Annotated in this window: 99 protein-coding genes, 1 tRNA gene and 2 riboswitches (2 of these 102 running past the window's edge); of the genes, 60 read left to right on the top strand and 40 right to left on the bottom strand. The window is 62.1% G+C overall.

The window, feature by feature from the left end; genetic code table 11:
- Positions 1–272, top strand: partial view of an efflux transporter outer membrane subunit gene (locus tag NCR40_RS13580; protein WP_250509692.1) — the 3' portion only. It extends 1,327 nt beyond the left edge of the window; the window shows 272 of its 1,599 coding nt (coding positions 1,328–1,599); the start codon falls outside the window, past its left edge; its stop codon occupies positions 270–272.
- Positions 273–494: 222 nt separating this feature from the next.
- Here the strand turns inward: NCR40_RS13580 and NCR40_RS13575 are convergent, their stop codons facing one another.
- The 12 genes from NCR40_RS13575 to gspD all read right to left on the bottom strand — a co-directional run bounded on the left by NCR40_RS13575 (position 495) and on the right by gspD (position 11,890).
- Positions 495–1,274 (bottom strand): type II secretion system protein N, encoded by a 780-nt coding sequence (locus NCR40_RS13575; RefSeq protein ID WP_250492855.1) that lies wholly within the window; start codon positions 1,272–1,274, stop codon positions 495–497.
- Between the two features lies 1 nt (position 1,275).
- A complete protein-coding gene (locus NCR40_RS13570) occupies positions 1,276–1,779 on the bottom strand; it encodes a type II secretion system protein M (protein WP_244826648.1) in 504 nt (167 codons plus the stop codon).
- Positions 1,776–3,089 carry a type II secretion system protein GspL gene (gspL, locus tag NCR40_RS13565; RefSeq protein WP_250509691.1) on the bottom strand — a complete coding sequence of 438 codons (1,314 nt, stop codon included), beginning with the start codon at positions 3,087–3,089 and terminating at the stop codon, positions 1,776–1,778. The genes NCR40_RS13570 and gspL overlap by 4 nt, the downstream gene beginning before the upstream one ends.
- Before the next feature lie 17 nt (positions 3,090–3,106).
- Positions 3,107–4,219, bottom strand: coding sequence for a type II secretion system minor pseudopilin GspK (gene gspK / locus NCR40_RS13560; RefSeq protein ID WP_244826646.1), 1,113 nt, complete (start codon positions 4,217–4,219; stop codon positions 3,107–3,109).
- A complete protein-coding gene (locus tag NCR40_RS13555; RefSeq protein ID WP_250509690.1) occupies positions 4,216–4,887 on the bottom strand; it encodes a PulJ/GspJ family protein in 672 nt (223 codons plus the stop codon). Before NCR40_RS13555 ends, gspK begins: the two co-directional genes overlap by 4 nt.
- Positions 4,865–5,251: a type II secretion system minor pseudopilin GspI gene (gene gspI, locus NCR40_RS13550; RefSeq protein ID WP_244826644.1), complete on the bottom strand. Its 387-nt coding sequence runs from the start codon at positions 5,249–5,251 to the stop codon at positions 4,865–4,867. The genes NCR40_RS13555 and gspI overlap by 23 nt, the downstream gene beginning before the upstream one ends.
- Entirely contained in the window at positions 5,251–5,733 is a 483-nt protein-coding gene (locus NCR40_RS13545) for a GspH/FimT family pseudopilin (protein ID WP_244826643.1), read from the bottom strand. Before NCR40_RS13545 ends, gspI begins: the two co-directional genes overlap by 1 nt.
- A 13-nt stretch (positions 5,734–5,746) precedes the next feature.
- Positions 5,747–6,205, bottom strand: coding sequence for a type II secretion system major pseudopilin GspG (gene gspG, locus NCR40_RS13540; protein ID WP_244826642.1), 459 nt, complete (start codon positions 6,203–6,205; stop codon positions 5,747–5,749).
- A gap of 117 nt (positions 6,206–6,322) precedes the next feature.
- On the bottom strand, positions 6,323–6,736 hold the full coding sequence (locus NCR40_RS13535) for a type II secretion system protein N (RefSeq protein ID WP_244826641.1): 414 nt from the start codon (positions 6,734–6,736) through the stop codon (positions 6,323–6,325).
- Entirely contained in the window at positions 6,736–7,953 is a 1,218-nt protein-coding gene (gene gspF, locus NCR40_RS13530) for a type II secretion system inner membrane protein GspF (RefSeq protein WP_250492852.1), read from the bottom strand. Before gspF ends, NCR40_RS13535 begins: the two co-directional genes overlap by 1 nt.
- Positions 7,954–7,958: 5 nt before the next feature.
- On the bottom strand, positions 7,959–9,470 hold the full coding sequence (gspE, locus tag NCR40_RS13525) for a type II secretion system ATPase GspE (RefSeq protein WP_370652050.1): 1,512 nt from the start codon (positions 9,468–9,470) through the stop codon (positions 7,959–7,961).
- Positions 9,467–11,890 carry a type II secretion system secretin GspD gene (gene gspD, locus NCR40_RS13520; RefSeq protein WP_244828143.1) on the bottom strand — a complete coding sequence of 808 codons (2,424 nt, stop codon included), beginning with the start codon at positions 11,888–11,890 and terminating at the stop codon, positions 9,467–9,469. Before gspD ends, gspE begins: the two co-directional genes overlap by 4 nt.
- A gap of 624 nt (positions 11,891–12,514) precedes the next feature.
- Here gspD and NCR40_RS13515 point away from each other — a divergent pair.
- A complete protein-coding gene (locus NCR40_RS13515; protein WP_250492851.1) occupies positions 12,515–12,961 on the top strand; it encodes a lytic transglycosylase domain-containing protein in 447 nt (148 codons plus the stop codon).
- A gap of 183 nt (positions 12,962–13,144) precedes the next feature.
- Positions 13,145–14,353, top strand: a complete 1,209-nt coding sequence (locus tag NCR40_RS13510; RefSeq protein ID WP_250466220.1) for a GTP-binding protein — start codon at positions 13,145–13,147, stop codon at positions 14,351–14,353.
- A 144-nt stretch (positions 14,354–14,497) separates the two neighbouring features.
- Here the strand turns inward: NCR40_RS13510 and NCR40_RS13505 are convergent, their stop codons facing one another.
- Positions 14,498–14,776, bottom strand: coding sequence for an HU family DNA-binding protein (locus NCR40_RS13505; RefSeq protein WP_008352404.1), 279 nt, complete (start codon positions 14,774–14,776; stop codon positions 14,498–14,500).
- A gap of 299 nt (positions 14,777–15,075) precedes the next feature.
- Here NCR40_RS13505 and NCR40_RS13500 point away from each other — a divergent pair, with 299 nt between their 5' ends.
- From NCR40_RS13500 to NCR40_RS13465, 8 genes are all read left to right on the top strand, one after another.
- Positions 15,076–16,101 carry a DedA family protein/thiosulfate sulfurtransferase GlpE gene (locus NCR40_RS13500; protein ID WP_250466218.1) on the top strand — a complete coding sequence of 342 codons (1,026 nt, stop codon included), beginning with the start codon at positions 15,076–15,078 and terminating at the stop codon, positions 16,099–16,101.
- Positions 16,102–16,168: 67 nt separating this feature from the next.
- Positions 16,169–17,974, top strand: a complete 1,806-nt coding sequence (mnmC, locus tag NCR40_RS13495; RefSeq protein ID WP_250509689.1) for a bifunctional tRNA (5-methylaminomethyl-2-thiouridine)(34)-methyltransferase MnmC2/FAD-dependent 5-carboxymethylaminomethyl-2-thiouridine(34) oxidoreductase MnmC1 — start codon at positions 16,169–16,171, stop codon at positions 17,972–17,974.
- A 781-nt stretch (positions 17,975–18,755) separates the two neighbouring features.
- Positions 18,756–19,958, top strand: coding sequence for a cation:proton antiporter (locus NCR40_RS13490; RefSeq protein ID WP_250466215.1), 1,203 nt, complete (start codon positions 18,756–18,758; stop codon positions 19,956–19,958).
- A gap of 44 nt (positions 19,959–20,002) precedes the next feature.
- A complete protein-coding gene (locus NCR40_RS13485) occupies positions 20,003–21,118 on the top strand; it encodes a YbdK family carboxylate-amine ligase (RefSeq protein ID WP_244826634.1) in 1,116 nt (371 codons plus the stop codon).
- A gap of 803 nt (positions 21,119–21,921) precedes the next feature.
- Positions 21,922–22,566, top strand: coding sequence for a MarR family winged helix-turn-helix transcriptional regulator (locus NCR40_RS13480; RefSeq protein WP_244826633.1), 645 nt, complete (start codon positions 21,922–21,924; stop codon positions 22,564–22,566).
- A gap of 145 nt (positions 22,567–22,711) precedes the next feature.
- On the top strand, positions 22,712–23,440 hold the full coding sequence (locus NCR40_RS13475; RefSeq protein WP_250509688.1) for a glutamine amidotransferase: 729 nt from the start codon (positions 22,712–22,714) through the stop codon (positions 23,438–23,440).
- A 101-nt stretch (positions 23,441–23,541) separates the two neighbouring features.
- A complete protein-coding gene (locus tag NCR40_RS13470) occupies positions 23,542–24,654 on the top strand; it encodes an NADH:flavin oxidoreductase/NADH oxidase (protein ID WP_244826631.1) in 1,113 nt (370 codons plus the stop codon).
- Between the two features lie 217 nt (positions 24,655–24,871).
- A complete protein-coding gene (locus tag NCR40_RS13465) occupies positions 24,872–25,321 on the top strand; it encodes an SET domain-containing protein (RefSeq protein ID WP_250509687.1) in 450 nt (149 codons plus the stop codon).
- Between the two features lie 54 nt (positions 25,322–25,375).
- Here NCR40_RS13465 and NCR40_RS13460 read toward each other — a convergent pair whose 3' ends face one another.
- Both NCR40_RS13460 and NCR40_RS13455 read right to left on the bottom strand, forming a co-directional pair.
- Complete coding sequence (locus NCR40_RS13460) at positions 25,376–26,896, bottom strand: sensor histidine kinase (protein WP_502800982.1); 1,521 nt, start codon at positions 26,894–26,896, stop codon at positions 25,376–25,378.
- Positions 26,897–26,916: 20 nt separating this feature from the next.
- On the bottom strand, positions 26,917–27,603 hold the full coding sequence (locus NCR40_RS13455; RefSeq protein ID WP_244826629.1) for a response regulator transcription factor: 687 nt from the start codon (positions 27,601–27,603) through the stop codon (positions 26,917–26,919).
- 548 nt (positions 27,604–28,151) lie between these two features.
- Here NCR40_RS13455 and NCR40_RS13450 point away from each other — a divergent pair.
- On the top strand, positions 28,152–28,637 hold the full coding sequence (locus NCR40_RS13450) for an Lrp/AsnC family transcriptional regulator (RefSeq protein ID WP_244826627.1): 486 nt from the start codon (positions 28,152–28,154) through the stop codon (positions 28,635–28,637).
- Here NCR40_RS13450 and NCR40_RS13445 read toward each other — a convergent pair.
- Entirely contained in the window at positions 28,613–29,152 is a 540-nt protein-coding gene (locus NCR40_RS13445; RefSeq protein ID WP_244826626.1) for a class IV adenylate cyclase, read from the bottom strand. The two genes, NCR40_RS13450 and NCR40_RS13445, sit on opposite strands and share 25 nt — an antisense overlap.
- Positions 29,153–29,240: 88 nt before the next feature.
- A complete protein-coding gene (locus NCR40_RS13440) occupies positions 29,241–30,143 on the bottom strand; it encodes a LysR family transcriptional regulator (RefSeq protein WP_250509686.1) in 903 nt (300 codons plus the stop codon).
- 125 nt (positions 30,144–30,268) lie between these two features.
- Between NCR40_RS13440 and NCR40_RS13435 the strand changes: the two genes are divergently transcribed.
- The 27 genes from NCR40_RS13435 (at position 30,269) to NCR40_RS13305 (ending at position 60,928) form a co-directional block, all read left to right on the top strand.
- Complete coding sequence (locus NCR40_RS13435; RefSeq protein WP_250509685.1) at positions 30,269–31,945, top strand: GMC family oxidoreductase; 1,677 nt, start codon at positions 30,269–30,271, stop codon at positions 31,943–31,945.
- 312 nt (positions 31,946–32,257) lie between these two features.
- On the top strand, positions 32,258–33,037 hold the full coding sequence (locus tag NCR40_RS13430; protein ID WP_244826623.1) for an ABC transporter ATP-binding protein: 780 nt from the start codon (positions 32,258–32,260) through the stop codon (positions 33,035–33,037).
- Positions 33,034–33,795 carry an ABC transporter ATP-binding protein gene (locus NCR40_RS13425; RefSeq protein WP_250509684.1) on the top strand — a complete coding sequence of 254 codons (762 nt, stop codon included), beginning with the start codon at positions 33,034–33,036 and terminating at the stop codon, positions 33,793–33,795. The genes NCR40_RS13430 and NCR40_RS13425 overlap by 4 nt, the downstream gene beginning before the upstream one ends.
- A gap of 107 nt (positions 33,796–33,902) precedes the next feature.
- Positions 33,903–35,120, top strand: a complete 1,218-nt coding sequence (locus tag NCR40_RS13420; RefSeq protein ID WP_250509683.1) for an ABC transporter substrate-binding protein — start codon at positions 33,903–33,905, stop codon at positions 35,118–35,120.
- Between the two features lie 83 nt (positions 35,121–35,203).
- On the top strand, positions 35,204–36,088 hold the full coding sequence (locus NCR40_RS13415) for a branched-chain amino acid ABC transporter permease (protein ID WP_244826620.1): 885 nt from the start codon (positions 35,204–35,206) through the stop codon (positions 36,086–36,088).
- On the top strand, positions 36,088–37,059 hold the full coding sequence (locus NCR40_RS13410; protein WP_250509724.1) for a branched-chain amino acid ABC transporter permease: 972 nt from the start codon (positions 36,088–36,090) through the stop codon (positions 37,057–37,059). Before NCR40_RS13415 ends, NCR40_RS13410 begins: the two co-directional genes overlap by 1 nt.
- Before the next feature lie 504 nt (positions 37,060–37,563).
- The gene (locus NCR40_RS13405) at positions 37,564–38,730 is read left to right on the top strand and encodes an ABC transporter substrate-binding protein (RefSeq protein ID WP_250509682.1); all 1,167 of its coding nucleotides are present in this window, start codon (positions 37,564–37,566) and stop codon (positions 38,728–38,730) included.
- Positions 38,731–38,977: 247 nt separating this feature from the next.
- Positions 38,978–40,150 carry an ABC transporter substrate-binding protein gene (locus NCR40_RS13400; RefSeq protein WP_250466197.1) on the top strand — a complete coding sequence of 391 codons (1,173 nt, stop codon included), beginning with the start codon at positions 38,978–38,980 and terminating at the stop codon, positions 40,148–40,150.
- A gap of 156 nt (positions 40,151–40,306) precedes the next feature.
- Positions 40,307–41,362, top strand: coding sequence for a branched-chain amino acid ABC transporter permease (locus tag NCR40_RS13395; protein WP_250509681.1), 1,056 nt, complete (start codon positions 40,307–40,309; stop codon positions 41,360–41,362).
- A 4-nt stretch (positions 41,363–41,366) separates the two neighbouring features.
- Positions 41,367–43,151: a branched-chain amino acid ABC transporter ATP-binding protein/permease gene (locus tag NCR40_RS13390; RefSeq protein ID WP_250509680.1), complete on the top strand. Its 1,785-nt coding sequence runs from the start codon at positions 41,367–41,369 to the stop codon at positions 43,149–43,151.
- Positions 43,151–43,903, top strand: coding sequence for an ABC transporter ATP-binding protein (locus NCR40_RS13385; protein WP_250509679.1), 753 nt, complete (start codon positions 43,151–43,153; stop codon positions 43,901–43,903). Before NCR40_RS13390 ends, NCR40_RS13385 begins: the two co-directional genes overlap by 1 nt.
- A gap of 149 nt (positions 43,904–44,052) precedes the next feature.
- Positions 44,053–46,017 carry a tRNA uridine-5-carboxymethylaminomethyl(34) synthesis enzyme MnmG gene (gene mnmG, locus NCR40_RS13380; RefSeq protein ID WP_250509678.1) on the top strand — a complete coding sequence of 655 codons (1,965 nt, stop codon included), beginning with the start codon at positions 44,053–44,055 and terminating at the stop codon, positions 46,015–46,017.
- The gene (gene rsmG / locus NCR40_RS13375) at positions 46,014–46,679 is read left to right on the top strand and encodes a 16S rRNA (guanine(527)-N(7))-methyltransferase RsmG (RefSeq protein WP_250509677.1); all 666 of its coding nucleotides are present in this window, start codon (positions 46,014–46,016) and stop codon (positions 46,677–46,679) included. The genes mnmG and rsmG overlap by 4 nt, the downstream gene beginning before the upstream one ends.
- A gap of 76 nt (positions 46,680–46,755) precedes the next feature.
- Positions 46,756–47,526, top strand: coding sequence for a ParA family protein (locus tag NCR40_RS13370; protein ID WP_250492835.1), 771 nt, complete (start codon positions 46,756–46,758; stop codon positions 47,524–47,526).
- A gap of 46 nt (positions 47,527–47,572) precedes the next feature.
- Entirely contained in the window at positions 47,573–48,475 is a 903-nt protein-coding gene (locus NCR40_RS13365; protein WP_250509676.1) for a ParB/RepB/Spo0J family partition protein, read from the top strand.
- Between the two features lie 3 nt (positions 48,476–48,478).
- The gene (locus NCR40_RS13360; protein ID WP_502800981.1) at positions 48,479–49,615 is read left to right on the top strand and encodes an SLC13 family permease; all 1,137 of its coding nucleotides are present in this window, start codon (positions 48,479–48,481) and stop codon (positions 49,613–49,615) included.
- 303 nt (positions 49,616–49,918) lie between these two features.
- Entirely contained in the window at positions 49,919–50,398 is a 480-nt protein-coding gene (locus NCR40_RS13355) for an ATP synthase subunit I (protein ID WP_250509722.1), read from the top strand.
- A gap of 167 nt (positions 50,399–50,565) precedes the next feature.
- On the top strand, positions 50,566–51,417 hold the full coding sequence (gene atpB / locus NCR40_RS13350; protein WP_244826610.1) for a F0F1 ATP synthase subunit A: 852 nt from the start codon (positions 50,566–50,568) through the stop codon (positions 51,415–51,417).
- A gap of 90 nt (positions 51,418–51,507) precedes the next feature.
- A complete protein-coding gene (gene atpE, locus NCR40_RS13345; RefSeq protein ID WP_244826609.1) occupies positions 51,508–51,777 on the top strand; it encodes a F0F1 ATP synthase subunit C in 270 nt (89 codons plus the stop codon).
- A gap of 136 nt (positions 51,778–51,913) precedes the next feature.
- The gene (locus NCR40_RS13340; protein WP_244826608.1) at positions 51,914–52,384 is read left to right on the top strand and encodes a F0F1 ATP synthase subunit B; all 471 of its coding nucleotides are present in this window, start codon (positions 51,914–51,916) and stop codon (positions 52,382–52,384) included.
- 2 nt (positions 52,385–52,386) lie between these two features.
- Positions 52,387–52,929, top strand: a complete 543-nt coding sequence (locus NCR40_RS13335; protein WP_250466184.1) for a F0F1 ATP synthase subunit delta — start codon at positions 52,387–52,389, stop codon at positions 52,927–52,929.
- 57 nt (positions 52,930–52,986) lie between these two features.
- Positions 52,987–54,528 carry a F0F1 ATP synthase subunit alpha gene (gene atpA / locus NCR40_RS13330; protein ID WP_244826606.1) on the top strand — a complete coding sequence of 514 codons (1,542 nt, stop codon included), beginning with the start codon at positions 52,987–52,989 and terminating at the stop codon, positions 54,526–54,528.
- Between the two features lie 70 nt (positions 54,529–54,598).
- Positions 54,599–55,495: a F0F1 ATP synthase subunit gamma gene (gene atpG, locus NCR40_RS13325; RefSeq protein WP_244826605.1), complete on the top strand. Its 897-nt coding sequence runs from the start codon at positions 54,599–54,601 to the stop codon at positions 55,493–55,495.
- A 44-nt stretch (positions 55,496–55,539) separates the two neighbouring features.
- Entirely contained in the window at positions 55,540–56,934 is a 1,395-nt protein-coding gene (atpD, locus tag NCR40_RS13320) for a F0F1 ATP synthase subunit beta (protein WP_244826604.1), read from the top strand.
- A gap of 70 nt (positions 56,935–57,004) precedes the next feature.
- Positions 57,005–57,430 carry a F0F1 ATP synthase subunit epsilon gene (locus NCR40_RS13315; RefSeq protein WP_244826603.1) on the top strand — a complete coding sequence of 142 codons (426 nt, stop codon included), beginning with the start codon at positions 57,005–57,007 and terminating at the stop codon, positions 57,428–57,430.
- Positions 57,431–57,648: 218 nt separating this feature from the next.
- Positions 57,649–59,379, top strand: a complete 1,731-nt coding sequence (locus NCR40_RS13310) for an AMP-binding protein (protein WP_250509675.1) — start codon at positions 57,649–57,651, stop codon at positions 59,377–59,379.
- A 601-nt stretch (positions 59,380–59,980) separates the two neighbouring features.
- Complete coding sequence (locus NCR40_RS13305; RefSeq protein ID WP_250509674.1) at positions 59,981–60,928, top strand: alpha/beta hydrolase; 948 nt, start codon at positions 59,981–59,983, stop codon at positions 60,926–60,928.
- Positions 60,929–60,932: 4 nt separating this feature from the next.
- On the opposite strand, the gene NCR40_RS13300 is transcribed toward NCR40_RS13305, so the two are convergent.
- Positions 60,933–61,772 (bottom strand): transporter substrate-binding domain-containing protein, encoded by an 840-nt coding sequence (locus NCR40_RS13300; RefSeq protein ID WP_250509673.1) that lies wholly within the window; start codon positions 61,770–61,772, stop codon positions 60,933–60,935.
- Between the two features lie 141 nt (positions 61,773–61,913).
- Here NCR40_RS13300 and hemE point away from each other — a divergent pair, with 141 nt between their 5' ends.
- The 4 genes from hemE to NCR40_RS13280 all read left to right on the top strand — a co-directional run bounded on the left by hemE (position 61,914) and on the right by NCR40_RS13280 (position 71,333).
- Complete coding sequence (hemE, locus tag NCR40_RS13295; protein ID WP_250509672.1) at positions 61,914–63,011, top strand: uroporphyrinogen decarboxylase; 1,098 nt, start codon at positions 61,914–61,916, stop codon at positions 63,009–63,011.
- A 448-nt stretch (positions 63,012–63,459) separates the two neighbouring features.
- A complete protein-coding gene (locus tag NCR40_RS13290) occupies positions 63,460–65,697 on the top strand; it encodes a primosomal protein N' (protein WP_250509671.1) in 2,238 nt (745 codons plus the stop codon).
- A 465-nt stretch (positions 65,698–66,162) separates the two neighbouring features.
- A complete protein-coding gene (gene putA / locus NCR40_RS13285) occupies positions 66,163–70,092 on the top strand; it encodes a trifunctional transcriptional regulator/proline dehydrogenase/L-glutamate gamma-semialdehyde dehydrogenase (protein WP_250466173.1) in 3,930 nt (1,309 codons plus the stop codon).
- Between the two features lie 92 nt (positions 70,093–70,184).
- A complete protein-coding gene (locus NCR40_RS13280; RefSeq protein WP_244826596.1) occupies positions 70,185–71,333 on the top strand; it encodes a branched-chain amino acid ABC transporter substrate-binding protein in 1,149 nt (382 codons plus the stop codon).
- Between the two features lie 83 nt (positions 71,334–71,416).
- On the opposite strand, the gene NCR40_RS13275 is transcribed toward NCR40_RS13280, so the two are convergent.
- Positions 71,417–73,099, bottom strand: a complete 1,683-nt coding sequence (locus tag NCR40_RS13275) for a thiamine pyrophosphate-binding protein (protein ID WP_250509670.1) — start codon at positions 73,097–73,099, stop codon at positions 71,417–71,419.
- A 404-nt stretch (positions 73,100–73,503) separates the two neighbouring features.
- Here NCR40_RS13275 and flhF point away from each other — a divergent pair, with 404 nt between their 5' ends.
- Genes flhF through NCR40_RS13260 form a run of 3 tightly spaced genes read left to right on the top strand, consistent with a single transcriptional unit; the run spans position 73,504 to position 76,951 of the window.
- Entirely contained in the window at positions 73,504–75,288 is a 1,785-nt protein-coding gene (gene flhF, locus NCR40_RS13270) for a flagellar biosynthesis GTPase FlhF (protein WP_244826591.1), read from the top strand.
- Positions 75,281–76,201, top strand: coding sequence for a MinD/ParA family ATP-binding protein (locus NCR40_RS13265; RefSeq protein WP_244828138.1), 921 nt, complete (start codon positions 75,281–75,283; stop codon positions 76,199–76,201). Before flhF ends, NCR40_RS13265 begins: the two co-directional genes overlap by 8 nt.
- Positions 76,202–76,219: 18 nt before the next feature.
- Positions 76,220–76,951 (top strand): RNA polymerase sigma factor FliA, encoded by a 732-nt coding sequence (locus tag NCR40_RS13260; protein WP_244826590.1) that lies wholly within the window; start codon positions 76,220–76,222, stop codon positions 76,949–76,951.
- A 94-nt stretch (positions 76,952–77,045) separates the two neighbouring features.
- On the opposite strand, the gene NCR40_RS13255 is transcribed toward NCR40_RS13260, so the two are convergent.
- Positions 77,046–78,140: a GGDEF domain-containing protein gene (locus tag NCR40_RS13255; RefSeq protein WP_244826589.1), complete on the bottom strand. Its 1,095-nt coding sequence runs from the start codon at positions 78,138–78,140 to the stop codon at positions 77,046–77,048.
- A gap of 203 nt (positions 78,141–78,343) precedes the next feature.
- On the opposite strand from NCR40_RS13255, the gene NCR40_RS13250 reads away from it, so the two are divergent.
- Positions 78,344–79,369, top strand: coding sequence for a Rieske 2Fe-2S domain-containing protein (locus NCR40_RS13250; RefSeq protein ID WP_250509669.1), 1,026 nt, complete (start codon positions 78,344–78,346; stop codon positions 79,367–79,369).
- A 3-nt stretch (positions 79,370–79,372) separates the two neighbouring features.
- On the opposite strand, the gene NCR40_RS13245 is transcribed toward NCR40_RS13250, so the two are convergent.
- On the bottom strand, positions 79,373–81,619 hold the full coding sequence (locus tag NCR40_RS13245) for a glycosyltransferase (protein ID WP_250509668.1): 2,247 nt from the start codon (positions 81,617–81,619) through the stop codon (positions 79,373–79,375).
- A 293-nt stretch (positions 81,620–81,912) separates the two neighbouring features.
- On the opposite strand from NCR40_RS13245, the gene NCR40_RS13240 reads away from it, so the two are divergent.
- Positions 81,913–83,067 (top strand): DegT/DnrJ/EryC1/StrS family aminotransferase, encoded by a 1,155-nt coding sequence (locus NCR40_RS13240; RefSeq protein ID WP_250509667.1) that lies wholly within the window; start codon positions 81,913–81,915, stop codon positions 83,065–83,067.
- Between the two features lie 150 nt (positions 83,068–83,217).
- Here NCR40_RS13240 and NCR40_RS13235 read toward each other — a convergent pair whose 3' ends face one another.
- From NCR40_RS13235 to NCR40_RS13180, 12 genes are all read right to left on the bottom strand, one after another.
- Positions 83,218–84,198 carry a transketolase family protein gene (locus NCR40_RS13235; RefSeq protein WP_250509666.1) on the bottom strand — a complete coding sequence of 327 codons (981 nt, stop codon included), beginning with the start codon at positions 84,196–84,198 and terminating at the stop codon, positions 83,218–83,220.
- A gap of 9 nt (positions 84,199–84,207) precedes the next feature.
- Complete coding sequence (locus NCR40_RS13230; RefSeq protein WP_250509665.1) at positions 84,208–85,077, bottom strand: transketolase; 870 nt, start codon at positions 85,075–85,077, stop codon at positions 84,208–84,210.
- A 12-nt stretch (positions 85,078–85,089) separates the two neighbouring features.
- Positions 85,090–85,836 carry an SDR family NAD(P)-dependent oxidoreductase gene (locus NCR40_RS13225; protein ID WP_250509664.1) on the bottom strand — a complete coding sequence of 249 codons (747 nt, stop codon included), beginning with the start codon at positions 85,834–85,836 and terminating at the stop codon, positions 85,090–85,092.
- Between the two features lie 25 nt (positions 85,837–85,861).
- Positions 85,862–86,275, bottom strand: coding sequence for a hypothetical protein (locus tag NCR40_RS13220; RefSeq protein WP_250509663.1), 414 nt, complete (start codon positions 86,273–86,275; stop codon positions 85,862–85,864).
- On the bottom strand, positions 86,272–87,942 hold the full coding sequence (locus tag NCR40_RS13215; protein ID WP_250509662.1) for a GMC family oxidoreductase: 1,671 nt from the start codon (positions 87,940–87,942) through the stop codon (positions 86,272–86,274). The genes NCR40_RS13220 and NCR40_RS13215 overlap by 4 nt, the downstream gene beginning before the upstream one ends.
- A gap of 2 nt (positions 87,943–87,944) precedes the next feature.
- Positions 87,945–88,436, bottom strand: coding sequence for a 3-hydroxyacyl-ACP dehydratase FabZ (fabZ, locus tag NCR40_RS13210; protein WP_250509661.1), 492 nt, complete (start codon positions 88,434–88,436; stop codon positions 87,945–87,947).
- Between the two features lie 25 nt (positions 88,437–88,461).
- A complete protein-coding gene (locus NCR40_RS13205) occupies positions 88,462–89,592 on the bottom strand; it encodes an acyl-CoA reductase (protein ID WP_250509660.1) in 1,131 nt (376 codons plus the stop codon).
- Positions 89,593–89,674: 82 nt separating this feature from the next.
- Positions 89,675–90,775: a LuxE/PaaK family acyltransferase gene (locus NCR40_RS13200; protein ID WP_250509659.1), complete on the bottom strand. Its 1,101-nt coding sequence runs from the start codon at positions 90,773–90,775 to the stop codon at positions 89,675–89,677.
- On the bottom strand, positions 90,754–92,208 hold the full coding sequence (locus NCR40_RS13195; RefSeq protein ID WP_250509658.1) for an AMP-binding protein: 1,455 nt from the start codon (positions 92,206–92,208) through the stop codon (positions 90,754–90,756). The genes NCR40_RS13200 and NCR40_RS13195 overlap by 22 nt, the downstream gene beginning before the upstream one ends.
- Complete coding sequence (locus NCR40_RS13190; protein WP_250509657.1) at positions 92,205–92,444, bottom strand: acyl carrier protein; 240 nt, start codon at positions 92,442–92,444, stop codon at positions 92,205–92,207. The genes NCR40_RS13195 and NCR40_RS13190 overlap by 4 nt, the downstream gene beginning before the upstream one ends.
- Positions 92,445–92,458: 14 nt before the next feature.
- Positions 92,459–93,121 carry an acetyltransferase gene (locus NCR40_RS13185; RefSeq protein ID WP_250509656.1) on the bottom strand — a complete coding sequence of 221 codons (663 nt, stop codon included), beginning with the start codon at positions 93,119–93,121 and terminating at the stop codon, positions 92,459–92,461.
- Between the two features lie 216 nt (positions 93,122–93,337).
- Positions 93,338–93,413: transfer RNA gene (locus tag NCR40_RS13180), tRNA-Arg, on the bottom strand.
- Between the two features lie 304 nt (positions 93,414–93,717).
- Here NCR40_RS13180 and NCR40_RS13175 point away from each other — a divergent pair.
- The gene (locus tag NCR40_RS13175; protein WP_250509655.1) at positions 93,718–94,617 is read left to right on the top strand and encodes a c-type cytochrome; all 900 of its coding nucleotides are present in this window, start codon (positions 93,718–93,720) and stop codon (positions 94,615–94,617) included.
- A 193-nt stretch (positions 94,618–94,810) separates the two neighbouring features.
- Here the strand turns inward: NCR40_RS13175 and NCR40_RS13170 are convergent, their stop codons facing one another.
- The gene (locus tag NCR40_RS13170; RefSeq protein ID WP_250509654.1) at positions 94,811–96,901 is read right to left on the bottom strand and encodes a UvrD-helicase domain-containing protein; all 2,091 of its coding nucleotides are present in this window, start codon (positions 96,899–96,901) and stop codon (positions 94,811–94,813) included.
- Between the two features lie 311 nt (positions 96,902–97,212).
- Between NCR40_RS13170 and NCR40_RS13165 the strand changes: the two genes are divergently transcribed.
- The 10 genes from NCR40_RS13165 (at position 97,213) to NCR40_RS13120 (ending at position 107,940) form a co-directional block, all read left to right on the top strand.
- Entirely contained in the window at positions 97,213–98,256 is a 1,044-nt protein-coding gene (locus tag NCR40_RS13165) for an oxidoreductase (protein ID WP_250509653.1), read from the top strand.
- 154 nt (positions 98,257–98,410) lie between these two features.
- A complete protein-coding gene (locus NCR40_RS13160; RefSeq protein ID WP_250509652.1) occupies positions 98,411–99,211 on the top strand; it encodes a hypothetical protein in 801 nt (266 codons plus the stop codon).
- Positions 99,208–99,387, top strand: a complete 180-nt coding sequence (locus NCR40_RS13155; RefSeq protein WP_250509651.1) for a hypothetical protein — start codon at positions 99,208–99,210, stop codon at positions 99,385–99,387. The genes NCR40_RS13160 and NCR40_RS13155 overlap by 4 nt, the downstream gene beginning before the upstream one ends.
- An 11-nt stretch (positions 99,388–99,398) precedes the next feature.
- Positions 99,399–99,599: a hypothetical protein gene (locus NCR40_RS13150; protein ID WP_250509650.1), complete on the top strand. Its 201-nt coding sequence runs from the start codon at positions 99,399–99,401 to the stop codon at positions 99,597–99,599.
- Positions 99,600–99,704: 105 nt separating this feature from the next.
- A riboswitch (glycine riboswitch) is annotated at positions 99,705–99,818 on the top strand.
- A gap of 22 nt (positions 99,819–99,840) precedes the next feature.
- A riboswitch (glycine riboswitch) is annotated at positions 99,841–99,959 on the top strand.
- 124 nt (positions 99,960–100,083) lie between these two features.
- Positions 100,084–101,205, top strand: coding sequence for a glycine cleavage system aminomethyltransferase GcvT (gcvT, locus tag NCR40_RS13145; RefSeq protein ID WP_250509649.1), 1,122 nt, complete (start codon positions 100,084–100,086; stop codon positions 101,203–101,205).
- Between the two features lie 75 nt (positions 101,206–101,280).
- A complete protein-coding gene (gcvH, locus tag NCR40_RS13140) occupies positions 101,281–101,661 on the top strand; it encodes a glycine cleavage system protein GcvH (protein WP_250466057.1) in 381 nt (126 codons plus the stop codon).
- Positions 101,662–101,718: 57 nt separating this feature from the next.
- Positions 101,719–104,649 carry an aminomethyl-transferring glycine dehydrogenase gene (gene gcvP, locus NCR40_RS13135; protein WP_250509648.1) on the top strand — a complete coding sequence of 977 codons (2,931 nt, stop codon included), beginning with the start codon at positions 101,719–101,721 and terminating at the stop codon, positions 104,647–104,649.
- Between the two features lie 172 nt (positions 104,650–104,821).
- On the top strand, positions 104,822–105,868 hold the full coding sequence (locus NCR40_RS13130; protein WP_250509721.1) for an alginate lyase family protein: 1,047 nt from the start codon (positions 104,822–104,824) through the stop codon (positions 105,866–105,868).
- Between the two features lie 33 nt (positions 105,869–105,901).
- Positions 105,902–107,290, top strand: a complete 1,389-nt coding sequence (locus tag NCR40_RS13125) for an L-serine ammonia-lyase (RefSeq protein WP_250509647.1) — start codon at positions 105,902–105,904, stop codon at positions 107,288–107,290.
- Between the two features lie 152 nt (positions 107,291–107,442).
- A complete protein-coding gene (locus NCR40_RS13120; RefSeq protein ID WP_244826568.1) occupies positions 107,443–107,940 on the top strand; it encodes a hypothetical protein in 498 nt (165 codons plus the stop codon).
- Between the two features lie 29 nt (positions 107,941–107,969).
- Here NCR40_RS13120 and NCR40_RS13115 read toward each other — a convergent pair whose 3' ends face one another.
- Entirely contained in the window at positions 107,970–108,395 is a 426-nt protein-coding gene (locus tag NCR40_RS13115) for a hypothetical protein (RefSeq protein ID WP_250509646.1), read from the bottom strand.
- Between the two features lie 15 nt (positions 108,396–108,410).
- Here NCR40_RS13115 and NCR40_RS13110 point away from each other — a divergent pair, with 15 nt between their 5' ends.
- A complete protein-coding gene (locus NCR40_RS13110; RefSeq protein WP_250509645.1) occupies positions 108,411–108,686 on the top strand; it encodes a hypothetical protein in 276 nt (91 codons plus the stop codon).
- A 22-nt stretch (positions 108,687–108,708) separates the two neighbouring features.
- On the opposite strand, the gene flhA is transcribed toward NCR40_RS13110, so the two are convergent.
- From flhA to flgA, 5 genes are all read right to left on the bottom strand, one after another.
- Positions 108,709–110,805 carry a flagellar biosynthesis protein FlhA gene (gene flhA / locus NCR40_RS13105; RefSeq protein ID WP_244826565.1) on the bottom strand — a complete coding sequence of 699 codons (2,097 nt, stop codon included), beginning with the start codon at positions 110,803–110,805 and terminating at the stop codon, positions 108,709–108,711.
- Positions 110,802–112,010 carry a flagellar biosynthesis protein FlhB gene (gene flhB / locus NCR40_RS13100; RefSeq protein ID WP_244826564.1) on the bottom strand — a complete coding sequence of 403 codons (1,209 nt, stop codon included), beginning with the start codon at positions 112,008–112,010 and terminating at the stop codon, positions 110,802–110,804. Before flhB ends, flhA begins: the two co-directional genes overlap by 4 nt.
- A 679-nt stretch (positions 112,011–112,689) precedes the next feature.
- The gene (locus NCR40_RS13095; protein ID WP_244826563.1) at positions 112,690–113,124 is read right to left on the bottom strand and encodes a flagella synthesis protein FlgN; all 435 of its coding nucleotides are present in this window, start codon (positions 113,122–113,124) and stop codon (positions 112,690–112,692) included.
- A gap of 109 nt (positions 113,125–113,233) precedes the next feature.
- Positions 113,234–113,557, bottom strand: coding sequence for a flagellar biosynthesis anti-sigma factor FlgM (flgM, locus tag NCR40_RS13090; protein WP_244826562.1), 324 nt, complete (start codon positions 113,555–113,557; stop codon positions 113,234–113,236).
- 304 nt (positions 113,558–113,861) lie between these two features.
- Positions 113,862–115,343 carry the 3' portion of a flagellar basal body P-ring formation chaperone FlgA gene (gene flgA, locus NCR40_RS13085; protein ID WP_250509644.1) on the bottom strand. It continues 6 nt past the right edge of the window, so 1,482 of the gene's 1,488 nt are visible here — the last part of the coding sequence; its start codon lies off the right edge, out of view — the gene reads right to left on this strand; it ends in the stop codon at positions 113,862–113,864.

The raw sequence follows: 115,343 nt of genomic DNA, 5'->3' as shown, positions 1-115,343 counted from the left end.
TCATCAACGTGCTGACCGCGCAAACCACGGCGTTCACGGCGCAGCAGAAGCTGGCGAATATCGCGGGACAGCGGATGGTCTCGTCGGTGGGATTGGTGAAGGCGCTAGGCGGCGGGTGGGATGTCGCGCAGATGGATCAGGAAACGGGGGCGGCGCAGGCGCCAGCTTCGGCTTCGGCTTCGGCTTCGGCTTCGGCTTCGGCTTCGGCTTCGGCTTCCGATATCGTCAGTCAGACGCTATCGGCTAGCGACAAGCGCGCGTCAGCCGACTAAAACGCCCGTGCAAGCTCGAACGCATGCGGGTTGCCTGGTGCGCCGCGTTGCGGGCACGCAAGCACAAGCCAGCTGAGTAAAAATCTCGCGAGCGCAAGCGGTGCGCTCAGTGCGCCTTCGTTGTTCAACGTGCGCGCACCAACCGCTCAATCCGAAGCGCCGTTGGAAAGACAACTTGCACAACCGCACCGGCACTAAAGACATCGGAAAGCCAGCACCGCCTCACCGCACCAAGGTCAGCGCCACCGTATCCTGATCCGTATGCCGGCCTAGCAGATTCAACAGTCCCGCCAGATTCTCGCGCTGCTCGGGCGCCGCCGTCGCGGTGCCGTTGAACGCCGTCGATCCCTGCGACACCGTGCCGTTTCCCTTCAGCAGGAGCGGGCCACGCGTAGTCGTGAGATCGATTTCCGCCGATTCACCCTGCGCCTGCAACGCCACCCGATACGACCCGAGCGGCTTCACCCGCGATACTCTCGACGACATGTCGTCAAGCGTGACGACCACCTGACCATACGCATTCCTGCCGAGCACGCGGAACTCGGTCCATGTGAGCCGCACCGAACCATCGAAGTTCAGCGTGTTGAACGGCGCGCCGAGCCCGGAAAGCAACGTAGCCGGCACGGCGATCCCGCCAGCCGAAAGAAACGCGCCGCGCGGCGTGGCATCGACGATCACGGCGTCGGGCATCGCTTCGCTCTGGCGCATGCTCATGTGAACGCGGCCCGTGAAAAGCGGCCAAAACGCCGTCGTCCACTCGATACGCCCCGGCAGCAGCGTCGCGCCGGAAACGTCGCCACCCGTCGCGAGCATGAGCGTGGCTGAACCGCGCCAGAGCGAACCCGCCGGATCGACGAGATTCACGCGGCCGCCCGTTACGCGCGCGAATTGCGGCGTGATCCAGGCGGCGGGCAGCATTACGAGCAGCGTGCCGGCGACCGACAAGATCATCACAAAAAAAGCCGGCAGCGCGTACCGGATTCGGCGAGTCCAATAGCTCATGTCACTTCACGCTCGCCGGTTGCAGCGATGCCGTCAGATCCACCTGGCCATCCGGCTGAAGCGCCGTGACATGCGCCTCCGACACTTGCACCTTGAACTGCTTGCGGGCGTCGTCGAGCCACAGCGTCCAGTTCGGAAACGACGTGTTCTTCAACTGAATCTGCACCGCCGCGCCGATCACCTGCACCTGCGTCGCCTGCATGCCGCTGTCCGCCAGCGACTTGGTGAGCGCATCGCGCAAGGCGCCGCCCGTCGGCGTTACGCTATCCGAATTGCCCGCGAGCGAGCGCGCCTCGTTGGCTTGCGCGGTCATCGTCGCGAGCTGGCGTTGCATGGCGGGCAGCGTGTCGCGCAAGCGGCCGCGTCCTTCGAAGGCAGGCGCCCACAGCACCAGATACACGAGCGCGAGTCCGAGAACCAGTCCGCCCCAGAACAGCAGCGCCTTTTCGCGTGCCGTGCGCGCCTCCCAAAACTCTCCGAGCGAACGTCCGAGTTCCGCCTTCATTGACCGCTCCTGATCGTCCACTTACCCGTGTTGCTGTCGATTGCACCGTTCAGCCCGTTCGCCGAGAGACGCCGGGAAAGATCGCCGTCGACCTTCGTCTCCGGTTTGAACGTCACTTCGAGATGCCGATCGCGATAATCCAGCCCCGCGATGCCGTTCACCGGCACCGGCCCGAGCGAACGCGCGAGGCCATCGGCGAGTGTCAGAAAATCCGATGGCGACAGCTCGCCCGACGCCACGCGCAGACGATCGAGATTGCGCGTCATCTGATCGGGCGCGTCGAGCACGACGGTGGTTTTCGGAAAGGCGTTGAGCAGCAGCTCCGTCATCTGCGCGCTGATCGCGTCGCGCTGACGCGCAAGCTGAATCCACTGCACGTTGATCCCGATGATCGACACGACGATCGACGCCACCACGAGCGCGATCGGCACGCGCAGACGGCGCATCGTCGTGCGGTCAAGCCGCCACGGCTGCGCGGCGAACTCGAACTGGCACAGATCGAAGCGGCTCGCGAGCGCATTGCGTGCGAGCGACTCGAACGCGAGCGGCTCTGCGCCGACGATGCTCGCCGCCGCCCGCGACGATGCGAGACGCGGCTCGTCGCCCGGAAGATCGAGAAGCGAATACACGGTGACCGGCTGATCGCCCGCGAGAGCGTCGAGCGTCGCGGCGATGGAATCGGACGGCAACGCGAGTCCCTCGCCGAGCGCCGCGTGCTCGCCGCGCGCAATCGCCACTTCCATGCGCGGCGTGACAAGCGCGGCCGGCGCGGCCACTTCGCCGATGAGCGCGGGCGCGGTCGAAACCACATGCCCGAGCAGTCCGGCGACGAACGGCGGCGCGGCAAGCGCTTCATCGGCTTCGCGGGACGGAATCGGCAGGCAACGCATGGCGGGCACCGCCTTCACATTGCGATGCCCCGCGCCAGAGAATGCCTCGCGCACGAAGCGGAACCAGCCGCGATCGATGACCGCGAGCACGCGCCGGCCATCGGCGAGCGCGACGGGATCGACGGCGATATGGCAAGTCTGCGCGTCCTGGATCACCTGATCCTCGATCACGTTCGGCAGCGCCTGACGCAAGCGCGGCCCCTTCAGCGGCGGCACTTGCGCGGCGAGCAGCAGCGTGTCGCGCGCGGCGACGATCAGCACGGTCGCGTTCGCACGCGGCAGCAAGCCGAGCGATGCGCGGCCAGCGCGCTGAGTTTCGCCGCGCTTGTCGAGCAGCACGAACGGCAGGTCGGGCAGATGCCACTCTTGCGAGCGCACCGCCGGATCGCGCGGCGGTAGTAAAACGATCAGTGTGCTCAAAGGCCACTTCCTCTCATTTAAAGCGCGTCGCGCGTATAGACGATGCGCGTCGTGTGCGTGGTCGGATCGCGGTACACGAGCGTCGAGCGCTCCAACTGCGCGCGCTCATGTTCGACGCGCCCACGGATCACGAAATAGCGTGTGGTGACATCGAGCTCGCTGGGATCGATCGATGTCGCGGTCTTTACGCCCGCGCCGGTGAGCGCGAGCTGCACGTTGCCGGTATCGTGAAAGAACACCGTCTCGCGGCGCGCGACGAACGCCTGCGCCTGCGAGAGATTCATTCCCGGCACCACGGCCGCGACCACTTCGGCGGGCGCGGTGTTCATGTTCACGGCGGTCGTCGTCGGCAGAACGGTGACGAACGGCCTGAGCTTCGCGACGGCTTCCGGCGAGAAACCCTGCACGTCGAGCAGCGAGTCGACGCTGATCATCTGCAAGGGCGCGACGGGCGCGTCGGTATCCGCGTCCTTCAGGCCGGGATCGTCGGTGAAATTGCCGCCGCCCGTGCCGCCGCCCTGCGCAATCGCCGCGATGGTCGCTTCCGGCGTGGTCGTGCTCGTCGTGGTGCTGTTGCCCGTTTGCGTCTGAAAACGCGTCGCGGACCGCGCGAGACCCGCGCGTATCTGCAGCGCCACCGTTTTCGCGAGCGACCCGTTGATGCCGAGAAGCGTAAGCAGCCGCTGGAACGCCTGAATCTGTTCGACGTTGATGGTCAGTACGCCCGGCGTTGGCGTCGACACGAGGTTGCGCAGATTGAACTTCGCCTGCGCGTCTTCAATCGATCCGGACAGAAACGTCTGCGCGCCTTCCTGCGAACGCACTTCACCGATCTGCCCGAGAAAGTCCGACAGCTTCGTCTTCGCGATGGGCACACCCCACACGCCGCCGAGATACGTGACGGTCGGCGAGGTATCGGCTTCCGAGCGCAATATGAGGCGCGTCCAGTCGAGCGCGCTACGCGAAATCCACTGCGCCTGCGCGAGCAGCCGCTGATTTTCGATACGCCGCACCTGCACCTGCTGACGCCACAACATGCCCGACACCAGAATGGCCGACAGCGCGACCACCAGCAACGCGCTGATGATCGCGACTCCGCGTTCTTTCCGGCTTCTGGCGCGCATCGTCATTCTCCGACCATGAATACACGCGTGATCGGCACGGCGAGATTGCGCGCGCCGACCGCCACCTGAATTCCCGAAACCGCGCGCGGCAGCGGCGCGTTGCCGAGCTGCGGCACCTTCAGGTTGTTGTCGTTCTCGTCGATCTGCGAGAACACGTCGTTCATCCTCGTGGTCCAGCCTTTCTGCGGAATATAGACGCGCGAGGCGAGCGAAGCCACGCCGCCCATCAACTGCACCGCGTTCCAGCCGTCCGCCGTATCGCTCGATGACAACGCGCGCCGCACTTCGCCCACATTCGCGAGCGGCGGCGACGCGAAGCGCACGATGCGTCCGTCCGACAAACGGTAACGCACCACCTGCAAGCGTGGCGGCGCACCGACCGCGAACATGCCGCGCACGATCTGCAGCGAGCCGTTGTCGATCGACACCGCGGGCTGACCCGCTTCGTCGTCGGTGGCGGCCTGACGCGCGTCGATACGCATCTGGTCGAACAACTGCGCGACCACGCGCTCGTCTTCCATCGAATTGGTGATGGTCGCACGGGCGCGGATGATGGAGTCAAGCCCGCGCCACGACAGCACCGCGATCACCGCCAGAATGGCGATGGCGATCAGCATTTCCAGCAGCGTAAAGCCGCGCTGCCTCGCGGCGTCAGAGGGAGCGGTTCGTTTCATTCGCCACCACCGTGACCATTTGCGCGAGATAGCCCGAACGGCCCGGCGTCGTGACGAACATCTCGACGCGCCGGAAAATCGGGTTGGGCGTCGCGGTGACGCGCTGCGTGCAGACCAGCTTCAGGTTGCCCTGCGAACATTCGAAGGTGCGCGAGCCGATCTCCGGGAACGTGTGCGCCAGCCGAATCTGCGCGAGCTCGTTGTCCGCGCTCCAGCCGGCAAGCAGACGCCGATGCAAATCCGCCTCGCCGTTGGCAATCGCGCCGACCGCCCTCAGCGACGCGGCAAGCGCCACCGCGATGATCGCCAGCGCAACCAGCACTTCGATCATCGTGAAGCCGCGTTCCTTCCGCCGGGTGCACATCACCGCACCTGAAAGCGGCCATTGCCGCTGCCGACGATGGTCGCGCGCCCTGCCGGCGAAACGAGCGTGACTTCCATGGGCGTGTCGATGGCTTCGGTGCCGAAGACGAGGCGGCTCGCCGACTTGTCGGAATCGAGAAACTGGATCGTCGCGCTCGTCACGCCGCCTTCCCACGGACGCGGCCGCAGCAGATCGTCGCGCAGCGGACGCCAGCCGTCCTCGGTGCGGATATCGAAGCGAAAACCGCCGTCGTAAGGCTGCCACGCGATGGGCCGCGCGCGCACTTGCGCTTCGTCGCCCGCGGATTCGAACAGGAGCGCGAGACGCTGCGCTTCCTCGTTGAGGTCGGTGCGCGGATTGCGCGTGAGCTGCAACGAAGCCAGCGACACGAGCAGACCCGCGATCACCAGCACGACGAGCATTTCCAGCAGCGTGAAGCCTGCTTCACGGCCTCTATGCATATCGCGCCTGCCCACGATCATTCCTTCGATGAGATTACTGCCACGAACCGACGTCGGCGTCGTTGCCGTCGCCGCCCGCCTTGTTGTCCGCGCCGTAGCTGAACACGTCGATTTCGCCGTGCACGCCCGGATTCAGATATTGATACTGCGCGCCCCACGGGTCGGCCGGCAGACGTTCCAGATAGCCGCCGTCCTTCCAGTTGTTCGGCGCCGGTTCCGTGGTCGGCTTCTCGATCAGCGCGCGCAAACCCTGCTCTTGCGTCGGATAACGGCCGTTGTCCAGGCGATACAGCTTCATCGCCTGCATGATGGTGCCGATGTCCTGTTTCGCGGCGACGCGGCGCGCCTCGTCCGGACGACTCATGATCTTCGGCACGATAAGCGCGGCGAGGATGCCGAGAATGGCGATCACCACCATGATTTCGATCAGCGTGAAGCCGCCCTGACGGCGCGCCTTTGCAACGTTCATGCGGCGTTGTGTCCACAATTGCATGACTACTACCTCTTGATATGAATCCGGGGCTTGCGCCCGCTGTTATTGAAAATTCCCGCCGAGCATTCTAGCGAGCGCGTTCGCATGAACACGCGAACGAACCCGCCGCGCGGCGCTTTAGCGCACGTAGATCGTCGGTCCAGGAGGCATCTGCGGCAGGAAGATCTCCGACTTCGAGCCGTTACGATCGATGATGATCGAACGCGCGCGCACTTCCGAAAGCTTCACGCCTTGCGTGAGCGGACCGCCGAGCGAGATCGCGCGGGCCGGCTCGCCGCCATAACTGACGATAGCCGCCGCGCCGTGCTGCAGGGCCAGGATGCCGAACAGATGCACATCCTGATTCGCTTGCCGTTCCAGTTGTCCGCCGAAAATAGTCGCGGCCTGTTCCACCGACGGCGTGCGCGTGGCGGCGGCAGCGGGCAAGGGCGCGGTCTGCCGCGAGGTCAGCGTGACGACCCAGTACGTCACGGTCACGCAAAAGAGCGCGAGGGCGGCGAGCGATATCAGGCGAATTTGCAGGCTGTTCATTACTGCACCAGATTGTTCAGTTCGATGATCGGCAGCATCACCGCGAGCACGATCACCAGCACGACGCCGCCCATCGCCAGAATGAGCAGCGGTTCGAGCAGACTCGTCAGGAACATCGTGCGACGTTCGAGTTCGCGCGCTTCGCCTTCGGAGGCACGGTCGAGCATGGTGGTGACGTCGCCGGTGGCTTCGCCGGAGCGGATCAGATGCACCAGCACGGGCGGAAACGTCTTCGTGTTGCCGAGCGCGCGCGACAGCGACGAACCTTCGCGCACGCGCACGATGGCGTCGTCGACGTTATTGCTCATCGCCCGGTTGCTCAGGGTTTCGCCCGCGGCCTGCAGCGCGCGCAGGATCGGCACGCCGGCGGCCGTCAGAATGGCGAGCGTGCTGGCAAAGCGCACGGTGTTATAGCCGCGCACCAATTTGCCGATGAGCGGCGCGGTGAGCAGCCAGCGGTCGAACGCCATGCGCGGCCCGGGCCGCGCGAGAATGCTCTTGACGATCCACGCGAAAAGCGCGACGCCGACCAGCATGGCCCACCAGTAATTCCGCACGAACGCGGAGAGCGCCATCATCATCACGGTGAGAACGGGCAGCGCCTGCTTGGTGCTGGCGAACACGTTCACGACCTGCGGCACGACATAACTCAAAAGAAACGTGACGATGCCAAGCGCGATGATCGTCACGATACCCGGATACGTAAACGCCAGAATGATCTTCTGTTTCAGCGCGTTGCGTTGCTCGATGTAGTCCGCGAGACGCGAGAGCACGAGACCCAGCTTGCCGGTATGCTCGCCCGCCGCGACGAGCGCGCGATAGATCTCGGGGAAGTCTTTCGGATGCTGCGCCAGCGCATTGGCGAACGAATGCCCGCCGAGCACTTCGGCGCGGATCGCGGCCATGAGTTCGCGGATGTAATCGCGCTCGGACTGCTCGGTCAGAACCGCGAGCGTTTCGCCGAGCGGCAAACCCGCGATCAAGAGGCTCGCGAGCTGACGCGTGAGAATGGCCTGCTCGCGCTGCGACAGACGCCGCCCGAGCGAAAGGCGTTGCTGCCGTTCGCCGCGCGTCCGCGTACCCGCCGCCTCGACGATAAGCGGCGTCAGACCTTGCGTGCGCAACTGGCTGCGCGCGGCGCGGGCGCTGTCGGCATCGAGCACGCCCTTTTGCGTCTTGCCCGCGTGGTCGATCGCTTCGAAACGGAAAGCCGGCATACGCGTTAATCTCCGCCCGTCACGCGCAGCACTTCTTCGAGCGACGTCACGCCGGTCGCGAGCCAGCGGTTGCCGTCCTCGCGCAGCGTGCGCATGCCTTGCTTGCGGCCCGCCGCGAGAATTTCGGCATCGGCGGCGTTGCGGTGGATCAGCGGACGGATTTCATCGTCCATCAGCAGAAGTTCGTAGACGCCGCGGCGTCCTGCGTAACCCGACTGGCCGCAGCGGTCGCAGCCCACCGGATGCCAATGCGTCACGCCGTCTTCCTCGACGCGCTCTTCCTTGCACACCGGACACAGTTGCCGCACGAGCCGCTGCGCCAGCACGCCAAGCAGCGACGATGCGAGCAGATACGGCTCCACACCCATATCGGTGAGACGCGTGACGGCCGAAGCGGCGTCGTTCGTGTGCAATGTCGCGAGCACCAGGTGACCCGTGAGCGACGCCTGCACCGCAATCTGCGCCGTCTCCAGGTCGCGAATTTCCCCGATCATGATGATGTCCGGGTCCTGCCGCAAAATGGAACGCAGCGCGCGCGCGAAGGTCATGCCGATGCGCTCGTTCACCTGCGTCTGGCCAATACCCGACAAGTCGTATTCGATCGGATCTTCCACCGTCATGATGTTGGTGGTGGTGGTCTCAAGCCGCGACATGGCCGCATAAAGCGTCGTGGTCTTGCCCGAGCCCGTCGGCCCGGTGACGAGCACGATGCCGTGCGGACGGCCGATCAGCTTGTCGAAGTTCACGAGCGTGTCGCGCGCCATGCCGAGCTTTTCGAGATTCAGGCGTTGCGCGTCTTTTTCGAGCAGGCGCAGCACCGCGCGTTCGCCGTGTCCGGTCGGCAGCGTCGACACGCGCACATCGACCGGACGCCCGCCCACACGCAAGGTAATGCGCCCGTCCTGCGGCAGACGTTTCTCGGCGATATCGAGCTGCGCCATGATCTTGATCCGCGAGATCAGCGCGCCGTGCAGCGCTTTCTTCGGGCGCACGACGTCGCGCAACGTACCGTCCACGCGAAAACGCACGACCGACGCGTTCTCGAACGGCTCTATATGTATGTCCGACGCCTGTTCGCGCGCCGCCTGCGTCAGAAGCGCGTTGATCATGCGGATGATCGGCGCGTCGTCTTCCGATTCCAGCAGGTCCTCGACTTCCGGAATGTCCTGCATCAGGCGCGAGAGATCGACTTCGCCCTCCACTTCGCCGACAACCTGCGCCGCGCTGCCGTCGTTGCGCGCATAGGCGGAATTGATGGCGGCGGCCAGTTCATCGGCGGATTTGCGCTGGATGGACAGCGCGCCGAAATTGCGCGCGACTTCCGCGAGCGCGGCGTCGGACGTGCGCTCGCTGATCCAAACCTCGATGTTGTCCGCATGCTGATGCGCGAGCAGTATCTGCCCGGTTCGCGCGAAGCTGTAAGGCACGAGCCTGGCCGCGAGCGGCGACGCTGCGGCCGGCGCTTCAGCGTTGTGGGCGAGATTCGTGCGATCGGCTTCGGCGTTCAGCGTATTCACGGCCGTGCTCCTGACGAACTGTTCGAATTGCTCGAACTGTTATCCAGCGGCGTGGTGCTCGGCTGGTTGTTGGGCACCGCGTAATTGGTTGGCGCATTGCCGTACGGCGGCTGCTGCGGCTGTGGCAACTCCGAACGCTGCGGCGCTTGCTGATACGGCTGCGGCGCGGGACCCGCGTTCGGGTCCTGGGGCAGCGTCGTGCTCGGCGTACCGCGCGTCAGGTTGCTCCAGTCCAGCAGATTCTGGGCCGGGGCGCCACCGCCTTCGCTCGGTCCAAGCGGCTTCGGCGGCATGACCGGCACGTTCTGATCGCGAATCAGGCGGTTGTCCGTGGTCGAGCCGTATTGTTGCTGGCGCATGTAGTCGTAGCGCGTGTTGGCGATCTGCGAAGCCGTCGCCTGATCGCGCACGATCACTGGGCGCAGGAACACCATCAGGTTGGTCTTCGTGCGCGTCTTGCTTTCGCTGCGGAACAGGCTGCCGATGAATGGGATGTCGCCCAGAAGCGGAATCTTGCTGTTGTTATTGTTGTACTGATCCTGCATCAAGCCGCCCAGCACGACGATTTCGCCATCGTCCGCGAGAATGGTCGACTGCACGGAGCGCGTGTTGATGGTCACGCCGCCCGGATCGGTCTTGGTCGTGGCATCGACGCTCGAATCTTCCTGATAGATCTGCATCTTGAGCACGCCGCCGTCGGTGATCTGCGGCTTGACGTGCAAGGTCACGCCAACGTCGCGGCGGTCGAACGTGTTGAACGCCGTCACCGACGTCGCGGCGTTGGCGGTCGGCGTGGCGTAGGAGCCCGTCACCACCGGCACGTTCTGGCCGACGACGATTTTCGCTTCCTCGTTGTCGAGCGTGATCAGGTTTGGCGTGGAGAGGATGTTGGCGTCGGCGGACGTGGACAACGCCTGCAAGAGACCGCCGAGACCGAACAGATTGCCGAAGCGGTGCAGCAAGCCAATGTTCAGGCCGTTCGCCAAAAGACCCGTCGAAGCGGTGATCGCCGACGTGTTTTGCGCGACGGCTGCGCCCTGCACGGTCAAATCGAAGATGTTGGTATTGCCCGAGCCGAAGCTCGTGCTGCCGTACACCGCGTTGTTGCCGCCGTTCGAAAGCAGCAGACCCTGCCATTGAATGCCGAGATTGGCCCCGGTGGTGGCCGAGAGTTCGACGATCAGCGCTTCGATATAGACCTGCGCGCGGCGCGCGTCGAGCTGGTCGATCACGGCGCGCAGGTTCCGATAGACCGGGTCCGCCGCCGTGATGATGAGCGAATTCGTCGCCGAATCCGCCTGGATCATGCCGCCGCCCGAGTCGTTGCCGTTGTCGCTGTCCTTGTTCGACGAGAAACCGCTGTCGCGATTGCCGCCCGATCCCGACATCGGGTTACTGCCGCTGCCCGAACTGCTGTTGCCGCCAAAACCGCCTGGCAACGGCGGCACGCCCGACGTGCCGGTGGAGTTCGACGAATTGCCGAGCCCGCCGCTCTGGCCGAACGAATTCGACGAGTTCGAGTTCGAATTGCTCGACGAGTTGTCGTTGCTGCTGCCGTTGCCCTTGCCCATCATGCCGCGCAGGGTTCTGGCAAGACGCGTGGCGTCGGCGTTGCGCAACGCCACGACGTGCATGTTGCCCGGCTGCGAAGTCGGCGAGTCCAGCTTCTTCGCTAACGTTTTCGCGGCTTCGAGCCGCGCGCTGCTGGAAGCGCGGAACATCAGCGAGTTGGTGCGCGGGTCGGCGGTGACGACGACCTTGAGCGTGGCGTCCGTGCTGCCGATCGTGCCGGGGTCGAGCAGCTTGTTCATCTGGTCGGCCACGTCGATCGCGTTCGCGTTCTTCAGCTGGACCAAGTCCACCTCGCGCCCGGCGGCGGTATCGATACCCGCGATGATTCCGGCGATCCGCCGCACGTTGTCGGCGTAGTCGGTGACCACGAGCGTGTTGTTGCCGGGATAGGCCGCGATGGTGTTGTTCGGCGAGATCAGCGGGCGCAACACCGGCAAAATGTTATTGGCCGATTCATTGCGTAACTGGAACACCTGCGTGATGACCTGATCGCCTCGCGCGGCAGGCGAGTTGCCGACATAGGTCGGCACGCCCTGCAGCTTGGCGTCGGCCTCGGGCACGACTTTCAATACACCGTGATCCTGCACCAGCGCAAAACCCTGCATGCGCAGTGAGGCTTGCAATGTCTTCAGCGCCTGATCCTCGGGTACCGGATTTTCCGAGACGAGGTTCAACTGCCCCTTCACCCGGGGATCGACGATGATTGTCTTGCCAGTGGCGGCGCCGATCGCCTTTGCGACCTGGTCGATATCGGCGTTGACGAAATTCAATGTCACTTGCGCGTGCGCGGCTTGCGCGACGATAAGTCCCGCCGCCAGCAGTGCCGTCGCGATGCGACGCAGTGCGATAGGTTGTCTTCTCATGAATGTGTTGTCTAAGCGAACTTCTCGGGTAAAGCCCGCTAAGGCAGCACCGCTCGTCAAGCAGAGGCGCCGCCGATCGTTTCCGGGCTAGCTTGCCCGGGCGACGATCATTTCAAAAAATTGTGACGATAGCAGCAACGCGTAACGAAATTATTCAAAAAATCGTTCAAGACCAGAATTTTCTCTAGCCGCCTTCGCTTACTGAATTCCGCCGCTCTCAAGCTTTCAACGAACTTGCCGATAAACCGTCTGTGAAGCCTTCACAGGCTGGCCCATGCGCGCGGGAGACGAATTGTAACCCGACTCGAAGTCTTATTATTCAGACGTTTAAGAACGCCTTCCGCCGCGCGGCTGGCGGAAAACGGCTGACCTATGGCGCGCCCTCGCCGGGGTGTATGTCTGGTGGCTAACTTATGGCGTCAAACTTCAGCGGGTATGATACGGGCGGTTCCGCATTCCGGGCGGCGACATCGGGGGTGGGTTTTCCCGATGCCATACGACTGCGAGCGTGCTTTGACTGGCGCCGACGCGGATGAATGACGTTAGGCGCCCGGTCGCCGAAATGGCGGCGTGACGCTTTTCCGCGTGGGCGGATGGAGTAGAAAGAAGATGAAGAGATTCCTGCGATTACTTGCGATGGCCGGCGGCGTGATGCTCGCGGCTGCTTCCGCACACGCCGACTGCTTCGACGAGGCAGCGAAGTATCAAAAGGTCAATCCGCTCATCTTGCGCGCCATCGCCTGGCAGGAATCGCACAACAAACCCGACGCCATCAACAAGAACGCCAACGGCTCGACCGACTACGGTCTGATGCAGATCAACTCGATTCATCTCAACACGCTGGCTCAATACGGTATCTCCAGCGGCACGCTGATGGAACCGTGCAAGGCCGTGTACGTGGCCGCATGGCATCTGCGCCAGAAGATGAACAAGTATGGCAATTCATGGCAGGCCGTCGGTGCTTACCATTCCGAAACACCCGCATTGCGCGACAAGTATTCCTCGCAGATCATCGATATCCTGCGTCGCTGGAAGTTGCTTCAGGCTTCCAAGTAAGTTCGGCCCGGCGCTCAGGCGCTTGCGTCCTTGCGCCTTTCATCTGCATTTGATGCAAAATCCCTTCTCCGACAGCGCGCACCGTTGACCATTGTCCGGCGTGTCGCTTCGCCTGTGCGCGGGGCTTGCCGTTTGCCGCGTGTCCGCCTGCCTCCCAATTGCCGCTCGCCGGTCATCATCGCAATGAACTCAACGCCACTCCCAGTCACCGTGATTTCCGGATTCACCGGCGCGGGAAAGTCCGCGCTCGTCAATGCCATGCTCGCCAACGATGAAGGCGTGCGCGTTGGCGCCGTTAGCGTCGCTCACGAAGCGGACCCGGTCGAAGCAATCGAGCGCGACATCGCAGCGCTTGCCGAACAGCAGCGATTCGATGCGATCGTCGTCGAGTTGCCGCCGTTCGTGAACCCGCTCGATATCGCGGAGCAACTTGCTTTCGGCGACGACGAGCAAGCGACGCTCGGCGGTCAGGCCGTGCTCGATACCTTCGTCACCGTGATCGATGCGGCGAGCTTCCTGCGCGATTACGCATCGACGGATTCGCTCGCGCAACGCGGCCTTGCATCGCACGATGAGGCGCACGAAGAAGGCAGGACGGTGGTCGAGTCGCTCATCGAGCAGATCGAATTCTGCGATGTCATTGTGATCAACAAGATCGACCTCGTCGACGAAGAGGCGCTCGAAACGCTCGCGAGCATTCTTCATGCGCTCAATCCGCGCGCGCTTCAGGTGCAGACGCAGTCAGGCAAGGCGCCCATAGCCGACGTGCTCGATACGAACCGCTTCGATTTGGACAACACGGCAAGCGCGCCTGGCTGGCTCGCGATTCTCAACGACGAGCATCCGTCGAACGGCGAGCCGGATGCGTCGGGTGTCGGGCATCTCGTCTATCGCGCGCGCCGGCCTTTTCATCCGCAAAGACTGTGGGAACTGCTGCATCGCGAATGGACGGACGTGTTGCGCGCCAAGGGATTCTTCTGGCTCGCCACGAGAAGCGAAGTGGGCGGGGCGTTGTCGCAAGCGGGCGGGACGCTGCGGCATGGTCCGGCGGGCGTGTGGTGGGCGGCGCAGGATCGCAGCGAATGGCCAACGGACGATCCCGAGCTCGAAGCGGATATCGTCGCGGAATGGTTCGGTGACCCGGATGACAACAGCGTTGGCGATCGCAGGCAAGAGCTGGTGCTGATCGGCCTCAATCTCGACGTGGCGGCATGGGACGCCAACTTCGATGCATGCCTGCTCACCGACGAGGAATGGCTGCTCGGCTCGGACGGCTGGCGGCATCTGAACGATCCGTTTCCTGCCTGGGATATTGACGATCACGAGCATGAACACGGCGATGACGATCACGAGCACGGTCCGGATTGCGGCTGCGACGGCCAGACGCACTGAGCCAAACCGCACGAGTCGAGCGCGCGAAAAAAAACCCGCCGAAGGCGGGTTTATGTGTTGCTGCGGTCTGTCTGCGCGCACGCGGATTAACCTGATTCCGAGGCGCCGCGCTAAGAGCGCGTAGCGCCACAATCGGCAAGAAACTTACCGCTTGTTCACTGCGTCCTTGAATGCCTTGCCAGCCGTGAACTTCACCGTCTTTGCGGCCGGAATCTTGATGGACTCGCCCGTCTTCGGATTACGGCCGGTGCGCGCTGCGCGCTTGCCCGAACCGAAGCTGCCGAAGCCGATCAACTGCACTGCGTCACCTTTCGAGACAGCCTTCTTGATCACTTCGAGCAGGGTGTCCAGCGTTTCGCCGGTTTGAGCTTTGCTTGCGCCGGTCTGAGCGGCTACGGCGTCGATCAATTCCTGTTTGTTCATTAAGGTTCCTTTATCAGTTTAGGTTGACACGAACAGCGCGAACGCGCCGATTATACGTGCGCGGGCCGTGCAGTCGAGTAGGGACGGCCTTCCGGCGCGCCTTTGCGACGAACTGGCGTTCTTTCGCGCCACTTCTACGGCCATGCTTCGCTTCATTGCCCTCGCGCCGCCTCTATACGCGGCGCTTGGTATGATAGCGCAGCGCAAACCCAATCAGGACAAGGGTTTCAAAGATTTACCCTTATATTTTCCGGGCTTGCGGGCGGTTTTTTTGAGCACAGAACTCCGGGGTGCGGTCCATGCTACGCGAGCTGATCATCGAATACGGGCTGCCGTTGGTTTTTGCCAACGTTCTGCTGGAATGCCTCGGTCTGCCGCTGCCAGCCTTGCCCACATTGGTTCTGACGGGCGCCATCGCAGTCACCGCGAGCCTCGGAAGAAGCGGTCTCACGGCCATGTTTCCCGCCTCCGCATTCGCGCCGCTCGTCGCTATCGTGGTGGTCGCAAGCACCGCCGCGTTGCTCGGCGACACCCTCTGGTTCTGGCTCGGACGCCGTTATGGCAGCCGCGTGCTGGGCGTTCTGTGCAAGCTTTCCATCTCGCGCGACACGTGCGTGAACCGCAGTCTCGACTTCTTCGGCCGCTTCGGCGTGCGTATTCTCGCGGTATCCAAGTTCATCCCCGGCCTTTCCACGCTGGCCATTCCCGTGGCGGGCGCGACCGGCGTCGGCTTCGGCACCTTTCTGTTTTATGACGCACTCGGCGCGATTCTTTGGTCGGGACTCGGCGTGACATTCGGCGCGATGTTCGCCGATCTCGTCGATAAGGCGCTCGCCCTGCTCGACTGGCTCGGTCGCGGCGTCCTGGCAATCGCGGTCGTCGTGCTCGCGCTTTATCTCGGCGCGCGCTGGTGGCGGCGCGTCACGTTGTTGCGACGCCTGCGCATGGCGCGCATCGAGGTTGCGGAGTTGCGCGCGTTGCTTGCGAGTGAACCACGGCCGCTCGTCATCGATGTTCGTCGCGGCGAGCGTCGCGCGATGGACCCGTATGCCATTCCGGGCGCGCTGCTGCTCGATCACGGCGGCATCGCGGCGCAGCTTGCGGGCATCGAGCGCGATCTCAAGATCGTGACCTACTGCGATTGTCCGAACGAAGTATCCGCGGCGTTGGCGGCAAAAGACCTGATCGCGCATGGTTTCGACGATGTCGCGCCGCTCTTCGGCGGTCTCGAAGCATGGCGCGCCGCCGGTCACGCGGTCGAACCGATCGCGCTCGAAGGCACGATGCCCAACGCCTTGCATGCGGCCAAAGCGCCGTCTGTCTAGTACATGCTCGATGTCTTGCCGTCTTCGTCCGGTATAGCGGACGCCATCGCTTCCCTTCCCTTTTCGCATGACCGAATCATCGTTGCCTACGGACAAGCTTTTCGAGCTGCACGATCTTCCCGCGCGCTGGCGGCATCGGCGCGTCTTTATTTTCATCGATACGCAATTCGCGCACACCAACCGCTTTCTCGACATCTGGCGACGTTGGCGTGATGACAACGCGCGCTGCGAACGTCTGCATGTAGTCGTCATCGTGCCGTTGCATGCGCTCGATGCAGCGCCGTCGAAGAACGGCGACCCGCTCGCGGACGCACTGATAAACGCCTGGCCGATGCGCGTCTCCGGCATGCATCGGCTCGAATTCGATGCAGGGCGCGTGGTGCTGACGCTCGCCATCGGCGATGCGAACGACATGCTGTCGAGACTGTGGCTGCGCGCCGATGCTTTCCATCTCGACGCCGCCGCCTTCGACAATCCGCAATGGTTGTGCAAGGGCATCGCGCGGCTCGCGGGCGACGATGCAACCGTATCGGCGACGAACATCGCGGACGCCGCCTCGTTGCGACGCGCATTGGAGGCTTCGGGTTTCACGTGTGCCGACGACCGAAGCGCGCGCTTCGCCCCTCGCTGGCGCGTGCGTCGTCACGAACCGCCGCGCGCGTCCGCTGTCCAGTCGCGCGAAGCCATCGTGATCGGCGCGGGACTCGCGGGCTCTGCAATGACATCGCGTCTCGCGGCGCGCGGCTGGCATGTCACGCTCATCGACCGGCACGCGCTGCCCGCGCGCGACGCGTCGGGCAATCCGGCTGGCGTGTTTCATCCCATCGTCTGGCGCGATGACAGCGTCGCCGCGCGGCTCACCCGTGCGGGCTTTTTGTTCGCGCTGAGTCAGTGGCAAGCGCTCGAAGCGCGCTCATACGACTTGCAACGTAGCCGCGATGGCTTGCTGCAAATCGCGGACACGCCCGAAGACGCCGCCGCGATCGCCGACGCCATCGCCCGTTTCGCGTATCCGCGCGACTACGTGAGTTCGGTATCCAGCGCCGATGCATCGAGTATCGCAGGCGTGGATGTCGCGCGCGGCGGATGGTTCTTCCCGCACGGCGGCGCGATCTCGCCGGCATCGGTCTGCGCGGCGCAGCTTGCCGATGCCGGCGCCGCGCTAACGACGCGAATGAACACGGAAGTGGCGCGCATCGAACGTGATGGTGACAACTGGCGCGTCTTCGACACGCACGACGCGGAGGTCGCGCGAGCGCCGATTCTCGTGCTGGCGAACGCGCATGAAGCTGCGCGACTCGCACATCTCGATGATGCAACGACGAGCAGCGTGCGCGGACAACTCAGCATCCTGGACAGCACCACGCTCGATGGATTGCGCGTTCCCGTCATCGGCGAAGGTTATGCGGTGCCTTTGGGCGAACGAGGCACGCTGATCGGCGCGACCTATGACATCGACGATCCCGATATCGAAGTTCGTGACGCAGGGCATCGGGAAAACATCGAGCGCGTTGGAGCCATGCTTCCGGCACTGCAAGCGACGGCGCATGTGAAGCAAGGCCGCGTCGCGTTCCGTTGCGTGACGAGCGACCGCATGCCGATGATCGGCCAGTTCGCCGATGCAGCCGCCGCGCGCGCCGACGCCGCCCGCCTCAAAGGCGCGTGGCCGCTCGACCTGCCGCGCATGCCGGGTTTGTATGGCGCGTTTGCCTTCGGTTCGCGCGGGCTCGTCTGGGCGACGCTCGCCGCGGAACTCATCGTCTCGCAGATCGAAGGCGAACCTTGGGTCATCGAACGCGAACTCGCCGAGTCGATCGATCCCGCGCGCTTTTTATTGCGAGCGCTGCGTCACGGTCAATTCGACGCAACGTAGTTATCCAAGCCGGGTTGTGGATAAGACCCGGGTTTGCCGAAGAACGAGTTGTGGACTCGTTGTGCACGTAAACGGGACAACCTGCACGAGTGCCCGAGCGTCCCGAAAGTTGTTCAAAGTTGACCGCCATGCCTGAACATGTTTACCGCTGCGTTCTGCTTTTCACAATCGCTTGTTTGGAAAGGAGAAATTGGTCTTATCCACAGGTAAGGCAGGTGCTTGTTAACTACTACTACGTGTATATACAGTAAACCTGTAAACACCTGACACAGAGGCTATCGGAAGAGAGAAAACGAATCCGCAAACCGCCGGCCGGTCAGCCTTGCCGCCTTCGCGTGTGCGCGGTGTCGCTTTTACTTCATAAAAATCATGAGCCTGGACTTCCCTGTCACGGTCATCGAGGTATGGCACAATCGCGCTTCTTCCCGCGTCGCGCCGTTCAGACGGCGACCGCTTCAACGGAACGATGAGCGCGCGCCACGAATCTGATCAACCAGGCCGCGCTGTCGTCTGGCCGTCGGCCCGCCTCCGGGCAAGCGCCGCTTGTCTTGCCCGCATCCGTCACCATCTCAATGCGCGCGAGTCGTAAGCCGCGCGATGGCGAGCCGGGTGCGTCGTCTAATTCGTGCACGGCTGGTTCCGTGACGCCGTGTTCGTTCGCTTTCGTTTCATTTGAATGAACTCATTCGCCTGAACAGGCGAGCCGCTCGGATGCGCCGCGCGCGCAAAGTCACGCAACAGAACGTGCATCCTCTGCTGCAACGAAGGAGAAGCAAACACGATGAATTCGGCCTTTTCGTTTTTGCCCGCCTGGCCGCTCGAACCCAATGCCATTCTTTGGGCAGGTCTTGCGCTCGTCACCGCCGGCCTCGCCGGAGAATTGCTCTGGCGCGCATGGCGTCTGCCGCGTATCACGGGCTATGCGGTCATCGGGCTGATCGCCGGTAACGCGGGACTCGGTGTGATCGACGTCAGCGCAGGCGCCATCTCACGGCCTCTGCTAGATGTCGCGCTTGGGCTATTGCTCTTCGAACTCGGCGGCCGGCTCGATTTGCGCTGGATCCGCCGCAATCCGTATCTGATTCTGTCGAGCATCGCCGAAGCCACGCTTACCTTCGGCTTCGTGTTGATTGCGTTGATGTTATGCAACGTGCCGACAATGCCTTCGATCGTCATCGCGGCCATCGCCATGGCGACGTCGCCCGCAATGGTCATCCAATTGAAGACCGAATTGCGCGCCGAAGGACAGGTTACGCAGCGTCTTCTCACGTTGACCGCGTTGAACAGCATGTACGCGGTGATCGTCGAAAAGCTCGCGGCCGGCGTGTTGCATCAGGAAATTTACGGCAATGCGTTTGCAACCATCCTGCAGCCGCTTTATCTGCTGATCGGTTCGCTCGTGCTGGCCTTCCTGCTCGCGCGTGCATGCAACCTGCTGTATCGGCGTCTGAATGCGAACGACGAGCACTCCTTCGTCGCGTTGTTCGGTCTCGTGCTGCTGGCTATCGCGATCGCGCATATCTTCAAGCTGTCGATCATTCTTGCGCTGCTTGCAGCAGGCATCATCGTTAAGAACGCTGATGAAAAGCCGCAACTCTGGCCTACGCATTTCGGTTCCGCTGGATGGCTGCTGACCGTCATTCTTTTTGCGCTGACACTGACGTCATTCGAATGGCGCGATATCGCGCTTGGCGGTGTAGCGGCGCTCGCGCTGATCGTCGCGCGCTTCATCGGCAAGCTGGCCGGCGTGATGATTTTCGCAAAGCCGAGCGGCCTCGACTGGAAGCAGGGCGCGGCGTTGGGCGTCGCGCTCACGCCGATGTCCGCGCTTGCCTACCTGCTCGTCGACGACATGTACGTGCTTTATCCGAGCTACGACCCGACGCTTCGCGCGATCGTCATGTGCTCGATCGTCGTGCTGCAAATCGTGTCGCCGTTCCTGGTGTACCGTAGCCTGTCGGCGGTGGGCGAGCGGCGCGAATAGGCGCCGCACCGCACCGCACGGGCATTGAATTTTTTAGAGGCGTCATGGCACTCGAACCATTTATCGACTCCGAGCCGTTCACCTTCGGCGTGGAGCTTGAGATCCAGGTCGTCAATACGCACGACTACGATCTGACCCGCGCCGCGTCGGACCTCATGCGTCTCATCAAGGACGAAGAGATTCCGGGCAACATCACGCCGGAAATCACCGAAAGCATGATCGAGCTTTCGACCGGCATCTGCACGACGCATGAACAGGCCGTCACCGACCTGCGCAAGATTCGCGATACGTTGGTCGCGGCGGCGGATCAACTCAATGTCGGCCTTGCCGGCGGCGGCACGCATGCTTTTCAGCAATGGAGCGACCGGCAAATTTACGACGCGCCGCGCTTCCAGTACATCTCCGAACTCTATGGCTACCTGGCCAAGCAATTCACGGTGTTCGGCCAGCACGTGCATATCGGCTGTCCGGACCCGAATAGCGCGCTGTTCCTGTTGCATTCGATGTCGCGCTATATTCCGCACTTCATAGCGCTTTCGGCATCGTCGCCATATATCCAGGGTGTCGATACCGGCTTCCATTCGGCCCGGCTTAATTCGGTATTCGCGTTCCCGCTTTCCGGACGCGCGCCGTTTGTCCTCACGTGGGACAGCTTCGAGGAATACTTTTCGAAGATGGTGCACACGGGCGTCGTGAACAGCATGAAGGACTTCTACTGGGATATCCGGCCGAAGCCGGGTTTCGGCACCATCGAGGTTCGCGTGATGGATACGCCACTTTCTGTCGATCGCGCTGCGGCGATTGCTTGCTATATACAAACGTTGTCGCGGTATTTGCTGCTCGATAAACCGCTTACGCCGCAAGAAGACGATTACCTCGTCTACACATTCAATCGTTTCGAAGCTTGCCGCTTCGGTCTGGAAGGCACTTGTGTGCATCCGCAGTCGGGTGAGCGGCACACCATCGGCGAAGATATTCTCGCAACGCTGGATGTACTTGCACCGCATGCCGAAGCATTGGGTTCGCAAGCGGCGCTCGCGCAAATCGCGGACATTGCACGCGGTGGCATGAATGACGCCACTTGGTTGCGCGGTGTATTCGACAAAGAGAAGTCGCTCCATGAAGCCGTACGTCAGCAATGCCTGCAATGGCGCGCATGACGCTGCCCTTACACACGCATTGAAGTGAGAATCAAGACGAAAGGCCGTTTCGATGAAAGTCGAAACGGCCTTCGTGCTTTGAAACTTCGGTCTCGCTATGTTGTGTATGAAACGCGTGCATGCGGAACTTAGGAATAAGCTCGTTGCCTGAACGTTACGTGAATCGTTACGGCATCTCTAAGGTTTCCCGTGAGAAGTCCGTATACCTACGTAATAGAAGGTAACGAGGGCTGCGCGACGCTATGGAAAACGTTAAAAAGCGCTGCAAGGTCAACGAATTGGAAAAACGATAAGGCGGTGAATCAAAGTTGAATGGATGCGCGCGGCCAAGGATAAGACAAAGGGTGGTCGAAAGATGTCTTGGCTTATCGAGAATTCGCTCACAACCAAACGCTACGTTTTTCCACGGGTTATCCACAGTTTTGCGTGAATAATTAAGGTGTACGTTTGTTCTAGGTCGCTTAGAATGGCGACGTTGCCGACGGCGCGTCATAGTCGGCAAAAACATAGCGCCGCAACCGGTCACTTTAGACGCAAAGCAAGATTGTCGAGCAGGGTGGTGAAGTGGCTGGTGACAAGATGGCGCATAACGAAGAGGGTTGCATGTCCCCCATTCAGGCAAAGCGAATTGGCTTGGTACGCCTGAATTTTGAGACGGCGGGGACCACGACCTGAAGGCGGTCTTTGGAATACTGACAGCAATGCACAGGCAGCAGGTTCCTGGGGCGGCTTAGGGGACGTGGTGTTCGTTGGTTAGCGAACATGCCGTCAAAACCCATAAGCGGAACAACAAGCGAAAGATCATGAGTGAAGGTTTATACGGAGAGCAGGCGACGGGGCGGGTGACCCACGGCCTGCTGAGGCTGAGCACAGCGATGCGCAGCCAGGCCTGGGAATGGGCGGAAGGCGCGGGGCTTACGCCAACCCAGGGTGAAATTCTCGTACTGCTGATGCAGCGCAAGGGGCCTATGCGCCTCGGCGAGATTGCACGGGAAACCGCGCTGACCGCCGCGACCACCAGCGACGCCGTGAGCACGCTCGAAGGCAAGGGGCTCGTCGAAAAGCGCCGTGCACTCGACGACGGTCGCGCACTGGCGGTGCGTCTGACCGCACGCGGCCGCACGGCCGCCAAGCGCGCGCTGCAATGGCCGGACTTCCTCGCGAAGGCGGTCGGCACATTGCGTGAGGAAGAGCAAGCGGCGCTTTACCGCAGCTTGCTCAAGACCATCCGCCAGCTCGAAACACAACAGCAGATTCCGGCGCATCGGATGTGTCTGTCGTGCGCGCATTTCCAGCCGAGCAAGAATCCGAAGAAGGTGCTGCATCATTGCGCACTGCTTCAGATCGACATGGCGGACACCAATCTGCGTCTCGACTGTTCGGTATACGAAGAAGCCGACGTCGCCACGCAGAAGAAGAGCTGGAAGGTCTTCGCGCAAATCGCCTGAACGGCAACGGCCCGGGACAACCCGGGTCGATCGGTGCAAAGGTACGCTGTGAGGCCGCGTCGAGTCGGTTAGACTGTGCGCGTCGCGCCTCCTGGCGAGGCGCGGCTCGTCTCTACTCCGCAGTCCGAGCCACGGAAACCCGCCGATGAAACATGAAGTCCTGGCGATTCGCCACGTCTATTTCGAAGATCTGGGCAGCCTCGAACTGGTCCTCGGCGACCGCGGCCATCTCGTGCGTTATCTCGACGTGGGCCGCGGACGCATAGACGCGCCCGATCCGCTCGATGCATCGCTCATGGTCGTGCTCGGCGGGCCGATCGGCGCCTACGACGATGCGCAGTATCCCCATCTGGCTCCGCTTTTGTCGATGCTCGAAAAGCGCATTGCGGCGGGCTTGCCGACCATCGGCATCTGTCTTGGCTCGCAGCTGATCGCGCGTGCGCTCGGCGCGCGCGTGTATTCGTCGGGAAAGCTGGAGCTCGGCTGGTCGCCGCTTGCGCTGACCGACGCCGGGCGCGCGTCGCCGCTGCGTCATCTCGAAGCTGACGGCAAATCCATTCCCGTATTTCACTGGCACGGCGACACCTTCGATTTGCCGCAAGGCGCGAGCTTGCTTGCATCGACGGAAGCTTGCGCGCATCAGGCGTTCTCGTGGGGCGAGCATGTGCTTGCGCTGCAGTGCCATCCCGAAGTGCTGCCAGACCGGTTCGAAAGCTGGCTCGTCACCTATCCCGCGAATATCGCCAGGAGCGGCGCCACGGCCGTCACGCTGCGTGAAGAGACGGCGCGCCACGGTCCCGCCCTCGAACGCGCGGCGCGCGCCATGTTCCACGAATGGCTCGACAAGTTTACCTGCACCGAACGTCAGGGCTGAAAGTCAAGGCGCGGATTGCGGCGGGTCGCACCGCATGCATCCTGCACGGAAGAAATCCCGATGCTATTCTCGATCGCATCTTTTCTCACCGAGCCTTCGACATGAGCGCGCTTTTCACTCCCAAGACCTTACGCAGCCTTCAGCTTCCCAATCGCATCGTCATTTCGCCGATGTGCCAGTACTCCGCCGAACGCGGCGAGGCCACCGCGTGGCACATGATCCATCTGGGCCAACTCGCGCTCTCGGGCGCGGGCATGCTCGTCATCGAGGCGACCGCGGTCGAGCCTGATGGCCGCATCACGCCTGGCGATCTCGGTCTCTGGGACGACGCGACCGAAGCCGCGCTGCGTCCGGTCCTCGCGGCCATCCGCCAGTATTCGGATATCGCCGTGACCATGCAGCTCGCGCACGCGGGCCGCAAGGCGTCGAGCAACAAGCCGTGGGATGGCGGCCAGCTGATCCCGGTTGCCGACGGCGGCTGGATGACGCATGCACCTTCGGCCATTCCGCACAAGGAAGGCGAGACGCCGCCGCTCGCGCTCGATGCGGCCGGCCTCATTCGCGTGAAGGAAGCGTTCGTCGCATCGGCGAAACGGGCGGCGCGGCTTGGTATCGACGGCATCGAGGTGCATGCGGCGCATGGTTATCTGCTGCATCAGTTTCTGTCGCCGCTCGCCAATCAGCGCACCGACGAATACGGCGGTTCGCTCGAAAATCGCATGCGTTATCCGCTCGAGATTTTCGAGGCCGTGCGCGCCGCGTTTCCCGCCGACAAGCCCGTCGGCGTGCGCGTGTCCGCGACGGATTGGGTCGAGGGCGGCTGGACCATCGAGGACACGATCGCGTTCGCGGCGGAACTGAAGAAGCGCGATGTCGACTGGATCGATGTCTCGTCGGGCGGCGTATCGCCGCTGCAGAAGATCACGCTCGGGCCGGGCTATCAGGTGCCGTACGCACAGGCGGTCAAGGAAGCCACGGGCGTGACGACCATCGCGGTCGGTCTCATCACGGAGCCGCAGCAAGCCGAGGCGATCGTTGGTAGCGGCAAGGCGGACTTCGTCGCCATCGCGCGGGCCGCGCTGTACGATCCACGCTGGGCGTGGCACGCCGCCGCCGAGCTCGGCGCGACCGTCACGGCGCCGCCGCAATACTGGCGCTCGCAGCCGCGCGAACTGAAGAACCTGTTCGGCGACGTGGCGTTCGGCCAGCGCTAACCAACATCATCAGTCGATACCCACGGATACTCACGGGCCAGTTGTTCGACAGCGGCCCGGGAGTGTACGATAACGATTGAGTTGAACAGCACGTTCAACCATGCCAACGCGGCGCCTCAGCGGCCACCGCGTTTTTTTTATCCGCTTTCGTCGAGACGATCCAAGACGAAGTGGACATGAAGCCAACCCCACACCTCGTTTATTAAGGATTCGTTCGATGAGTTCACGCAGGATCACCGTCCGCCGCTCGGGAGTACATGGCAAGGGCGTATTCGCCGTGAAGCACATCGCGGCGGGTGAGCAGGTGATGGAATACAAGGGCGAGCGTATCTCGTGGAAGGAAGCGCTGCGCCGGCATCCGCACAATCCGGATGAGCCGAATCACACGTTCTACTTCGCGCTAGACGACGGCAGCGTGATCGACGGCAAGATCGACGGCAACAGCGCGAAGTACATCAATCATTCGTGCAAGCCGAATTGCGAAGCCGAGGAAGTGGAAGGGCGCGTGTTCATCCACGCCCTGCGCGACATCGGGCCGGAAGAAGAGCTCAATTACGACTACGGCCTCGTGATCGAAGGCCGCATCACCAAGAAGCTCAAGAAAGAATACGAGTGCCGTTGCGGCGCGAAGAAGTGTCGCGGAACCATGCTCGCGCTGAAGAAATAGGCGCTTGCAACGCCATGATAAAGAAGCCACTGCATGGAATCATGCCGTGGCTTTTTATTTTGCGGCGGCTGGCGCCGCGCCGTCCTTGAGCGGCATACGCACGATGAAGCGCGCGCCGCCTTCCGGAGCGTCTTCGTAATGCACCGTGCCGCCGTGCAGCGAGATGATGTCGTGAACGATGGCGAGCCCGAGTCCCGCGCCGCCTTCCACCATCTGACCGTCGCCACGAAAGAAGCGCTTGAAGAGATCGGGTTGCTGATCCGGCGGCACACCGGGACCGTTGTCCTCGATGACCACTTCGCCGAAACGCTTGCCTTGTGCATCGTGCCAGTCGCCAATAGTCAGCGTGATGCGCGAACCTTCATGACGCGACGGCGGCACATACTTGAGCGCGTTGTCGATGAGATTCGCGATCACCTCGCGCGTCAGCACGATATTGCCGCGCGCCATCATCGGATGTTCGTTGTCGGGGTCGTCGAGACGCTGAAAGCCCAGATCCACGCCCGCCGACAACGCGCGCGGCACCCATTCCGCGCCGGTTTCGAACGCGAGCGTGGCGAGATCGAAGTCGGTGAAACGCGCGGCTTGTTCGCCCGGTTCGGCGCGCGCGAGCGAAAGCAGTTGATTCGACAAACGCACCGCGCGATCCGCCGATGCGCGCAGTTCCTTCACCGCTTCGATGGCCTTCGCCGGATCGCGCGAATTAAGCGCTTGCTCCGCGTGCAGCTTGACGGCGGTAAGCGGCGTGCGCAATTGGTGCGCGGCATCGGCGATGAATTTGCGTTGTGCATCGAGCGCGGCCTGAAGGCGCACGAGCAAGCCGTTCATGGCGCTCGTGAGCGGACGGATTTCGCTTGGCACGAAGGTTTCGTCGACGGGTTCGAGCGAGATGTGGGTCTGCTGGTTGAGCGTGTCGGCGAGATCGGTGAGCGGGTTCAATTGCTGATTTACCACGCGCCATACGATCACCCAGCCTGCGAGCAGCAAAAGCAGCAGCGGCATCATGATCGCGAAGAGAAACTCCACCGCGATTCTGTAGCGCGAGCCCACGCGCTGCGCCACTTCGACCACGATAGGATTGCCCGTCGGCTGCGGCACGCGCACTTGCGCGGCGCGCACGCTCACGCCCTGATAGTGCGTTTCGAAAACGTATGCATAGTGGATGCGCCGCACGGCGGTGCCGGTCAGCGGCAGATCGGGCTCGCCGGCAATTTCCTGGTCGCCGGTGCTGATGCGATAGACGAGCTGCTCCACCGGATCGGAGAACATCGCCTGGGCGAGCGGCGGAACGGTGACGGGGGCATCGACGCCCGCGAGCTGAATCTGCTTGGAGATGGCGGTGGCGAGATCCGCGAGAGAACGGTCCACCACGTGCTGCGTGTACTGCCACGCGAGCCAGTACGCCATCAGGCCGCTCATCAGCGCGAGCAGGGACAGCGGCGCGGCCAGGCGGCGCAACAGCGTGCGCCGCAGGCTCGGTGACGCGGGAACTTCGGTGGCCTTAGATCGCGCCAGATCGAGCCAATCTTCGCGGGCGAAACGCTGATCGCCCGCGCGCCGGGTGGGAAGTCGCAAACCGTTCTACCGCCGGGACGTCACGTCGCCTGACGGATCTCCTGAAGCAAATAGCCGAAGCCGCGCACCGTCACGATTTCCACGCGCGTGTTTTCCAGCTTTTTGCGCACGCGATGCACATAAACTTCGATGGCCGTATCGCCGAGATCGCCGCCGAAATGCGTCAGGTGATCCTGCAATTGCGCCTTGCTGACGACGCGGCCATGACGCAGCAGCAGCATTTCCAGCACGGCGAATTCGCGCGGCGACAGTTCGAGCGGACGCTCGTCGTTGAAGATGCGGCGATCCACGCCCGACAGACGCAAGCCGCCCAAGGTGACTTCGGGGCGCGGCACGTCGCCGTGCGGGCCGCTACGGCGCATCACGGCGCGAATGCGCGCTTCCAGTTCCTGCGGCTCGAAGGGCTTGAGCATGTAGTCGTCGGCGCCGCTGTTCAGCCCCTGCACGCGGTCATGCAGTTCGTCGCGCGCGGTGAGGATGATGACCGGCGTATGCCGGTTGCTCTGGCGAAAGCGCGCCAGAAGCGTCATGCCGTCGATGCCCGGCAGGCCCAGATCGAGAATGACCAGTTCGTGGCGGTTCTGCGCGAGCGCTTGCTCGGCGAAGATGCCGTCGTGGACCATATCGACCGTGAAGCCCGACTGTTCGAGGCTGCTCTGGATGCCGCGCGCAATGGGGCGGTCGTCTTCAATCAGAAGGATTCGCATGAACTCGCTCAAGTACGATGGGTTTAACCCGAGCCGGCGCCCAAGCCGGTGACATGCACGACGCGGCGGCGCGGGTTCGAGCCGGATCAAATCCGTTGATTCTCATGCGGCGTCGCGCGAACGTAACCTCGAGCCGCGAGCGGCCGTACACCGGATGACTTTCTGCCTGAACGTTGCCCAGGCTAGTTGCGCTGCTGATTGTACAGCGTCAGTCAGAAGTGCCGGTCGATCGGCCGGGTCCACGGGCGCGCGTCACGCGGCTACATTACACGACCTTATAAATCAGCCTGCACGACCGAAAGATTTCAGCACGATTTCTTTCTTCAAGCTTCGCATCGGCTTCCATCCATGACGGGAAGCTGGCAAAAGGCGCTTTTCGATCCTTTCGATCATGTCACGGTTGGTAATACGGCTGTTACCTTGTCGGTTGCCGTAAGCAGGCGTTAAGCTCCGCGCGAAACGGCCCTTCGGCGCGTCGGGTATGTGAGTGATGGCACTTTCATGCGCTAAAGTCGCATCTTCGTTTTCGCTTTCGCGCGCGCCCAATCATGCTGGAACTTGATCATTTCGATCTCGCTTTGCTCGATGTGCTGCAACGCTTCGGCCGCGCCACGCATCAGCAATTGGGCGAGCAGGTGCCGCTGTCGCCGTCGCAGATCGGCCGTCGACTGCAGCGGCTCGAAGCGACCGGCGTGATCGAAGGATATCGGGTGGTGTTGCGGCCAGAAAAGCTTGGCCTCGGTGTGACCGCGTTCACGAGCCTGAAGCTCAAGCATCACGGCGATTCGATCATCGAGGAGTTTCAGCAGCAGATCGAGACGCTGCCCGAAGTGCTCGAATGCCACGCGACCGTCGGCGATGCGGATTACCTTCTGCGGATCGTCGCGCCCGATCTGAACGCGCTGTCCACCTTCGTGATGAAGAAGCTGATGCGCGTTCCCGGCGTCGATAGCGTGCGCTCGAACATCGTGCTCACGACATTCAAGCGCAACGGTCCGCTGCCGCTAGGTCACTTGTCGACCGATTCCGCCTGAAGCGTCGGATTCAGCAAGTCGACATAAGCAACCGGCACCAGATCCGTCTGTTCCACGCCAAGACGCGCGAACATGGCGTGCGCTTCTTCCTCGCCGCCGGCTTCGTCGTCTTCCTGACCCAGCAGCACTTCGAGTTCGATGAAGTCCCCAAGCCCATCCACGCGATCCAGATGGATGCGCGTGCGCCCGACCAGATAGACATGCCTTTCCTTCGTGACGATGCCGCGCGTGGTCAGCGCCTGCGCGAGCAGCGTATGCATGGCTTCGGGATTCGTCACGGGACTGCGCGAGTAATACGAGACTTTCGGGCCGTCGCGGTCGTCGCGCTGATAGAAGATCAGCTCCGATGGCGTGCCGTCGTCGAACTGGCGCAACTTGAGACGGCCGGTGGGCACGTCGTAGAAGAAGTCCTGCTGGCGAAACACCAGCGGCCTGTCGGTGGCGAGCGCGGCGGCGCGCTCACGCAATTGGTCGAACTGATGAGCGCGTGCCTTGATTTCGATGTTGCGTGCCATGGAGGACTCCGGTTGAGCGGTTTGCCTTGAATGAAGCATCTGCGCTCAAGCCTAGCAAAGTTTCGATGAAGGCCGCTTGAACTTCGCCTTACATCGACCATTGGGCGTCGATGAGCCGCAGCGCCGCCGCAATCGCCGGTTCCTCGCGGCGTTCGGCGAGCGTCACGAACGACAGTTGTGTCGATACCGTGACGCCCTCGACGATGGTCAGCGCATGCGCGTGCGCCTCCCGAAGCGCGATCGAATCGCGGGCGAGCGAAAGGCCCACGCCCGATTTGACGAGATCGAGCATCGACGGCTCCTGATCCACTTCGGCGACGATGGTCGGCGACGCGTTGGCATCGCGGAAAATCTGCGATAGCAGCCGGTTGTGTGCGGATTCCGGCGGCGTCCAGATCCACGGCAACCGCGCGAGCGTCGCCCAGTTGCGCTTTCCCTTGTTCACGCGGTTATGCCAGCCGGCGGGCGCGAGCACGCGATAGTCGAAGGGCGTCAGCCGCACGACATAAAAGCGCTCGCCATCGCGCGTGCCGTCCGCCGCAGGGTCGCCGATGTAGTAGCCGACATCCAGTTCGCGCGACTTCACGCGTTCGAGCACCCAACCCGACATGCCATGCCGCAACGCCGTTTCAATGCGCGGATACGCTTCCACGAGCTGCCGCAGAAAGCCGCCAAGGCGCAGAAATTCGGGGTCGAGAATCGTCCCGATGCGCAACGTGCCGCTCACTTCGTCGCGCAATGCGGCGGCGGCGCGTTGGACATCTGCGGCGGCGACAAGCGCGCGTTCCGCGTGCGGCAGCAGCGCTTCGCCGTCGCGCGTCAGCAAAAGTCCGTGCGATGTCCGCGAAAACAGCACGACGCCGAGCATCTCCTGAAGATTCTTGATCTGCAAACTGACCGCTGGCTGCGTTACATGCAGTTGCGCCGCCGCGCGCGTGAGATTGCCTTCGCGAGCGACGGTGATGAAAGCGCGCAGAAGTGTGTAGTCCATGCGCTGATATTAGCGCGACTTATATCGCCGATGAACATATCTCATTGGATTTGCTGCGGCTTGCGGCGTTACTCTCGCCAGACCATGCCGCGACAGACGGCATTGCCGGCCATCAGGAGACAGCGATGAAACAGGACGCCCGCAAGCTGGAAGGTGAATTCGACTACATCATCGTCGGCGCGGGCACGGCCGGATGCGTGCTCGCCAATCGCCTCAGCGAAGACCCCAACGTGAACGTGCTGCTGCTCGAAGCGGGCGGCAAGGACGACTATCACTGGATACACATTCCCGTCGGCTACTTGTACTGCATTGGCAATCCGCGCACGGACTGGCTGTACAAGACGCAAGCCGAAGCGGGTCTGAACGGGCGCGCGTTGTCTTATCCGCGCGGTCGCGTGCTCGGCGGATGTTCATCCATCAACGGCATGATCTACATGCGCGGCCAGCGCGAAGACTACGACGACTGGGCGCATATCAGCGGCGACCCGAACTGGTCGTGGGATTCCGTGCTGCCCATCTTCAAGCGCAGCGAGGATCATCACGGCGGCGCGAATCAGTGGCATGGCGCGGGCGGCGAGTGGCGCGTGGAAAAACAGCGTCTCAAGTGGAAGATTCTCGAAACCTTCTCGCAAGCCGCGCAGCAAAGCGGCATTCCCGCAACCGATGACTTCAATCGCGGCGACAACACAGGCGTCGGTTATTTCGATGTGAACCAGCGCGGCGGCATTCGCTGGAACGCGGCCAAAGCATTCCTGCGTGAAGCGATGAAGCGCCCGAACCTCACGACGATCACCGGCGCGCACACGCAACGGCTCGTGTTCGAGGGCATGCGGTGCTCGGGCGTGGAATATCGCGGCGGCGACGTCGATTACATCGCGCGGGCGCGTTGCGAGGTGATTCTCAGCGCGGGCGCGGTCAACTCGCCGCAGATTCTCGAGCTCTCGGGCATCGGCAATGGCGCGCGGCTGCAGCGGCTCGGCATCGATGTCGTGCGCGATCTGCGCGGCGTCGGCGAGAATCTGCAGGACCATCTGCAATTGCGCATGGCATACAGAGTGAACGGCGTGCGCACGCTCAATACGTTGTCGGCCAAATGGTGGGGCAAGCTTTTCATCGGCATGCAATACGCGCTCTTGCGCAGCGGCCCCATGTCGATGGCGCCGTCGCAACTCGGCGCGTTCGCCAAATCCAATCCCGACGACGCATCCATCAAGCGCTCCGATGTCGAATATCACGTTCAGCCGTTGTCGCTCGAACGCTTCGGCGAGCCCTTGCACGCGTTCAATGCGTTCACGGCGTCCGTATGCAATCTGCGGCCTACGTCGCGCGGCAGCGTGCATATTGGCTCGCCGGATGCGCACGCGGCACCGCTCATCGCGCCGAATTATCTTTCCACGGAACACGACCGCGAAGTTGCCGTCAACGCGTTGAAGCTCACGCGGCGTATCGTCAACGCCCCCGCGCTGGCGCGACATGCGCCCGAAGAGATTCTGCCCGGCATCCAGCTCCAGACGCGGGAAGAACTGATCGAAGCGGCAGGCAATATCGGCACGACGATTTTTCATCCGGTCGGCACATGCCGCATGGGTACGGACAACGATCCCGCCGCCGTTGTCGATAGCCGTCTGCGCGTGATCGGCGTGCGCGGATTGCGCGTGGTCGATGCATCGGTGATGCCGGTCATCACCTCCGGGAACACGAATTCGCCGACGCTGATGATCGCCGAACGCGCAAGCGACATGATTCGCGAAGACCGGCGCGGCATGGAAGCGCAAGAGGTCATCGCAACCGCGCTTGCATGACCGCACGATGAACGGCGCGTTTTGCGGCCTCGCACGAGACGGCGTCATGCGAGGCCTTCGCATGTCCGACAGCCCGAGCTTTCAACGGCGTAAGTAAGTGCAAATCCCAATGATTGCGCTGCATCATTGCGGCGACAATGGCCTCGAATCAGGTGATGCTCGGCTTATCGCGCGCACACTTTTGTGCAACCGCAACAGCGGCGCACGAGGCAAAGCGGTATCGGCGCGAAACCCGCGTCCGGTATGCGCGGATAAAAAATAAGGCGCAGGCGAAGTCATCCGCTTAGCGTTTCACTTCGCATGGAAGGGGACATGATTCTCGGCGACACCATTCTGGAAACGCGAGGGCTCACGAAGGAATTCAAAGGCTTCACGGCCGTGAATGGCGTGAACCTGCGCGTGCGCCGCGGTTCGATCCACGCGCTGATCGGTCCCAACGGCGCGGGCAAGACGACCTGTTTCAACCTTCTCACCAAGTTCCTCGAACCCACCGCGGGCCAGATCGTCTTCAACGGCACCGACATCACGCGCGAACGCCCGGCGCATATCGCGCGGCGCGGCATCATTCGTTCGTTCCAGATTTCCGCCGTGTTTCCGCACTTGAGCGTGCTGCAGAACGTGCGCGTCGGCCTGCAGCGGCAGCTCGGCACGTCGTTTCAGTTCTGGCGCAGCGAGCGTTCGCTCGATGCCCTCAACGACCGCGCGATGGATTTGCTCACGCAAGTGGGCCTGACCGATTTCGCCGATACGAAAACCGTCGAGCTTTCATACGGCCGCAAGCGCGCGCTGGAAATTGCCACGACGCTTTCGATGGAACCCGAACTCATGCTGCTCGACGAACCGACGCAAGGTATGGGGCACGAGGACGTGGATCGCGTGACGGCGCTCATCAAGAAGGTCTCGGCGGGACGCACCATTCTGATGGTCGAGCACAACATGAACGTGATCGCTGGCATCTCCGACACCATCACGGTGCTTCAGCGCGGCGAAGTGCTCGCGGAAGGCAGCTATGCGGAAGTATCGAAGAATCCGCTCGTGATGGAAGCCTACATGGGCAGCGCCGATGCAGCGCTCACCGGAGCGCACGCATGAGCACGATCGTGGAAGCGCGCCGCTCGCAAGAGGCGAACGGCGCAGCGGATCATGTGCCCGCGCTGGAAATAGCAGGCTTGCAGGCGTGGTACGGCGAATCGCACATTCTGCATGGTGTCGATCTGAAGGTGAATCGCGGCGAAGTGGTCACGCTGCTCGGCCGTAACGGCGCGGGGCGCACGACCACGATGCGCGCCATCATGGGATTGACCGGGCGGCGCACGGGCTCTATCCGCGTGGGCGGACGCGAGACCATTGGGCTTGCCACACACAAGATCGCGCATCATGGGGTCGGCTATTGTCCGGAGGAGCGCGGCATTTTCTCGAGCTTGTCCTGCGAAGAAAATCTTCTCTTGCCACCGGTGACCGGCAATCCGAAAGAGGCGATGCCGCTGGACGAGATCTACTCCATGTTCCCGAATCTGAAGGAGCGGCGCGCGAGTCAGGGCACGCGGCTCTCGGGCGGCGAACAGCAAATGCTCGCGGTGGCGCGCATTCTGCGCACCGGCGCCAATTTGCTGCTGCTCGATGAGATATCGGAAGGGCTTGCGCCCGTCATCGTGCAGACACTCGCGCGCATGATCCTCATGCTGAAGGGGCGTGGCTACACCATCGTCATGGTCGAACAGAATTTTCGTTTCGCGGCGCCGCTCGCGGACCGCTTCTATGTGATGGAGCATGGAAACATCGTCGAGCATTTCGGCGCGGGGGAACTCGAAGCGAAGATGCCGGTGCTGCACGAATTGCTCGGGGTGTAATCGTTCTTAAATCGACAAACGCGGCACGTTGAAGCGGCACGTAAAGCGGCACGTAAAGTGGCACGGCTCAGGCAGCACGCAACAACCAAAAACTCACGGAGACTGCAATGAAAATGAAGACCCTCGCGCGCCTTTCCACTTTTTGCTTTGCGGCTGCGGCGGCGAGTGTGGCGTCCATGAACGCTGCTCACGCGGCCGACGGCAACACGGTGAAGATCGGCTTCATTACCGACCTGTCGGGTCTCTACGCCGATATCGACGGCCAGGGCGGTCTCGAAGCCATTCGCATGGCGATTGCGGACTTCGGCGGCAAGGTGAACGGCAAGCAAATCGAACTCGTGTATGCGGATCACCAGAACAAGGCGGATATCGCGGCATCGCGCGCGCGTGAGTGGATCGACCGCGATGGCGTGAACGTGATCATCGGCGGCACGAACTCGGCTACCGCGCTTTCCACCAATCAGGTCGCGGGCGAGAAGAAGATTCCGTACATCAACATCGGCGCGGGCGCGGACAACCTCACGAACGAGCAGTGCACACCGTACACCGTGCACTATGCGTACGACACCATGGCGCTCGCCAAGGGCACCGGTTCCGCCGTGACGAAGCAGGGCGGCAAGTCGTGGTACTTCCTCACCGCCGACTACGCGTTCGGCAAGGCGCTAGAAAAGAACACGGCCGATGTGGTGAAGGCCAACGGCGGCCAAGTGCTCGGCGATGTACGCCATCCGCTGTCGGCGTCGGACTTCTCGTCGTTTCTGTTGCAGGCGCAAGGATCGAAGGCGCAGGTGCTCGGTCTTGCAAACGCGGGCGGCGACACCATCAACTCGATCAAGGCAGCGAAGGAATTCGGCATCAACAAGTCGATGAAACTCGCCGCGTTGCTGATCTTCCTGACCGACATCCACAGCCTGGGACTCGAAACCACGCAAGGCCTCGTGGCGACGGATAGCTGGTACTGGAACAAGGACGACAAGACGCGCGCGTGGGCCAAGCGCTACTTCGACAAGATGAAGAAGATGCCGACGAGCCTGCAGGCCGCGGACTATTCGGCTGTCACGACGTATCTGAAGGCCGTGCAGGCCACGGGCACGACCGACAGCGACAAGATCATGGCGCAGTTGAAGCAGACGAAGATCGACGACTTCTACGCGAAGGGCACCATTCGCCAGGACGGCGCGATGATCCACGACATGTATCTCATGGAAGTGAAGAAGCCGTCGGAGTCGAAGGAGCCGTGGGACTACTACAAGATCACGGCGACGATTCCCGGCGATCAGGCATTCGGCACGAAGGCGGAGTCGCGCTGCGCGGCGTGGAAATAAGCGCACACGGTTGATGCGGCAAGCGGCTGTCATTGGCCGCTTGCCGCGATGACTTAATCGACCCATTCCTGACGGCAGGTTCAATGGAAATTTTCGGCATCCCGCTCGCCGCGATGATGAGCCAGTTGCTCCTCGGACTGGTGAACGGCTCGTTCTACGCGATCCTGAGTCTCGGGCTCGCGGTGATCTTCGGCTTGCTCAACGTCATCAACTTCGCGCACGGCGCGTTGTTCATGCTCGGCGCCATGCTCGCGTGGATGGGCGCCTCGTATCTAAACGTGCCGTATTGGGCGATGCTCGTGCTCGCGCCGCTTATCGTCGGCCTCTTCGGCATGGTTATCGAACGCTCGATGCTGCGTTGGCTATACAAGCTCGATCACCTCTACGGCTTGTTGCTTACGTTCGGCCTCACGCTCGTGATCGAAGGCGTGTTCCGTTCCATCTATGGTTCGTCGGGTCAGCCTTACGACGTGCCCTCGCTTCTGACGGGCGCGACCAATCTCGGCTTCATGTTCCTGCCGAACTATCGCGCGTGGGTCGTCGTGGCATCGCTCGCGGTGTGCTTCGCGACATGGTTCGTGATCGAGAAGACGCGCATTGGCGCTTATCTGCGCGCGGGCACGGAGAATCCGAAGCTCGTCGAGGCATTCGGCATCAACGTGCCGCTCATGATCACGCTCACCTATGGCTTCGGCGTCGCGCTTGCGGCCTTTGCGGGGGTGCTGGCCGCGCCGGTGATTCAAGTGTCGCCGCTGATGGGCCAGTCGATGATCATCACCGTGTTCGCGGTCGTGGTGATCGGCGGCATGGGTTCGATCATGGGCTCGATTCTCACGGGTCTTTTGCTCGGCATCATCGAAGGCCTGACGCGCGTGTTTTATCCGGAAGCGTCCGCGACGGTTGTCTTCGTCATCATGGCGCTCGTGCTGATGGTGCGGCCCGCCGGACTCTTCGGCAAGGAAAAATGATGCAGAGAAAAGCGCTTTACGGCTTGTTGCTGATCGCTTTGATCGTCGCGCCCTTCGCGGGCGTATATCCGGTCTTCATGATGAAAGTGATGTGCTTCGCGTTGTTCGCGGCGGCGTTCAATCTGTTGATCGGCTATACGGGCTTGCTGTCCTTCGGGCACGCGATGTTTCTGGCAAGCGCGGGTTACACCGCGGGCTATGCCATCCAGACATTGGGGTTGACGCCCGAACTCGGCGTGATCGCGGGAACGGCGGTGGCGACCGTGCTTGGATTGATCGTCGGTCTTCTGGCGATCCGCCGCCAAGGCATCTACTTCGCGATGGTCACGCTCGCGCTCGCGCAGATGGTCTACTTCGTGTTCCTGCAGGCGCCGTTCACGCATGGCGAAGACGGCTTGCAAGGCGTGCCGCGCGGCAAGCTCTTCGGCGCGTTGAACCTCGGCAGTGACATCACGCTCTATTACGTCGTGCTCGTCGTCATGTTGCTGGCGTTCGCGTTGATCGTGCGTATCGTGCATTCGCCGTTCGGACAAGTGCTGATCGCGATCAAGGAGAACGAGCCGCGCGCGGTATCGCTCGGCTACGATACCGCGCGCTACAAGCTGCTTGCGTTCGTGTTGTCAGCGGGTCTCGCAGGGCTTGCCGGTGCGCTGAAGACGCTCGTGCTCGGCTTCGAAACTCTCGGCGATGCCTACTGGACGATGTCCGGCCTGGTGGTGCTGATGACGCTCGTCGGCGGCATGAGCACCATGTTCGGTCCGTTGCTCGGCGCGGCGATCATCGTTGCGCTGGAAGACCGGCTCGGCGATATCGGCGGCGGACTTGCGCGACTCACCGGCGTGGACTGGTTCAATTCGCTGGGTGAATCCGTGACTATCGTGACGGGCCTGATTTTTATCGCATGCGTGCTCGCATTTCGGCGCGGCATTGTGGGTGAAATCGTGGCGCGTGTCAGACCGCTACAGGGTTAACCATTTAGTTGGATATCCGAACAAATACTGTTCAAGCAACGACACGCGCGCAATGCACGGTTAACGACCTCGAAATCGCCCTCTTAAGGTGCTTTTATGCACCACTAGGGTAAATGCTAGGTTGTTGCGAAACGATACAGTCGATAACATTCTGCTTAGTTCTGTTGCACCCAGATTTTTGAGGTGGAGAACGAGGAGACATGAGGCACCAAGTGCCCGACCGAAAGCGCTGTTGGATGATTCCAACAGCGCTTTTTTATTGGCTGTTTTGTTTTGCGTCGATATTTCGCGTCGCCGAAATATAATCCGCATACCGTTTCGGCGGATTCAAAAAACTCGCATTCACACCCGGTCGCAGCTTACGTTCGACAGCCGTCATAAGCCCTGCAAAACGCTTGCTGTGCATGACGCGCCTCCGCTAAACTGCATTTCCCGACCCATCGGTCGGTGAAAAGACGCGGGCTTCAAACTGGACGTTTCACGATCAAGACGGGGCGCAAATCAATGAAGTGGGCTTTACGCGTTAAGACGGTCGCAATGGCTGTCGCGGGTTTATCGGCAGTATTCAGCACTCAGGTTTTCGCGGACGTAAAGATAGGCGTGACGGTTTCGGCAACGGGCCCGGCGGCTTCGCTCGGCATTCCGGAAAAGAACACCATCGCGTTGCTGCCAAAAGAAGTGGCGGGGCAGAAGGTGCAGTACATCGTGTTGGATGACGCCACGGATTCCACGCAAGCCGTGAAGAACGCGCGCAAGCTCACGAGCGAAGACCACGTCGATGCGCTCGTCGGTTCCACGGTCGTTCCCAATTCCCTCGCGATGATCGACATCGCCGCCGAGACCACCACGCCCATGATCTCGATGGCGGCCGCGGCCAGCATCGTCGAACCCATGGATGCGAAGAAGGCGTGGGTCTTCAAGACACCGCAGAACGACATCCTCATGGCGACCGCTATTGCGCAGCACATGTCGAATCATGGCGTGAAGACGGTTGCCTTCATCGGCTTTGCGGACGCCTACGGCGAGAGCTGGTTCAAGGAGTTCACGAAGGCGGCGGAGCTCGCGAAGATTCGCGTCGTGGCCAACGAGCGCTTCGCGCGCAACGACGCATCGGTCACGGGGCAAGTGCTCAAGATGATGTCGCAGAACGCGGATGCGGTACTCATCGCCGGTGCGGGAACACCCGCCGCGCTGCCGCAGAAAACGCTCAAGGAGCGCGGCTACAAGGGCAAGATCTATCAGACGCACGGCGTTGCCAACAACGACTTCCTGCGCGTATGCGGCAAGGACTGCGAAGGCACGTTCCTGCCCGCCGGACCGTTGCTGGTCGCCGAGCAACTGCCGGACAGCAATCCGGTGAAGCAAGCCGCGCTCACTTACAAGAAGGCTTATGAAGGCGCATACGGCGCGGGTTCGGTCTCGACGTTCGGCGGTCATGCGTGGGATGCGGGCCTCATTCTCCAGCGCGCTATTCCCATTGCCTTGAAGAAGGGTCAGCCAGGAACGCCCGCGTTTCGCGAGGCATTGCGCGCGGCTATCGAAGGCACCAAGGACTTGCCTGCATCGCACGGCATCTTCAACATGAGCGCGAACGATCACTCCGGTCTTGATCAGCGTGCTCGCGTGATGGTGGAGATCGTCGGCGGCAAGTGGAAGCTCTCGGGCAACTGAGCATGTGAAATCACGCAAACGAAGAAGGCGCGTCTGTCATGGTCGCGCCTTTTTTTCTGCATGCCGTAATGGAAGAGAAGAGGGCGCGAAAACCCCATGCAGCGCCTGCCGACGGTCAGGGAAAACCAGCCTAGGCACGTGGTTTCGCGGTACATAGATTGGGGCGGCTGTTCAGACGGCAGTAAGCAAGCTTCATCGATAACAACTCGCAGCGGCGCGTCCAGCCGGTCGCGTTTGGAGACAAGCAATGAAAACGAAGCACACATGGATCAGGGCAAGCGTCGCGCTCGCCATCGCGGGGGGCGCGCTCGTAAGCTCGGGCGCGGCCTTCGCGCAAGTGAAGATTGGCGTGACTCTCTCGGCCACGGGACCGGCGGCATCGCTCGGGATTCCCGAGAAAAATACCATCGCGTTGTTGCCAAAGGAAATTGGCGGCAAGTCCGTCGAGTACATCGTGCTGGATGACGGCTCCGACACGAGCCGCGCCGTGCAGAACACGCGCAAGCTGATAGACGAGGATCATGTCGATGCAGTCGTCGGTTCAACGGTCACGCCCAATTCGCTCGCGATGATCGATGCCGCTTCGGCTTCGAAGACACCGATGATCTCGATGGCGGCATCGGCTTCCATCATTGCACCGATGGATGGCAAGAAAGCGTGGGTCTTCAAGACGCCGCAGAACGACGCGCTCATGGCCGACGCCATCGCCAGTTACATGGAGAAGCACGGCGTGAAGACAGTGGGCTTCATCGGCTTCGCGGATGCCTACGGCGACGGCTGGTACAACGTCTTCAACGCAGCGGCGAGCGCGCACAAGCTCAAGATCGTCGCGAACGAACGCTATAACCGCACGGACACGTCCGTCACCGGTCAGGTGCTCAAGACGGTGGGCGCCAATCCGGATGCCGTGCTGATCGCAGGCGCGGGAACGCCGTCGGCGCTGCCGGCGAAGGCGTTAAAGGAGCGCGGGTACAAGGGCAAGGTTTATCAGACGCACGGTGTGGCGAACAACGACTTCCTGCGCGTATGCGGCAAGGATTGCGAAGGAGAGATCCTGCCTGCCGGGCCGGTTCTCGTGACCGAGCAACTGCCGGAAAACAATCCGGTGAAGAAGTCCTCGGCGGCGTACAAGAACGCCTATGAGAAGGCCAACGGGGCGGGTACGCTTTCCACCTTCGGCGGTCACGCGTGGGACGCCGGTCAGATGCTTCAGCGTGCGATCCCCGAAGCGCTCAAGAAAGCGCAGCCGGGTACGCCCGAGTTCCGTGAAGCGCTGCGCGCCGCGTTAGAGAATCTGAAGGACTTGCCCGTCGCGCACGGCATCATGAACACGACATCGAACGATCACAACGGCTTCGACGATCGCGCGCGTGTGATGGTGCAAATCTCCGATGGCAAGTGGAAGCTGCTCAACGACTGATCGGACTTGAGCGCGCGCTCTGCTAAAGGCGCGTTCTTTTCTCCGATTTTCAAGATAGCAAAGCGGTGCGCCGATGTATGCGGCGCGCCGCTTTTTCCCATGTTCACGGGCTGATCCGGCAGCCCGACCGTTTTGCGGAAGCTCTGAAGAGGAAGTATGGACTTATCGATTGCGGCGATCCTCGCGCAAGACGGGATCACCACGGGCGCGATCTATGGATTGCTCGCGCTCGCCCTGGTGCTCGTGTTTTCCGTGACTCGCGTCATTTTCATCCCGCAAGGGGAGTTCGTCGCTTATGGCGCGCTCACGCTTGCCGCGCTGCAGACGCAAAAGCTGCCGGCGACGTGTTACTTGCTCATCGTCATGGGCGCGGGTTGCTTCGTCGCCGAACTTGCTGGGATCGTGCGGCATCCGGCGCGGTATCGGCAGATTGGACGGCTGCTTGCAACGCTCGCGGGAAAGTATGTGCTGTTTCCCGTCGGCGTATGGATACTGACGCAGGCAATCTTCGCGCAGCCCTTGCCGATGTTCGTGCAGATCGCGCTGACGCTGTTGATCGTCGTGCCGATGGGACCGTTCGTGTATCGACTCGCCTACGAGCCGATCGCGGAGGCAAGCACGCTGTTGCTGCTGATCGTCGCGGTGGCCGTGCACTTCGCGATGGTCGGGCTCGGGCTCGTCATGTTCGGCGCGGAAGGATCGCGAACGATGGCGTTCTCCGACGCCACGTTCAATCTCGGCAGCGTGTCGATCTCCGGGCAGAGTGTTTGGGTGGTGGGCACGGCGGTCGTGCTGATAGCGGCGCTCTACTTCTACTTCGACCGGACCATTTCCGGCAAGGCGTTGCGGGCGACGTCGGTGAACCGTTTGGGCGCGCGCCTGGTCGGCATCGGCACGACGCAAGCGGGGCGGCTCGCGTTCACGCTGGCGGCGGGGCTCGGCGCGCTGTGCGGCGTACTCGTCGCACCGATCACGACCATCTATTACGACTCGGGATTCCTGATCGGCTTGAAGGGCTTCGTCGGGGCAATCGTGGGCGGTCTGGTGAGTTATCCGCTGGCGGCGGCGGGGTCGCTGCTCGTCGGCTTGCTGGAGTCGTATTCGTCGTTCTGGGCGAGCGCGTACAAAGAGGTGATCGTCTTCACGCTGATTATTCCGGTGCTGCTATGGCGAAGCCTGGCAAGCCCGCATTCCGATGAAGACGAGGAGTAACGCAATGGCATTCCTTCATCGATACCGCTTCTTCTGGCTGTTCCTCATCGTGGTCCTTGCGTTGCCCGTGTTGCCGAAACCGGTGGCCGTGCCCGAGTACTGGATAACGCTGCTCAACTACATCGGCTTGTATTCGATTGTCGCGATAGGGCTCGTCTTGCTGACGGGCATAGGCGGGATGACGAGCTTCGGGCAGGCCGCATTCGTCGGCGTAGGTGCGTATGCAACGGCGTTTCTGACGACCCAATACGGTGTGTCACCGTGGCTTGCGTTGATTGCGGGCGTGGTGTTGACGGCAGTCATCGCGCTGTTTCTGGGCCTCATCACGATGCGGCTTTCCGGGCACTTTCTGCCGCTCGGCACAATCGCGTGGGGACTGTCGTTGTTTTATCTGTTCGGAAACATGGAGTTGCTCGGCAAGTACGACGGGATCAATGGAATTCCTGTGTTGAACCTTTTTGGATGGCACTTGGAGTCTGGGCGCAGCATCTACTACCTGATTTGGGTCGTCGTGCTGCTCGCCGTCGTATCTGTTCAGAATCTGCTTAATAGTCGTCCGGGCCGCGCCATTCGTGCGTTGCGCGGCGGCGGCACGATGGCGGAGGCGATGGGCGTCAATACCGGCTGGATGCGCGTCGTTATCTTTGTCTATGCGGCGGTGCTTGCATCCATTTCCGGCTTTCTTTACGCGCATTTACAGCGTGCGGTGAATCCGACGCCGTTCGGGCTTAATCATGGCATCGAGTTTCTGTTCATGGCGGTGGTTGGCGGAGTGGCGCATGTCTGGGGTGCGATTCTGGGCGCGACTATCCTCACCGTTCTGCAAGATTATCTACAGACGCTGCTGCCCAAGTTGCTCGGTGCGAACGGAAACTTCGAGGTTATTGTCTTCGGCGTGTTGATGGTGCTGCTGCTTCAATACGCGCGTCAGGGAGTGTGGCCGTTTGTGGCGCGTTTGTTTCCAAGCGCTCCGCGAGGGCGCGTGCCGGAGCGCGTCGAAGCGTTGCCGCAGCGCAGCAAGCCGGCGGCGGGCGAATCGCTTCTTGTCGTCGATAACGCGCGCAAACAGTTCGGCGGGCTTGTTGCAGTAAACGATGTGAGTTTCGATATAAAGGCAGGGGAGATCATAGGGCTGATCGGGCCGAACGGCGCTGGAAAATCCACCACTTTCAATCTCGTGACCGGAGTGCTTCAGGCTACGAGCGGCGCGATCAGCTTTCGAGGCGAGCGTATCGAGAGGCTGACATCGCGGGAGATCGTAAAGCGCGGCATCGGGCGAACCTTCCAGCACGTGAAGATGCTTCCGGGTATGAGCGTCTTGGAAAATGTTGCGATCGGCGCACATCTGCGGGGAAACACCGGAGTTTGGCGGAGCGTCGCGCGTTTGAACGGTGCGGAGGAAAGTCGGCTGATGGCCGAGGCGGCGCGACAGATCGAACGCGTCGGCCTGGAAAAGCATGTATTCAGTGAGGCCGGAAGTTTGGCGCTGGGGCAACAACGCATCATGGAAATTGCGCGCGCGCTGTGTTGCGATCCGACGCTTTTGCTTCTCGATGAGCCAGCAGCTGGTTTGCGGTATCAGGAAAAGCTTGAGCTTGCCGACCTGCTGCGTAGGCTTCGCGCAGAGGGAATGAGCATCCTGCTGGTCGAGCACGACATGGACTTCGTGATGAATCTCACCGACCGCCTTGTCGTGATGGAGTTCGGGACGAAGATCGCAGAAGGTTTGCCGTCAGATGTTCAGAAAGATCCTACTGTGCTCGAAGCGTATCTTGGTGGAGTGGAGTAATGCAAAAAAGTGTGCCGATTCTTCAAGTCGATGGTTTATCCGTCCGATACGGGAAAGTCGAGGCGCTGCACAATGCGACGCTCACGGTCGGCGCTGGACAAATCGTGTCGGTGATCGGTCCAAATGGTGCGGGCAAATCCACTCTGTTGAATGCAATCATGGGGGCTTTGCCGCAGACAGGATCGTCTAACGGTGTGATCCGGTATCTGGACGAGGATGTCGCTGCGCTGCCTATCGAGCGTCGTGTTTCACGTGGAATGTGCCTTGTCCCTGAGCGCCGGGAACTGTTTGCTTCGATGTCGGTTGAGGACAATCTCGTCCTAGGCGCCTATCGGCGCAAGCGAGCGGGGGAGCGAAATTTCTTGGATCAGCTTGAACCAGTCTTTTGCCTTTTTCCCCGGTTGAAGGAACGCCGCAGGCAGGCGGCAGGAACGCTATCCGGCGGTGAGCGGCAAATGCTTGCTGTGGGTCGATCGTTGATGGCTAAGCCCAAATTGTTGATGCTCGATGAGCCTAGTCTGGGTCTGGCACCTTTGATCGTGAAGGAAATTTTTCATATCGTTAGTGCGCTTCGCGAGACGGGCGTCGCAATACTTTTGATCGAGCAAAACGCACGCGCGGCACTACAGATATCAGACTTCGGGTACGTTCTTGAGACAGGCGAATTCGCCCTGAAAGGCCTCGCGCAAGATTTGCAACACAATCCCCAGGTCATTGAGACTTACCTCGGGTTGGTAAAGAAGGCTGTTTAGCGGGTTGCGTCAAATCTCGAAGGCGTGTTTCACGTGAAACACGCCATTTTTTTCGCCTTTTCCGGGTCGTTGGAAAATCGGCGGCGAGAACCCGATATAATTCGTCGATATTCTTTCGTCAGGTTCGCATCGCTCGATGCGAGATCTTCATGCTTTTTCCCTCAGAATTTGATGTGATCGTCGTTGGCGGTGGTCACGCGGGCACCGAAGCGGCGCTTGCATCGGCGCGAATGGGCTGTCGGACGCTGCTCCTGACGCATAACATCGAGACGCTTGGCCAGATGAGCTGCAATCCGTCGATCGGCGGCATCGGAAAAGGACATCTCGTCAAGGAAGTCGATGCGTTGGGCGGCGCGATGGCTGCCGCCACCGACGAGTCCGGTATTCAGTTTCGCATTCTCAATTCGTCGAAGGGTCCTGCAGTGCGAGCCACGCGCGCTCAAGCCGACCGCATTCTTTACAAGCAGGCAATACGCCATCGGCTGGAAAATCAGCCGAATCTCTGGCTGTTCCAGCAAGCCGTTGACGATTTGATGGTGGAAGGCGACCGCGTCGTTGGTGCCGTTACGCAAGTCGGGCTGCGGTTTCGCGCGCGCGCCGTGGTTCTAACGGCGGGGACGTTCCTCGACGGCAAGATCCACGTGGGGTTGAACAACTACGTGGGCGGCCGCGCGGGCGATCCTGCTGCGATATCTTTATCCGCACGTCTTAAAGAACTGAATTTGCCGCAGGGCCGACTAAAGACGGGGACGCCACCGCGCATCGACGGCCGCACGATCGATTTTTCGAAGCTTGAAGAGCAGCCGGGCGATTTGGATCCGGTTCCGGTTTTCTCTTTTCTTGGCCGCGTTGAGCAGCATCCGCGTCAGGTGCCGTGCTGGGTGACGCACACGAACGCTCAAACGCACGACATTATTCGATTGGGCTTGGATCGGTCGCCGATGTACACAGGGGTAATTGAAGGCGTTGGGCCGCGCTATTGCCCGTCGATTGAAGACAAAATCCATCGGTTTGCGTCGAAGGACGCACATCAAATCTTCCTGGAGCCGGAAGGGCTGACTACGAACGAGTTCTATCCCAATGGAATTTCGACGAGTCTGCCTTTCGATGTCCAGTTAAATCTTGTGCGTTCCATGCGTGGTCTCGAACACGCCCATATCTTGCGTCCTGGCTATGCAATCGAATACGACTACTTCGATCCGCGTGCGCTGAAGGCTTCGCTGGAAACGAAATCCATTGGTGGGCTTTTCTTCGCCGGACAGATCAACGGCACGACGGGTTATGAGGAAGCTGCCGCGCAGGGACTACTAGCCGGCATAAATGCAGGGCTTCAAGTGCAAGGCAGGGATGCCTGGACGCCCCGCCGTGATCAAGCGTACTTGGGTGTATTGGTCGACGATTTGGTGACGCGCGGAGTTTCTGAGCCGTATCGAATGTTCACAAGCCGTGCGGAATATCGTCTGTCTCTACGTGAAGATAACGCGGATATGCGCCTGACCGAAGCAGGGCGGGAGCTTGGAGTCGTAGATGACGTCCGGTGGGATGCTTTCAGCCGCAAGCGCGACGCTGTTTCACGTGAAACAGAGCGTCTGCGCTCCACGTGGGTGAACCCTAAGACGCTTTCCGCTGAAGAGGCGACCGCATTACTCGGCAAGCCGATCGATCACGAGTACAGTCTGGCCGACCTGCTACGACGCCCTGGTGTCTCGTACGATGGCGTCTGCGCTTTGCGCAATGGGGAATGCGGCTCAGCCGAATCGCTTGCCGATGATCCAGTTCTGCTCGCGCAGATCAAAGAACAGATCGAGATTGGCGTGAAGTACCAAGGCTATATCGACCGGCAAGCGGACGAGATCGTGCGCAACGGAGCGCAAGAGAACACGCGGTTACCAGAGGCGATCGACTACAGCGAAGTGCGCGGCCTTTCGTTTGAGGCGCGACAAAAGTTAACGCAGCATCGTCCAGAAACGATCGGGCAGGCTTCGCGTATTCAGGGCATCACGCCGGCTGCCATCTCACTGCTCATGGTGCATCTCAAGCGCGGCCTCGGCCGGCGCGGACGCGGCGCAGGCAGCGATCAGGATCAGGCCAGCAGCAACCCGGTGGTTCAATGAAGGACCAAAACGAATCGCTGGCTAACTTGCTCAACCGAGGTACGACTGAACTCGAGCTTGCGCTGACTTCATCGCAGAAACAGCAGCTACTCGATTACGTCGCGCTGCTGGGCAAATGGAACGCCGTCTACAACCTGACGGCGATCCGCGATCCGAAGCAAATGCTCATTCAGCATATTCTCGATTCGCTTGCCATCGTTCCGATGCTCGTGGCGCACCAACCAAAATCGATTTTGGATGTCGGTTCGGGCGGCGGCCTGCCGGGCATCGTGCTGGCAATCGTCTTACCCAACGTGAAAGTGACGCTGAACGATATCGTCCACAAGAAGACCGCCTTTCAGTCGCAAGCGAAGGTTCAGTTGGGTTTGGCGAATCTCTCCGTCGTGACCGGACGTGTTGAGAATCTGCGGCCGGGTTGCGAAGTCCCGGGAAAATTCGACGTAATTGTCTCGCGCGCGTTCGCAGACCTCGCGGATTTCGTTACACTTGCGCGTCATCTGGTTGCGGAGGACGGCCGGATTCTCGCGATGAAGGGCTTGCAACCGGACGACGAAATCGCGCGTCTGCCAGATGGCGCGACGGTAGAGCGCATCGAGCGTCTGAATGTTCCGATGCTCGATGCCGAGCGCCACTTGATCCATGTAGCCGTCGGCGCGCAGTAACACGTCGCGGGCGCTTTCGTCACGGCCGTAAACGGCAGCTGATCTTCTGACAGCGAAGAAACGAGGACATAAAACGATGGCAAAAATCTTCTGCGTCGCAAATCAGAAGGGCGGCGTTGGAAAGACCACCACGGCGGTCAATCTCGCGGCAAGTCTCGCGGGCCTTGATCAACGCGTTCTACTCATCGATCTGGACCCGCAGGGGAACGCGACGATGGGCAGTGGCGTCAATAAAGGCGCATGTGAGAAGACAATCTACGAAGTGTTAGTCGACGGGGTCACACTACGTGAGGCGGTAGTGCGACCGGAGAGCGTGGGATACCACGTTCTGCCTGCGAATCGTGAACTCGCTGGCGCGGAAGTCGAGCTTGTGGATATGGATGACCGCGAGCACATTCTTCGCTCGGCCATCGCGCAAATAGTCGATGACTATGACTTCATCTTGATTGATTGTCCGCCTGCATTGTCGCTGTTGACATTGAATGCGTTGTGCGCCGCGCATGGCGTCGTCATTCCAATGCAGTGTGAATACTTCGCGTTGGAAGGCTTGTCGGATCTGGTGAGCACCATCAAGCAGATCCACGCGAACCTCAACCGCGATCTGAAAGTGATCGGACTGTTGCGTGTGATGTTCGATCCGCGCATCACCTTGCAGCAGCAAGTGTCCGAACAGTTGAAGGAACACTTTGGCGACAAGGTTTTCGATGTCGTCATTCCACGCAACGTGCGCCTTGCCGAGGCGCCGAGTTACGGCCTGCCAGGCGTGGTGTTCGACAAGTCGTCGCGTGGCGCGCAGGCGTATATCCAGTTCGGCACGGAAATGATCGAGCGCGTACGCGCGCTGTAACGCAAACCCATTCGATCTGGCGGACGACGCCAACGGAGGAATCGAAATGAGCGCTGTGATGAAGAAGAAGGGTTTGGGCCGAGGCCTGGATGCATTGCTCGGCGGCAGCGTCGACATTACCGAAGCCGTACGCGGCGAAGGCACGCCGTCAGTCCTGTCGCTCGACAAGCTGCAGGCGGGCAAGTATCAGCCGCGTACCCGAATGGACGAGGGCGCGTTGCAAGAGCTCGCCGCGAGTATTCGCGCGCAAGGCCTCATGCAGCCGATTCTCGTGCGCTCCGTCGGCGCGGATCAGTACGAGATCATCGCGGGCGAGCGACGTTTTCGCGCGGCGCGTCTGGCTGGGCTCGACGAAGTGCCGGTGCTGGTGAAGAACGTGCCCGATCAGGCCGCCGCCGCGATGGCGCTGATCGAAAACATCCAGCGGGAGGATCTGAATCCGCTGGAAGAGGCGCAGGGTATCCAGCGCCTGCTCGACGAATTCACGTTCACGCACGAGCAGGCGGCCGAAGCGGTCGGGCGATCGCGTAGCGCGGTATCGAATCTGCTGCGTCTCTTGAACCTCGCCACGCCCGTTCAGACGATGCTGCTCGCAGGCGATCTCGACATGGGCCACGCACGCGCGCTGCTCGCCGTCGATGCCGCCACGCAGATTCAATTGGCTAATCACGTGGTGAATCGCCGCTTGTCGGTGCGTGAAACGGAGCGCCTCGTCGCCGCGACGACGAAGGAAGCGCCGGCAGTCAAGGCGCGTCCCGCGAACGATGGCGGCCGTGACACGCGCAGGCTCGAAGAAGAGTTGTCGGATCTGCTCGCGGCGAGCGTGAAGATCAAGCTGGGCGGACGAGGACGCGGCAAGGTGATGATCGATTTCGGCAACCTCGACGCGCTCGAAGGCATTCTGAGCAAACTACGCGGCAGCATTGAAGCGCCTAATTCGGCCGCGTGAGTCTTGTCGGAATACAACGTCAAGCAATCGCGCTCCGACCTCCTGACGCGCGTCTGGAGGACTGTCAGTAAAGAGCCGGTCCTCGCCATTCTCGTGCTCGCGCTCGGCGTGTTGCAAGTGGTTCATCCGCGCTCGTGGGCTTCGCTGCCAGGTCTTGTGGATTGGCAGACCGTGCTCACGCTCGCCGGCCTGCTCATCCTGACCAAAGCGATCGAATTGTCAGGATTCCTGATGTGGGCCGCGTATCGGCTGGTGCATCACATCCACGGCGAACGCGGCCTGGCGCTGCTGCTCGTCGCGCTGGCGGCGGCGCTGTCCACGGTGCTGACCAACGATGTCGCGTTGTTCGCGGTCGTGCCGCTCGCGCTATCGCTGCATCGGCTCGCGCCCTTGCCCATCAAGCGTCTCGTCATCGTGATCGCGTTGTCGGTGAACGCGGGATCGATCCTCACGCCGCTCGGCAATCCACAAAACCTTTTCCTCTGGCAGACGAGCGGCGTTTCCTTCGGCGCGTTCGTCTGGGCGTTGCTGCCGCTTTGCGCGGTCCTCATGCTCATGCTCGGCGCCGTGACTTGCGCGATGTTTCGCAACGCGCCGCTCGACCTTTCTGGCGATGCCGAAGAGCACGGCGTCGACCGTGTGTTATGCGGTGTGAGCGTGCTTGCGTTCGCTGGCTTCGTCGCACTGGCCGACGCGCATCATGCCGGGCCCGGCCTCGCCGTCCTTGCTGTCGCGTTCCTGCTTTGGCGCCGCGAAGTCGTCTTGAAGATCGACTGGCTGCTTCTGCTCATCTTCATGCTGATGTTCATTGTGCTGCGCAGCGCAGCCGCGTTGCCGGCCATCCACGGCTTCATCGCGCAGTTGGGCATCGGCACGCCGATGCGTGCTTATGCTGCGGGCGCGGTGCTGTCGCAGGCCATCAGTAACGTGCCGGCGGCCATCGTGCTCGCCGAGTTTTCGAAGGACTGGCGCGCGCTTGCGTTCGGCGTGAGCGTCGGTGGTTTTGGGGTGGCAATCGGCTCGCTCGCCAATCTCATCGCCGTGCGTCTGTCGGGCGAGAAGGGCATGTGGGGTCCGTTTCACCTCGTTTCGATCCCTTTCTGGTTTGTTGCAGTGCTTGTTGGATGGGCGCTCATCTGAGTTTCGCGACGCAATCTCACGTCGTCTGAAAATCTGCTTGTAACCGCAAGAAAAGTCTCGCTTTCGAGACCATTTTTTAAGCTTTGTCCGCTTGGCTTTTGACGCACCTAAACTATTGAATCCCCGAGGACAATCGCTTACAATCCCCCGGATTTATCAGCTAGGCCACCTAGAAAGCGCGGCGAAAGCGCAGGGTGGTTTCCGAACTGTCGGTTGATGTGTTGAAGGGGTTTGAAGACGGTGCGAGAGCAGAATCGAGCGCCGGTGGGCGGGCAAGACAGCGCTCAAAACAAACGCGGAGACATTCACGCTTCAGGAAATCAGCCCCGCAGTTCGTCTGACGACTCGTGGGACGCCGAGGCGCAAGATAACAATATCGTTCCGCTCACGCGGGGCCAGGCAGAGAAGCTGTTCGGTCCTGATGTGAGTCGTCCATCGCGGGTCACGCCTTTCAAGGTAGTGGCCGCGCAAATGGTTTTGTCCCTGGGTGCGACGCTGTTGTGGTGGCTGTTCTACAAGCCGCCGGGCGATGCTGCGCTGTCCGCCTTCCTCGGAGGCGCGATCTGCTGGCTGCCCAGTGCACTGTTCGCGGCGCGCCTGAAGGCGAAGAGCGGAGCCGAGACCATCATGAGTTGGATGATCGGCGAAGCGATGAAAATGGGAGCGACGATTGCTATGTTCGTAGCGGTCGCCTTCTGGTACAAGAGCGCGCTGTGGTTGCCTTTGCTCGTTACGTACATCGTCGCGTTGAAGACTTACTGGCTGGCCATGGCTTTGCGTTGACCTCCAGGGTAATCGCCAGCCCGAAGTCAAGTATGTAGCATCACACATGAAAGCGCGGTTATGAACGCCGCGCTCGGGCCGGACGCCCGGAGCCGCAACGCGAAGCGGTGGCTCGGATAAGCGTCTGGCGACGAAAGATTTTTGACAATTTGGGTGGCTTTAACGATATGGCAGCTAGCGAAGGAACGCACGCTCTGGACCCGTCCGAGTACATTGCGCACCACTTGCAGAATCTTTCCACGCACACACAGACGTCGATTTTCGACATCCACGTCTGGAATCTGGACACGCTGTTCTGGTCCATCGTGTGCGGTCTCCTGACCATCGTCATTCTCGGTATCGCGGCGCGCCGCGCGACGTCCGGTGTTCCCGGACGTTTCCAGTGCGCGATCGAGATGCTCGTCGAAATGGTCGAAGATCAGTCGAAGTCGATGATCCACGGCAGCCGCCGCTTCATCGCTCCGCTCGCGCTGACCGTGTTCGTCTGGGTCGCCCTGATGAACTCGCTCGACTTCATCCCCGTGGATCTGCCAGGCCGCGTGATTGGCTGGCTGGGCCTCGAACAAGTGCTGCCGCATCATCGCATCGTGCCCACGGCCGATTTGAACGGCACGCTCGGCATCGCGCTCGGCGTGTTCGTGCTGATGATCTACTACAACCTCAAGATCAAGGGCGCAGGCGGCTTCGTGCACGAGCTGCTGTCCGCTCCGTTTGGCGCGCATCCGCTTCTGTGGATTCCGAATCTTGCGCTGAACATCATCGAGTTCGTCGCCAAGACGGTTTCGCTCGGCATGCGGCTTTTCGGCAACATGTACGCGGGTGAGCTGCTGTTCCTGCTGATCGCGCTGCTCGGCAGCATGTGGCACTTCGGCGCGGACGCCTCTGTACTTGGCTTTATCGGCCATGTGGTCGCGGGTACGGTCTGGGCGATCTTCCACATTCTGATCGTGCTGCTGCAAGCGTTCATCTTCATGATGCTGACGCTCGTGTACATCGGTCAGGCGCACGACTCTCACTAAAGAGTGTTCGCGGCAGGTCCAGAATCGCTTAGGTTTTAGTTTTCAATTTTTATAAATCCAGTTCCAAAGTCTTTAATCAAAGGAGTGAACATGAACGCTTTCATCGCCAACATCCAGGGTCTGACCGCCATCGGTATCGGCATCATCATCGGCCTGGGTGCAATCGGCGCCTGTATCGGTATCGGCCTGATGGGCGGCAAGTACATTGAAGCATGCGCCCGCCAGCCGGAACTGATGAACCCGCTCCAGACCAAGATGTTCCTGCTGGCTGGTCTGATCGACGCGGCGTTCCTGATCGGCGTTGGTGTGGCAATGCTGTTTGCGTTCGCGAACCCGCTGCTCTCGAAGCTCGCAGGCTGAGGTTCCTCGGAAGTGTGCGTCTCTTCTTGCGATGAGACGCAAGACGGAACGGGTGAGGCGCTGATCGAGCACAACGGGCCGATGAGCGCCTTTTAACCGTTTCACTCTCCGACTAAGCAACGTTTAAGGAAACACCGTGAATCTCAACGCAACCCTGTTTGCGCAAATGGTCGTGTTTCTGATCCTCGCGTGGTTCACGATGAAGTTCGTGTGGCCGCCGTTGATCAATGCCCTCGACGAGCGCTCAAAGAAGATTGCCGACGGCCTCGCCGCCGCCGACAAGGGCAAGGCGGAACTCGAAGCCGCGCATAAGCGCGTCGACCAGGAACTCGCGCAGGCTCGCACGGACGGTCAGCAACGTATCGCTGACGCCGAAAAGCGCGCCGCAGCCGTCGCCGAAGAAATCAAGGCCAACGCTCAGGCTGAAGCCGCGCGCATCGTCGCGCAAGCCAAGGCGGACGCCGAACAGCAAGTCGTCAAGGCGCGCGAGTCGCTGCGCGCGGAAGTCGCGGCCCTGGCCGTGAAGGGCGCCGAGCAAATTCTGAAGCGCGAAGTCGATCAGAAGGCTCACGCCGATCTGCTGAATCAACTCAAAACCGAGCTCTGATCATGGCCGAACTTGCAACCATCGCTCGTCCTTACGCAGAAGCGCTGTTCCGCGTAGCCGAGAGCGGCGATCTCGCGGGCTGGTCCACTTTCGTCGAGGAACTGGCCCAGGTTGCGCGTCTGCCCGAAGTGCAGTCGGTCGCCTCGAGCCCGAAGGTGAGCCGCGATCAAGTAGCGGATCTGCTGCTGTCCGCAGTGAAGTCGCCTTTGGCTCAAGGCAATGTACAGGCGAAGAATTTCGTCGGCATGCTGGTGGACAATCATCGTCTGTCGCTGCTGCCTGAAATCGCCGTGCAGTTCGACGAGCTGAAGAACGCCCGCGAAGGTGCGGCCGACGCGCTGATCGTAAGCGCGTTCCCCTTCGAAGGCGAACAATTGAACGACCTAGTCGCAAGCCTTGAACGCAAGTTCGAGCGCAAGCTGAAACCGACCGTCGAAGTCGATCAGTCGCTGATCGGCGGCGTTCGCGTGACGGTTGGCGACGAAGTGCTCGATACCTCGGTCCGCGCGCGCCTCGCCAGCATGCAGACGGCTCTGACCGCCTGACGCTTCGTTAGAAGCGAATCGCTGGCACGCAACAGAATTGACTATCAGGAGCGAATAATGCAACTCAATCCCTCTGAGATCAGCGAGCTGATCAAGAGCCGGATCCAGGGCCTTGAAGCGAGCGCGGATGTTCGCAACCAGGGCACCGTGATCTCCGTGACCGACGGTATCGTGCGTATTCACGGCCTGTCGGACGTGATGCAGGGTGAAATGCTCGAGTTTCCGGGCAACACCTTCGGCCTCGCGCTGAACCTCGAACGCGACTCCGTCGGCGCCGTTATTCTCGGCCAGTACGAGCACATCTCGGAAGGCGACATCGTCAAGACGACGGGCCGCATTCTCGAAGTGCCGGTCGGTCCGGAACTGATCGGCCGCGTGGTCGACGCGCTGGGTAACCCCATCGACGGCAAGGGTCCGGTCAACGCGAAGATGACCGACGCAATCGAAAAGATTGCTCCGGGCGTGATCTGGCGTAAGTCGGTGTCGCAGCCGGTGCAAACGGGTCTGAAGTCCATCGACTCGATGGTGCCTATCGGCCGTGGTCAGCGCGAGCTGATCATCGGCGACCGTCAGTGCGGCAAGACCGCGGTGGCTGTCGACGCGATCATCAATCAGAAGGGCAAGGACCTTTTCTGTATCTATGTCGCGATCGGCCAGAAGGCTTCGTCGATCATGAACGTGGTGCGCAAGCTCGAAGAAACCGGCGCAATGGCTTACACAATCGTCGTGGCGGCTTCGGCTTCGGAATCGGCCGCGATGCAATACCTCGCGCCGTACGCCGGTTGCACGATGGGCGAATACTTCCGCGATCGCGGCCAGGACGCGCTGATCGTTTATGACGATTTGACCAAGCAAGCATGGGCGTATCGCCAGATTTCGCTGCTGCTGCGCCGTCCGCCGGGTCGTGAAGCGTATCCGGGTGACGTGTTCTATCTGCACTCGCGTCTGCTCGAGCGTGCGGCTCGTGTTTCGGAAGACTACGTCGAGAAGTTCACCAATGGCGAAGTGAAGGGCAAGAGCGGTTCGCTGACGGCACTGCCCGTCATTGAAACGCAAGCCGGCGACGTGACCGCGTTCGTTCCGACGAACGTGATCTCGATTACCGACGGCCAGATCTTCCTGGAAACCGACTTGTTCAACGCCGGTATCCGCCCTGCCATCAACGCGGGCGTTTCGGTGTCGCGCGTCGGTGGTGCGGCTCAGACCAAGGTCATCAAGAAGCTGTCGGGCGGTATTCGTACCGACTTGGCGCAGTATCGTGAACTGGCTGCGTTCGCGCAGTTCGCGTCGGACCTGGACGAAGCCACCCGCAAGCAGTTGGAGCGCGGTCGCCGCGTGACGGAACTGCTGAAGCAGCCGCAGTATCAGCCGCTTCAAGTGTGGGAACTCGCTGTGGCGCTGTTCGCGGCTAACAACGGCTACCTCGACGATCTGGAAGTTGCGCAAGTGCTGCCGTTCGAAAAGGGCCTGCGCGAATACCTGAAGACGAGCCATGCCGATCTGGTTAAGCGCATCGAAGACAATAAAGACTTGTCGAAGGACGACGACGGCGCACTGCATACCGCGCTGAAGGACTTCAAGAAGTCGGGCGCTTATTGATCGGGACTGAGGAGCAACGCGCGGTGCATCGACCGATGAACACCGCGCGGCTTCGATCAAGGAGTAAGCAATGGCTGGAATGAAGGAAATTCGCGGCAAGATCAAGAGCGTGCAGAACACGCGCAAGATCACGAAAGCGATGGAAATGGTCGCCGCATCGAAGATGCGCCGCGCCCAGGAGCGCATGCGTTCCGCCCGTCCGTATGCCGACAAGGTCCGTGCAATCGCGGCGCACATGAGCGCGGCGAACCCTGAGTATCGTCACCCGTTCATGGTGAAGAACGAAGGCGCGAAGACGGCCGGCCTGATCCTCGTCACGACCGACAAGGGTTTGTGCGGCGGCATGAACACGAACGTGCTGCGTGCGTCGTTGCAGCGCATCAAGGAGCTGGAGCAGACCGGCGTGTCCATCGAAGCGTCGGCTATCGGCGCCAAGGGTCTCGGCTTCCTGAACCGGCTGCGCGCCAAGGTCGTGTCGCAAGTCACACATCTGGGCGACACGCCGCATCTGGAAAAGCTGATCGGCGCGGTGAAGGTGCAGCTCGACTTGTATTCGGAAGGCAAGATCAACGCGGTGTACCTGGGGTACACGCGCTTCGTCAATACGATGAAGCAGGAAGCGGTGATCGAGCAATTGCTGCCGTTGACGGCCGAAGATCTGCAGCAGAAGGCAGACGAAGCCGCGATTGCGAACGACACGCCGAAGACCTCGTGGGACTACATCTACGAGCCGGACGCTCAAACCGTGGTGGACGAATTGCTCGTGCGCTACGTCGAGGCGCTGGTTTATCAGGCGGTGGCGGAAAACATGGCGTCGGAACAATCGGCGCGCATGGTCGCAATGAAGGCCGCGTCGGATAACGCGAAGACCGTGATCAACGAACTGCAGCTCGTCTACAACAAGAGCCGCCAGGCCGCGATTACGAAAGAATTGTCGGAAATCGTCGGCGGCGCCGCTGCGGTCTGATCTTGATGACCGCGTGAAAGAACACAGTATCTAAAGGAAATGCGATGAGTACTACTGCTTTGGTAGAAGGCAAGATCGTACAGTGCATCGGCGCCGTTATCGACGTGGAATTTCCGCGCTCGCACATGCCGAAGATTTACGACGCGCTCATTCTGGAAGGCACCGAGCTGACGCTGGAAGTCCAGCAGCAGTTGGGCGACGGCGTGGTCCGCACCATCTGTCTGGGTGCATCCGACGGCTTGCGCCGCGGCACGATCGTGAAGAACACGGGCAACCCCATCAGCGTGCCGGTCGGCAAGCCGACGCTTGGCCGCATCATGGACGTGCTCGGCCGTCCGATCGACGAAGCCGGTCCTATCGAATCGACCGCCACGCGTTCGATTCACCAGCTCGCGCCGAAGTTCGACGAGCTGTCGCCTTCGACCGAACTGCTCGAAACGGGCATCAAGGTTATCGACCTGATCTGCCCGTTTGCCAAGGGCGGTAAGGTTGGCCTGTTCGGCGGCGCCGGCGTGGGCAAGACCGTGAACATGATGGAACTCATCAACAACATCGCGAAAGAACACGGCGGTTATTCCGTGTTCGCCGGTGTGGGTGAGCGTACCCGCGAAGGGAACGACTTCTATCACGAAATGAAGGACTCGAACGTTCTCGACAAGGTCGCGCTGGTGTACGGCCAGATGAACGAGCCGCCGGGCAACCGTCTGCGCGTGGCGCTGACCGGCCTCACGATGGCCGAGCACTTCCGTGACGAAGGTCTCGACGTGCTGTTCTTCGTCGACAACATCTACCGTTTCACGCTGGCGGGCACGGAAGTGTCGGCACTGCTCGGCCGTATGCCGTCGGCAGTGGGCTATCAGCCGACGCTGGCTGAAGAAATGGGCAAGCTGCAAGAGCGCATCACGTCGACCAAGACCGGTTCGATCACGTCCGTTCAGGCCGTGTACGTCCCTGCGGATGACTTGACCGACCCGTCGCCGGCTACGACTTTCGGCCACTTGGACGCAACGGTCGTGTTGTCGCGTGACATTGCATCGCTGGGTATCTATCCGGCAGTGGACCCGCTCGATTCGACCTCGCGTCAGATCGACCCGAACGTGATCGGCGAAGAGCACTACTCGATCACGCGCGGCGTGCAGCAAACGCTGCAGCGTTACAAGGAATTGCGCGACATCATCGCGATTCTGGGCATGGACGAACTCGCGCCGGAAGACAAGCTCGCCGTGGCGCGCGCTCGTAAGATCCAGCGTTTCCTGTCGCAGCCGTTCCACGTTGCTGAAGTGTTCACGGGCTCGCCGGGCAAGTACGTGCCGCTGAAGGAAACCATTCGCGGCTTCAAGATGATCGTCGAAGGTGAGTGCGATCATCTGCCGGAGCAGGCGTTCTACATGGTTGGCACGATCGACGAAGCCTTCGAAAAGGCCAAGAAGATTCAGTAACGGTCGGGTGTAGACGAAGCGGGCGCGGATCTCAAAACTCCGCGCCTTCGTAATACGCTCAGGAGTCGATATGGCAACCATCAAAGTAGACGTCGTCAGCGCGGAAGAGCAGATCTTCTCGGGCCAGGCGAAGTTCGTCGCGCTGCCGGGCGAAGCAGGTGAACTCGGCATTTTGCCGGGCCACACGCCGCTCATCACGCGCATTCGTCCGGGCGCGGTGCGCATCGAAGCGGAAGACGGTTCGGAAGAGTTCGTTTTCGTCGCAGGCGGAATCCTCGAGATTCAGCCGGGCGTCGTGACCGTTCTTGCCGATACCGCCATTCGCGGCGCCGATCTGGACGAAGCGAAGGCCGAGCAAGCAAAGAAGCGCGCGGAAGAAGCGTTGCAGAACACGGGCTCGAACCTTGAATACGCGACCGCGCAAGCGGAACTCGCGTACGCAACGGCACAGCTCGCCGCCATTCAGCGTCTGCGCAAGCTTGGCTCGAAGCACTAAGCCAGCGCGCTTGTAGCGAATCGAAGAAAGCAGCCTCCGGGCTGCTTTTTTTATAGCGAGTCCGGGTTGCTTCCCGGCAAATCTGCATGACCGTTGTGCACCCCGATTGCGGGTAACACTTGATGCCAGCGCCGCTTGCCACCGTGCAAAATAGCCTTCCAAACAGCCTACGTCCGTGAGGCTGCATATCTTGCACGGTCGATAGCGGAGACCCTTCGATGGCAACTCAACCGACGCAGGCCAGCGCGCAAGTCGAACCGCGTGACGGTCTTTCCTACGTCCGCGGCGTGACCGACACGCCCTTGAGCGACGCCACCGTTTCGCGCTTTCTTCTCGATACCGCGCGCCGCTTTCCCGGGCGTCCCGCTGTCGTGTTTCGTGAGCAGAACATCCGCTGGACCTGGCGTGAGTTCGCCGACGAGATCGACGTGCTTGCGAGCGGCTTGCTTGCGCTTGGCATCGAAGCAGGCGACCGCGTCGGCATCTGGTCGCCGAATCGCGCGGAATGGCTGCTGACGCAATTTGCGACGGCGCGCATCGGTGCCGTGCTGGTGAATATCAATCCGGCTTATCGGCTTGCCGAACTGGAATACGCACTGAACAAGGTCGGCTGCAAGGCGATCGTCGCGGCGGAGCAGTTCAAGTCGTCGAAATATCTGGAGATGTTGCAGACGCTCGCGCCGGAGCTCGCCCATGCGCAACCGAACGCGCTAAATGCGGCGAAGCTGCCGGACCTGCGCGCCATCATCCGAATGGGCGAAGGCAAGACGCCCGGCATGCTCAACTTCGACGCGTTGATGGAAGAAGGCCGCGCGCTCGTCGATACCGCCAAGCTCGATGCGCTCGAAGCCAAACTCGCCGCCGACGAAGCGATCAACGTGCAGTTCACGAGCGGCACGACGGGCAATCCGAAGGGCGCGACGCTTACGCATCGGAACGTGGTGAACAACGCGCGCTATATCGCGATGGCCATGCGCCTCACCGAGAACGACTCGCTGTGCATTCCCGTGCCGCTTTACCACTGCTTCGGCATGGTGCTCGCGGTGCTGGCTTGCGTATCGACCGGCTGCGCGATGGTGTTCCCCGGCGAGGCATTCGATCCCGCCGCGACGCTCGCCGCCGTGCACGAGGAGCGTTGCACGGCGCTACACGGCGTGCCGACGATGTTTATCGCCGAACTCGATCATCCCGAGTTCGCGAATTACGACTTGAGCCGGCTGCGCACGGGCATCATGGCGGGCTCGCCGTGCCCCATCGAAACGATGAAGCGTGTGGTCTCCACCATGCATTTGAGCGAGATCACCATCGCTTACGGCATGACGGAGACAAGTCCGGTTTCGTTTCAAAGCTCGACCACCGACCCGCTCGACAAACGCACGACCACTGTCGGGCGCGTTCAGCCGCATCTGGAGGTGAAGATCATCGACCCGCTCGGCGAAATCGTGCCGGTCGGCCAGACGGGCGAACTGTGCACGCGCGGCTATTCGGTGATGAAAGGCTATTGGGGCGACGACGCAAAGACGCGCGAGGCGATCGTCGATGGCTGGATGCACACCGGCGACCTCGCGACGCTCGACGCCGAAGGGTACTGCAACATCGTCGGACGCCTGAAGGACATGCTGATTCGCGGAGGCGAAAACGTCTATCCGCGCGAGATCGAGGAATTTTTGTTCCGCCATCCGAAGGTGCAGTCGGTGCAGGTGTTCGGCGTCCCGGACGAAAAGTATGGCGAAGAGGTGTGCGCCTGGGTCGTGCTGCGTCCGGGCGAGATGGCCAGCGCCGACGAGATCCGCGACTTTTGCCAAGGACAAATCGCGCACTACAAGATTCCGCGATACATCCGGTTCGTCGACGAATTGCCGATGACGGTAACAGGCAAGGTCCAGAAGTTTGTGATGCGCGCGCAGATGATCGACGACCTGAAGCTTGCGGAAGCCAAAACGGCGTAATTGAAACGACGAAGGGAGCGCTAATACGCGCTCCCATCCTGTCATGGCACGAAACGTTCGGCGGCGAAACTCGCAACTAGCGCAAACGTTTGTGCAGGCGAAAAAAAAGCGGGCCTGGAGCCCGCTAAAAACCACACGCTACGGGGTTAGCGCGAGGAGACCAAAGGTGGGATTCGATTCAACGTCAAATCGAAGAACGATCCCAACACTGATGTCCCTTTCAGAGATTCGCCCAAGGCGACCACCGGAAAGCGCCGCATTTGCAACCGCGCGCCCGGACACATCCGTGTTGAAACCGTTTGAACAGATTGTGGGCGAATTGATTCTGACCCGCCGTAACAAAGTGTTTCAGGTTGTAACCCCCGTCCCATAAGGCTCTCGTTAAATTTTCGGTCGCGGATGCGTACAAAGCCGTGCAGATATTGTCAGTTATTAAGCTGATTTATTCGATCCGCTAAAACTCCCGGAGTTTTTCCGGTTATATGGGCCGCTGCGTTAATCGGCATTTTCCGGGAAAATCGAACGGGCGCACGTATGAAATCGATACTCATTCGGCCTGAACCGCCAAAACTTCCCGTAAAAGACGCACTTGGAGACTCGTATGACCATTGACGCCGCTCTGCTTCGCTACTACGCCACCGTCGCCGAAGCTTTTCCGCCGCTCGGTCCCGATGCCGACGCGAAGGCAGTGCGCGAGCGCTTCAGCGAAGTGGCGAAAGCCTACGCCCCGGCCCCGGACGAAACCATTTTCGTCGAGGACATCGAAATTCCGCTTGCCGGGCGCACGCTTGCCACGCGCATCTATAAGCCGAAGTCGGCGAACGGTCCACTGCCGCTTATCGTCTACTTTCACGGCGGTGGCTGGGTGGTCGGCGATATCGAGACGCATGATGCGCTGGTCGCCCGCCTCGCGCGCGATTCGCAATGCGCAGTCGCGAGCGTCGATTATCGGCTGGCGCCGGAGCATCCATTTCCCGCGCCTTGCGACGATGCCCTCGACGCGCTGATCTGGCTCGCCGAACATCGTTCTCGGCTTGGCTTCGCGACGGACCGGCTGGCTGTCGGTGGCGATAGCGCGGGTGCGCATCTCTCGGTGGTCGCGGCGCGCGGTGCGAACGAGCGCGTGGCCGGTCTCGTCAGTCTCCAGCTTCTGCTGTATCCGGTGATGCGGCGGCAATTCGAGAGCGCGAGCTGTCTTGCAAACGCGAACGGCCCCGGCCTCACCAACGACGAGATGAAGTGGTACTGGACTCAGTTCCTGTCCGGCGTGATGCCCGACGCCCATGACGTGCGCGCCTTTCCGCTCGCCGAGCCGTTCGAGCGGACGCCTGCGCCGGCGTTGATCGTCGCGGCAGCCTACGACCCGCTTTACGACGATGCCCACGAACTCAAGCGCTTCCTCGAAACCAACGGCGGCCGCGTCGAATTGATCGACGCCGCGGACATGACGCACGGCTTTGGCCGCATGCATCCGCGATCCGAAGCCGCGCTTGCCTGGCTGCGTCGAATCGGCGAGCGCGCGGGCGAGTGGTTGCGCGCCGCGCGCTGATCGTTCATTTGAGCCACTTGTCCACTACAGCCTGAAACTCGCCCGAACCGCGCGCGAGGTGCAACCACTGGTCGACGTACTGCTGCCAGACGACATCGCCGCGCGGCAGCAGATACGCCTTTTCGCCGAACTGGAACGGTTTGTCCGGATGCACGGTGCATAGGCCTGGATTGAGCTTCTGCTGAAGCAGCGTTTCCGAGGCATCCGTGACCATGACATCTGCCTTGCCGTCCAGAATCTGCTTGAAGATCGTGACGTTGTCCGGGTACTCGATCAACTGCGAATGCGGGAAGAACTGCTTGGCAAAGCGCTCGTTCGTGCCGCCGGGATTCACGATCGTGCGCACGTTCGGCTGATCGATCTGTTCGACGGTCTGATACTTGTCCACGTCATCGCAGCGAACAATTGGCGTTTTGCCGTCCTCCATATATGGCGCGGTGAAGAAGGCGCGCTTCTGCCGGTCGAGTGTCGTCGATACGCCGCCGACCGCGATATCGCACTTGTCGATGAAATCGTTCATCAGGTTCGACCACGAAGTCTTCACGTATTCCGCCTTGGCGCCAAGCGACTTCGCGAGGCTTTCCGCCAGGTCGATATCGATGCCTTCGAACTGTCCGTCCGTACGCAGGAACGTGTACGGCTTGTAGTCGCCGGTCGTGCAGACGCGCAGCGTGTGGCGCCCGAGGATGTCGTCGAGCCGCGTGGGCGGCGCGACGGGCGGCGGAGGCGCGGGCACGGTGCCGACACTTCCCGCCTGCACCGTTTGAGCAAGTGCGGTGGTGGACATCGACCCGGCAAAGACGGCGATTGCGACACTAATGGACGTTAAAAACGCGCGTTTCATCGATTCTCCGTGTTCTATTCGTATTGGTTGCCGCCGTCGATCATAACGAGCGCGCGTGAGTCTGAACATCACTCTCAGCCGCCGATGACGCGCGCATCGTCCGGTAGAATGGACGATTCCCCGCATTTAGCATCGAGCGCCGTGGCCCACACTCTCCTGAACGACACCTTTCTGCGCGCGCTCTTGCGGCAGCCGACCGAATACACGCCGATCTGGCTAATGCGTCAAGCCGGGCGCTATCTGCCCGAGTACAACGCCACGCGCGCACGCGCAGGCAGTTTCCTCGGTCTTGCGAAGAATCCCGATTACGCCACCGAAGTGACGCTTCAGCCGCTCGAACGTTATCCGCTCGACGCGGCGATCCTCTTCTCCGACATCCTCACCATTCCCGACGCAATGGGCCTCGGGCTGAACTTCGTGCAAGGCGAAGGTCCGCGTTTCGAACGCACGGTGCGCACCGAAGACGACGTAAAGCGCTTGGCCGTGCCGGACATCGACGCCACGCTGCGCTATGTCACCGACGCCGTTAGCCAGATTCGCCGCGCGCTCACCGACGCGGAAGGCCGTCAGCGGGTACCGCTCATCGGCTTCTCGGGCAGTCCGTGGACGCTTGCGTGCTACATGGTGGAAGGCGGCGGCTCGGACGATCATCGCACCGTGAAATCGATGGCTTATTCGCGGCCCGATCTCATGCACCGCATTCTCGATGTGAACGCGCAAGCGGTTGTCGCATATCTCAACGCCCAGATCGAAGCCGGCGCGCAGGCGGTCATGATCTTCGATACCTGGGGCGGCGCACTCGCCGACGGCGCGTATCAACGCTTCTCGCTCGACTACATCGCGAAGGTCGTCGCAGGCCTCAAGCGCGAGCACGACGGCGCGCGGGTCCCGGTTATTACGTTCACGAAGGGCGGCGGGTTGTGGCTTGAGCAGATCGCGTCAATCGGCGTGGATGCTGTCGGGCTGGACTGGACAGTGAACCTCGGCGCGGCGCGCGAGAAAGTGGGCGCTCGCGTGGCGTTGCAGGGCAATATCGATCCGAGCGTGCTGTTTGCGCCGCCCGAGGCGATTCGTGCCGAAGCGCGTGGTGTGCTGGAAAGCTTCGGCAATCATCCGGGACACGTCTTCAATCTCGGCCACGGCATTTCGCAGTTCACGCCGCCCGAACACGTTGCCGAGCTGGTCGATGAAGTCCATTCGCACAGCCGGGCGATGCGCGCGGCCACGTTGGTACGCTAAGCGGTATGTTGCAGTGCAGCGCGATACCGTCGGGTGCAGCGTTTTAGAAATCGTCGGATTTGTCTGAAACGCCCGCCCTTGGTGGGATCGAAAGATGTCAAGACAGCAGTTATACACATTTTGTACGTTGCGGCGCGCCATCAGACATATCGCCATCCGCGATCAATTAAATGTCGCTATTTGTTGCGTAAGTGCCTGTTTGCATTAATGTTTGTTGTGGTCTGCCCGAAATGTGGGCCGACGCACATAAGTGATCGGTGGCACGGTTTGCGGCAGCCCGTAATGCACTTCTCAACAAAGTTATCCACAGGCCTGTGGAAAGCATCGGAAATCTAAAAATAATCTTCGGTTTACCAGCGATTCTGATGTTTTACTTTAAGTTCGTCGCGCGAAGCCTGATGTCATTGTCGGAAAGCCCGCCGTGGCTTGCCGAAAGGCGTCGCGTGGCATGAGCGGCCTCTATGTGCGCGTCGCTATCGATCAGCCGATGTCCGTGCTGTTCGATTACGTCTATCAACTCGACGTCGAGCCTGTGGTCGGCTCGTTGGTGCAGGTGCCGTTCGGGCGGCGCGACGTCGTTGGGCTCATCTGCGAGATCGCGACCTCAACCGACGTCCCCGCCGACAAACTGCGCCACGTAACCGCCATCTGCGATGCCTGCGCGCCGCTTTCCGCCGAATGGATCGGGCTCGCGACGTTCGCGGCGGAATACTATCAACGCGGGCTCGGCGAAGTTGCGCTGCCCGCTTTGCCGCAAGCTCTACGCGACGCATCGCGCTGGAACCGCCTATTCGCGGTCGAGCCGCGTTACCGGATGCTGGCAGCCGGACGAGCCGAACTTCCGGATGCCTTGCCCGCGCGGGCGAGCGCGTTGCGGCGGCTGGCGGAAGCGCTGGGATCGAGCGAGACGCTGGGTTTGTCCGAAGCGCGCGCCGTACATCCCAAGGCAAGCGCGACTTTCGACGAATGGCTGACGCGCGGCTGGATCGAAAGCGTTGAAGACGCATCGCCGGCGGATCACGCGCCGACGCTCGCGGCGACCGAAGCGCCGCCGCGCCTGACCGACGAGCAACGCGAAGCCGTCGATGCCATCGCGAGCGCGCAAGGCTTCGCGCCTTTTCTGCTGCACGGCGTGACGGGCAGCGGCAAGACCGAGGTTTATCTGCACGCGCTTGCCGCGCTGCTCGCCAGACAAGCGGATGCGCAGGCGCTCGTGCTCGTGCCCGAAATCAACCTGACACCGCAGTTCGAGGCGGCGTTCCGCAATCGTTTTTCGATGCTTGCGCCCGGTTCCATCGTCACGATGCACAGCGGTCTTGCCGAGGGCGAACGCGCCCGCAACTGGCTCGCGGCACACACGGGAAGCGCGCGCATCGTGCTTGGCACGCGCCTCGCGATCCTCGCGTCGCAGCCAAAACTGGCGATGATAGTCGTCGATGAAGAGCACGACCCGGCGTACAAGCAGCAAGAAGGGTTGCGTTATTCCGCGCGCGATCTGGCCATCTATCGGGCGAAGCAGCTTGGTATTCCCGTCGTGCTCGGGTCGGCGACGCCATCGCTCGAAACCTGGTGGCAGGCGGAGCAGGGCCGCTACACGCGCCTGACGCTCAAGCGCCGCGCCGTCGCTGATGCGGCGTTGCCAAGCGTGCGGCTCATCGATCTCGAAGAGGAAAGGCAGCGCGGGCGCGCGTCCGTGGAAGGCTTGTCGGGCCCGCTCATCGCAGCGCTGAAGGCGCGTCTGGAACGCGGCGAACAGAGTCTCGTGTTCCTGAATCGGCGCGGCTATGCGCCGATTCTGTCGTGCGACGCCTGCGGCTGGGTCGCGGGCTGTCCGCGATGCAGCGCCTACGCCGTGCTTCACAAGCCCGAGCGCGCGTTGCGCTGTCACCATTGCGGCTGGGAATCGCGCATTCCAAAGGCATGCCCGGAATGCGGCAACATCGATATCGCGCCAATGGGACGCGGCACGCAACGCGTGGAGGAAACACTCGCGAGCGTGGTTCCCGGCGCACGGGTGTTGCGCATCGACGCGGACAGCACGCGGCGCAAGGGCAGCGCGCAGGCGCTTTTCTCGGATGTCCATGCAGGCGAGGTCGATATTCTCGTCGGCACGCAGATGATTGCGAAGGGCCACGACTTCCGCCGTGTGACGCTCGTGGGTGTCCTAAACGCCGACACCGCGCTTTTTTCTCACGACTTTCGCGCAAGCGAACGGCTTTTCGCGCAACTGACGCAGGTGAGCGGCCGCGCGGGTCGCGCCGGACTTCCCGGCGAAGTGATGATTCAGACGCGATATCCGCGTCACGCGCTGTATCAGGCGTTATCGCGGCAGGACTACGTGGGATTCGCCAACGCGACGCTCGCGGAACGTCGCGACGCGCGTCTGCCGCCATTCGTCTATCAGGCCATGCTGCGCGCGGAAGGCCGCACGCTCGAAGCGGCGCTGGCGTTTCTCGGGCAGGCGGCGGCCGCCTTCGCGCCCTTGCCGGGCGCGGACCGCGTGACGGTCTACGATGCCGTGCCGCTGACCATCGTGAAAGTGTTCAACGTGCACCGCGCGCAATTGCTGCTCGAAAGCAGCTCGCGGGCTGCGCTGCAATCCGCCCTGCGCGCGTGGCAACCGGCGTTGCGCGCGCTGAAGGGCGTACTGCGCTGGAACGTGGAAGTGGATCCGCTGGACGTCTAATACTCGGCGCGCGTGGCGCTTCCAGATGCGGATTCGAGGTCGTCGTGCAGATCGTCCGAACGGCCTACGTGCGGCGATGCGCCTCGCACAAACAAGACGACGCACACTGCGAACATCACCCAAACGCTGGCTATCACCATCCAAGTGCTCATGCTCGTTATTCTCCGAGAGCCCCGCGGTGGTCCTCCGCGGAATGTGGCGCCGACGGCGCGCATGGCGTTTATATCGGCTGCACTCGGGCAATTACTTAGGGCATGTCCCAAAATAAAAACGCCTAGGGAAACTACTAGGTGATTTCCGCCAATGTCCGTTCGGCGTTGCATCCCGCAAAGCCTTGTCCCACAAGGGTTCCAACATGGTGCAACCCTCTCGAAATTGTCGGTTGCACCTTTTATTTCAGCGGAGTACGATTCGCCAACTTTTAGGTCTACGGCCGGGTGAGCACGTCCGGCAAACGAAGGAATCATGGCGAGCACAACCCTTGGCGTCAAAGTCGACGATCTGCTGCGTTCACGGCTCAGAGATGCCGCGACCCGGCTCGAGCGCACTCCTCACTGGCTCATCAAGCAGGCGATCTTCGCCTATCTGGAGCGTATCGAGCATGGTCAGCTTCCGCCGGAACTCTCGGGCACGAACGGCTCGGGCGAAGCGGGCGAGACCGTAGCCGTCGAGGGCGATGACGACAGCGCGCCGCAACCTTTCCTCGATTTCGCGCAGAACGTGCAACCGCAGTCGGTGTTGCGCGCGGCGATCACGGCGGCGTATCGTCGCCCGGAACCCGAATGCGTGCCGTTCCTGATCGGACAAGCGCGCTTGCCGGCCAGCGTTTCCGCCGATACCGAAAAGCTCGCGACCAGACTCGTCGAAGCCTTGCGCGCGAAGAGTACGGGCGGCGGCGTGGAAGGGTTGATCCACGAGTTCTCGCTGTCGAGTCAGGAAGGCGTTGCGTTGATGTGTCTCGCCGAAGCGCTGCTGCGCATTCCCGACCGCGCGACCCGCGACGCGCTCATCCGCGACAAGATCAGCAAGGGCGACTGGCGTTCGCACATGGGCCAGGCGCCGTCGCTGTTCGTGAATGCGGCGACGTGGGGCTTGATGATCACCGGCAAGCTCGTCACGACGAATAGCGAAGCCGGTTTGTCGTCGGCGCTGACGCGCATGATCGGCAAAGGCGGCGAGCCGCTGATCCGCAAGGGTGTGGACATGGCGATGCGCCTCATGGGCGAGCAGTTCGTCACCGGCGAGACCATCTCCGAAGCGCTCGCGAACAGCCGCAAGTTCGAGGCGCGCGGTTTCCGCTATTCCTACGACATGCTGGGCGAAGCAGCGACCACCGAGGAAGACGCGCAGCGTTACTACGCGTCCTACGAGCAGGCGATTCACGCTATCGGCAAGGCGGCGGGCGGGCGCGGCATCTACGAAGGCCCGGGCATCTCGATCAAGCTCTCGGCGCTGCATCCGCGTTATTCGCGTTCGCAGCAGGAACGCACCATGAGCGAACTGCTGCCGCGCGTGCGCGCGCTGGCGCTGCTCGCGCGTCGTTACGACATTGGCCTGAACATCGACGCGGAAGAAGCGGATCGCCTCGAAATCTCGCTCGATCTGCTCGAAGCGCTGTGCTTCGACCCGGCGCTCGCGGGCTGGAACGGCATCGGCTTCGTGGTGCAGGGTTATCAGAAACGCTGCCCGTTCGTGATCGATTACCTGATCGACCTGGCGCGCCGCAGCCGGCATCGGCTGATGATTCGTCTCGTGAAGGGCGCGTATTGGGATACCGAAATCAAGCGCGCGCAAGTGGACGGACTCGAAGGCTATCCGGTTTATACGCGCAAGATCTATACGGACATCTCGTATCTTGCCTGCGCGAAAAAACTGCTGGGCGCGCCGGATGCCGTCTATCCGCAGTTCGCGACGCACAACGCGTTCACGCTGTCGGCTATCTATCACCTCGCGGGACAGAATTACTATCCCGGCCAGTACGAGTTTCAGTGCCTGCACGGCATGGGTGAACCGCTCTATGAAGAAGTCACGGGCCGCGACAAGCTGAACCGGCCATGCCGCGTGTATGCGCCGGTCGGCACGCACGAAACGCTGCTCGCGTATCTCGTGCGGCGTCTGCTCGAAAACGGCGCGAACACATCGTTCGTGAACCGTATTGCCGATGAATCCATCCCCGTGAAGGATCTCGTCGAAGACCCGATCGACGAAGCGCAGAAGATCGTGCCGCTCGGCGCGCCGCACGCGAAGATTCCGCTGCCGCGTCAGTTGTACGGCGACGAGCGGCCCAATTCGATGGGTCTGGACTTGTCGAACGAGCATCGCCTGGCGTCGCTGTCGTCGGCGTTGCTCGCGAGCGCGAATCATCAGTGGCGCGCCGAGCCGATGCTCGAAGGCGACGATCCGCACAACGGCGTCGCACGCGACATTCGCAATCCCGCCGATCTGCGCGATCTCGTCGGCACGGTGGTGGAAGCGTCGAAGGAACAAGTTGGCGCCGCGATCGCCAACGCCGTGGCCGCCGCGCCGATCTGGCAAGCGACGCCCGTCGATGACCGCGCCGACTGCCTCACGCGCGCCGCCGACTTGCTCGAAGCGCAGATGCACACGCTGATGGGCCTCGTCGTGCGCGAAGCGGGCAAGTCGCTCGCGAACGCGGTATCGGAAATTCGCGAGGCTATCGACTTCCTGCGCTATTACTCCGCACAAATTCGCGAGGAATTTTCGAACGACACGCATCGTCCGCTCGGACCGGTGGTCTGCATCAGCCCGTGGAACTTCCCGCTCGCGATTTTCATGGGTCAGGTCGCGGCGGCGCTCGCGGCTGGCAATCCGGTGCTCGCGAAGCCAGCCGAGCAAACGCCGCTGATCGCCGCGCAAGCCGTGCGCATTCTGCGCGAAGCGGGCGTGCCGCCGGGCGCCGTGCAACTGTTGCCGGGCAACGGTGAAACCGTGGGCGCAGCGCTCGTCGCCGACCCGCGCACGCGCGCCGTGATGTTCACCGGCTCGACCGAAGTCGCGCGCCTCATCAACAAGACGCTGTCCGAACGGCTCGATCCGGACGGCCGCCCGATTCCGCTCATCGCCGAAACCGGCGGCCAGAACGCGATGATCGTCGATTCCTCGGCGCTTGCGGAACAGGTCGTCGCGGACGTCATGCAGTCGTCGTTCGACTCGGCGGGTCAACGCTGCTCGGCGCTACGCGTTCTTTGTCTGCAAGACGATGTCGCGGATCGCACGCTCGAAATGCTGACCGGCGCGATGAAGCAACTCGCGGTGGGCAATCCTGACCGGCTGTCGGCGGATGTCGGTCCCGTGATCGATGCCGACGCGAAACGCGGCATCGACGCGCACGTTGCGCAGATGCGCGAGAAGGGCCGCAAGGTCGTGCAACTGCCGCTGCCGGACGGTTGCGCGCAAGGCACATTCGTGCCGCCGACGCTGATCGAACTCGACGGCATCGACGAACTCAAGCGCGAGGTCTTCGGCCCGGTGCTTCATGTGGTGCGTTACCGCCGTTCGTCTCTTGATAAACTCCTCGACCAAATTCGGTCGACCGGTTATGGACTGACGCTCGGCATCCATACGCGGATCGACGAAACCATCGCGCATGTCATCTCGCGCGCGCACGTGGGCAACATCTACGTGAACCGCAATGTGATCGGCGCGGTGGTCGGCGTGCAGCCGTTCGGCGGGGAAGGTTTGTCGGGCACGGGTCCGAAGGCGGGCGGCGCGTTGTACTTGCAGCGCTTGCTGGCCAAGCGTCCCACTGGATTGCCGAAGTCGCTGGCAAGCGCGCTCGTGGTGGACAAGGCGGCATCCGCCGATGCCCCGACCGCCGCTCTCACGGCGCTGCGCGACTGGTCCATCGGCGAACGCGATCCGCAGACCGCGGCGCGTTGCGACGGTTATCTGCAACACGTGCTCGCGGGCGCGACGGCCGTGCTGTCCGGTCCGACCGGCGAGCGCAACACGTACACGCTCGGCGCGCGCGGCACGGTGCTGTGCGTGGCGGCAACCCCGAGCGGCGCGCGGGCGCAGTTTGCCGCCGTGCTGGCAACGGGCAACAAGGCGCTGTTCGCCGGTTCGGCGGGCGAGCAGTTGGCGGCGTCGCTGCCGGCATCGCTCAAGCCGTATGCGGCGGTCAGGAAAGACGCGGCGGCGGAGTTCGACGCCGTGCTGTTCGAAGGCGACAGCGATGAACTGTTGTCGCTCGTGAAGGAAGTCGCGAAGCGCCCGGGACCGATCGTATCGGTGCAGGGCGTGGCGGCGGGAACATTTGCCGATGCTGATCATGACGGCGAAGACTATGCGCTCGAACGTCTGCTGACGGAACGCTCGGTGAGCGTGAACACGGCGGCGGCGGGCGGCAATGCGAATTTGATGACGATCGGTTGAGAAGTATCCTCTCGCGCTCGATTCAAACAAACGGCAGCAGGCACGGCGATCCCGGCGACGAGCTGCCATTCACACTGGTACTAGGAGAAGCTATGAAGCACACGATGAACAAGCTGGCAGCCGCCCTGACGCTCGCCGGCCTGTCGCTCGCGGGGACTGCGTTCGCGCAAACAGCAGAAGATGTGAAGGTCGGCTTCGCCGGGCCGATGACCGGTGCGCAGGCGCACTACGGCAAGGATTTCCAGAACGGCATCACGCTCGCGGTCGAGGACTTCAACGCCACGAAGCCGGTGATCGGCGGCAAGCCGGTTCGCATCGTGCTCGATTCGGCGGACGATCAGGCCGACCCGCGCACGGGCACGACCGTCGCGCAGAAGCTCGTCGACGACGGCATCAAGGGCATGCTCGGCCACTTCAACTCGGGCACGACCATTCCGGCATCGCGCATTTATGCGAACGCCGGCATCCCCGAAATCGCGATGGCAACCGCGCCGGAGTACACCACGCAAGGCTTCAAGACGGCCTTCCGCATGATGACGTCCGACACGCAGCAAGGCTCGGTCGCGGGCGAGTTCGCGGTGAAGACGCTGAAAGTGAAGAAGATCGCCATCGTCGATGACCGCACGGCTTACGGCCAGGGTCTCGCCGACCAGTTCGAGAAGGCAGCGAAGGCGTCGGGCGGCAACATCGTCGTGCGCGAATTCACGAACGACAAGGCTGTCGACTTCAAGGCGATTCTGACCAAGATCAAGTCGTCGAATCCTGACCTCGTGTACTACGGCGGCGCGGATTCGCAAGCCGCGCCGATGGCCAAGCAAATGAAGACGCTTGGCTTTCGTGCACCGCTGATGGCGGGCGAGATGGTCAAGACCGACACGTTCATCAAGATCGCGGGCGACGCGGCCGATGGCACGGTGGCATCGCTCGCCGGCCTGCCGATGGACCAGATGCCTGGCGGCGCGGACTACACGGCGAAGTACAAGAAGCGCTTCAACGAAGACGTAGAGACGTACTCGCCGTACGCCTACGACGGCGCAATGGCCATGTTCAACGCAATGAAGGCGGCCAACTCGACGGACCCGGCAAAGTATCTGCCGCTGCTTGCCAAGACCGACATGCAAGGCGTGACCACGAAGCATCTGGCGTACGACTCGAAGGGCGATCTGAAAAACGGCGGTATCACGCTGTATAAGGTCGTTGGCGGGAAGTGGACGACGCTGCAGAGCGTGGGTGGGAAGTAAGGTTTAGTGGCTGTTTTGGATGGCCCGGTCGTGTGCGACCGGGCCGTTTTCGTTTGGACGGGGCTAACCGGCTGAACCAGCCCTCAGCGCTTCCCCTGCTCCCGAATCTGTTCGAGCGTCGCGCCCGGCGTGCTCTGATCCGCCGGAATCCGAATCTCGATCACCGCGGGCAATCCGGAACTCACAGCGCGCTCGAACGCCGGCATGAACTGCTCCGTCGATTCGACCCGCTCGCCGTGCGCCCCGAACGCGCGCGCATAAGCCGCGAAGTCGGGGTTCGTCAGCCCCGTGCCATGGACCCGATGCGGATAGTGCCGCTCCTGATGCATGCGGATCGTGCCGAACTGCCCGTTGTTCACGACCACGAAAATCACCGGCAGCTGGTACTGCATCGCCGTGGCGAGTTCGTGGCTCGACATCATGAAGCAGCCATCGCCCGCGAACGCGATCACCGTGCGCTGCGGATACAGCGACTTCGCCGCGATGGCCGCAGGCACGCCGTAACCCATCGCACCGCTCGTCGGCGCAACTTGCGAGCGGAAGTGCCGATACGAATAATGCCGATGCAGCCAGGTCGCGTAATTGCCCGCGCCGTTGGTGAGAATCGCGTCTTCGGGCAGGCGCTCAGAAAGCGTGCGCATGATCTCGCCGAGCTGGACATCGCCGAGCATGGGGCGCGGCTTGCGCCATTCGAGATACGCGGCGTGCGCCGTCTCGGCGCTGCCCGACCACGCGATCTGCGCGGGCGATTCGAGCGCGGCGAGCATCGACGCAATCTCGGGCATGCCGGAGACGATCGGCAGATCGGCGCTATACACGCGGCCCAGTTCCTCCGCGCCCTGATGCACGTGAATCAGCGTCTGCTTCGTCTTCGGGATGTCGAGCAGCGTGTAGCCGCCCGTCGTCGATTCACCCATGCGCGGGCCGAGAACGAAGAGCACGTCCGCTTCGCGCACGCGCGCGGCCAGCGCCGGATTGATGCCGAGCCCGACATCGCCCGCGTAATTCGGATGCTCGTTATGCAGCGTGTCCTGATAGCGGAACGCGCATCCCGCCGGCAACTGCCAGCGCTCGATGAAGCGCGCGAAGTCCTGCGTCGCCTCGGCGGTCCAGCCGCTGCCGCCCGCGATCACGAACGGTGTCTTCGCGTTGGCGAGCAGTTCGCGCACGCGCTCCATCTGCGCCTGCGACGGCGCCGCCGCGACGCGCTGATAGCGCGGCACGGGCGGCGCCGCGTCGCACGCTTCGGTCAGCATGTCTTCGGGTAACGCCAGCACGACCGGGCCGGGACGTCCCGCCGTCGCGACATGGAACGCGTGGCTCAGATACTCCGGCACGCGGCGCGGATCGTCGATTTGCGCGACCCACTTCGCCATCTGCCCGAACATGCGCCGATAATCGATTTCCTGAAACGCCTCGCGATCCATGTGATCCCGCGCGCATTGGCCGATCAGCAGGATCATCGGCGTCGAGTCCTGGAAAGCGGTGTGCACGCCGATGGACGCGTGCGTCGCGCCCGGCCCGCGCGTGACGATAGCCACGCCCGGACGCCCCGTCAGCTTGCCGACTGCCTCGGCCATGTTCGCCGCGCCGGCTTCGTGGCGGCAGACGATCGTCTGTATCTGGCTGGTTTCGTCGTGCAGCGAATCCAGGACGGCGAGAAAGCTCTCGCCCGGCACGCAGAACACGCGTTCGATACCGTGATGAACGAGCGCATCGACAACCAGACGCGCGCCGGTGGTCTGGCCATGAGAAGCGGATGCCATGCGAACAAGTCTCCTTTGTCAGTGAGCATCGGTGAGCCCGGGTTTCGAGCCGCAGACCGTAGCTTACGCCGCTGGATGGGACTCTGGCTGATGCAGTCCGGCCGCCTTGGCGCGCGACGCGCCTGCCGCCGCGCGCCTCACAGCCGGACCAACCGGCAAGCGACATCTCTCGTCCCGTCGCGTCGATCGTGCCAGACCGGCATTTTTTCCCGCATGACGCGCGACGCAATCCGCACGGCCGGGTTGTTTCCATCAGTCGAAATACCCCTCTTTCACACCCTTTATCCAGCGATAGGCCCGAAGTGATCTTCGCAATAATGGCTTCACTGAAAAGCGGGCACGGAAATAACCAAAGGGTGCTCGCCTCGCAAATATCGCTGCATCTATCCTCATCGGGGGCCAGTTTGAACATTCGTAAATTCATCGGCGCGAACAGTCGTGACGCTCTGCGCCAGGTCCGTGAAGCGCTCGGACCCGATGCCGTGGTGTTGTCCAACCGCACGCTCGACGATGGATCGGTGGAAATCGTCGGTGTCGCGGATAGCGATCTCGCTTCGATCTCGCCCGCGAAGGCCGCACGCGAACAAGCCGCCGCCGCGCCGTTCGCCAGCGCCACGCCGCGCGCCGCGCTTGCACAAGCCGCAGCCGCCGCGATGAAGCAGCAGGCCGCCGCTCCCAGCTCTCCGATGAACCCCTACGCCAGCGGCGATGTTTTCTCCTCCGTCTTCGGCAACACCGCCGACGCCGACGATTTCGACGAGCAAGCCGACGAAGAGCGCATGGAAGCACCGCGCACGATGGCCGATTCCAATCCGTGGTTGATCGAACATGCGCGCCGTATCGCGCAACAGGCTTCGGTGCCGTCGAACCGGCCGCTGACGCCGTCTGCCGCAATTGCACGCGGCATGGGCGTGCCGGTATCGGTCAAGGCAGCCGACGCACCGCGCCAGCAAGCGCCGCGTGCACAAGCCGCCGCGCAGCCGGTTGCCGCCGCGCCTGCCGCACCCGCCGCGCAAGCGCACGCAAAGATCGAAACGCCCGACTGGGCGCGTGAAGCCGCGCAAGTCGCCGCACGCCGCGCCGCACAGAAGATCAACGCAGCACCGCAACCCGCCGACGAAGCGCCGGCCGCATCGGGCAATTTCGAAGGCTTGCCGGCCAATGCCGCAGCCGTCGTGACCGAAGCCATCCGCACGCGCATGGAGCAAGTCGTCAACGAAACGGTGATGAACGAACTCTCGTCGATGCGCGAGATGATGGAAGAGCACTTCTCGGGTTTGCTGTGGGGCGACCGCCAGCGCCGCAACCCGACCAACTCGGCCTTGACCAAGCGCCTCTTCGCCGCCGGTTTCTCCGCGCAACTCGTGCGCATGGTGATCGACAACATGCCGTCGATGGAGAACGTGGAAAACGCGCTCGAATGGGTGCAGCAAGTTCTCGAATCGAATCTGCCGGTGATGCCGAGCGAAGACGCGTTGATGGAACGCGGCGGCGTGTTCGCGCTGATGGGCCCGACGGGCGTCGGCAAGACGACGACCACGGCAAAGCTCGCGGCGCGCTGCGTGATGCGCTTCGGCGCCAGCAAGGTCGCGCTCCTGACGACGGACAGCTACCGGATCGGCGCGCATGAACAACTGCGCATCTTCGGCAAGATTCTCGGCGTCTCGGTGCACGCGGTAAAGGACGGCGCCGACCTGCAACTCGCGCTCTCCGAACTGCGCAACAAACATATCGTGCTGATCGACACGATCGGCATGAGCCAGCGCGATCGCACGGTCTCCGACCAGATCGCGATGCTGTGCGGCACGGGTCAGCCGGTGCAACGCCTGTTGCTGCTGAACGCCACGAGCCACGGCGACACGCTCAACGAAGTCGTGCAGGCCTACAAGAGTGCGCCGGACCAGCCGCCGCTCGCGGGCTGCATTCTGACCAAGCTCGACGAGGCGACCAACCTCGGCAGCGTGCTCGATACGGTCATCCGCTACAAGCTGCCGGTGCATTACGTATCGACCGGTCAGAAGGTGCCGGAGAACTTGTACGTCGCAACCAAGCGTTTCCTCATCAAGAGCGCGTTCTGCATTCCGCGCGATGGCTCGCCTTTCGTGCCGCAAGACGACGATGTGCCGGCGCTTCTGTCCGCACTGTCCGCACGCGCCACGACCGAACTGCATGGAGTCCATTTTGGATAAGTTCGTGCTCGATCAGGCTGAAGGCCTGAGAAGGCTGCTGACGCGCGCCAGTTCTCGCGTGGTGGCTGTAGTGGGCGGACCGGCGGGCATCGGTTGCACGTCGGCGGTAGTGAACCTCGGCGCGGCGTTGTCCGTGCATGGCAAGGATGTGCTCGTCATCGACGAGCGGCATAACGCGGGCTCGGTCAGCCGCATGGCGGGTGTGGATGGCGCGGGCGCGCTCTCGGCGGTGATGTCCGGCCGTCGCGAACTGCAGGATGTCGCAGTGCGCACGCCGATGGGTTTTTCGCTGATCGCCGCCCCGCGCGATGAACGTATCAGCCACGACGCGGCGCAAGCACGCGCGCTGCTCGACGGCCCCGCGGATATCGTGCTGATCGATGCGCAACTCGATCGTAATGGCGCGCTCTCGTCGCTCGCGGCGCAGGCGCATGACTTTCTGATAGTGACGCGGGTAGCCGCGTCGGCGATCACCGAGGCGTATGCGTGCATGAAGCGCTTGCACTACGCCCACGCGATCGGCCAGTTCCGCGTGCTGATGAATCACGTGCAGGACGCAGCCGATGCAGCGGTCGCGTTCGACAACCTCTCGGGTGTCGCGAGCCGTTATCTGGCCGTTTCGCTCGTGCAGGCAGGGTATGTGTCCGAGGATGCGCGCGTCGCTCGGGCGAGGGAGCTCTCTCGGTGTGCGGTGGAAGCGTTTCCGGCTACGGCCGCGGCGCGCGACTACCGCTACATCGCAGCCGAGCTGCTGCACTGGCCGATGCGTCCCGCGCCGTTTTCGCGCGGCGACGAAGCGAGCCAGTACGACGCGCATATTCCGGTTGGCGAGTCTGGTGAAAGCGGACGGAAAGCGGCGCACCGAGCGGCGGCGTTTTCCGATCATGCAATGAGCAGCACGGCGTCGATGTGATATTGAAAGGTGAACAGGATGTATAACGCCCAAGGCAAACTCTCGCAGTCCGACGTGCTTACGAAATATGCGCCGCTCGTTCGCCGCCTCGGACTCCAGCTCGTCGCCAAAATGCCGGCGAGCGTCGATCTCGATGATCTGATCCAGGCCGGCATGATTGGCCTCCTCGATGCGGCTAGCCGCTACAAGGAAGATCAGGGCGCCCAGTTCGAAACCTACGCAAGTCAGCGTATTCGCGGCGCCATGCTCGACGAGTTGCGCGCCAACGACTGGTTGCCACGCAGCATGCGCAAGACATCGCGCGAAGTGGAGTCGGCGGTACACAAGGTGGAACAGAACCTTGGCCGTTCGGCCAGCGAGACCGAAGTCGCCGAGCACATGAAGATGCCGCTCGACGAGTATCAGTCGATGCTGCAGGACTTGCACGGCAGCCAGTTGATCTATTACGAAGACTTCGACCGCTCGGCGGACGACGAGCCGTTCCTCGACCGTTACTGCGTCGATCGTTCGGACCCGCTGTCGGCGCTTCTGGACGACAGTCTGCGCGGCGCGCTGATCGAAGCCATCGACAAGTTGCCGGAGCGCGAGAAGCTGCTCATGAGCTTGTACTACGAGAAGGGCCTCAACCTGCGCGAAATCGGCGCGGTGATGGAAGTGAGCGAGTCGCGCGTGTGCCAGTTGCATAGCCAGGCCGTGGCGCGTTTGCGTGCGAAGCTGCGGGAACAGTCGTGGACTAGCGTCGAGGCTTGAGTTCCGAGTTGTAGAGGCGCGCGAAGCCCCGAACCGGGGCCGCGCGCTTTTTGCTTTTGCCTTCGCAAAGGCGCTCGAATGCGCTCGGATGCGCTCAATGCATCTCGAAGTCGCGCGCCTCGGCGAACACCGTCTTGCCTTCGCCGAGACTCTTTGCGCGATACATCGCGCGATCCGCGGCTCTCAGCACGGCGGTGATATCGGCGTCATGCGCTTCTGCCGCGCTCGACAGCAAGCAGGCGCCGATACTCGCCGATACGCTCACTGGCCGCTCCTGCACCAGCGTGAGGTCGGCGAGCGCCGAATGGATGCCATCGGTGAGCGTGAGCACCGCGCTGCGATCGCGCATGTTGCGCGCGAGCACGACGAACTCGTCGCCGCCCAGCCGCGCGATGGTGTCGGTCTTGCGCATGCGCCGTGCAAGCAATTGCGCGAACGACTGCAACAGCACGTCGCCGACTGCGTGACCGTAGGTATCGTTCACGCCCTTGAAGCCGTCGAGGTCGATCAGTAGCAGTGCGCTGGTATTCGCGTCGGCGGCTTCGGGCGCGGACATCGCGCGATTCACGGTTTGTTCGAGCGCGTAACGGTTATAGAGGCCCGTGAGCGGGTCCGTCGATGCCTGCCGCGCCAGCACGCGATTCGCGCTGCCAAGCCTGTCGACCAGTACACTCAGATACACCGACGCGCCCAGCACGCTCAGCGCGAGCCCGAGCGCGGCGGCGCGGTTTGCCACCCACCACGGTTGCCACAACGCCAGCGCGACGATCGCGACGAGCGCCATTGCGCACGAAATGGCGAGCGTGCGCTTGCCGTAGCGGCATCCCGAGCCGATCAGAAACCAGAACACCACCCACAGCAGCGGCAAGGCGAGCGTGCCGCAGAGAAAGAGCATGGCGCCGAGCAACGCCTGATCGAGGATAGTGGTGATGACGAGCCGGACGTTGGACAGCGCCATCATCCGGCTGACGAGCAATAGTGTGATTGCACCGTAGGACACGTAGAGCGCGATCAATCGCGTGATCAACGACGCGTTGGCCGAAGGGTGCCGCCACGCATACACCGCATAAGCCAGCAGAACTGCCGCTCCCATCCCGATACGCAGCATGGCTTGCTCGCGTTCGGGATTCCGGTTGCCGGACCATGCGAAGGCATAGGCCCGGCGTGCCGGTTGATGCGCCTGCTCCATACTGAACCCCTGGTGGTGATTTCTTGCTGTTATGGTCTTTTGCGCGTGTCTTTGCTGTCGCGCTTTTGTCTTATTGCGGCCCCGTCGCGATGTTCGTCTCCGACGACTGGTATTTTGCAACGTTTTGCCAAGCTGCTGTGAATCGTGTAAGAACGCATCTCGGACAGATGATTAACGGCGTTTTCTGCGGATGCTTCAGTGCTATGAGCGACGACTTTTCTCTCGCTGGCGAATGGCTGGCGGTCTGTAATGGCGATGACGTGCCGGCGGGTTCGACGCGAGCGTTCATCGTGGCGGATGAGCGCATCGTCGTCTGGCGCGATGCCGAAGGCGTGGCGCATGTCTGGCGTGACTACTGTCCGCATCGCGGCGCGCAACTGTCGCTGGGGGCGGTGACGAACGATCAGCTCGTGTGTCCGTATCACGGCTGGCGCTACGACACGCTTGGTCAGTGCGTGCTGATTCCGTCGAATCCGTCGCTTCGGCCTTCGAAACGCGCGTGCGCCACCGCGTTCGTCGCCGGGGAGAAATACGGCGTCGTGTGGATGTGCTTCGGCGAGCCCGCGCACGCGCTCGATTTCTTTCCCGAAGCCGCCATTCCGGGCGGACGGCGCATCAACCTTGCGCCGCAGACGGTGAAGTCGTCCGCGCCGCGTGTCGTCGAAAACTTCCTGGACATGGCGCATTTTTCGTTCGTGCACGTGGGCATTCTCGGCGAGGATGCGCATACCGAAGTGCCGGACTATGAAGTCGTGGAAAGCGCAGACGGACTCGAAGCGCGCCAGTGCCGTTTCTGGCAGCCGGCGGGATTGCCGGGGCAGGGCGGCGCGATGATGGATTACGTTTATCGCGTGAAGCGGCCGCTGGTTGCGAAGCTCACGAAGATGGCGTCGGGGGCAATGGGCGCACTGCATATCATGCTGGTGGCGTCGCCCGTGACGCAGACCGAGACCCGCGCGTGGCTCGTTTCCATTCACGAAGGCGAGACTTCGCACAGCGACGAGGAGCTGTACGACTTCAATATGGAGATTCTGCTGCAGGACACGCCGATCGTGGAGTCGCAATGGCCGAAGCTGCTGCCGCTCGCGCTCGATGCGGAGTTGCATCAGAAGTGCGACCGGATGTCGGTGGCGTATCGGAGATGGTTGGCGGGGATGGGGTTTGGGTGGGGGACGACGAGCGCGTGGAAGAAGCGGGAACGTGCGTATTGCGCCACGCTCCCGCCATGAACCTTAGAGCAGCGCGACGCCTGCTTCGGTGACCACCTTCCAGTCAAATTCGTCGTGCCCGCAGATCTGCTCCATGGCGCCGCAGAATTCACTCGCCGTTGCGTGCAGATAACGCAGATCGTCGCCCCATTCGGGCAGAGCGCCTTGCTGTGTAGTCAGCACGACGACCATATGATCCTTGTGCGGGCTGTTCGCATGTAGCTTCAGGCTGTGCTGAACCTTTTGCGCGTCGCCCTGCGCGTCAAGGATCAACACGGCTGGAATCCGTTCCGGCGCGGTGACGGAGGTCTTGCCCGGATTGAGACCCAGGCAGCGCAGAAAAACCTCGTGATAGCGCGACAGTTGGGACTGCACCGAACCGCTCTTGTACACGATAGCCTGCGCGGTGCGGGCCAATCCGCGTCGTTGTGCGGGATTGTCGATGAGACGCGCGATTGCATCGATCCAGCTCTCGGTCGATTCCGCCTCTACGCACAACCCCGAGCAGCGGTTTGTCACCAGTTCGTTGTAGGCGGAATGATCGCTGCCGACCGTCGCCACGCCCGCCGCCGAGTATTCCAGCCACTCCGTGCGTGGTGCGCCATCTACAGTTGCCGATGCCGCCAGCGGCATGAGCGCGAGATCGAGTTCGAGCTGCTGTAACGCCACGGCATGCGCGGCGTACGTCGCGGACGTGCCCGTCATGGTGACGTCTTCGTGGCCCATCCAGTCATCGGGCGGCAGCGCGCCGACGAAGACGAACTGCACAACGCCTGCAAAGCGCGCGCGAATCTCATTCAGCGCCGGTTCGATCAAGGCAAAATTGCACGGCTTCATGGCCGAACCCATTAGGCCAATACGTACCTTGCCACCATGCGTACGTACCGGACTGTAGAAGCGGTCGAAGTCGACGCTCGTCGGCAGCACATGAATATTGGCGTTGTACGCCCGCAGCGCATGCGCGAGTGCGGGCGTCGACACGACGAGTGCACTGGCGCGGCGCATGACGTACTCGGTCTTCTGCGCGGTCTGCCGGCTTAGGAAGTGCAAGGGATGATCGGCGGGAAGATCATGCATCAGTTCGTCCGTCTCGTAGACGACCGGCTTGCCCGTCGAGAACAATTGATCTAGCTGTTGCTGCGGAATCGAGATCGGAAAACGTCGCTGCATCAGAAGCATGTTGAAGGGACCGAGCACGCCTGCGTTGTCCTGAACCGGCCAGCTGAGTTCCCACTGATCGGCCAGCAATTCGAACGGTTTGGCGACGCGCACGGTGGTCGCGCGATGCGCAACGGGCTCCATCGTCAGCACCGCGATACGCGGCCTGGGCGGCTGCATTGCCGACGCGTGCGACGATGGTGCCACGGACGCGGCGTCTCGACGCAGGTTCGCTTTGCGTGCCGCATGCTGGGTCTTCTCCAGGAACACGGGAAGCTGGGCTCGGAACACACGGCTCATGGCAAGCACGGTTGGATAAACCGTGTCCACGGTGGCAACGGCCCGTGCGAAGCCGTTCTTTTCGGTGGCCATCGCAGAGCCATTTGCGCCGAACGCGAACTGATCGGGCACTTCCTTCAGGCCGCCGTCGGGCAGGAAGATGACCGGGCAGCCGCACATCATCGCTTCAGGGCAGACGGACGAAAGCTCGTACGAGTACAACACGCGCCCGCCCTGAAGCTTCTTGGCCAGTTCGGGCAGCGTTACTGGATTCGCCATCGAAAGCAATTCGGTTCCGGCTGGAAGTAGCGAAAAGTCGATCTTGTCCAGCGGATAACGATATTGGAAGACAAAGGTCTTGTCCTTTTTGCGCGTCGGGTCGGGTCTGAACAACTCCGTATCGAGCACCGGGAGAAACAGAAAATCGACGTCGCTTTTCTTCGCGTCGCCGAGAAAATTCTCCGAGTAGTAAAAGAACAGGTCGTCTTTGCCCTCGTTGAGCGGCTTGCCGTTGATGAAGCCGATGCGGTTGAGGATGTAGCGCACGCACACTTCGGCATTGAGCGGATTGCCGGACACGACTTCCGGGTAGATCGCAATGGGCGTGCGACCCTGCGCCCGGTGCAAGGTCTGCACTTCCGGCGTGAGAAGCGGGGTGTCGAATGCTGGGTTCACCACTGGCGTGCCGGCAATATACGCCTCATAACCGTCGCGATTTAGCACGTCGCAAAGCGTGTGCATGACGACGATACCCGCCGAGGTTTCCCGATAAGCCGGGGCCATGATGTAGTACGGATGACCCTTGCGCGAAGGGGGAATGCTGGCCATGTTCATGTGGCGGAACCCTGCGTTTCTTTGTGCTTACACTTGCCCGATTCGGCGGCTTGATGGCGCCGTGGCCGACTTGAATGACCCGGTTTGCCCGAGGATGAAGTTTCGTTTGAAAGCTGCTGGTTCATTCACGCGAACAGGTGGATGTTTGGGCATTAATTCGGCGCTTTAACGGCCGGTCTCGCGCAACATAATTTGCAAACTCGTCTGACCGCGTCGGCATTCGAGACGCCGGCCAACTGGACAGGCGCGCATCCGACACAAGACCACGAGACCACGAATTTACGAGCGCCATCATGAATGCCAGCCTGCCCCACCAAGCCGTCCTCGCCCTGCAGCAGCATGAACGCATCTACGTCACCCAGCCGCATCTGCCGCCTCTGGAGCAGTTTCTGCCGTATCTGGAGCAGATCTGGGAAAGCAAGGTGCTGACAAACGGTGGCCCGTTCCATCAGCAACTCGAACAGGCGCTTTGCAAGTACCTTGATGTGCCGCATCTCTCGCTCTTCAGCAACGGCACGCTCGCGCTCGTTACCGCGCTGCAGGCGCTGCGCATCACCGGTGAAGTGATCACGACGCCTTATTCGTTCGTCGCGACTGCGCACTCGTTGCTGTGGAACGGCATCAAGCCTGTTTTCGTGGATGTCGATCCGGTCACGCTGAATCTCGATCCCGCGAAAATCGAAGCGGCCATCACGAAGGAAACCACGGCCATCCTGCCCGTACATTGCTATGGCCATCCGTGCGATGTCGAAGCGATCCAGCGCATCGCCGACATGTACAACCTTAAAGTCATCTACGATGCCGCGCACGCGTTCGGCGTACGCACTGAAGCGGGCAGCATTCTGCGTGCGGGCGACCTGTCCGTGCTCAGCTTCCATGCGACCAAGGTCTTTAACACCTTCGAAGGCGGCGCGGTCATCAGCCCTGATGCGAAGACCAAGCTGCGCATCGACCGGCTGAAGAACTTCGGTTTCGTCGACGAAACCACGGTCGTGGCGCCTGGCATCAACGGCAAGATGAGCGAGGTCAATTCGGCGTTCGGCATGCTGCAGCTCCAGCATATCGACGATGCGCTCGCACGGCGGCGCGCGGTCGCATCACGGTACGCCGAGCGGCTCGAACGCGTGCGCGGCATCCGTTTGTTGCCCGTGTGCGTCGATCAGGAATCGAACAACTCGTACTTTCCGATTCTCGTGGAGAACGAATATCCGCTTTCCCGCGATGAATTGTTTGAAGCGTTCCGCGCGCAGGACATCATGGTGCGCCGCTATTTCTTCCCGCTGATTTCCGATTTTCCGATGTACCGTGGTCTGTCATCGGCGCCGCGCGCCAACCTGCCTGTCGCGGCCGATGCCGCCAGCAAGGTCATGTGCCTGCCGATCTTCCCGACGCTCACGGACGAACAGCAGGCGCGTATCGTCGCGCTTATCGAGGCGAACGCGGGGTAAGTGTCGCGCTTGTTCGAATATGAAGCCTTCCCTAAAAAGCAAACGCGGACCGTTCTTGAGCGGCCCGCGTTTTTTTCGCATAGCGCTTGCGCGGGTCAGAATGGTCACGAGATGCCACGCCTCCATTCACTGGATAGCGCGACAGCCTACTCAGTCGTTGGCAGCGTCCATGAACGCGCGGATACGTTGCGCGATCTTTTCGGCGACGAGCCCGTGCTTTTCGAGCAGCCAGCGATAATCGCCCGCCTTGTCGAAGCTGTCCGGCAAACCGATGATCAGTTGCGGCGGGGCACGACGCAATGCCGCCTTGTATTCCGCAACCGCGCTACCCAAGCCGCCGATGATGGAATGCTCCTCCACGGTCACGATCAGCCCGGAGCGTGCGCAGGCCGTGTCCACGGCGCCCGTATCGAGTGGTTTGATCGTATGCATGTTGATGACGCCCGCCGCGATGCCCTGTTCTTCGAGCAGCTTCGCCGCTAAAAGCGACTCATGCACCATCGATCCATTCGCGATGATCGTCACGTCGGCGCCCTCGCGCAGCGTGATCGCGCGGCCGACTCTGAACTCGTAGTCTTTCGTGTACACGGGCGGATTGTTCACCGCGCCCGTCAGGCGGATATACATTGGCCCCGTGAATTGCGCGGCGGCTTCCACCGTCTTGACGATCTCCGCGCAATCGGCGGGACACACGACCGTCATGTTGGGAATCGCGCGCATCACGGCGGCGTCCTCGATGCCGTAGTGCGAGTTGCCGAGCAGGCCCATGGAAACTCCGCTGCCTATTGCCACTGCCTTCACGTTCATCTCCATGTAGCCGAGATTCATGCGGATCTGTTCGGCGGCGCGCATCGAGATGAACGGTGCGAACGACGTCGCAAAAACGTTATAGCCCTCCTTGGCGAGTCCGGCCGCCATTCCGACGAGGTTCTGCTCCGCAATGCCGACGTTTAGAAAGCGGTCCGGATAACTCTTTTTAAAGCGATCGAGCCCGGAAGAAGTACCTAGATCCGCCGACATCACCATTACATCGGGATAACGCTCGCCGAGCGCGAGAACGGCCTGGCCGAACATCCCGCGCGACCCGAGGCGCGACCACTGGCGCGCGTTACTTGCGTTGATTTCCAGCATGATGCTCCCTTAAACCGCCACGCCAAAGTCCGGCGTACAAATGGTCTGCGATTGCGGTGCTTCCCGCGCGTCCAGGTCGGCAAGCGCCAGTTCATAGCTCGCTCGCGTGAGGCGATTGTGATGCCACTCGTTGTTATGCTCCATGAACGAGATGCCCTTGCCCTTCACTGTGTTTGCGACCAGCACGCGCGGCTTGGCTCGCACGCGCGGTGCCTCGAACGCGGCGACGAGCTGGGCGATGTCGTGGCCGTCGACTTCGATGACGTCCCAGCCGAAGCTGCGCCAGCGTGCGGCGAGATCGCCGAAGTCGATGATCTGACGCGCGTCGCCGTCGCTTTGCAGCCGGTTATAGTCGACGACCGCGGTGAGGTTGTCGAGACCGAGCTGCGCCGCCGACATCGACGCTTCCCATACCGAGCCTTCGTTGCATTCGCCGTCGCCGAGCAGCACGAAGGTGCCGAACGACTTGCCGCGCTTCTTCGCGGCGAGCGCGATGCCGACCGACATCGACAAGCCCTGCCCGAGACTGCCGTTCGACGATTCGATACCGAGTTTGAGGTTCATCACCGGGTGCGCAATAAGGTCGCTGCCGTTGGTCTGGAACGTCGCGAAGGTGGCCTCGTCGATCAAGCCCGCCGCGAGCAACGCGGGAAAGTAGCCGAGCACGCCATGTCCCTTGCTAAGTATGAAGCGGTCACGCTCCGGCCAGCGCGGATCGCGAGCGTCGTAACGCAGCACGCGTGCATAGAGCGTCGCCATGATCTCGACCATCGACAGGCCACCGCCCAGATGCGTACTGAGATTGCATTGGTGGCTAATGTCGAGCATCTTGCGGCGCATCAGGCGCGCCATGTTTTCGATTTCGGAGTAGTGGTTCATGTGATTTCCTGTTCAGACGATGCCGCCGTCCACCCGCAGAATCTGGCCGCTCACGAACGCGGACAACTCCGATGCGAGGAACAACGCGACATTGGCGACGTCCTGCGACTCGCCCGCTCGCTTGAGCGCTGACGATTCGACGATCCGCTCGCGCGCGGCCGGCGTCATCTGTTCAAACATGTCGGTACGGGTCGGGCCGGGCGCGATGGCATTGACGCGAATGCCCGACGCGCCAAGTTCTGTGGCCATGCTTTCGGTCGCGCGCGCGAACGCCGCCTTGCTCGTACCGTACGCGAGCGTCCCGGCATCGGCAATGAGCGCAGCCGTCGATGTCAGGTTGATGATCGAGCCTGACTTATGCCGTGCCATCAAACGCGAAAGGCCTTGGGTCAGCAGTACCTGACCAAAGAAGTTCACATCGAAAAGGCGTCGCAACTCGGCCATGGTCGTCATCTGCATCAGCCCGCCGCTCGCGGTGCCGGCGTTGTTCACGAGCACGTCGACGCGCGGCGTGAGCGCCATGATCGCCTTGACGGCCGCTTTCACCGACGCTTCGTCGGCAAGTTCAAGGGGCACGCTTTGCACCTCTACGTGGCCATCGTCGGCAAGCGATGCAAGCCAAGCGGCATGCGCAGGCGTCGCCGGATCGCGCACGCACGCGATAACGCGCGCCCCTTGCGCGGCAAACGTGCGCACGATCGCGTCGCCGATGCCACGGTTCGCGCCCGTCACCACCGCAACTTTGTCCTTTAACAGCATGCCTTGTCCTAATGTTTCCAATGGTTCAGATGTCGCGCCAGATGGGTCCGCGCTCATAGACCGGTTCGAGAAGCGTCCAGTCGTCGTCGCCTAGCGGATTTCCCTCGGGAAACGGCGGCGCCGCGCCCGCGCCGATGCAGGCGAGCACCGTGCGATCCGTGTAGTAGGCGCGCAGCGCGTGCGTGACGAACGCCGAGAACGCGCGCACGTCGGCGAGCTTGCAGGCGTTTATCGCGGCGAGGCGCTGCGTCGCGTCGAGCGCTTCGAACGGCGCGCCGACACGTTCACGCGCGACTCGGACGAGCACGGCGAGAAAGGCGTCGGACTGCGCCGTTGCACGATGACGCAGCAAATAGCCTTCAAAATCCACTCGCGAGGCAGGCGGCAGGCCGAGGGCTGCATCGCCGGGCAGTATTGTGTCGAGTACGAGATCGATCATGACGTGATAGGGGACGCGGGTTGTGGCTCGCACGGCTTTGCGGGCGCGCGTGCATGCAACGGCGTTCCGGCAACAGCATCGAGATTCCGCGCAAGCCAGTCGGTCGCCATGAGCGTGATCGCCTGCGCGGTCGCGACCGGATTCACGCCGCCAGATGTGACGAACACGCTGCTGTCGACGACGAACAGATTCCTCACCGCGTGCGCCTGACCATTCCGGTTGACTACCGAGGTCGCCGGGTCGTCGCCCATTCGCGCGGTGCCCATCAAGTGCCAGCCAGTGTGGCGCACCGGTGCAAACGATGAAATTACCTTCGCGCCGGCCGCGGCAAATACCTGCTTGCTCATATCGATGGCATGAGTAAGCATGCGCTTCGTGTTCTCGCCAAGCCGGTAATGAACTTTCACGCCCGGCATGCCGCTCGAATCAAGATGGTCATAGTCGAGTTCGATTCGGTTCTCGACGTCGGGCAGATCTTCGGCGATCGCGGCGATGCCCACGGTGTGGTTGTAAAGCTTCGCAAAGCGCGCGTGATGGCCAGGGCCCAGAGGCAGCTGCCGCATGTAGTGGCCGGACACGGCGGTTTCGGCGGGAGGCGCGCCGCGCAGCACCTGCATGGTATAGCCCCGCGCAAAGTCGCGCTCGCGAGACGTTTCGTAGAATTGCTGGCTCAGAATGCACGCGCCATGCGGACCGAAACTGGACTGCAAGTCTTGCTCAAATACGCCTTCGGTGTAAGCGAGCGGATGCAACATGAGGTTGCGTCCGACCAGGCCGTTGTCGTTCAAGAGTCCGTCGGGAAACGCGCTCGACTTCGAGTTTAGCAACAAGCGCGGCGTGCCGATTCCGCTTGCCGCGAGTACAACCACGCGCGCATTGATGCGCTGCTCGCGGTTCTGTTCGTCGACATATTCCACACCGTTAGCGAGTCCGCGCGCATCGAGCGTAATTTCGCGCACGCGGCAATGCATCCGCACCTCAACGCCCTGCGCGAGCGCGGCGGGCCAGTATGTGACATCGACACTTGCTTTCGCGCCTTGCGCGCAGCCGGCGTTGCACGGGCCCAGGTTGATACACGCGGCGCGGTTGCCATGCCGATGCGTGTTGATCGCCGCATACGAAGGCCACCAGTGCCAGCCGAGATGGTTGAATGCCGCACCCATCGCGCGACCGGCGCCGCCGAGGGGAACGGGCGGCAACAGCGTCTCGTAGTCGGGATTGGCCGGGTCCCCGACAAGTCCCGCCACGCCCATCATGCGTTCGTTTTCGGTGAAGTACGGCTGCAGCGTGGCGTAGTCGAACGGCCAGTCATCGCCGACGCCGTCGAGGCTGCGCGTGCGGAAATCGGACGGATGAAAGCGCGGGAAATGTGCCGAGTACAGGATTGTGCTGCCGCCGAAGCCGTTGTAGTTGGCAATCGCGATCGGCGACGCGGAATCGTCGATCGGATAGTCGGCCACGTTGTTGCGGATGGCCGGATTCGAGCTATACGAGCCCGCGCGCGCGAGTTCCCAATCCGTGCGAGTCGACGGATAGTCGGCAGGCCGCGTGGCACCACCCTGTTCGAGACAGACGATGCGCAGCCCGCGCTCGCGCGACAGCCGCCACGCTGCGGCTGCACCGCTCGCACCCGAGCCAATGATCACGATGTCCGCGATATCGTTCATTGTCAGGCCGGCTTCTTCGGAGTGAACTGCTCGAGGATCTCGGGAATCGCGATCAACATGTCTGCCTCGCAAGCGATGTCTCCGTCCACGCGAGCAATTCCGCGTCCTTTGCAGATTCCGCGCCGCCACGACAGCACTTCTGTTTCAATCTCGAACTTCTTGCCCGGCAGAACTTCCTTCCGATAGCGCACCGTGTGTTGCAGCGCGTGCGTCACCTTGCCCTTGAGGCCCGGCAGCGTCGTGATCGCGACGGTAAGCATCTGCGCGAGCGCTTCGAGTTGCAGCGCGCCGGGCATGTTAGGGCCGGAGGGGAAATGCACGGGGAAGTACCACTCGTTCATCGTCAGATTCTTGTAGCCGCGCGCGGACTTGCCGGGCACGACTTCATCGACGTGATCGATCATCAGGTAGGGATAACGGTTTGGTTGATACGCCTGCAACTCCATGCAGTTCAGGCTAAAGCCGTGCGGTAGGTGGTCGTAAGCGGTGTCCATCTGTTCCTCGAAAATTGATGCGGGCTTAGCGCACGTCGATCACGCGCGACAGGCTGGCCACGAGGTCGTAGCCGTCCCATACGATGTTCATGTCTAGCGCACGGCCGACCGGGACGACGCGATCCACGCCGCGCAGGCGTTGAGCCGTGACGAATTCGCGCAGTCGCGCCGGCTCCAGGCCGAAATAGGTGAGCGTCTGATAGCGCTCGTTGATAATCGGCGCGAGCTTGTCAAGGGCATCGAGCGTCACCTCGTGGATCGTGCCGAAGTAACCGCGGCAGGTATCCTGATCGGCGGCGAGTTCAGTGAGCGCGACGCGATATAGCACGTTGCCGTGGCACTCCACGGCCGCGACGCGTGGGTTGCCGAGCGCGTGGCGGCACGCGTCGACGAACTTGTCCATGACCTGCACCGGGCGCGGTGAGTAGCGCGTGCGCGCATGCTCGGCGAGTGCGGGCCAAAGACGCGACTGTGCCGCGGCGGCTTCGTTGGTCGCGCCGATCCAAGCGATCAACTGCGGCGACGAGCACGCTGCCTGGTCCATCAGATACAGGTCGTTGTAGAGTCGCGCGCACAGGTCGAGCAGGCCCCCGTGATCGAGTTCGAGAACAGCGCGCGGTTCGACCGCGCAAAGCGAGTAGCGATCCGAAAACGCGACTTCGCGGGCGCGCGGACGGCCCGGCAGCGTGCGCATATGCGCGACCGTCGCGTCGCCGCCCCAGACGATACGGGCATCCGCCTGCGCCATCCAGAAGCCGTTGATCGCGTCGTCGTGGTCGTAGCGCACCAGAAGCATTGCGGAAGCGAGCGGAGCGTGCTTTTCTTGGGCGAGGCATGCCGAAATCGCGTCGATGAGCAGCCGCGCGATCTCCGTCTCTTTCGACGGCAGGCGCAACACGCAGACGTTGCCCGCGAGCAGCCCGAACGCCAGCGAGAAGGCAAAATTCACCGGCACGTTCGACGGGCAGATATGGAACGAGAGCCCGAGGCCCAGACGGACTGTGCCCTCAAAGCTCTGATCGGCGTTGCGTCGCGCCGTGGCAAGTTGCGTGAGATTCGCGCGGCGGCACCAGTAAGCGAAGCTGACGACATCCGGCATCGCGCGGGCGCGCGGATGCGTGAGCAGCGTCCGCGAGAGATCCGCAAGGAAGTCCATGCGGGGTGCATAAAAGACCGGCGTCGGAGCGTTCGACACCGCGTGCGCTTGGCCGACGATCACCGTCATGCGGCTTAGGATATCAGCGGGTATAGGTATCACTGCAACCTCGTGCTTCGGCATGCTGAATGCGCCCGTGTACCGCAAAGTAAGTGCCTTTGCGTCCGCACGGACAGTCGTCGATCCCCACGATCTCGCCTTCGTCCTCGCTCAAAAGCGAATGTCCCGGATAGCTGTGCGGCAGCGTTGACAAGAGCTGGATCAGGCCACGCCCGCCGCGTTGCAAAGGGCGGAAGTCAATTGGATCGCGTACGCGGATATCCGACCATGCAGACGCGTGCAGATGGCCATGCTCGCATTCGACGAAGATCGATCCGGTCTGCTCGACCATGCCGTAGTAGCTGTGGACTCGTGCCAAGTTCGTGATTGCGCCGACGCGCCGACGGAACGTGGCGCCATCCACGGCTTGCGACTGCAACTGCTTCCAGCCGCCGCCGTGCACCAGCACACCGCGCTCGAGCGGAAGGGTCTCGCCCGCGTCTTCCAGCGCGCGTACCAGATGCAGCCAGACGACGAACGTGAAGCCGAAGACGAGGATGTCTTCGTCGGCGTGCTTGTCGAGCCATGCGCGCACGCGCTCGAGATTCAGCGACATGTCATCGTCGAGAGCGAATTCGACGTCGCGGCCGAACATCGAAAAACCTTGAATGCCAGCGGTGCGCGCTGAAAAACGGTAGCGATTCGCGATGGTCGCACGGCAGTCGATCACGAGCATTGGAAGGCGCTTCGGTCCGATCAGATCGCCGACGATGCGCGACAGCACCTTTACCTGAAGCATCGACGTTTTCCGATCGAGAAATATCTGCGATACGTTCTGCCCGCTCGTGCCGGACGATGTCATCGTCTTCACGACTTCCGCGTGCGGCACGCTCACCAGTTGCTCGTGCTTGAAAAGGCGCACGGGCAGAAACGGCAGGTCGTCAAGCGCGTTGGGAGTGGACTCGCCGTGCGCAGTCCGCACGGAAGCGAGCTTGTCGAGCATCGCGCGATACGGCGGGCACGCTTCATAGTGCAGCGCGGTGAGGCGGCGCAATTCGGCGCCGAGCAGGGCATCCTTCTCCGACTGCGGCATGCCGTACACGGGCCACTGCAGGACGTCGCTCACGACAGGCTCGCCAGACATGCGTGATCCACCTTTCCAGCCGGCAGCCGCGGCAGCGCCGCGAGGGGCTTGACGACGATTGCCGACGCATGGACGCCGATACGCTGTGCCAGTTCCGAGCGCAGCGACTGCGCCCACGCGACGGAAGGTGCGGCCTCGGAATTGGAATGCGAGTCTGGCGCGACGGCATGAATGACGAGGCGCTCATCGGTGCCGTTCGCTGCGCATTCGAAGCCGAGTTCGGCGGCGAGTTGTTCGACGGCATCCAGCGAAACGCGAATGCCAAACACCTTCAGGAAGCGATGCAGCCGCCCTTCAATGAAGAACGCGCCGTCCTCATCGAAATGGGCGAGGTCACCCGTGCGGAGCGTGCCTCGGTTGACATCCGGCAGAGCGAAGTCGGCCGCGCACTCGGCGTATCCCATCGACACGTTCGCGCCTGCATAGATGAGTTCGCCTGTTTCGCCTGCAGTTTCTATTACGCTGCCATCTGCGCGTTCGAGCGAGAGGCGGCCGCCTGGAATCGCTTGGCCAATGCTGGCGGGCTTCAATGCCGCGTCGGCCGGCGTGAGATAAGCGATACGTGCCGTGGCTTCGGTTTGACCGTACATCGCAAAGAAACGGATCCCGCGTTTCTCGCAGATCTGCGCGACATCGCGCAACTTCTCCGGACGCATGCGCCCGCCAGCCTGCGTCAGCGTGCGCACCGACGGCATGTCGATGCGCGCGAGGCGAAGGCGCAGCAGCATGTCATAGCTATACGGCACGCCCGCGAGGCTCGTCGCCCCGTATGCGTTGAGGGTGCGCCAGAATGCGGCGTCCATCAGCGAGCGATTCGTCAGCACGACCGATGCGCCCGCGCGCAGATGGCTGTTAAGAACCGACAAGCCGTATGAGTAGTTAAGTGGCAGCGACGTTATCGCGCGCTCGTCGGGCGTGAGTCCTAGATACTCGACGATAGACGTCGCGTTCGCGACCAGATTCGTGGCGGTGAGCCGTACGAGTTTGGGCGAGCCGGTCGAACCCGAGGTAGCAAGTAGCATCGCGAGGTCGGCATGCAACGCTGGTGTCGAGCCGTCGGTTTTCGCCTTTGTGTCGTACAGGCCGTAATCCTCCATCTCGCGCACGAGCGTCGCGCCTGGGGGAGCCCATGCGGCGTTGCGCGCGATGAGTACCTGTGCCGGACGGTAAGCGTCGTACAGTGCGCCAAGCGTACTTGCATGAATCGAGCGGCTCAAGAGAAGCGGCACGGCGCCGCGTTCGAGTGCGGCGAGATAGCACAGCACGGTCGGCAGATCATTCTCGCCGACGATAAAAACGAGCTGGCGCGCGGGCAGATCCGCTGCCAACTGTCCGATGGAAGCATGCAAGGCCTCGTAAGTGAGCATGCGACCGTCCTCGGCAATCAGGGCAGTGCGTTGCGAATATTGCCGGCTGACCAGGGGCACGTTCATACCTCGATGCCGTACTTCTTCAGCTTTTCGACGCCGATGGTGTACGAGCCGAATTCGATGATGTCCTCGGTTTCCATCATGATGTCGAACGCGTCCTCGAGCGCGGCGATCATGCCCATGTGGCCGACCGAATCCCAATCAGGCACGCACTGATACACGAACTCCGCGTTGAGCGCGTCGTGAGGGACCGCGAAGCAGTCCATGAATACCTTGTCGTAAGTTTCCCTGTTAGTCATGTTCGTTACCGGTTTCACTTGAAGACCTTGCGGTCGGTGTTGGGGCGCGCGACGCGCGCGGGATTACCGAGCGCGATCACGTTGTCGGGAATGTCGCCGTAGACGACAGACCCCATGCCGATGATCGAATTTGAGCCAATGCGCACGCCTTCCTTCACGAGTGCGCCCATGCCGATGTAGCTTGCCTGGCCAACCGTGCACGCGCCGCCAAGATTGACCATTGAGGAGACGACTGTGTAATCGCCGATTTCGACGTCATGGCCGACGATAGCCATCGTATTGATGCTTGCGTGCGCACCGAGTCGCGCGTCGCTCGAAATCGAGCAGAACGGCGTGATGACGACCCCTGCTCCGAGTCGCGCGCTGTCCGCGACGATGGTGCTCGTGTCCACGACAATGCCCGACTGCGTACCCGCGTCGCGGAGCTTGCGCGCCAGGACTTCGCGGCCCGCCGGCTCGCCGACCGCTATCACGAATTCGGCCGAGTCGAATTGCGCGTGCAAAGATGAATCGTCGAAGCGCAGCACCGGGGCGCCATGCTTCGTGCGCGCTTCGCAGATATCGTCGACGAACGCGATCTCGGACCACTGCCCGGTGGACGCGTTCTGGCGGCGGGCGACGTCCATCACTTCTCTGCCGAAGCCGCCCGCGCCGTAAATGAAGAGTTTGCGTGTCACGTGAATGTTTGCCGTGCGTGGCGCGCAGTCCGCAATGTGTTGGGGGTGCGCGCGATTTTTCCGTGACGAGAGTATCGCCGTGGCGCCGGAAATTCGAACGACTGAAGAAACGCCGAAAAGGGTGCTTATTCGGGTTTTGAGGGAAAGCGAGAGGTCGGCGCGCAGGTCGCGCGGGTTCCTGCTGGGCTTGCAGTCGCGCAACAATTACGACGCTATTGGTGCGCCCGGCTGGGATCGAACCAGCAACCCCTGCCTTCGGAGGGCAGTACTCTATCCATTGAGCTACGGGCGCGTTGACGAGGATCTTGGCTGCGGGGGACGCTGGAGAAGCGTCTGCAAGACCCATGCGAATCCGAGAGAATACCTGTTTTCGATGAATTCGTCCATCGCGCGGCCTGCGCGAGCGCCTTTCGTGGAAGCTCGGAACCCGCGCCGGTTCGGGTAAACGCGCGTGAAACCAAAGCAGGCGGCCCACGCCCTGCGTTAAACGTTCCGTCTATAATCGACCGTGCCCTCATACAGAAGGAGGGCACTCGCGGTAGCGACACGCTGTCACTGAACCGACTCACCTAGAAAAAACGGGAGACGAGACAAGCATGAGCGAAGCACCCCACGGAGCCCCAATAAAAACACCCGGCCAACTCATCGCGGCGGTGATCGCGGGGTTTGGTATACCGGTCGCCATCATCATCCTGCTCGCGGTCTATGTGAATAACTCGACTCGTACCGGCGCCGGCACCGACCTCGAAGCTTCGGTCAAGGAACGTATCGCACCGGCCGCTCAAGTCGATATCCGCGATGCCAACGCGCCACGCGTCTACAAGACCGGCGAACAAGTCTTCAAGGCCGTGTGCTCGGCCTGTCACGCGGCAGGAACCGCAGGCGCGCCCAAGTTCGGCGATGCCAGCGCCTGGGCCCCGCGCATCAGCGAAGGCTACGACACGCTTCTGCATAACGCGCTCAACGGCAAGCGCGCCATGCCCGCGCGCGGCGGCACGAGCCCCGACGACTATAGCGACTTCGAAATCGCTCGCGCAGTCGTCTACATGGCCAACGACGGCGGCGCCAAGTTCCCCGAACCGGCTCAACCCGCTTCTGGCGCAACGGCAGGCGCCGCGGCTCCTGCAGCCGGAGCATCCGGCGCGGCGGCTGGCGCGAGTTCGACGGAGAACGCTCAGGCTGCGGCGGCAGTCGCCGCGCTGGCATCGGTGCCGCAGGCGGCTGCTCCGGCAGCGGGCGCGCAAAGCGCCGATGCATCGCAAGCCGGCAAGGCGCTCTATGAGCAGGTTTGTCAGGCGTGCCACGCGGCCGGCGTGCTCAACGCACCGAAGTTCGGCGACAAGGAAGCATGGGCGCCGCGCTTGAAAGATCCGATGGACACCGTCTACAACTACGCGCTGCACGGCAAGGGCGCGATGCCGGCGAAAGGCGGGTCGAATGCATCCGATGCGGACGTGAAAGCCGCCGTCGATTACATGGTGAATGCTTCGAAGTGAATGGCGGCGGTAAAAGCCCTGCGTGCGTGTGAGCGTCGCGGGGCTTTGCTTTTACAACGCGATATTCGCCGAACGAGGAGTTAGCCGGCTTGTCGTTCGACCGTAGCTACCGGGACCGCGTCTGCAGCTTTATAGAGCAGAAAAATCTCATGCATACGCTCGACGCGCTTCAAGACTGCCAAGCGCGCAGCGCTCATAACCCCTTCTGCAACATCGCCTTCAGCATCGCCATCCGATCCTTCGGCGACAACGGCGCTTCTTCGGCCGTCGGCGGCGGTGCATCGTCGAGCAGCATCTCGGGGATGAAGCGCGATGGCTCGCACACCACCGTTTCCCGCGCCCGCTTGCGCTTCTTGCACCAGTTCAGATGCAGGCTGCGCTGCGCCCGCGTGATCGCCACATACATGAGCCGCCGTTCTTCCTCGATACGCGCGGAATCCACTGGCGCGTCATCGTCCGAACTGCCGCGATGCGGCATGATGCCTTCCTCCACGCCCACCAGAAACACGTGCGGATATTCGAGCCCCTTCGAAGCATGCACCGTCGATAGCCGCACCGCATCCGGATCTTCATCGCGGCCTTCGAGCATGGACATCAGCGCGACGGTTTGAATCAGGCCGAGCAGATTTTTGCCGTCATCCGAAAGACCGTCGGCCGTATCGAACCCGGTTTGTTCCGCTTCCGCCGATGGCTCCGGCTTCGTGCCCTTGCGCTTGAGCCACTCGCAGAATTCGAGCACGTTCTGCCACTTCGATTGCGCCTGCCGTTCGTCGTAGGCATCGTAGAGATACGCTTCGTAGTGGATCGCTTCCATCATGTCGTCGAGCACGGTGCTCGCCGGATCGCGCGCGGCGCGGTCCGACAGCCTGCGAATCCACTCGCAAAACGTGCGCAGCGGTTCCACTTGCCGCGCCGACAAGCGCGCCTCGATACCGCCCATGAACACGGCCTCGAAGAGCGACACCTTCGCCGCGCCGGCGAACGCGCCGAGCGCTTCGAGCGTCGTGTTGCCGACACCGCGGCGCGGCGTCGTGATCGCGCGGATGAACGCGGGATCGTCGTCGGGATTCGCGATCAGCCGCAAATACGCGATGATGTCCTTGATCTCGGCGCGGTCGAAAAACGACTGCCCGCCCGACAGCACATACGGAATGCGCTCACGCCGCAAAACCTGTTCGAAGATGCGCGCCTGAAAGTTGCCGCGATACAGAATGGCGTAGTCGCGAAACGCCGCGCGCCGTTCGAACTTGTGCGCCGACAGCCGGAACACGACGGACTCCGCTTCATGCTCTTCGTCATTGCAACCGGTCACGGTGATGCTGTCGCCCATGCCGTGCTCGGACCAGAGCTTCTTCTCGAACAGTTTGGGATTGTTGGCGATCACATTGTTCGCCGCTGTCAGAATCCGCACCGTCGAGCGATAGTTTTGCTCCAGCTTCACCACATGCAGTTTCGGGAAGTCCTTGCTCAACTGTCCGAGGTTTTCCAGCGTAGCGCCTCGCCAGCCGTAAATGGCCTGATCGTCGTCGCCCACGGCGGTGAAGGCGGCGCGCGGACCAGCCAGCAGCTTCAACAACTCGTACTGACAGGCGTTGGTGTCCTGATACTCGTCGATCAAGAGATATCGCAGACGGTTCTGCCACTTATCGCGAACCTGCTCGTTTTCGGCGAACAGTTGCGCGGGACGCAGGATGAGATCGTCGAAATCCAGCGCCTGATACGCATGCAAGGTCGCCGCGTAGCTCCGATAAACAATCGCCGCCTGATGCTCGTCTTCGTTATTCGCGAGCACGGACGCCTGATCGGGCGAGACCATCGCGTTCTTCCACAGCGAGATGATCGACTGCACCTTGCGGATCAAGCCCTTGTCAGTCGTGCCGAGCTGCTCCTGAACCATGCCGAAGCAATCGTCCGAATCCATGATGGAGAACTGCGGTTTGAGGCCGACATGTTCCGCTTCCTGACGCATGATCTGCACGCCGAGCGAGTGAAACGTGCAGATGGTCAACTGATTCACGGGCACCTTGCGGCCTTCCTTGCCGGGCGTCGTGAGCGTTTTGCCTTCGAGCAGCTTCGCGGTGCGCTCGCGCATTTCGAGCGCGGCCTTGTTGGTGAAGGTGAGGGCGGCAATGTGCCTAGGCTCGAAGCCGCGTCCTTCGATCAGATGCGCGATCTTCTGCGTGATCACGCGCGTCTTGCCGCTGCCCGCACCGGCGAGCACGAGACAGGGACCGTCGAGATAGCGCACGGCTTCGCTTTGCGCGGCGTTCAGACCTGCGGACATCGTTTTGGACTTTGAGTTGAGGCTCGCGGCGGCGCCGGTGCCTGATGGACTGCGCGCATCGCAGCGACGCGCGTGCGACCGCAAAAAATGCGCGAGAGCGCGATGTTAACACGATAGAACGCGACGGGTTTTGGCCCTCGTTCGTTCGGACGATGGGTGGCGCTCGCGATTGCGTCTTGTCGCCAAACGGGACCATCGTCCGTCAATCGGTGGATGATCGTGACGCCGCCGTGAACAACGCATCGAGCGCGCCGCGTCCAACTGACATGCCACAATATCCAGCCGGATTACCGATTCAAAGGACGCCAAGCATGAGTTCAAAACTGAAAGTCGGCGTGATGGGCTATGGTCTGGCGGGCGCGACGTTTCACGCGCCGGTCATCGAACACTGCGGCCGCGCGGAGGTGACGGCCATCGCGACGAGCCAGGCCGAGCGCGCCGAGGCCGATTATCCCGATGCACGGATCGTCGCCGATTTCGATGCGCTCCTCGCCATCGACGCGCTCGATTGCATCGTCATCGCCACGCCTAACGACACGCACTTCGACCTCGCGCATCGCGCGTTGTCGGCGGCCAAGCATGTGGTCGTCGACAAACCCGTGACGCTTTCCTCGCGCGATGCCCGCACGCTCGCCGATCTCGCCGCATCGCGCGGGCTTCTGTTCGCGCCGTTCCACAATCGCCGTTGGGATGGCGATTTCATGACCGTGCGCGCGTTGATCGAAAGCGGGCGGCTTGGACGCATCACGCATTACGAATCGCATTTCGACCGCTTTCGTCCGAAAGTGCCGCAGCGCTGGCGTGAGGAAGCATCGCGCGGCGGCGGCTTGCTGTTCGATCTCGGGCCGCATCTGATCGATCAGGCGCTCACGTTGTTCGGCGCGCCCGCGACGGTGACGGCGTTCGTGAAGGCGCATCGCGACCACGCGCATGCGCCGGATTACGTGCATCTCGTGCTCGGCTATGCGGATAAGGAAGTCGTTCTGCATGCAAGCGCGCTCGCGGCGCTCGATCCGCCGCGTTTCACGATTCACGGCACGCGCGGCAGCTATGTGAAGAGCGGGCTCGATGTGCAGGAAGATCAACTGCGCTCCGGCATGCGGCCGGGGCATTCGGAATTCGGCAAGAACCCGCCGGGCTTGCTGCGCGAAGTCGATGGCGATCACGATCTGCGTCAGGCTTTCGCCACCCGCGACGGAGCGTATGTGGAGTTTTATCGGGCGCTAGCGGGGGCCGTGTTGGACGGCAAACCGTTCCCCGTTAAGCCGCAGGATGCGGTGGATGTGATGGCGATCATCGAGTTGGCTATTCAGAGTGAAAAGGAAGGGCGGCGGGTGGAGTTTGTTCGACATTGACGAGGCGGCTTTTGCGCTCACTCGAACGATTGCGGCAATAATTCCGTGCCTTCCAGCAGGGGCATTTAATTCACATTAAAGAGACATACGCCTGGCGCGATCGAGGCGGTAGTATTTCGAATCGACCGCAAACGAATATCCGGAGTGCGTTCCCTTGAATGTCCCGAAAGCTGTTGCAACAGAATGGCTATGCGATCTGATCGATATGGTGATCACGGCGCAGAGCAACGAATTCCAGGTAAGGCGCATCGAGCGAGAAGCGCTTGCGTTCTTGAGCAAGGGCCGCGAACGTCCTGAGATATGTTGGCTCGTACTCGCATTCACCGCGTTCCTCCGTGGTGATCGCGACGAATGCGTTCGTTGCTCCGAGGCCGCGCAGGCATTGGCGAGGCACGACGTCACCATTCTGACCAATGTGGCGTCGCTAATGTGCGATCTCGGAGAGCCGCGCATGGCGGTGAACTACGCGCGCTTGCTCGCCGATACGCAGCGTAGCGACCCGACAAGCCGGATCAAGGCAGCGCGTGTATTCGTCACGGCGCTGCATGCCGAAAAGGCGGCGGCAATCATGCTTGCTCATGATCTCAATGCAACCGTTGCCGAAGGCGATGCGGAGCTACCGCGCGACATCGAAGCGACGGCACAGATCTTTCTTCGTTGCGGCGTCGATGCCGAGCAACGGCTTGCTTTGTTGGAAACGGCGGTCGAAGCAATCCGCTCGCAGGGCTGCATGATTCGCGGCAGCAGGTTGATGATTTACGACGACACAACGAGATACGAGCTTTATGTCGACGAAACTGCAAGCCAGTGTGGAAACGTCAACTTTGCGATTGCCGAGGCATTGACCACGACCTTCGATAACGCGTACCCAGAGGTGATTACCTTCGTCTGTCGCCCTGTTGGTTCGCTTAGTGCGCTTGCCTCCCGCAGTGCGCTAATGGAGGTGGTGCAATGAGCATCGAGGTTTCCGATCTGCTGCATCTGGCGCAGCAGTTGTCGGCAGGCAATAGCGAATGTGAATGGCGATCCGGCGCGTCGCGAGCTTATTACGCCGCTTATCACAAAACGCTTGCCGTGGCGGACGCCTGCTTGCCGTCAACGCGCGAGGTTGCCGGTCAACATAACGGCTGACAAATCGGCTCATGACCGTAGGGAACAAAGGCCGCGCGCTGGCCTACGTGCTCATCGACCTAAAAAAAGTGCGTACGCACGCGGATTACCATCTCACGGAGCCGTTTAGTCAGCACGACGCCACCGACCTCGTCGCGAACTGTCTGGCGTTCTTGCCGAAAACCGATGCATTTCAGGGGCAAATCAACTCGACCCTGTCAACGACGTTCTGAGGCCGACGCATGGCAAGGCATCGTCGCCAGCCACAACCCGCTCCACCGCACACTCAGCCCCGTCCGAATCCGTTTGACAAGCCTAATTCGGTCGCGTAAATTCGGCCGCACGCGTCGGGAGAGCGCGTGGCTTCTGTCGATTCAAAGATCGCCAAGCGAGCCGCGCCGCCGAAGGGGCACACCCACAAACTCTCAGGCAAAAGGACCGGCCGCGTCGAAGAAATCGCCCTTTCGGGCAATTTTTTCGCACTCTGGAGAGCGGCAGCGGCATCGAACGATGTCAGCAGCCCACCGAAGGGGCGCGCGACGGATTTTTTTGATCCGCGCAATCTCTCAGGTACCGAGGACAGAGGGGTCACGCATCGCAACCGCCAGCCGGTATGCGCTTTGCGCTGCTGAAAGTCAGCGAGCAAAGGCATAGTCGCGGCGAAGGCAGATATCTGCGCGCTGCGTGGCCTTTTTTGTTTCGCGAACCGAGGCCCCGATGACCGCTCTTCAACACACGCCCTTGCATGCCGCCCACCTCGCGCTCAACGCGCGCATGGTCGATTTCGGCGGCTGGGACATGCCCGTCAACTACGGTTCGCAAATCGACGAACATCACGCCGTCCGCACCGACGCGGGCATGTTCGACGTATCGCACATGCGCGTCGTCGATTTCGAAGGCGACGCCGTTCGGCCCTTCTTTCTGCACGCCATCGCCAATAACGTCGACAAGCTGACGACGCCCGGCCGCGCACTGTATTCGTGCCTGCTCAAGACCGACGGCGGCGTCATCGACGATCTGATCGTCTACTACTTCTCCGAAACGAGTTTCCGCGTCGTCGTGAACGCAAGCACGGCGGATAAAGACATCGCGTGGTTCCAGCAACTGAACGCGGAAGGTGGCTTTGATCTGTCGATCCGCCCGCGCGGCGATTTCGGCATCATCGCGGTGCAAGGTCCGAATGCACGCGAAAAGGTCTGGCAAGTGCTGCCGCAGACGCGCGCCGAAACCGAATCGCTCAAACCCTTCAATGCGGCGAAGTTCGCAACCACGCCCTTCGGCGAACTGATGCTCGCGCGCACCGGCTACACGGGCGAGGACGGCTTCGAGATCGTGGTTTCCGCCACGAACGTGGAAGCGCTGTGGAACGCGCTCCGTGAAGCCGGCGTGAAGCCCGCAGGCCTCGGCGCACGCGACACCTTGCGTCTCGAAGCCGGCATGAATCTCTACGGCCAGGACATGGATGAAACCGTGTCGCCGCTCGACGCCGGCCTCGCCTGGACCGTCGACCTGAAAACCCCGCGCGATTTCGTCGGCCGCGCCGCGCTCGAAGCGAACGGCTCGCAGTCGAACTTCGTCGGGCTCGTGCTCATCAAGGAGAACGGGCGTGCGGCTGGCGTGCTGCGCGCGCATCAGAAGGTCGTCACGGCGCACGGCGAAGGCGAGATCACGAGCGGCACGTTTTCGCCGTCGATGCAGGAGTCGATTGCGTTCGCTCGCGTCCCGACGCAAGTGGCGATCGGCGATACGGTGCAAGTGCTCATCCGCGACAAGCAAGTTGCCGCGCGCGTGGTAAAACTTCCGTTCGTGCGCAACGGCAAGACGCTCGTGAGCCTTTGAGGCCCGACAGCGGACGAACGTGGCGCGCGCCATCCGATCACGAACCCCACGAACGAATTACGCAAGGAGCATCCAATGAGCATCCCGGCCGATCTGAAATATACCGAATCGCATGAATGGGTCCGCACCGAATCCGACGGCACGCTGACCATCGGCATTACCGATCACGCGCAAGAAGCGCTGGGCGACATCGTGTTCGTCGAACTGCCCGCGGCGGGCAAGGCAGTCGCGGCGGGCGACGCCATCGCGGTGATCGAATCCGTGAAAGCGGCATCCGATATTTACGCGCCGGTGTCGGGCGAAGTCGTCGCCGCGAACGACGCGTTGACTTCGTCGCCGGATTCGGTGAATGGCGCACCGTACGAAAGCTGGCTCTTCAAGATCAAGCCGGCCGCCGACGCCAGTCTCGACAAGCTGCTCGACGCCGAAGGCTACGGCAAGTCGATCGGCGAATAACTCATCTCAATGACGAAAGCGGTTGCGTTTCCAACCGGCCGCTTTGCAGGAATTCACATGAAGCTCGAACATCCGGATCACCTGATGAACCGCACCTCCCTGTCCCTCGCCGCGCTCGAATGCCATGACGCATTCGCGGCACGGCACATCGGTCCCGACGATGCCGACCAGCGCGCCATGCTCGAAGCGCTCGGGTTCGCATCGCGCGCGGCGTTCATCGACGCGGTGATTCCGGAATCGATCCGCCGTCAGGAAACGCTGCCGCTCGGCACGTTCACGCAGCCGAAAAGCGAAGCGGAAGCGCTCGCGTCGCTGCGCAAGCTGGCGAACGAGAATCTCGTGTTTCGCACGTATATCGGCCAGGGTTATTACGGCACGCACACGCCGGGCGTGATCCTGCGCAACGTGCTGGAAAATCCGGCGTGGTACACGGCTTATACGCCGTATCAGCCCGAGATTTCGCAAGGGCGTTTGGAAGCGCTTCTGAACTATCAGCAGATGGTGATGGATCTCACGGGCCTCGCCATCTCGAACGCGTCGCTGCTCGACGAAGCCACTGCCGCCGCCGAAGCCATGACGCTTCTGCAACGCGTCGGCAAGCCGAAATCGAACCTGTTCTATGTGGCCGACGACGTGCTGCCGCAGACCATCGAAGTGGTGAAGACACGCGCTAAGCCGGCGGGCATCGACGTGCAGGTGGGACCGGCCGCGGATGCCGCGAGCGCGAACGCATTCGGCGTGCTGCTGCAATATCCCGGCGCGAATGGCGACGTTCGCGACTACCGCGCGCTCGCCGAAGCGGTGCATGCGGCGGGCGGTTACGTGATCGCCGCAGCCGACTTGCTGGCGCTCACGCTCATCACGCCGCCAGGCGAATGGGGCGCGGACGTGGCTATCGGCAATACGCAGCGTTTCGGCGTGCCGGTCGGCTTCGGCGGTCCGCACGCGGCGTACATGGCCGTGCGCGACGAATTCAAGCGTCAGATGCCGGGCCGTCTCGTCGGCGTGACTATCGACGCGCAAGGCAATTCCGCGCTGCGTCTCGCGCTGCAAACGCGCGAACAGCATATCCGTCGCGAGAAGGCGACGTCGAATGTCTGCACGGCGCAGGCGCTGCTCGCGATCATGGCGAGCATGTACGCGGTCTATCACGGCCCGCAGGGTCTCAAGACCATTGCGCTGCGCGTGAATCGCGTCGCGTCGGTGTTCGCGGCGGGCGTGCGAAAGCTCGGCTACGCGCTGACCAACGACACGTTCTTCGATACCGTGACCATCGAAAGCGGCGCGAGCACCAACGCGCTGCATCAAGCCGCTTACGCCGCGCATGTGAATCTGCGTCATGTGAGCGCGAATCGCGTCGGTGTGTCGCTCGATGAAACCACGACGCGCGACGATCTCACGAAGCTCTTCGCGCTGTTCGCCGAAGTCGCGGGCAAGAACGAGACGTTCGATATCGACGCGCTCGATGCATCGCTTGCCGATCCATTGCCCGCACCTCTCAAGCGCACGAGCGAATACCTCACGCATCCGGTTTTCAATCGCCATCATTCCGAGCACGAAATGCTGCGCTATCTGCGCAGTCTCGCGGACAAGGACCTCGCGCTCGACCGCACGATGATCCCGCTCGGCTCCTGCACGATGAAGCTCAATGCGACCTCCGAAATGCTGCCGGTGACGTGGCCCGAGTTCGCGCAGATTCATCCATTCGCGCCTGCGGAACAGACGGTCGGCTATCGCACTATGATCGATCAGCTCGAACAGATGCTCGTCGCGTGCACCGGCTATGCGGCGGTGTCGTTGCAGCCGAACGCCGGTTCGCAGGGCGAATACGCCGGCTTGCTCATCATTCACGCGTATCACGAGTCGCGCGGCGAAGGGCATCGCAATGTATGTCTGATTCCGGCGTCCGCGCACGGCACGAATCCGGCTTCGGCGCAGATGGCGGGCATGCAGGTCGTCGTCGTTGCATGCGATACGAACGGCAACGTCGATATCGAAGACCTGAAGGCGAAGGCCGAAAAGCATTCGGCGAATCTCGCGGCGATCATGATCACGTATCCGTCGACGCATGGCGTGTTCGAACGCAACGTCCGCGAAATCTGCGAGATCGTGCACGCGCACGGCGGCCAGGTGTATGTCGATGGCGCGAACATGAATGCGATGGTCGGCCTCACCGCGCCCGGCCAGTTCGGCGGCGATGTCTCGCATCTGAACTTGCACAAGACGTTCTGCATTCCGCACGGCGGCGGCGGACCGGGCGTGGGTCCGGTAGCAGTTGGCGCGCATCTGGCCAAGTTTCTGCCGAATCAGGCTTCGACCGGTTACAAGCGCGATGACGCGGGCATCGGCGCGGTATCGTCGGCGCCTTACGGCTCGGCCGCGATCTTGCCGATCTCGTGGATGTATATCGCGATGATGGGCGCGGAAGGTCTCACCGCCGCGACGGCAAGCGCGATTCTTGCGGCCAACTACGTCGCGAAGCGCCTCGCGCCGCATTATCCGGTGCTGTATAGCGGGCCGGGCGGGCTCGTCGCGCACGAATGCATTCTCGATGTCCGGCCGATCAAGGAATCGAGCGGCATCTCGGTGGAAGACGTGGCCAAGCGTCTGATCGACTACGGCTTCCACGCGCCGACGATGAGCTTTCCGGTGCCCGGCACGCTGATGGTGGAACCGACCGAATCGGAGTCGAAGGAGGAGCTGGATCGCTTCATCGACGCGATGATCGCCATTCGCAACGAGATTCGCGCGGTGGAAGAAGGCAGCGCGGATCGCGAAGACAACGTGCTGAAGAACGCGCCGCACACGGCGGCGGTCGTTACGTCGGATGCGTGGGACCACAAGTACACGCGTGAAGCGGCGGCGTATCCGCTGAAGTCGCTCGTGACGCGCAAGTATTGGTCGCCGGTTGGCCGCGCGGATAACGCGTATGGCGACCGCAATCTGATGTGCTCGTGCGTGCCAATCTCGGAGTACACGGACGAGTAATCGATCAAAACCGCGGAACCGCCCGGAAACGTCAAGCATTGTCGGGCGGTTTTGCAGCGCGAGTCAGAAGGGCTAACATCTCACCCCGGACCAAAAGCCAAAACAGGGAGTTCATATGGCGACAAGGGTGCGAGAGGTGAACGAGACGAAGCGCTTCCATGCCGCGCGATTCATGCTGTGGGCGTTGGCTTGCGCCGCGCCGTCCGCGCATGCGGCGATGAATTTCTGTGCCGCGCCCGCCATGCAGACGAGCGAGCGCACCAATGCCGATCCCGGCGTGAAGGCGCTCGTGCAGATGGTGCAATCGCACGTCAACGACCAGCCGAAGCCACTCGCGAAACTGCATACCGAAGGCACGCTGCCGCACGAAGGCATACGCGACGAGAGCATCGAAGCCGAAAAGGATCTCGGCTTGATGCGCGATGCCGCGCTCGCCTGGCGCGCGACCGGCGACGAGCGTTATCTGCGTCTCGTCGACCGCTTTCTGTTCGCGTGGACGACAACGTATCAGCCGAGTTTCAATCCGATCGACGAGACCAACTTCGAGTCGCTGATCCTCGCCTACGATCTGACCGCGAGCGCGTTGCCGGTGAAGACGCGCAACGCGGCGAACGCGTTCATCACGAAGATGGTGACGGGCTACGTCGCCGACATGGACAAGCAGAAGCGCCCGCTCACGGGCACGTATCGGAACAACTGGCAGAGTCATCGCGTGAAGCTGGTGGCGATGGGCGCATTCACCATCGACGACCGCAAGCTCATCAACGCGGCGCAGCGGCTGTTCGTCGAGCATATCGGCGACAACATCGCGCCGGATGGATCGACCGTCGATTTCGCCGAACGCGATGCCTTGCGCTACGTCACCTACGATCTTCAGCCGCTCGTGACGGCGGCGCTGGCCGCGCGACGGCATAACCGCAACTGGCTGCCGGAGCGCGCGCAGTCGGGCGCAACGCTCGCGCAAGCGCTCAACTGGCTTACCCCGTATGCGCTCGGCACCCGCACGCATGACGAATTCGTGCATTCGACCGTGTCTTTCGATGCCAAGCGTCGCGAAGCCGGATTGCCGGGATTCTCGGGTCAGTGGGACCCGAAAAACTCGGCGGAACTCTTTCATCTCGCGGCGCGTCTCGACGGCCGTTATGCGCCGGTGGCGTTGCGGCTCGCGCCGACGCCGCCTGCGTGGCTCGCGGTGTGTCTGCCGTTGCCGGCGCGATGATCCCGTCTCAAGCAGCTCAAGCAAGGAGCATTCATGGCAGTCAGCGTATTCGACCTCTTCAAGATCGGCATCGGACCTTCGAGCTCACATACCGTGGGCCCGATGCGCGCCGCGCTGATGTTCACGCAAGGGCTCGAACGCGATGGGCTGCTGGACGCGGTGGCATCGGTGAAATGCGAGCTGTACGGATCGCTCGGTGCGACGGGTAAAGGCCACGGCACGGACCGCGGCGTCATGCTCGGCTTGATGGGCGATGCCCCCGACACGGTCGATGCGGGCACCATCGCGCCGCGCCTCGAAACCGTACGCACGTCCAGGACGCTCGCGCTGCTCGGCACGCACAAGATTCCGTTCACGCTGAAGGAGAACATTGCGTTCTATCGGCAGGCGTTGCCGGAGCATCCGAACGGCATGAAGCTGCACGCATTCGACGCGAGCGGCGAGCCGTTGCGCGAGGCGACGTATCTGTCAGTGGGCGGCGGCTTCGTGGTGACGGCGGGCGCGGCGAACACGGCGGTGCTTACGGCCATCGAACACTTGCCCTACGCCTTCAAGACGGGCGATGAGTTGATGAAGATGTGCGCCGATTCGGGCAAGTCCATCGCGCAACTGATGTGGGAAAACGAGCGCGTGTGGCGTAGCGAGGACGAGATTCGCGCGGGCTTGTTGCGAATCTGGGACGTGATGCAGGATTGCGTCGCGCGCGGCTGCGGCATCGGCAATCCGGATGCGGATGGGCATCTGCCGGGTCCGTTCCAGGTGAAGCGGCGTGCGCCGGTGTTGTATCGCGCGCTCGCCGGCAAACCCGAGCAGGCGCTGCGCGATCCGCTATCGATGATGGACTGGATCAACCTCTACGCCATCGCCGTGAATGAAGAGAACGCGGTTGGCGGCCGCGTGGTGACGGCGCCGACGAACGGCGCGGCGGGCATCATTCCAGCGGTGCTGCATTACTACGATCGGTTTTTGCCGGGATCGAATGCGCAGGGCGTGATCGATTTTCTGCTGACGGCGGCGGCCATTGGCATCCTCTACAAGATGAACGCGTCGATTTCTGGCGCGGAAGTGGGATGTCAGGGCGAAGTGGGCGTTGCGTGCTCGATGGCCGCCGGGGGACTTGCGGCGGTGATGGGCGGCACGCCCGCGCAGGTGGAGAACGCGGCGGAAATCGGCATGGAGCACAACCTTGGGCTCACGTGCGACCCGGTGGGCGGCATGGTGCAGATTCCGTGCATCGAACGTAACGCGATGGGATCGGTGAAGGCCGTCAACGCGGCGCGCATGGCGATGCGCGGCGATGGATCGCATTATGTATCGCTGGATTCGGTCATTAAAACCATGCGCGAGACAGGGGCGGATATGAAGACGAAGTATAAGGAGACTTCGCGGGGTGGGTTGGCGGTGAATATCGTGGAGTGTTGAGGCTCCAAGCAGAAATTGTCAGGGCGATTGAAAAATTCGGTGGACGAAGCAGTTTCCATCACGCAAGGCGGTTAGCATCGATAGAACTAAAACGAATCTATCGACTGCTCCTTCGGTGCGACGCGGTCGGTTCAAATACTTGAGAGACCGCCTTGCTTCCACAGGATCTTGCTGCGCATAAGCAAGTGCGCAAAACGCTGACCGGCTCGCCAAAGTTCAAGCAGATGGTCAAGAACAAGTGGCCGAAGCCATTTAATCGGATGGCGAGGCCGCGCGTTCACGCCACCGAACTCATTCGCGTGTCGGACGACCACTTCGTATTGTTCGTTTGGCGCGACGGAGAACAACTCGAAGACCGCGCGTTCTACGCGCATCTGCTTTGCTCGCTGCCGAAGGGCGATCTCTATCCCTTGCTCGAGTTTCACTACCATCCAAGCCATAAGGGTTTGCACTGCAAGGTGCCGTGTCGGACGACAAGCGATTATCGGAACCGCTTGCTGCCGGGCGCGCCGGAGCTTAACCTTAAGTCGTCGAAACGTTTCGATCCACGTGCGGAAAATGATCGTGGCGCTTTGATCGTGTTGTTCTGCAAGGCGACGGGCATCACGATCTCAAACGAGCAAGACGGCCAGGGCGACTTATTGTGCTAGCAGACACACTTAAACAAACAATCTGCGCGCTATTCGAAGTTCACGCTGACTCGAACGGCGTGTATCGCGTCATTACGCCGCTCGAATATCCGGGAACAGGCGATCGCGTGGTGGTGCGTATTCGTTCTCGCGACGACGGTTTTGTTATCGATGAAAACGGAGAATCCTGCTTTCACGCAAGTATGGCGGGTGGCGATGTCGAGTCGGGCGCCGTCGAGCGCTGGTCGGAAGCGTTTGCTCAAAACAGTCCGGCGCGCCTCTGCGATGACGAAGTAATCCGCGCTACGACAATCGACGAACGTCTTCTTGCGCCCTATGTGTTCCGCGTCGCGGAGGCAGCGCAACAGCTTTATGGCGTAGCTACGTCTCGCGCCGAACGCCAGGGTAGCAATGAGTTCACGGTCCGCTTGAAATGCGCGATCGACGAGATTGCAAGCGATTTGGGCCTCGCGCATGTGTCGGACGTTGAGTTGCCGATCTCCGGTGGCTTGATCGCCGACCATGTCATCGATACGCCCACGCCTTCCATCGTGATTGCCGCGACAAGCGCGAAGCGTCTTCTAGAAGGGGAGATCATTCATTTGCAGTACCGCGCCCAAAAGATGCCGGGCGCGGTCTTGGCAATTGCGGAGTCGCAACAAGCGGTCGGCAAGATTCAGTTCGAACGCGCGAATTACTACACGTGGAAAACCGTTGTGTTCGATGCGCGCAATCTTCGAAGTCTGATCAGCGCCACGCTTAATTGATTATCGAATCAAGGCCCGCACCTCAAGCCCCAATCAAATTAACCACTTTCACATTCCGCGTATCCGGCACTTCCGCATAAGAAAGCACCTTCAACTGCGGCAGACTCCGGCGCAGGAACCGCGCAAGCATCGCGCGTAGCGAATGCTGCACGAGCAGCACCGGCGGCAAGCCCAAGTTCTGCTGACGCAGCATCGCGTTCTGCGTCGAGTTCATCAGCGTCTGCGCAAGCCCCGGCTCCAGTCCAGGGTTCGCGCCCGTCGAAAGCGCCTGCGACAACACACGCTCCAGCATCGGATCGAGGCCCATCACCTGAAGGTCGTCGGTGCCCGGAAACCACTGCTGCGAAATCGCGCGGCCGAGCGCAAGGCGCACCGCGGCCGTAAGCTCGTACGGATCGGCCAGTCGCGGCGCGTGCTCCTGCACCGCGTCGAGAATGGTGCGCATGTCGCGAATCGGCACGCTTTCGTCGAGCAAATTCTGCAGCACCTTCTGCAACAGCGTGAGCGAAATGGTCTTCGGCACGAGATCCTCGGTGAGCGACGGCGTGTCCTTGCCAATACGATCCAGCAACGCCTGCACTTCCTGACGCCCAAGCAATTCCGCCGCGTGCGTCACGACGAGATGATTCAAATGCGTCGCGACCACCGTGCTGGCATCGACGACCGTGTAGCCATAAACCTGCGCCTGTTCGCGCATATTCGTGTCGATCCACACTGCCGGCAAGCCGAACGCCGGGTCCTGCGTCTGCGGGCCCGGCAAAGTCACCGACACCTGCCCCGGATTGATCGCGAGCCACTGTCCCGGAAACACTTCGCCAACGCCCACTTCCACGCCCTTCAGCGCAATGCGATACCCATTCGGCCGCAATTCCAGGTTGTCGCGAATATGAATGACAGGCGGCAAAAACCCGATTTCCTGAGCGAACTTCTTGCGAATGCCCTTGATACGCTTGAGCAATTCTCCATCCGTATTGCGATCGACGAGCGGAATCAGCCGGTAGCCCACTTCAAGGCCGAGCGGATCGATCAGCGCGACATCGTCCCAGCTCGCTTCGGCATTCTCCACCGGCGCGGCCGCGACCGGCGTGATGTCCGTAACGTTGCCGGCTTTCTTCTTCGCTTCGGCGCGCTTGTTCATCGAACGCGCGGCGTAGATCAAGCCGCCGCCGAGCAGCATGAACGCAAAGTGCGGCATGCCCGGAATCAACCCCATCACGCCGATGATCACGCCCGTGATCATCAACACGCGCGGGTTCTGGAACAACTGGCCGGTCAACTGCGTACCGATGTCTTCCTCGGTCGCGACGCGCGACACGATCACGCCCGCCGCCGTCGAAATGATGAGCGAAGGAATCTGCGCGACGAGGCCATCGCCGATAGTCAGGAGCGTGTAGTTCGTCGCCGCGTGGCCGAAGTCCATGTCGTGCTGAAGCATGCCGACGATCAGCCCGCCCACGATGTTGATCACCATGATCAGCAAGCCCGCGATCGCGTCGCCGCGCACGAACTTGCTCGCACCGTCCATCGAACCGTAGAACTCGGCTTCTTGCGCCACCGCCGTGCGGCGCTTCTTCGCGGTTTCTTCGTTGATGAGGCCGGCGTTCAGGTCGGCGTCGATGGCCATCTGCTTGCCGGGCATCGCGTCGAGAGTGAAGCGCGCGCCGACTTCCGCGATACGTCCCGCGCCCTTCGTGATCACCATGAAGTTGATGATCATCAGAATCACGAAGACGACGATACCCACGGCGAAATTGCCGCCAACGAGAAAGTGGCCGAACGATTCGATCACCTGACCGGCAGCGTCCGGGCCGGTATGACCTTCGAGCAGCACGATCCGCGTGGACGCCACGTTCAGCGACAGGCGCAGCAGCGTCGAGAACAGCAGCACGGCGGGGAAGGCCGCGAAGTCGAGCGGCTTCTGTGTGTACATGCTGACGAGCAGCACCATCACCGAGAGCGCGATGTTGAAGGTGAACAGCAGATCCAGCAGGAACGCCGGCAACGGCAAGATCATCATGCCGAGGATCATGCAGATCAGGATCGGACCGGCGAGCGCGCGCAAATTCTGCGTGCCGAGCGCGTCGGGGCGTTTGGCGAAAAATCCAGCGCGCGCGTTCATGCTGCGGCTCCATTCGAGGTGTCATCGGCGCCGAGTACGTCGGCGGCTTCTTGTTCGGCATCGGCGTCGGAGACGCTGCCCTTGTCGAGTTCTTTCGGTACTTCGAGATCGGACGGATCGTCCGGCTTGGCGCCGCCGTCTTCGCGATACCGGCGCAGCTGATAAACCCACGCCAGCACCTGCGCGACAGCGCCGTACAGCGCCCCCGGAATCTCGCGGTTGATTTCCACGTTGTGATAGAGCGCACGCGCAAGCGGCGGCGCTTCGAGCAGCGGCACGTTATGCTCGCGGCCCAATTCGCGGATACGCGCGGCCACCAGATCCACACCCTTGGCGACGACCTTCGGCGCGCGCATTTCGCCATCGGCGTATTTGAGCGCGACGGCGAAGTGCGTCGGGTTGGTGACGATGACATCGGCGGTCGGAATTGCCTGCATCATGCGGCGGCGGGCGGCGGCGCGTTGTTGCGCACGGATGCGGCCCTTCACGTGCGGGTCGCCTTCGCTTTCCTTGTGTTCGCGCTTCACTTCTTCCTTGCTCATGCGCAGCTTCTTCGCGTGCGAATAAAGCTGATACGGCACATCGACGGCGGCGACGAGAAAGAGGCCGCCGATGGCCATGCCGCAGCACACGAACAGCAGATGCATGGCGTCGGCGAGCGCGAGGTCGAGCGGCTTGGTCAAAAGACCGAGCACTTCGGCCTTGCGGCTCCACATGGCCGAGCCCGCCATGCCGCCGACGACCACGGTTTTCAGCATCGACATGCCGAGCTGGATCGGACCGTTCGACGAGAACATCTTGCCGAGGCCGCTGATCGGATTGAGCCGGCCGAAGTTCGGGGCAAGCGGCTTCGTGGTGATGAGCCAGCCGCCGAGCGCCATGGGTGCGGCGAGCGCGGCGGCGGCGGTGAGCGCGAGCACCGGCAGCATGGCGAGCATGCCTTCCTTGCTGGCGTTGGCGGCGCCGATCATCATCTGGTGAGTATCGAGCACGTTCTCGTGATTGAAGGTGAACGCGCCGCGCAGAATGCCTTGCAGATGACCGTAGATCGGACCCGACAAACCCCATACCCCGAAAAATCCCGCCGCGAGGAGCGCGAACGATGCGAGTTCCCGCGAGCGCGCAACCTGACCTTCCTCCCGCGCTTTTTCAAGGCGCCTGGGAGTGGCTGATTCGGTTTTTTCGAGATCGCTTTCTTCTGCCACCGCGCTTCGACTCCGGTTCGACTGCGTTAATCGCCATGCACGCGGCGCGAAGCCGCTTCTTGATGAAAGCGATTATTGCGGAGGACGTCGAGCCACCATCGGCGGATAAGGCCGGGGAAAGGGGGTTTATTCGGGTGATGAGAGGCGTTGGAACGGACGCGCCGCGCGGCGGAAGCGTTGATCCGGCGATGTGCCGCGCCGATCGGATGTAAGCGTTGGCATTCGCCGAAAGTCGGACGCCAGCGGACTAAAGCAAGCTCCGACGCTACAAAAAGTGCGAGGCTAATCGGTGAAAGGGAGCGTCGACGCTTGCCGCTGCGGCCATCGGCACACTCGGCGGAATCATGTGCCGACGGTTAGAAAGGCGCGGATCGTTCATCGCGCCCGCCCGGCTAGAGGCTGCGCGGAGCTTCGAACGACTGCAAATCAGCGGGCTTTCGCAAGAGCCAGAGGCGTCAGCAAGCCGGCGATCGAATCAGGCGCGACCGCGTCGAAAAACCAACCCGCCGACAGATAACCAGCCTCGGCCGCCAGCCAGGAGCGCCAAGCGACGTGCGCCCCGATCGAGACAAGAAGCCCGAGAAAGCGTTGGAGAACGGCTGTCGTTTACCGAGTGCCAGCGGAGCAAGCCGCGCCGGCCCGAAAGCGCACCCGGCAAATGCAACCCTCCAACAAATCCTCAAGCTCCCGGCAACCGCCCATCCGGCCCGTAAAAGCCCGCCTTCGACGGCGCAACCTGCAACGCGGCGAGCGCCTTGCGGTTGTATTCCATGCGCGTGCGGATCAACACGCCGTTGTTGTTGTTGCCTTGACGCGCACGGCGAGCCGCGGCGCACAACAACGCCCATTGCTCGGCGATGCGCGCATCGCCCTGAGCGGCGACTTCCATGCCGGCGAAACCGCCCGGCAGGTCGAGCGCGTGCAAATGCGCGTCGCGATCTTTCTCGAGCGCGGCGATGCGCTCGGTCAACTCGGTCTTGTTCTCGATGATTTCCGGCAGCGCTTCGAGCGGCTGCGCGGCGATCAGCGCCTTTTCCTCGTGGGCGAGGAGGGCTTCGAACGCCAGAACGGCGGCGACTTCTTCGGTAACGGTGGACAGCAGGGCGTCTCTCATTGCAGCTCGCTAAAAAAACGCGGGTTTCACAATGCGCCTGCCGCCGTCGAATTCCGGTTCCGTTGCGCGTCTGCTTTCGAAGCGAAAGCGGGCGCGGCGGAGAAAGAACTCAGGCGCCAGCGGGCGCGGTTCTGGTTTGCAGCATGTCGCGCGCGGAACTCAGCATGCCGTCTGCGATCTTGCCGGCGTCAATCTTGTAGCTGCCGTCGCGCAGTGCAGCCTTGATCGAATCGACTTTCGCCGTATCGACGTCGGCGCTGTTCGACGCGCGCAGACCCGACGACAGCGATGACAGACTCACTTTCGAGTTCTGCGCGGCGGTCGTGCCGGCTTGCGCCACGCTAGAAGCGCTCTTGGCGTCGTTTTGCGATGCACGTTGCGTAGCGTCTTGAATTCCAGCCAGTGCGATGTTGCTGTTCGATTCGATTTTCACGATGTCTATTCCCGTACTTGTTGAGTCCTTTATCGGCGGGGGTGTTTGGAAACTTTACCCAACCAGGGGACCCATACGGGGCATCGACTCGCTCGTCGCCAGCAAAGCCTTACGGGGCGGGCTTTCAGAGCAATTGCAACAAAGTGAAACAAACTGTTATCTGGCCCACATAAGGGCTCCAGCGGCTCTTTCAGACTGATTCGTCCGAACGCGACAGAGCCGAAAAGAGCCACCTTCGGATACGCATCTCGACGGTCTTACTGTCTTTCACGACCTGATTCGCAGATTTCTGCCTCAAGCCGTCTCACATCCGTATCTCGACGGTCTGACTGTCCTTCACGATGCCGGTGATGATCTGTCCGTTGGCCGTCTTCACGCGGACTTGCTGGCCGGGCGCGGCGTTGTTCATCACGCTGCCTTCGGCGGAAATCGAGAATCCGGAGCCATCCGTGACGACATGCACCGTCTGGCCGACGGCAACCGAGCTGGCAGCGCGCAGCATGTCGGTGCGCAGCGGCAACCCCGCCGGCACGCGCGACAGCGCGATCGCGCCCACGGCTTGCGCGGGATCGGTGACGGTGGCCTGCGGCATCGCGGTGATATCGCCTTCGTGGGCGACCACATCGCCCTGACCGAGCATCTCGCCGGGAGCGATCGCGCGCGCCGCCGTGTAGTAAGTCGCGTTGATCGCCACGCGCGCTTGCAGATAGAGCGTCCACGGGCGCTCGCCGACGCAGCGCACGCCTACTGTCATACGGCCCCAGAGCCGTGCGCCGGTCGGCATGAACGGATCGATCGACGAACACGGCGCGAGACCTCGCGGGAACGCAGGCGTCACGGTGATCTCGACCTTGCCCGGCAGTCCGGCGGTTTGTTGCTGAAGAAAAGCCACGGCAGCCGCGCGAATGCTCTCGCCGTCCTGGACGGTGGCGCCGGTGGCGTTCGCCTGTGGCAGCGTCGTCGCGGCGGGCGCTGCGGCGGCTCCCGCCGCGGCGGACGGATTGAAACTGACGCGCTTCATCGGCGATGCCGCGCTGGGAACGGGCGCCGTCGTGCCTGCCGCGATCGGACGCACGGCGCCGTTGCGGGCGGGAATGGCGTCGTCGCGGGTGACGACCACGGGAATCACATCGCGCGATGGCGTGACGGAGGCGACTCTGCGCAGATTCGCGTTCGCGGCGGTATCGGGTTGAGCTGCGGTTTGAGCGGCGCCCGGAGCATCGGCAACCTTGGAAACGGGCGCGCTCATCGCGCCGCTTACTGCATTCTGATTAGCAGAGGCCGCCGCGCGCGCCGTTCCAACGCCCGTTTGCGCCTTCGCTTCGCCCGGACCGGGAATGACGATCATGCCGCTTGCGTCGTCCATGGCGTCGTCGGCGGCTTCGGCGCGTGCTTCGAGCGCGAGCGCGGCGTGGCGCATGGCGGCATCGGCGGCTTTGCTGGCATCGCCGTAGCCGCTCGGGCGCGACATCATCGCGGATGAAATTGCTGCCTGAGAAACGGCGGCCACCGGTGCGGGCGTGGTCGCGGGCGCGGCTTTCGCGGTCTTGAGACCCTTCGCCATTTCCGCCGCGGCTGCCGGATTCGTCTCCGCGTTGCCCGGAATGACGATGGGACCATCGTCCTGCTGCGCGTAAGCGTTCGCCGTAAAGCCAAAACCAGCGGCCCCGACGAACAGGAGGGCCACGCCAGCCGCCGAGCGTCGCGCAAGCGACGACGCCTTCTGCACGCGGCGCTCCATCGCGGCGACGCGGGCAAGAGCCTTCGACGAATGACTGGCGGACCT

This window comes from Caballeronia sp. GACF4, assembly GCF_023631025.1.
Classification (GTDB): domain Bacteria; phylum Pseudomonadota; class Gammaproteobacteria; order Burkholderiales; family Burkholderiaceae; genus Caballeronia.
This window is presented reverse-complemented; position numbering and strand designations above follow the sequence as displayed.

Bases quoted from the DNA above. Each gene is read 5' to 3' on its own strand.
- NCR40_RS13515 (WP_250492851.1), top strand. From the start codon at position 12,515: ATGAAGAGATTCCTGCGATTACTTGCGATGGCCGGCGGCGTGATGCTC.
- NCR40_RS13245 (WP_250509668.1), bottom strand. From the start codon at position 81,619: ATGAACATGGCCAGCATTCCCCCTTCGCGCAAGGGTCATCCGTACTAC.
- atpD (WP_244826604.1), top strand. From the start codon at position 55,540: ATGAGTACTACTGCTTTGGTAGAAGGCAAGATCGTACAGTGCATCGGC.
- NCR40_RS13275 (WP_250509670.1), bottom strand. From the start codon at position 73,099: ATGGCATCCGCTTCTCATGGCCAGACCACCGGCGCGCGTCTGGTTGTC.
- NCR40_RS13230 (WP_250509665.1), bottom strand. From the start codon at position 85,077: ATGAACCACTACTCCGAAATCGAAAACATGGCGCGCCTGATGCGCCGC.
- putA (WP_250466173.1), top strand. From the start codon at position 66,163: ATGGCGAGCACAACCCTTGGCGTCAAAGTCGACGATCTGCTGCGTTCA.
- NCR40_RS13510 (WP_250466220.1), top strand. From the start codon at position 13,145: ATGAACTCAACGCCACTCCCAGTCACCGTGATTTCCGGATTCACCGGC.
- mnmC (WP_250509689.1), top strand. From the start codon at position 16,169: ATGACCGAATCATCGTTGCCTACGGACAAGCTTTTCGAGCTGCACGAT.
- NCR40_RS13250 (WP_250509669.1), top strand. From the start codon at position 78,344: ATGAGCGACGACTTTTCTCTCGCTGGCGAATGGCTGGCGGTCTGTAAT.
- NCR40_RS13440 (WP_250509686.1), bottom strand. From the start codon at position 30,143: ATGGACTACACACTTCTGCGCGCTTTCATCACCGTCGCTCGCGAAGGC.
- NCR40_RS13535 (WP_244826641.1), bottom strand. From the start codon at position 6,736: ATGAACAGCCTGCAAATTCGCCTGATATCGCTCGCCGCCCTCGCGCTC.
- NCR40_RS13485 (WP_244826634.1), top strand. From the start codon at position 20,003: ATGGCACTCGAACCATTTATCGACTCCGAGCCGTTCACCTTCGGCGTG.
- NCR40_RS13255 (WP_244826589.1), bottom strand. From the start codon at position 78,140: ATGGAGCAGGCGCATCAACCGGCACGCCGGGCCTATGCCTTCGCATGG.
- NCR40_RS13220 (WP_250509663.1), bottom strand. From the start codon at position 86,275: ATGATCGATCTCGTACTCGACACAATACTGCCCGGCGATGCAGCCCTC.
- NCR40_RS13260 (WP_244826590.1), top strand. From the start codon at position 76,220: ATGTATAACGCCCAAGGCAAACTCTCGCAGTCCGACGTGCTTACGAAA.
- NCR40_RS13465 (WP_250509687.1), top strand. From the start codon at position 24,872: ATGAGTTCACGCAGGATCACCGTCCGCCGCTCGGGAGTACATGGCAAG.
- NCR40_RS13125 (WP_250509647.1), top strand. From the start codon at position 105,902: ATGGCAGTCAGCGTATTCGACCTCTTCAAGATCGGCATCGGACCTTCG.
- NCR40_RS13310 (WP_250509675.1), top strand. From the start codon at position 57,649: ATGGCAACTCAACCGACGCAGGCCAGCGCGCAAGTCGAACCGCGTGAC.
- NCR40_RS13305 (WP_250509674.1), top strand. From the start codon at position 59,981: ATGACCATTGACGCCGCTCTGCTTCGCTACTACGCCACCGTCGCCGAA.
- NCR40_RS13335 (WP_250466184.1), top strand. From the start codon at position 52,387: ATGGCCGAACTTGCAACCATCGCTCGTCCTTACGCAGAAGCGCTGTTC.
- NCR40_RS13280 (WP_244826596.1), top strand. From the start codon at position 70,185: ATGAAGCACACGATGAACAAGCTGGCAGCCGCCCTGACGCTCGCCGGC.
- NCR40_RS13130 (WP_250509721.1), top strand. From the start codon at position 104,822: ATGCTGTGGGCGTTGGCTTGCGCCGCGCCGTCCGCGCATGCGGCGATG.
- NCR40_RS13095 (WP_244826563.1), bottom strand. From the start codon at position 113,124: ATGAGAGACGCCCTGCTGTCCACCGTTACCGAAGAAGTCGCCGCCGTT.
- NCR40_RS13545 (WP_244826643.1), bottom strand. From the start codon at position 5,733: ATGATCGTGGGCAGGCGCGATATGCATAGAGGCCGTGAAGCAGGCTTC.
- NCR40_RS13480 (WP_244826633.1), top strand. From the start codon at position 21,922: ATGAGTGAAGGTTTATACGGAGAGCAGGCGACGGGGCGGGTGACCCAC.
- gspF (WP_250492852.1), bottom strand. From the start codon at position 7,953: ATGCCGGCTTTCCGTTTCGAAGCGATCGACCACGCGGGCAAGACGCAA.
- NCR40_RS13415 (WP_244826620.1), top strand. From the start codon at position 35,204: ATGGAAATTTTCGGCATCCCGCTCGCCGCGATGATGAGCCAGTTGCTC.
- NCR40_RS13575 (WP_250492855.1), bottom strand. From the start codon at position 1,274: ATGAGCTATTGGACTCGCCGAATCCGGTACGCGCTGCCGGCTTTTTTT.
- NCR40_RS13385 (WP_250509679.1), top strand. From the start codon at position 43,151: ATGCAAAAAAGTGTGCCGATTCTTCAAGTCGATGGTTTATCCGTCCGA.
- NCR40_RS13430 (WP_244826623.1), top strand. From the start codon at position 32,258: ATGATTCTCGGCGACACCATTCTGGAAACGCGAGGGCTCACGAAGGAA.
- rsmG (WP_250509677.1), top strand. From the start codon at position 46,014: ATGAAGGACCAAAACGAATCGCTGGCTAACTTGCTCAACCGAGGTACG.
- NCR40_RS13215 (WP_250509662.1), bottom strand. From the start codon at position 87,942: ATGAACGATATCGCGGACATCGTGATCATTGGCTCGGGTGCGAGCGGT.
- NCR40_RS13470 (WP_244826631.1), top strand. From the start codon at position 23,542: ATGAGCGCGCTTTTCACTCCCAAGACCTTACGCAGCCTTCAGCTTCCC.
- NCR40_RS13170 (WP_250509654.1), bottom strand. From the start codon at position 96,901: ATGTCCGCAGGTCTGAACGCCGCGCAAAGCGAAGCCGTGCGCTATCTC.
- gspG (WP_244826642.1), bottom strand. From the start codon at position 6,205: ATGCAATTGTGGACACAACGCCGCATGAACGTTGCAAAGGCGCGCCGT.
- atpB (WP_244826610.1), top strand. From the start codon at position 50,566: ATGGCAGCTAGCGAAGGAACGCACGCTCTGGACCCGTCCGAGTACATT.
- gcvT (WP_250509649.1), top strand. From the start codon at position 100,084: ATGACCGCTCTTCAACACACGCCCTTGCATGCCGCCCACCTCGCGCTC.
- gcvP (WP_250509648.1), top strand. From the start codon at position 101,719: ATGAAGCTCGAACATCCGGATCACCTGATGAACCGCACCTCCCTGTCC.
- NCR40_RS13175 (WP_250509655.1), top strand. From the start codon at position 93,718: ATGAGCGAAGCACCCCACGGAGCCCCAATAAAAACACCCGGCCAACTC.
- atpG (WP_244826605.1), top strand. From the start codon at position 54,599: ATGGCTGGAATGAAGGAAATTCGCGGCAAGATCAAGAGCGTGCAGAAC.
- NCR40_RS13410 (WP_250509724.1), top strand. From the start codon at position 36,088: ATGCAGAGAAAAGCGCTTTACGGCTTGTTGCTGATCGCTTTGATCGTC.
- NCR40_RS13155 (WP_250509651.1), top strand. From the start codon at position 99,208: ATGAGCATCGAGGTTTCCGATCTGCTGCATCTGGCGCAGCAGTTGTCG.
- NCR40_RS13570 (WP_244826648.1), bottom strand. From the start codon at position 1,779: ATGAAGGCGGAACTCGGACGTTCGCTCGGAGAGTTTTGGGAGGCGCGC.
- NCR40_RS13165 (WP_250509653.1), top strand. From the start codon at position 97,213: ATGAGTTCAAAACTGAAAGTCGGCGTGATGGGCTATGGTCTGGCGGGC.
- NCR40_RS13455 (WP_244826629.1), bottom strand. From the start codon at position 27,603: ATGCGAATCCTTCTGATTGAAGACGACCGCCCCATTGCGCGCGGCATC.
- NCR40_RS13475 (WP_250509688.1), top strand. From the start codon at position 22,712: ATGAAACATGAAGTCCTGGCGATTCGCCACGTCTATTTCGAAGATCTG.
- NCR40_RS13290 (WP_250509671.1), top strand. From the start codon at position 63,460: ATGAGCGGCCTCTATGTGCGCGTCGCTATCGATCAGCCGATGTCCGTG.
- NCR40_RS13300 (WP_250509673.1), bottom strand. From the start codon at position 61,772: ATGAAACGCGCGTTTTTAACGTCCATTAGTGTCGCAATCGCCGTCTTT.
- flhA (WP_244826565.1), bottom strand. From the start codon at position 110,805: ATGAACGCGCGCGCTGGATTTTTCGCCAAACGCCCCGACGCGCTCGGC.
- NCR40_RS13405 (WP_250509682.1), top strand. From the start codon at position 37,564: ATGAAGTGGGCTTTACGCGTTAAGACGGTCGCAATGGCTGTCGCGGGT.
- NCR40_RS13315 (WP_244826603.1), top strand. From the start codon at position 57,005: ATGGCAACCATCAAAGTAGACGTCGTCAGCGCGGAAGAGCAGATCTTC.
- NCR40_RS13505 (WP_008352404.1), bottom strand. From the start codon at position 14,776: ATGAACAAACAGGAATTGATCGACGCCGTAGCCGCTCAGACCGGCGCA.
- NCR40_RS13195 (WP_250509658.1), bottom strand. From the start codon at position 92,208: ATGAACGTGCCCCTGGTCAGCCGGCAATATTCGCAACGCACTGCCCTG.
- NCR40_RS13420 (WP_250509683.1), top strand. From the start codon at position 33,903: ATGAAAATGAAGACCCTCGCGCGCCTTTCCACTTTTTGCTTTGCGGCT.
- NCR40_RS13200 (WP_250509659.1), bottom strand. From the start codon at position 90,775: ATGTCTGGCGAGCCTGTCGTGAGCGACGTCCTGCAGTGGCCCGTGTAC.
- fabZ (WP_250509661.1), bottom strand. From the start codon at position 88,436: ATGGACACCGCTTACGACCACCTACCGCACGGCTTTAGCCTGAACTGC.
- gspK (WP_244826646.1), bottom strand. From the start codon at position 4,219: ATGACGATGCGCGCCAGAAGCCGGAAAGAACGCGGAGTCGCGATCATC.
- gcvH (WP_250466057.1), top strand. From the start codon at position 101,281: ATGAGCATCCCGGCCGATCTGAAATATACCGAATCGCATGAATGGGTC.
- NCR40_RS13150 (WP_250509650.1), top strand. From the start codon at position 99,399: ATGACCGTAGGGAACAAAGGCCGCGCGCTGGCCTACGTGCTCATCGAC.
- NCR40_RS13190 (WP_250509657.1), bottom strand. From the start codon at position 92,444: ATGACTAACAGGGAAACTTACGACAAGGTATTCATGGACTGCTTCGCG.
- gspI (WP_244826644.1), bottom strand. From the start codon at position 5,251: ATGTGCACCCGGCGGAAGGAACGCGGCTTCACGATGATCGAAGTGCTG.
- NCR40_RS13400 (WP_250466197.1), top strand. From the start codon at position 38,978: ATGAAAACGAAGCACACATGGATCAGGGCAAGCGTCGCGCTCGCCATC.
- mnmG (WP_250509678.1), top strand. From the start codon at position 44,053: ATGCTTTTTCCCTCAGAATTTGATGTGATCGTCGTTGGCGGTGGTCAC.
- NCR40_RS13425 (WP_250509684.1), top strand. From the start codon at position 33,034: ATGAGCACGATCGTGGAAGCGCGCCGCTCGCAAGAGGCGAACGGCGCA.
- NCR40_RS13370 (WP_250492835.1), top strand. From the start codon at position 46,756: ATGGCAAAAATCTTCTGCGTCGCAAATCAGAAGGGCGGCGTTGGAAAG.
- NCR40_RS13435 (WP_250509685.1), top strand. From the start codon at position 30,269: ATGAAACAGGACGCCCGCAAGCTGGAAGGTGAATTCGACTACATCATC.
- NCR40_RS13555 (WP_250509690.1), bottom strand. From the start codon at position 4,887: ATGAAACGAACCGCTCCCTCTGACGCCGCGAGGCAGCGCGGCTTTACG.
- NCR40_RS13450 (WP_244826627.1), top strand. From the start codon at position 28,152: ATGCTGGAACTTGATCATTTCGATCTCGCTTTGCTCGATGTGCTGCAA.
- NCR40_RS13225 (WP_250509664.1), bottom strand. From the start codon at position 85,836: ATGCTGTTAAAGGACAAAGTTGCGGTGGTGACGGGCGCGAACCGTGGC.
- atpA (WP_244826606.1), top strand. From the start codon at position 52,987: ATGCAACTCAATCCCTCTGAGATCAGCGAGCTGATCAAGAGCCGGATC.
- NCR40_RS13390 (WP_250509680.1), top strand. From the start codon at position 41,367: ATGGCATTCCTTCATCGATACCGCTTCTTCTGGCTGTTCCTCATCGTG.
- NCR40_RS13500 (WP_250466218.1), top strand. From the start codon at position 15,076: ATGCTACGCGAGCTGATCATCGAATACGGGCTGCCGTTGGTTTTTGCC.
- NCR40_RS13490 (WP_250466215.1), top strand. From the start codon at position 18,756: ATGAATTCGGCCTTTTCGTTTTTGCCCGCCTGGCCGCTCGAACCCAAT.
- NCR40_RS13395 (WP_250509681.1), top strand. From the start codon at position 40,307: ATGGACTTATCGATTGCGGCGATCCTCGCGCAAGACGGGATCACCACG.
- atpE (WP_244826609.1), top strand. From the start codon at position 51,508: ATGAACGCTTTCATCGCCAACATCCAGGGTCTGACCGCCATCGGTATC.
- NCR40_RS13205 (WP_250509660.1), bottom strand. From the start codon at position 89,592: ATGGACTTCCTTGCGGATCTCTCGCGGACGCTGCTCACGCATCCGCGC.
- NCR40_RS13115 (WP_250509646.1), bottom strand. From the start codon at position 108,395: ATGCGCGAGGCCCAAATCGCTTGCAATCTCGTCGATCGCGCATTTCAA.
- NCR40_RS13235 (WP_250509666.1), bottom strand. From the start codon at position 84,198: ATGCTGGAAATCAACGCAAGTAACGCGCGCCAGTGGTCGCGCCTCGGG.
- NCR40_RS13365 (WP_250509676.1), top strand. From the start codon at position 47,573: ATGAGCGCTGTGATGAAGAAGAAGGGTTTGGGCCGAGGCCTGGATGCA.
- NCR40_RS13445 (WP_244826626.1), bottom strand. From the start codon at position 29,152: ATGGCACGCAACATCGAAATCAAGGCACGCGCTCATCAGTTCGACCAA.
- NCR40_RS13240 (WP_250509667.1), top strand. From the start codon at position 81,913: ATGAATGCCAGCCTGCCCCACCAAGCCGTCCTCGCCCTGCAGCAGCAT.